Below are 111,491 nucleotides of genomic sequence, written 5' to 3' on the forward strand. Positions count from 1 at the left end.
CATGGAGCTGAGGTCGCCGCCGGTCCAGTTGCGGAGGATCGAGATCACCTCGGCCGACTCCAATGGACGTCCCAGCGACTCGTCCCGGACCAGCCGTCTGGTCACCGAGTCCGCCGGACTCTCGGCGAGGGCGTCGCGGATGATGGCGTCGAATTCCTCCGCGACCGCCGCGGTGCGTTCCAGCTCGCCGGAGCGGGTGGCCTCGTTGTTGGCGATCACCCAGTCGATGAGTCGCTGCTCCATGGACACTGGCCAGCCGAGCCAGGCGAGCATTGACCGCACCGCGTAGGTCGCCCCCAGCTGAGCGACGGCGTCGACCGTCACGGTCTCGTCGGTGACCAGCTCCGTGATGGTGCTGCGGGCCGCCGCAAGAAACTCGTCGGCGTAACCGTCGACGACCTCCAGGGCGAGATAACGGTCCAGGAGACGTCGGAAAGCGGCGTGCTCCTCCCCGTCCAGACCGTTGGGGATCTGCAGGAAACGCGAGACCGCGGAGCTGAAGGCCTCGGCGTCGGTCGCCGCCGCGAGGGCTTCCGCATGCCCCACGATCACCACCTCATCGCCTGCCCCGTGCGCGATCGGGCAGCCGCGGCCGTGGAGCTCATCGCCGTAGGCCCTGGGCTGCCGTTCCGTCGGATCGCTGCTCGGAATGGGTGCGGATGCGGTCACGGTCTCCTCCTGAAGGTCACTGGGTGGTTCTTCCCACTCTAGTGAGCCCGCCTAGTTAGTACGATGATTCCCGTGCATTGACACCGGGGCTGTCCGGGCCGGAAAAGCCCTCACCCACCCCGGGGCTGAACTGGTGCCCGGGGTGGGTGAGGGCTGGATGAGGTGCCTGGACTCGCTCAGACTGACTGGGACCGAGCGTGGCGTCCGCCTGATTTAGCCGAAGCGGCCGGCGATGTAGTCTTCGGTTTCCTTCTGGTCCGGGTTCTCGAAGATCTTCTTGGTCGGGTTGTACTCGACCAGGTGGCCCGGCTTGCCGGTGGCCTCGAGGTTGTAGAAGGCGGTCATGTCCGAGACGCGGGCCGCCTGCTGCATGTTGTGGGTCACGATGACGATCGTGAAGTCCTTCTTCAGCTCGTGGATGAGGTCCTCGATGGCCAGGGTGGAGATCGGGTCCAGTGCGGAACACGGCTCATCCATGAGCAGGACCTCCGGCTCCACGGCGATCGCGCGGGCGATGCACAGACGCTGCTGCTGGCCGCCGGAGAGGCCGCCGCCCGGCTTGTCGAGGCGGTCCTTGACCTCCTCCCACAGGTTGGCGCCGCGCAGGGACTTCTCGGCGACCTCCTTGAGCTTCTTCTTGTTCTTCTCGCCGGAGAGCTTCAGTCCGGCGACGACGTTGTCCTCGATGGACATGGTCGGGAACGGGTTGGCCTTCTGGAAGACCATGCCGACGGTGTTGCGGACGGAGACCGGGTCGATGCCCCGGCCGTAGATGTCCTCGCCGTCGAGACGGATCTCGCCCTCGACGCGGGCGCCCGGGATGACCTCGTGCATGCGGTTGAGGGTGCGCAGGACGGTGGACTTGCCGCAGCCGGACGGGCCGATGAAGGCGGTGACGGCCTGGGCCGGGATGTCGAGGTTGACGTTCTGAACGGCGTGGAAGTCACCGTAGAAGATGTTGACGTCGTTGAGGAGGAGCTTGGTAGCCATTGTCTTTCCTAAAGCGTTCGTGGGGTTTGGCGACGGTTACTTCTTCACCGAGAACTTGTCGGAGATGACTCGCGCGGCAATGTTCAGGATGGCGATGATGAGCACCAGGGTCAGCGCCGCGCCCCAGAGCTTGTCGAGGGTCGGCTCCGTGGTGCCGGACTTGTACATGTCCAGCATCATGAGCGGAAGGGAGGACTGCGGGCCTTCGAAGATGTCCCAGTTGATGGTTCGGGTGGAACCGACCAGGATCAGGACCGGCGCGGACTCACCCATGACGCGGGCGATGGCCAGCATGACGCCGGTGACGATGCCGGACAGTGCGGTCGGCAGCACGATCTTCTGGATCGTCTTCCACTTCGGCACGCCCAGGGCGTAGGAGGCCTCGCGCAGGTCCATCGGCACCACGCGCAGCATCTCCTCGGTGTTGCGCACGACCAGCGGAATCATCAGGAGGATCAGCGACAGGGTCACGGCGAAACCGGAGCGGCCGAAGCCGAAGTTGGTGATCCACAGCGCGTAGACGAACAGCGCGGCCACGATGGACGGGACGCCGGAGAGAATGTCGACCATGAAGGTGGTGATTCGACCGAGGCGGTTGCCGTAGGAGTACTCCACCAGGTAAATCGCGGTGAAGATGCCGATCGGGACCGAGATCAGGGCTGCGACGACGGTCTGCAGCACGGTGCCGATGATGGCGTGGAGGGCGCCGCCGCCCTCCATGAAGGTCGGGGTCCGGCCCTGATCCTCGGTCCACCAGGAGGCGGTGAAGAGAATGCCGATGCCCTGGGAGATGACGGTCCACAGGACCCACACCAGCGGGACCATCGCCAGAAGCATCGTGAACCAGACCAGGCCGGTCATGATGGTGTTGGTGGTCTTGCGCGAGCCGGAGATGTGCGTGAAGACGCTGCCACCCGTGGCGGTCGTGTTAGCGGAAACAGTAGTAGACATTGTTTTTCTCGCCTTCCTTACTTGACCATCGAGCGGGCGATCGTGTTGACCACGAAGGTCAGCAGGAACAGCACCAGGCCGGCGGCGATGTAGGCACCCGCGGAAATCGGGTTGTTGAACTCAGGCGCGGCGTTGGCGATCGCCGTAGCGAAGGTGGTGCCGCCGTCGAGCAGGGACCAACGGAAATTGGTGGCGCCGGAGACGACCATGTACAACGCCATGGTCTCGCCCAGTGCACGACCGAGACCGAGCATGGAGCCGGAGATGTAGCCCGACATGCCGAACGGCAGGACGGTCATCCGGACGACTTCCCAGCGGGTGGCGCCCAAAGCGAGCGCGGCCTCAATCTGGCCCGGGGGCGTCTGGACGAAGACCTCACGGGCGGTGGCGGCGATGACCGGGAGAATCATCACGGCCAGGACGATGCCACCGGTGAAGATGTTGCGTCCGGTCGCGAACGCCGGCGCGCCGTCCCACGCGAAGAGGAACAGCCAGTCACCGAAGACGTCGTGACACCACTGGTAGAAGTTGGACAGTGCCGGGCCCAGCACCTGCCAGCCCCACAGGCCGTAGACGATGGAGGGCACGGCGGCCAGCATGTCCACCAGGAACCCCAGCGGCTTGACTGCCTTCTTCGGCGCGTAGTTGGACAGGAAGATGGCGATGCCGAGCGCGACCGGCATGGCGATGATGAGGGCGACCAGCGAGATGAAGACGGTGGCGCCGAAGATGTTCGGGATGCCGAACTGCATGCCGTCGTCCGGACTGGTGTCCCAGCGCTCGCCGTAGGTGAAGAAGCCCAGGAGGCCGCCGTCGTTTCGGCTCAGCGCGGGAATCGCGTTAAGCAGCAGGTAGAGGCCGATCGCGGCGATCAGGACGGTGATGAGGACGGCCGACGTCGTCGCCAGCAGCTCGAAGATTCGGTCACCGGGACGCTTGACGCCGGAGCTCTTGCTTGCGCGCTCCGCAGGGACGGTGCCGCCCGGCACCGCGCCTTCGGACACGGCACCGAGGGTGGTGGTCGATTTGGCCATCAGTTCGGGCTCATCCGCACGCGATTCGGGATCCCTCGGGTTGTTAGCCATCAGGTTCTAGATCCTTCGTGAGAGTAAAAATGGGGCATACGCAGTGGGTGGCTACCCACGATGGAACCCCCGCCGCTGCTCAGCGGACGGGGGTTCGACATCACCGGCCCGCGATCCCGACAATAAAATGCCTGGTCACGGTCCGACAGCGGGGGGGTGCTTACGCACCCTCACCGATGGCGGCGATGGCGTCTGCCAGACGCTGGCCGTGGGTGGAATCCTTGGCGATCGGGATGAAGCCGATCTCACCGATGGCGTCCTGGTTGTCCAGGGAGACGGTCAGGAAATCCTTGACCAGGTTCTGGGTCTCCTCATCGTAGCCTGCGGAGCAGACGATCTCATAGGTGGTGAGGATGAGCGGGTAAGCGCCCTCCTGGGTCTGCTGGAACAGCGCCTCGGAGTCGACGACCATGTTGTGGCCCTCGGTGGAGAACTCGAGCGCGTCCAGTGCGGAACCGACGGTCTCGTTGTTGAGCTCGGTTGCGCCGGAACCGAAGTCCAGAGCGGCGACGCCCAGGTTGTTCTGGGTGGCGAAACCGGCCTCGACGTAGGTGATGGCGCCCGGGATGTTGGCGACCTGGGTGGCGACGCCGTTGGAGCCGTTGGCGGACTCACCGTTGGCCGGGATCGGGAACTGCTCGCCCTCGGTGTCCCACTGATCCGGGACAGCGGCCTGCAGGAACTTCTGGAAGTTGCCGGAGGTGCCGGACTCGTCGGAACGAGCGATGACGGTGATGTCCTGATCCGGGAGCTCGACGCCCTCGTTGGTGGCGGCGATGGCCGGGTCGTTCCAGTTGGTGATTTCGCCCTTGAAGATGGCGGCGACGGTGGGGATGTCGAGGGCGACGCCCTCCAGGCCCTCCAGGTTGTAGGCGACGGCGACCGGGCCGACGACGAACGGCAGGTGCCAGGCGTCGTTGCCCTCGCAACGCTCCTTGGCCGGCTCAATCTGGTCTTCCGCCAGCGGGGAGTCGGAACCGGCGAAGTCGACCTGACCGGCGATGAAGTTGGTGCGGCCGGAGCCCGAACCGGTCGGGTTGTAGGCCAGGGAAGCACCGTCGACGTTCTCGGCGTAGACCGTGCCGAAGACCTCCATGGCGTTCTGCTGGGAGGAGGCGCCCTCGCCGACGAGCTCGCCGGACTGGCCGGACAGACCCTCGGAGGCGGCCGCGGAGTCGGAGCCGGACTCGGCTGCGGAGGACTCTGCGGAGGTGTCGGCGGAATCGGAGGAGTCGGAGCAGGCGACCAGGGCGACGGAGCCAGCGGCAACGACACCAAGGACAGCGGCGGAACGCTTGAAGTTACGAATCACGGGAATGCCTTTCCTGTGCGGATAAGTTCAGTCAGTTTGAGGAGTCCGAGCAAGCCAGCACCCTTCCCAGGGCGCGGGCCGGTACATCCGGTTCACGTTCGCGAACCTCGGCGACCTTCCGCCAGGCTCCGTACATGCACAACCGTTGTTGCTCACAGGATGACAAGGTAGAGGGTGCACGTTAACCACTTGGGTTCCATCAGGTGAACTGGCGGTTAACAAATCCCCAACTTCACGCCCGACGTGGCCCTATAATATTTTCTTAGTGACGGTAAACACATCAAATGTTGTCACTTCACTCAATTTTTCGAGTTTCTCCGAGCCTTCCCGCCCTTAAAATACCCCCATCAGGGGGCACTTTGAGGAAACTCCCAGAGTTCGCCCACCTGGCTGCTATGTGCGCAGCACCGCCGGTTCCCCGCATGTTTCAGCTGGCGGAGTAAACCACGTGCTCCTCGGCCAGGGTGAACCCGTCCGCCCGGTAGCGCTCCACGGCGGTGGCGTTGTCGTCCTCGACGTAGAGGATGACGCGTCGGGCGCCGCCCTCGCGCAGGTGCCGCAGCCCCATGGACACGGCCGGGCCGCCCAGACCTCGACCCCGGTAGCCGTCGGCGAGCCCGACGACATAGACCTCGGCCGTGGCGCCGTCGTGCCACTTGGTCCAGTGGAAGCCCGCCAGGCCCGGCATCGTGGCCGGAGCGTCCGCGCCCGCCGGCACGTCCCAGAGCAGCCACACGTCCGCGGGGTCGAACCACTCAACGTCCATTCCCCGACGCAGCCGGTCCCTGTCCCAGCCGCCCTGCTCCGGATGCCAGGCGAAGGCCTCGTTGTTGGCGGCCAGCCAGGCATCGAGCACCCGCTCCTCACCCCAGCGTTCGATGGAGTCGCTGAGATTGAGTGCGCTGACCCCCGCCGGCAGGTCCACCCCGGCTGCGGCGTCGAGGCTGTCCCCGGCAATTTCCAGGACGAGCAGCCGGCGAACGACCTGCAGGTTCTCCGCCCCCGCGATGGCCCGCGCGCCGGGCAGGTTACCGTGCGCCCACACCTTGAGCCCGTCCACCCTGTCCGCGAGCGAGCGCAACATCTGGGCGCCGTAACCGAGCCTGCGCTGCTGGGGATGGACCGCCAACTCGACCTCGTCGTCGGCGATGGCGGCCACGGCCACCAGGCGACCGGCGGAGTCCTCCCCGATCAGGTGCTGGTGCCCCAACCGGGCGTCGGCGAGCCCCAGGACGAACTGCTCCGACAGGGCGTCGATGCCGTCTGCCTCGGAGACTGCGTCGAGAAGCTCCCGCACGCCGGGCAGTCGGTCGGAATCGTCGGGGAGTCGGGTCCAGATCAGGGTCAGTGGGTTCATGGCCCCCAGGCTATCCGGTAGAAATAGATGGCGTGAAGACTTCCCGACGCCTCCGCGACCATCCGGCGGTCATCGCCGCTCTCGCCATCGCGGTCGTGCTGGGCCTGCTGTGGCTGGCGGACTCCGCCCTGGCCGCCCGCGCGGAGGCCCGCCTGTCCTCCTCCGCGGAGCGGTCCGCGGGCCTGCAGAGCTCCCCCAAATCCTATATCGGCGGCCTGCCCTTCGCCCAGGTGCTGGTGACCGGGGAGGTCCCTCTGGTCTCGCTGGATGTGCTGGACGTCGACGTGGCCGGTCTCGGCATCGTCAACGCCCGTTCCGAGTTCGCCGAACTGGAGATTCCCGCCGCCCGGGCTTACCGCGGCGAGATCATCGGGGCGCCGGTCAGCGCCGTGACCCGCAGCGTCTCGCTTGACGGCGTCGCGCTGGGGCAGGTGCTCAACATGACCGACCTGGACATCAAGAACCCCTACGACATATCCCCGGGCGGCGGGGTCGCCGCGGAGGCCCAGCTGACGGGCACCCCCGTCGGGTTCGACGAGCCCGTGTCGGTGCTGACGAAACTGCGCCTCGACGCCGGTGAATTCACCATGCGGGTGACCGACGTCCTCAGCGCGCCGGAAGGACGCGAGGAGGAGGCCACTGAGGCGTTCACCCTGACCCGGGACACCACTTCCCTGCCGATCGGCGGCCCGGCCACCGCCGTCTACCTCGCCGGCGGTTCGATCACTTTCGAGCACGCGCGCTACCGGACCGTCATCGCCGAGGAGGACCTCGTGCCGAGCGCGACCGGCAACTCCAGGTTCACCCGCGAGGGCGGGGGCGAGCCGCCTCGCCTGCCGCAGCCGTAGCGCGACGGCGACGACAGTCCGACACCCCTCAGGCGGGGTGGATACGGTGAGGGGGCAGTCACTAGTGTGGAGTCCATGACTGAGCAGAACCCGCAGGACACTCCCGCCGACGCCGCAGCAGCCGCGTCGGGCACACCCAACCCCCCGGCCGCTGGGGAGCAGCACCCGAGCCAGGACCACCAGCGCATCGCTGAGCCGGAGACCCCCGGGCGCACCTCCGGTTCCGACGCCGTGAACCTGGCCGCCGAGCAGTCCGAGTCCACCGCCCCCCGCAACATCCCTGAGCTGGGCCTGGACAAGCTTCCGCTGCACGAAGACACCGCCAACCTCCGCTACGGTCCGAGCCTGCATGACGCGCTCCTCGCCCTGCTCCCCCTGGTCGGCGTCTGGCGGGGCCACGGCCAGGCGGACACCGAGGCGGGCCAGTACTCCTTCGAGCAGCAGATCATCTTCTCCCACGACGGCGGCGAGTACCTGATGTACGAGTCCCGGATCTGGCGCCAGGACGAGGAGGGCAACGTCGTCGGGACCGACCGTCGCGAGACGGGTTTCTGGACCATCACCGCCAAGGACGAGATCACCGCGACCCTGGCCAACTCCGCCGGCGTCATCGAGATCATGTACGGCGAACCGCGTACCGAGCGCGCGTGGCAGTTGGAGTCCGCCTCCACCACAGTGACCGAGAACGGCCCGGAGGCCCACGGGCCGGGCAAGCGCCTCTACGGCCTGCTGCCCAACAACAACCTCGGCTGGGTCGACGAACGTCTCGTCGACGGCGAGCTCAAACCGCACATGTCCGCCGAGCTCAAGCGCATCGCCGGCTAGGGAAGTGCCGGCCGGGGGCCAAGCAACGTCCCCGGTTACTTCTCGAGGGCCCTGTCGAACATCTCCGCCAGCTCGGTGGCGTTCGCCGGGGCCGGCAACTTCTTCCCGTTCAACTGGGCCACGCGCACCGCGCGGCGCACGGAGCTGACCAGCCACACCGACTCCGATCGCTGCAGGTAGTCGACGTTGAAGTCCTTGGCCCGGCAGTTCCACCCGTGTTTCTCCGCCTCCTCGAAGATGGCGAGCTGGCCCGTACCCTGCAACACCCCTCCGACGGGTTTGGGTGTGCGCAGCTTCCCGCCCCGGCGCACGGCGATGATGCTGGCGGTGGCCGCCTCCAGCACCCGGCCCGTGCCCGGATCGGTGAGAATCACGTCATCTGCGTTGTTGGCCCGGGCCCAGCGCAGGGCGGCCATGTTTTCCGCGTAGTCGAGCGTCTTGGCCGCTTCGGTGCGCCACGGGGCGGCGTCCGCGCCGGTGGCCATCGTGTAGCCGCGGGAGGCGGAAAGCACCCGCAGCCCCCTCACCCGGGTGGCCCGGTCCATCACCGTGGCCTCCTGGATGGTCAGCCAGGCCGTCGGGATGCCGGTCTTGGCGCGCCCGCGGGTGTAGGACCAGCCCAGCCGACCGTCGATGCGTTCTCCCCGACAGGCGGCCGTCCAGTCCTCGGCGGCCTGGCGGGAGGCCGCTTTCCACTGCTCGACGTCAGGCGTCGGCAGGTCGAGCTTCTTCGCGGAGCGCACGAACCGCTCGGCGTGGCGCTCCAGGTTGGCCACGTGGCCGTCCGTCACCAGCAGGGTCTCGAAGACGCCGTCACCGCGGGTGATTCCGGAATCGTCGAAGAAGATGTGCGGCAGATTCGGATTCTGCGTGCGCGCCGAGCCGCCGTACGGTTCGAGAATGTAGATGACCGGAGCTGGACTGCCGAAGGGCATGGGAAGTCGCCGTTCCTTATGAGGTGGATTCACGGGTCTTGACGTGGCGGATACCATCGTCCTTGTGACTGACGATACCAATGTAGGCACCCCTGACCGCCCTGATTACACATCTGTGCTGCTCGGCCGCCCCGGCGCCGCCCCGCTGGATCATGACGGCGTCGAGACCGCCGTCGACGCCCGCGGCGTGGCCTGGCATTACGGTGACCCCCTCGGCGAGCAGCGCGCCATCCACGACGGCGGCGTCGTCGTGGACCGCTCCCACCGCACCGTGATCAGGGTGTCCGGCAAGGACGCCGCGCACTTCCTCAACAACCTCCTCAGCCAGAAGCTGGACGACGCCCCCGACGGTTTCGGTGGTTCCGCCCTGGACCTCGACATCCAGGGGCACATCCTGCACCACGCGGACGTCGCCCGCGTCGGCGACGACTTCTACCTGGATTTCCCGGCCGCGCAGACGCCGACCTTCCTCAGGTTCCTCCAGATGATGATCTTCTGGTCGGAGGTGACCATCACGGAGGTCGACTACGGGATCCTCAGTGTTCTGGGCGACGCCCCCATTCCGCCGGGCCTGTCCCCGCTCTTCCTCCGCCCCGTCGCCTGGGCGTCCGCCCCCCGCCGCGACCTCGCCGTGCCGCGCGCCGAGCTGGGGACCGCCGTCGACACGCTTGTCGACGCCGGCTTCCGCCTGGCCGGCCTGATGGCCTTCACCGCCGAACGCGTTCGCGGCCTCGAACCGGAGCTGGGCGCGGATCTGGACGGCAAGTCCATCCCGCACGAGGTCCCCGGCTTCATCGGCCGCGGTGAGCACGTCGGCGCGGTCCACCTGAGCAAGGGCTGCTACCGCGGCCAGGAGACCGTGGCCCGGGTGGAGAACCTCGGCCGCAGCCCTCGCGTGCTCGTGATGCTGCAGCTCGACGGTTCCGCCCCGGCCGCCCCGCTGCCGGGCGACAGGCTGGAGTTCAACGGCCGCGCGGTGGGTCGGCTGGGCACCGTGGTCCACGACTGCGACTACGGGCCGATCGCGCTGGCGCTGGTCAAGCGATCCGCCCTCGACGTCGGAGAGTTGAGCGTCGTCGACGCCGACGGTGGCCGCGCACCGGTCTCCGCGAGCGTCGATCCGGACTCCCTGCCCGCCGACGAGGGTGAGAAGGCGGGTCGGGCGGCGATCGCAAAGCTTCGCGGCCAGCAGGAGTAATCTCCTATAACCCCAGCTAGAGACCCAGTGGGGAATTTTTCCGCGGGAACGGCTATTGTGTTGAACAGGATTGCATACACATAGATAAGTCGATGGGACGTCCGAATTTTCCCTGGACCGTTCCGACAACCTCAAGGGGGTCAGGCCATGGGACGCGGTCGAGCAAAGGCAAAGCAGACCAAGGTTGCACGCCAGCTGAAGTACAACACGCCCGAGATGGATCTGGACAGCCTCCAGCGCGAGCTCGCCGGCAAGCCGCCGGCACGTGACTGGGCGGACGAGGACGACGACGAGTACGTCGACGACCAGTACGCCGATTACGTGGATGAGTATGAGGACTGGGAAGACGGCGGGGGCGGCGACACCGCTCGCCGTTAACCACGTCACCCTTCTGGTTTAAGGAACCCATGGGTCGCTCCAGACTCATGGTTCCGAATCTTCCCGGGTCCTGATGCTGCCGGTGTGACGGCTAACCCCCGCGTAGTTCCTTCGGGGTCGGCCACGGCAATCCCCACCGATCAGCATCCTTGCCCCTTGAGGCAAGAAAACCGGGTGGTGCCGGACAACCTTCAACGAGGTCGTCCGGCACCACCCGGTTTACGCGTTTCCTGCGTCGGATCGTGCCGGCGGCGACTAGCCGCGGTGGGAGGGATGGTCGCCGGTCAGCACGGCACGGGACTCGTCGTCCTCGGTGGCGTTGCGGACGGTGCCCAGCTCCCAGGCGTCGATGTGGCGCGCGGTGAGCATGGCCAGGGCGCGGTCCCGGTCCGCGGCCGCGACGACGGCGACCATGCCGACGCCCATGTTGAAGGTCTTCTCCATCTCGAGGCGGTCGACCTTGCCCAGGGACTGGATCATGCGGAAGATCGGGGCCGGGGTCCAGGTGGCGCGGGACATGTCGGCGACCATGCCCTCCGGCATGATGCGCTCCATGTTGCCGGCCAGGCCGCCGCCGGTGACGTGGCAGAAGGTCCGGACGGTGCACTCGTTGATCAGCGCCAGGCAGTCGAGGGCGTAGATGCGGGTCGGCTCGAGCATCTCCTCGCCGAGGGTGCGGCCGAGCTCCTCGATGTGGCCGTCGAGCGGCAGGCCGGCGCGCTCCAGGAGCACGTGGCGGGCCAGGGAGTAGCCGTTGGAGTGCAGGCCGGAGGAGCCCATGGCGATGATGACGTCGCCCGTGCGCACCTTGTCCGGGCCGAGCAGCTCGTCGGCCTCGACGACGCCGACGGCGGTGGCGGAGACGTCATAGTCGTCCTCACCCATCACGCCCGGGTGCTCGGCGGTCTCGCCGCCCAGCAGGGCGCAGCCGGCCTGCTCGCAGCCGTCGGCGATGCCGGAGACGATGTCGGCGACCTTCTCCGGGACGACCTTGCCGATGGCGATGTAGTCCTGCAGGAAGAGCGGCTCGGCCCCACAGACGACGAGGTCGTCGACGCACATGGCGACCAGGTCGATGCCGATGGTGTCGTGCTTGTCCATCGCCTGAGCGACGGCCAGCTTCGTGCCGACGCCGTCCGAGCCGGCGGCCAGCAGGGGCTCCTTGTACTTGCCCAGGGCGAAGAGGCCGGCGAACCCGCCGATGCCGCCGCGAACCTCCGCGCGGGAGGCGCGCTTGGCGTGGGACTTGATCAGGTCGACGGCACGGTCGCCAGCCTCAATGTCGACTCCGGCAGCCGCGTAGGAGGCGCCGCCCTCGGCGTCGGTGTCTGCTGCGGGGGTGTTGTCAGTCATCTCGATTACTCCTGGGTTGCTGCGGTCGATTCGGCGGGCCCGGCTTCGTTCAGGGCTGCGCTCTGCTTCTGGGACGCGAGGTGGAACTCGGGATGTCCGAGCTGAATCTTACGGACGGCGTCGGCGTTGGGGTTCTTCGCCGGCAGGCCCAGCGGGTAGTGGCCGGAGAAGCACGCGGTGCACAGCTCCCGGTCGGGCTGCTCGGTGGCCTCGACCATCTGCTCGACGGAGACGAATCCGAGGGAGTCGGCGCCGATGGCGGTGCGGATGGACTCCACCATCGCCGCCTCGGAGGAGGTGTCGCCGTGGTTGGCGATCAGCTCGCCCGGGGAGGCGAAGTCGATGCCGTAGAAGCACGGCCACTTCACCGGCGGGGAGGCGATGCGGACGTGCACCTCGGCGGCCCCGGCCTCGCGCAGCATGCGGATCAGCGCGCGCTGGGTGTTGCCGCGGACGATGGAGTCGTCGACGACGATGAGGCGCTTGCCCTCGATGACCTCCTTGAGCGGGTTGAGCTTGAGCCGGATGCCCAGCTGGCGCAGCGTCTGCGAGGGCTGGATGAAGGTGCGGCCGACGTAGGCGTTCTTGACCAGGCCGGTGCCGAAGGGGATGCCGGACTCGCGGGCGTAGCCCACCGCCGACGGGACGCCGGACTCCGGGACCGGGATGACGAGGTCGCCCTCGGCCGGGTACTCGCGGGCCAGGCGCTTGCCCATCTCGATGCGCACGTCATTGACGCTGCGGGCGCGGATGTGGGAGTCCGGACGGGCGAGGTAGACGTACTCGAAGACGCAGCCGGCCCGCTGGATCTCGGCGTAGCGCTCGGTGTAGACGCCGGTCTCGTCGATGGCGACGAGCTCGCCCGGCTCGATCTCCCGGACGAAGGCGGCGCCGACGATGTCGAGGGCGCAGGTCTCGCTGGCGACGACCCAACCGTTGTCGAGTTTGCCCAGGACGAGCGGGCGCACCCCGTGCGGGTCACGGGCGGCGTAGAGGGTCTTGCCGTCGGTGAAGGTCAGGCAGAAGGCGCCCTTGATCTTGGGCAGCAGCTCCTTGGCCGATTCGAAGACGCTGATGTCGTCGCGGCAGCCGTCGGCGAGCAGGGCCGCCATGACGGCGGTGTCGGAGGAGGAGCCCTCCTCCTTCTTCGGGTCGTCGTGGTCCTTCATCAGACCGCGACGGACGGCCTCCTCGTGGAGCTCCGCGTAGTTGACGAGGTTACCGTTGTGGCCGACGACGATGTCGGTGCCGTTCGGGGCGGAGGCGAACATCGGCTGGACGTTCTCCCAGCTCTGCGCGCCGGCGGTGGAGTACCGGGTGTGGCCGATGGCGACCTCGCCCTGCAGCGAGTTCAAGGTCGTCTCATCGAAGACCTGGGACACCAGGCCGGTGTCCTTGAAGACGAGCAGTCGCTCGCTGTCACCCACGGCGATGCCGGCACCCTCCTGCCCACGGTGCTGGAGTGCAAATAGCCCGAAGTAGGCCATCCGGGAAACGTCTTCCCCCGGGGCCCAGACGCCAAAGACGCCACATTCTTCTTGCGGCTTGCGCTCGTCGGCGTCGTCAAGACCCTCGTACTGGTCGAGTGGGGTCTGCGGACGACTGGACATACGATGCGGTGCTACAGTCACGCGCCTTACCTTAGTCCCCGGTGGTCACGTTCAGAAAGTCCAGGACATCCGGGCCCGTCATTTCTTCATCACCGGCAGGTACCCCCGGATTTCCTGCGCCCGCGCCCCGGAGGCGTCGACCCGCCCCTCAGCCACCGCCTCCCCGAAGTCGAGTCTCCCGGTCGCCAGCTCCAGCCAGGTCCGCGGATCGGTCTCCACCACGTTCGGCGGGGTGCCGCGCGTGTGGTCGGGGCCGGCGATGCACTGCACCGCCACAAAGGGCGGAACCCTGACCTCGACGGAGTGGCCCGGCGCGTCCTGGGCCAGAGTGCGCGCGGTGGTGCGCACCGCCCGGGCCAGCTCGGCCCGCGCCGGCGTGGCGACGCCCGGCCCGCCCGCCAGCCACTCCGCGACCGACGCCACGGCGTCCATCATTTCCTCGGGGGGAACTTTTTTCGTGGGTGCCATGGTCCATAAGTCTAGGCCCGCCCCTCCCCCTGTTCGGACTTGGTTTCAGTTCGCCGCGATTGCTTGGGGTTATCCTTAGCCAAATACTTCAGGCGTTGAACAAGGATCCCCACACCCATGACTGAATCCACCCGCTCCCCCAAGGTCACGCTGCGTTTCCTCGCGGCACCGACGGACGTGCTCGTCCACGGCAACCACGGCGTCCACGGCGGTCGCGTGCTGGAGTGGATCGACAAGGCCGCCTACGCGTGCGCGGTGCAGTGGTCGGCGACCTACTGCGTCACAGCCTACGTCGGCCACATTCACTTCACCCGTCCGATCCCCTCCGGTCACCTCGTGGAGGTGCGCTCGCGTATCGCCATGACGGGGCGTTCCTCGATGCACATCGTCAACGAGGTCTACTCCGCGGATCCGAAGGAGGGTGTGTTCACCCGGGCCTGCGACTGCCTGGTCATCTTCGTCGCCAAGGACGCGGAGACCGGCCGCCCCACCACGGTTCCCTCCTATGTCCCGGAGACCGCGGAGGAGCAGCGCGTCGAGAAGGCCGCCGAGTCGCGTATCGCGCTGCGCAAAGCCATCCAGGCCGAGATGGAGAAGCAGACCTACGACGGTCCGTCCGACGCGCCGCGCGTCGTGCACCGTTTCCTGGCCAAGCCGACGGACATCAACTGGGGCGGCAACGTCCACGGCGGCACCGCCATGGAGTGGATCGATGAGGCTGGCATCTCCTGCGCGGTGGAGTGGTCCGGTGAGCACTGCGTCGCGGTCTACGCCGGCGGCATCCGCTTCTACAAGCCGATCCACATCGGCGACCTCATCGAGGTCGACGCCCGGATGATGCGCACCGACGCCCGCTCGATGCAGATGTCCATCCACGTCCGTTCCGGTGACCCGCGCGGCGGCCGCGCCAACCTCACCGAGGCCATCCACGCAACGGTGACCTACATCGGCATCGACGTCGACGGCAACCCGCTGCCGGCCCGCCAGTTCATCCCGGTCACCGAGGAGGACGTTCGCCTCTCCGAGCATGCCCAGGTCCTGCGCGAGCTGCGCGCCGAGTTCACCCCCCTGCCGCTGGTCGCCGGCGCCCGCCCGAACCACGTCGACTAGGTCGACGGAGTGCCCGGCCAGCTGGTCGACCGGAGCGGCCGGTCACGCCCCGGCTAGGGTATGGCCCATGAGCACGACCCGCGTCCTCGCCGTCACGCTGGCGGCCGTCCTCCTCGCGTGGCCCTCGGCCGGCGCGCAGGCGTCGACCAGCGGAGACGGCTCCGCGCTTTCCGGCGAGCCCTCCGCCACCGGCCCGTCCTCGACGGGCCTGAGCTCGGTCGACACCGCGGTGACGGTCTCCTCCGGGTCCTCCCTCTCCTCCAATGTGGCGCTGTCGTCGGTGCCCGCGCTGGTCGGCGCGATCCTCGCCGAGGGCGCGCTCGGCTCCAGCCTCTTCGGTGTGCCGGGGCGGGGACCGAGCAGTTCCGGCCCCCAGGACGTCAGCGCCACCTTCCCGCCGGAGTTGGGGCCGGCGGGCTCAGGCGCGGAACTGCGCAGCGTTGAGCACGTCACCGGCGACCTGCACCGCTTCGAGGTGTACTCGCCGTCGATGGACAGGATCGTCAGAAACGAGATTCTGCTGCCCGGCGGGGCAGCGAACACCGCCGCCCGGCCGACCTTCTACCTGCTGATGGGCGCCGACGGCGCACACAGCGGCTGGACCTGGGCACGGACCACCGACTACGAGTCCTTCTTCGCCGACAGGCAGGTCAACGTGGTCACCCCGATCGGCTCGGTGTCCTCCATGCAGACGAACTGGTACGACGCTGACCCGGTCCTCGGTGACAACCAGTGGGGCACCTACCTGGTCAACGAGCTCCCCGAGATCGTTGACACGCACTTCCACGGTTCGGGGCGCGATGCCGTCGGCGGCGTCTCCATGTCCGGGGGCCCGGCGTTTGACCTGGCCGCGATCGCCCCGGATCGATTCGTCGCGGCGGCGTCCTACTCCGGGTGCCCGGCCACCGAGGGGCTCTTCGGATCCAGCTTCACCCGTGCCGCCGTCACCATGAACGGCGGCACCCCCGACAACATGTGGGGCAGCGCGTTCGACCCCGCATGGGCCGCGCACAACCCCGCGGCGAACCTGGACCGGCTGGCCGGCACGGCGCTGTTCGTCTCCGCCGCCCACGGCATCCCCGGAGAAATTGACAACCAGCCGAGCTCCCGCCCGCTCAACCCCATCGAGACGGCCTCCTACGTGTGTTCGGACTGGTTCGTCGACCACGCCCGCAGCTTCGGTCACGAGGTCGACTGGTATCCCCTGGCCGAGGGGGCGCACTCGTGGGGCCTGTTCGAGCACCAGATGCGCACCTCCTGGCGCACCATCGGTCCCGCCCTGGGCGTCGAGTAGCTCTCAGCCCCCGACGCCGGGGCTGAGGTCAGCCCAGGAAGTGCTCCGCCAGCATGACGGCGGCGACCAGGATCATGGCTCCGCCCGCGACGCCGGTGAGGATCCTGGACGCACGTTCGGAGCCGGCCAGCAGGCGACGCGCCGTGAGGCCGAGGGCGGTGTAGACCGACAGCGCCGACACGATGAAGACCAGTCCGAGGGTGAACATCTGGGCCCACACCGGCAGCGGGGCGGCCGGGCTGACGAACTGCGGCAGGAGCGCCACGAACAGCAGCAGGCCCTTCGGGTTGAGGCCGCTGACCGTCGCCCCCTGCGCGATGATCTGCCCCCGCGTCCGGGTCCGCCTCCCCGTCGTCGCGCGCTCCAGCAGCGCCACCCCGCCCCCTGCCGTCGGGGACGTCTGCCCGGGTTCCTCGGCGGGCGGCGTCAGGCCGCCGTCCGGCCCAGCCACTGCGGAGCGGAGCATGCCGACGCCGATCCACGCCAGCACCAGCGCGCCGAGAATCGTGACGATGGTCAGCACCGCGGGCTGCGAGGCCACGACGGCGCCGAGGCCGGCGGCCACGACCGTCGTCAGGCCCAGGTAGCCGAGGGCGATGCCCGTCAGCGGCGGGACGATGCTGCGCCCGCCCAGGCTGTGCCCGAGCACGAGTGCCCAGTCCGGCCCCGGCGTCGCCGACAGGAGCAGGGCGAGCGCCCAGAAACTCAGAACCACCGATGCCTCCATGCCGGGCCTCCTGGATGTGTGAAGTGGGATGTGTGAGGTGTCTCGGAGATCAGTCTGCCTGGGGGCTCTGGCCGGGAAAAATACCGCCGGAAAATCCCATTTCCAATGACTTCGCCGTGGTTTATGCAAGAATCAGGCACATGGACGACGTTGACCGCAGGATCCTGACGCTGGTGCAGGAAAACGCACGAATTTCAGCTGCGGGCCTGGCCCATCACACCGGGGTCTCCTCCTCGACCTGCCTGCGCCGGCTGCGGGCGCTGGAGGACGAGGGCGTCATCGAGGGGTTCCACGCCCGCGTCGACCCGGCGGCCCTGGGCTTTTCGACGCAGGTCATCGCCTTCATCACGCTGGGCAAGGAGGACCGCGCCACCGTCGAGGCGCTGGAGGAGGGGCTCGCGGCCATCCCCGAGGTGCTCACCGCCGAGCGGCTCTTCGGCGACCCGGACTTTCTCATCCGCCTCGTCGCCCGCGACCTCACCGACTACCAGCGTCTGCGCGACGACCACCTGGCCGCGCTGCCGGGCGTCGAGAAGATCACCTCGACGCTGGTGATGCGCACCGTGGTCGACGACCGTGCCGTGCCGGCCGATCACTTGGACTAGCGGGGCCGGAAACGAGCAGAAGGCACCCACGGGCGAGAATCGATCCTTATCCGCCGACGACGTGATGGCACAGATCCGGCCGGGTCGCGGATCCCGCCTGAGCCGGCTCCCCGACGGCGAGGAGAAGCCTGGCAGCCGGGCGCGACGCCGCTGACGCCGAGGTGCCCCAGCGCCCGGACCACCATCTGGCCCGGCGGGTCCAGGATTTCTTCCCTCGGAAGGACAGTGACAACTCAACGGGCCTGGGGTTTCCGGCCTTCAGATCGACTGGGCCGGGAATGGCGCTCGCGGATCCCACCAGTGCAGCCCCCTGGGTCGACCTGAACATGTTCCTGCTCGGGCACGTAGCGGTCACCCCCGGAGAGTGACCGCTACGCCACCCTCGCGTAACGAAGGGGTGAACTCTTGCCCAATACCCGGTAAAGGCCCTGCGGTGGTGTTATACGCGTCCTGCACAGGCGATCCACAGGGGCTACAACGGATGTCCGAAGATCTTTTCTAATTCCCTGTTTTCCCTAGTTCCGAAGGATTACCCATGAGCGTCCGGTCCCGGCGTCGCGCCACCACCCTCGCCATCACCACCGCCCTCGGCACGGCAGCCTCCCTGTTTGCCGCGCCCGCCGCGCTCGCCACCCCGGCCGGTGACAACGTCGTCATCAACGAGGTCTATGGAGGCGGCGGCAACTCCGGCTCGGTCTACGGCAATGATTTCGTCGAGCTGTACAACCCGACCGACGCCGACATCGACGTCACCGGGTGGGTCATCGACCAGCAGTCCGCGGCCGGCAACACCGGTACCGCCCACACCCTCAACGGCACCGTCCCGGCGAAATCGACCTACCTGGTCCAGGGCAAGGCCGGCACCAACTCCACCGGCGTCCTGCCGACCCCGGATGAGACCGGCTCCTTCAACTTCTCCGGGACCCAGGCGGTGGCCGAGCTACGCGACGGCTCCGGCGCCGTCGTCGACCTGGTCGGCTGGGGCGGCGCGGCGAAGTTCGAGACCGCCCCGGCCGCGGGCACCAGCAACTCCACCTCGGTCGCGCGCGTCGAGACCGGCGTCGACACCGACGACAACTCCGCAGACTTCGCCGTCGGCACCCCCACCCCGGCCGGCACCGCCGGCGGGGACGATGCTCCCGTCACGGAGCCGGACGCACCGGCTGAGAAGCTCACGGTCTCCCAGATCCAGGGTGAGGGCCCGGCCACCCCGTACCTCGGCCGGAAGGTCACCACCGAGGGCGTGGTCACCGCCGTCTACGCCGAGGGCGGCATGAACGGCTACGTCATCCAGGAGCCCGGCACGGGCACGGAGGTCACGGCCGCCTCCCCGGCGATCTTCGTCTACGTCGGCGCCACCGGCGCCTACCCGGCCGTCGGCGACTCCGTCGTCGTCACCGGCACCGCCGAGGAGTACTACGAGGTCACCCAGCTCGGCTCCGCCAGCTTCGCGCCTGCCGACGCCCCCTTCGCCCCGGTCACCGCACTGGAGATCGACACCCTCCCGGCCGGCGACGAGGCCCGCGAGGCCTTCGAGCATGTGCTCGTCCTGCCGGTCGGCGAGCACACCGTCACCAACAACTACGCGCTGAACTCCTACGGTGAGATCGGCCTGGCCCCGGGCTCCGAGCCGCTGCGCACGCCGACCGACGTCGTCCTGCCGGGCGAGGAGGCCATCTCCCTGCAGGCCGAGAACGACGCCGCCCTCATCACCCTGGACGACGGCCGCACCCGCAACTACGGGCGCACCGACCAGGCCACCCCGCTGCCCTACATCGCCGTCGACGGCGGCGTCCACCAGTCCATCCGCACCGGTGACGCCGTCAGCTTCCAGCACCCGGTCATCGTCGACTTCGACCACGACCTCTGGCGCTTCCAGCCGACCCAGCCGATCACCGGCCACAACTCCGCCGCCGACCTGCCGATCACCTGGACCGAGTCCCGGACCGCCGAACTGGGCGCGATGGACACCGTCGCGGGCGAGTACTCCGTGGCCTCCTTCAACGTCCTCAACTACTTCACCTCCCTGGGCCAGGATGAGGACGGCTGCCGCGCCTACACCGACATGTACGGCGCCCCCGTCGGCGCCAACTACTGCACGGTCCGCGGCGCCTTCTCCGAGGAGGCCTTCACCGACCAGCAGGCCAAGATCGTGGCCGCCATCAACGGCCTCGACGTCGACGTCCTCGGCCTGGAGGAAATCGAGAACACCGCGGCCGTCACCGGTGACGTCGAGCGTCGTGACGAGTCCCTGGCAGCGCTCGTCGACGCCCTCAACGCCGCCGCCGGCCACGAGCGCTGGGCCTACGTCGAGTCCCCGGCCGAGGTCGGCATCGACGAGGACGTCATCCGCGTCGGCTTCATCTACGACCCGGCCACCGTCGCCCCAGTCGGCGGGTCCCGCATCTTCAACCACGACGCCTTCACCGGGGACGCGCGCCAGCCGCTGGCCCAGGAGTTCGAGACCGTCGACGGCGCCGGCACCTTCGTCGCCGTGACCAACCACTTCAAGTCCAAGGGTTCGGTCTCCCGCGGCGACGCCGACACCGGCGACGGCCAGGGCAACAACGCCTCCCTGCGCACCGCCCAGTCCCAGGCGCTCATCGACGCCCTCGACGCCCAGACCGACTGGGCCGACGCCCCGGTCTTCATCCTCGGCGACCTCAACGCCTACACCCGCGAGGACGCGGCCCGCGTCCTGGAGGCCAACGGCTACACCAACATCAACCTCTCCCACGCCGGCGGGGAACCGACCTACCAGTTCGACGGCCAGCTCGGCTCCCTCGACCACGCCTTCGGCAATGCCGAGGCGATGGCGCTGGTGGAGGACGCCCGCGTCTGGAACATCAACGCCGACGAGCCGATCGCCTACGAATACTCCCGCCGCAACTACAACACCGTCGACTTCTACGACACCACCCCGTTCCGCTCCTCCGACCACGATCCGATCAAGGTCGGTTTCACCCTGACGGAGACGCCGGCGGAGTCCGAGCCAGGCACCGGTACGGACCCCCGTCCGGGCGCCGACAAGCCGCTGAACCCCAACGCCAATGAGAACGCCGCCCACCGCGGCAACAGCGGCAGCGTGCTCAGCTGGCTCGCCGCCGCCCTCGGCTGGGGTCAGCGACAGTAATATCCCCGCCAGCACACGACGGAGGCCGTCCCACCCGGGTGGGACGGCCTCCGTCGTGTGCTGGCTACCTCTCGAGCAGCTGCCGGCTGAAGGCGCAGTAGTCGCTCGGCACGGCGCCGGCCTCGGTGGCGGCCCGGACGGCCGTGAGGAAATCCTTCACGGTCTTGGCGTCGTTGAGGTTGCGGCCCGAGGCCGACAGGCGCACCAGGTGCCCCTTGGCCGCGCCCCGCTCGGCGGCCTTGACGACGGCGGTGCGCCACCACTTGCTCGCCCCGAAACCCTCGCCGATGGACAGGTTACGGCCCGGGACGGTGGCTCGGTTGCCGATGTCGTGCAGCCCCGTCGAGGAGCAGGCGACGTCAAAGCCGAATTCCGGCAGCACCTCCAGGGTGCCGGGCGAGAGGCGCCAGCGGGGCGGGGCGAAAATCGGGGAGTCGAATCCCATCTTCCGCATCTGCCGCGTCGCGCCCTTGAGCCGCAGGCGCGCCTCGTGGGAGTCAAGCGTGGCGAACTCCGCGCGGCGGCCCTGGACCGCCTGGTCGAAGCCGTTGAGGACGAGGGGGTGGCCCTCATCCCGGCGGGTTTCCAGCCAGGCGCGGGTCTCGTCGTCCTTGGCCAGGTGCCAGTCGCCGATGTGGGGGGCGACGAGCAGGGTGACCGCGACCCCCTGGTCCTCCAGGCGGGAAATCACGTCGGCCACCTGCGGACGCGTCTCCGAGAAGATGGAGGAAATGGAAACAAGCAGGTGCCCGGGCATGGGAGCGATTATCCCACAGGGTCAGGCGTCGCGCGCGTCAACTGCACCGGCGGTGGCCAGCACCCAGGCGTACTCGAAGCCGGTCTGCTTCCACTGCCCGTAGCGGCCGGAGACGCCGCCGTGACCGGCCGCCATCTCCGTCTTGAGCAGGAACTGCCCGCCGGTCGCCGTGGCGCGCAGCTTGGCGATCCACTTCGCCGGCTCGACGTAGAGCACGCGGGTGTCGTTGAGGCTGGTCACGGCCAGGATGTCCGGGTAGTCCTGGGCGGTGACGTTCTCATAAGGCGAGTAGGAGGCCATGTAGTCGTAGACGGCCGGATCGTGGTACGGGTTGCCCCACTCGTCCCACTCGATGACGGTCAGCGGCAGCTCCGGCATGAGCATCGACGTCAGCGAGTCGACGAAGGGGACGACGGCGAGGATGCCGGCGAACTTCTCCGGGGCCATGTTGGCGACCGCGCCCATGAGCATGCCGCCGGCGGACCCGCCCTCGGCGACCAGTGTGGCCGGCTCGGTCAGCCCACGGGCGATGAGGTCGTCGGCGACGTCGATGAAGTCGGTGAAGGTGTTCTTCTTCGCGGTCTCCTTGCCGTCCTCGTACCAGGCGCGGCCCATCTCGCCGCCGCCGCGGACGTGGGCGATGGCGAAGATCATGCCGCGGTCCATCAGCGACAGGCGGGCGATGGAGAAGCCCGGGTCGGTCGAGGACTCGTAGGAGCCGTAGCCGTAGAGCAGGGTGGGATTCGGCTGGTCCAACGGCAGGTCGGAGCGGTGGATCACGGACACCGGGATCCTCGCCCCGTCGCGGGCGGTGGTCCACAGACGGTAGGCGGTGTAGTCCGCCGGGTCGTAACCGCCGCGGACCTCCTGCCTCTTGAGCTCGGTGAACGTGCCGGTAGCGACCTCGTAGTTGGAGACGGTCGAGGGCTGGGTGAAGGAGACCGTCGTCACGCGCACGACCGGCGCGTCCCACTCCGGCTGCGCGCCGACGCCGACGCTGACCAGCTCCTCCTCGAAGCGGAGCTCCTCGAACTGCGTGTAGCCCGAGTCGTTCAGGAGCATGAGGGCGACCTGGCCGATGGCGTCGCGTCGATACGCGGCGACGAGGAAGTCGCGGTAGGTGTCGACGCCGTAGACGCGGACCTTCTCGTCGTGGGCGATGAGCTCGCGCAGCTCGGTGAGGGCGGGCAGCTCGCCGACCACCGCGCACTCGCCGACCAAGAAGTTCGGGCCCAGCGCGTTGTGGGTGATGACCCAGCGGTCCTCACCGGCGATGACGGCGTGGTCGACGAAGTATTCGACGTTGCTCTCGCGCTCCCACAGGAGCCGGAACTCGCCCTCCGGATCGGAGGTCTCCAGCACCCGGGTCTCCGTGGTGATCTTCGAGGCGGACTCGATGAGCAGGTACTTTTCGCTGCGCACGCCGCCGACGGAGACGTTGTAGCGCTCGTCCTCCTCGCGGTAGACGAGCACGTCCTCGTCCGCCGGGGTGCCGATCTTGTGGCGCCAGACGGTGTCCGGGCGCCAGGCGTCGTCGACGCGCTGGTAGAAGATGTAGTCCTCGCCCACCCAGGTGGCGCCGTAGAAGATGCCGGTGAGGTGGTCCTCGAGCAGCTCCCCGGTGGCCAGGTCCTTGACGTGGAGGTCGAAGCGCTCGTCACCGGCGGTGTCGACGGAGTAGGCCAGGTAGCGCCCGGAGGTGGTGACGGTGGAGGCGCCCAGGGAGATGAACTCGTGGCCCTCGGCGAGCTGGTTGAGGTCGAGGATGACCTCCTCCCCCGCCGGCGCGGAGCCGTCCTCCGGCAGCGCGGGCGGGGTCCACGGGTCGGAGCCCTCGGCCACGGGCAGGCGGCAGGAGTAGCCGTAGTCCTTGCCCTCCTCGGTGCGCCCGTAGTACCACCAGTCCCCGGCGCGCACCGGCACGGACATGTCGGTCTCCTTCACACGCGATTTGATCTCCTGGTAGATCGTCTCGGCCAGCGGCTGGATGTCGGCGGTGGCCGCGTCGGTGTAGGCGTTCTCGGCGTTGAGGTAGTCCAGGGTGTCCTGGGATTCCTTGTCCCGCAGCCACTCGTAGTCATCGACGAACTCACGTCCGTGGAAGGTGCGGGTGATGGGCTTGCGTGCTGCGACAGGTGCTGTCAACGGGGCGGGGTCAGTCATGCCTGCCCATGGTAGTGACCCACCCCGACACCGGGATCATCCCGTGCAGCGCGCTCAGCGTCCACGCCGGGTAGGACCGGATTGTCGCCAGCGGCAGGGGCGCGCGCCGCACCGGTTCCTCGAGCAGCATCACGCTTGTCGACGCCAGAACGTCCCCGTCCGACTGCACCAGATCCTCGCCGATGCGCACCAGCAGGGCGGAGTTCGCCCCCTCCAGCGCGTGGGTCCCGTCGTGGAGCAGCGCGTCGTCGGCGCCGTGCTCGACGGCCCGCCCGCGCAGCTGTGCCAGCGCCTCGTGGTCCGGGCCCTTGTGCGTCGGCCGCGTGCGCGGATCCGTCGTGGGCGGGATCCACAGCACGGTCGTCTCCCGGCGCGGCGGGGCCGGGCGGAGCCGCAGGTAGAACTGGTCCCCCCGCAGCTCGATGCGCGGGAACCAGCGCCCCTGCCCGGGCACGAGCTTCGCGACCGAGGCGTAGAGGGCGTCCGGCACGGCACGGCCGTGGAGCCGGCGGCAGGAGTCCGCGAAGCGGGCGGCGTGCAGGTCGAGACCGGCGACTGCGCCCCCGGCGACGAGGAAGGAGTCCATGACCTGGATCCGTGCGTCACCGTCACCGGGCACCATGACGCCGCCCTCGTAGCGCCAGACGTTCATCTACCCCTCCAGGAGGTCGCGTAGGGGGCGGGCCTTGGTCAGGGTCTCCCGGTACTCCTCCTCCGGATCCGACAGGGCCAGGATGGCCCCGCCGACGCCGTAGCTCACGCGCCCGGGTTCGATGACGGCGGTGCGGATGACCATCGCCAGGTCCACGGTCCCGGTGTCGGAGAGGTAGCCGAAAGCTCCGGAGTAGGGCCCGCGGGCCTGCGTCTCCAGGCGGTTGATGATCTCCATCGTGCGGGTCTTCGGCGCCCCCGTCATGGAACCGCCGGGGAAGGCCGCCCGGATGACGTCGACCGGATCGGTGTTCGGTGCGAGCCGGGCGCTGACCGTCGAGACCAGCTGGTGCGCGCCGGGATGGGTCTCCACCTCGAAGAGCGGTCCGGCCTGCACGCTGCCGCGCACGGCGTGCAGAGCGAGGTCATTGCGACACAGGTCGACGATCATGAGGTTCTCGGCGCGGTCCTTGGGGTTGGTCGCCAGATCCCGGCGCAGCGCCTCGTCCTCGGCAGCGTCGGCGCCGCGGGCGCGGGTGCCTTTGATGGGGCGAGTGCTGACGACGCCGGCGGCGTCGATGCGCAGGAAGGTCTCCGGGGTCGCCGAGGCCAGCGCGACGCCGCCGGCGCGCAGGTATCCGCCGAAGCGGCTGGGATGCGCCGCACGCAGACGCAGGTGGGCGGCCAGGGGGTCCACGGAGGAGTCGACGGCGATGGTGGTGGTGAGACAGACCTCGTAGGTCTCCCCCGCCGCGATGAGTTCCTGGGCCCGGGTGATGGCGGCCAGGTAGGGCTCGCGCGGATGCGGGGGCACGGCGACGCCTGGGGCGGCCGGCACCGCCACCGGCTCGAGGTCCTGCAGCGCCGACTCCACGGCGTCGAACCACGGCTCGGCGCCGTCGCCCAGATACAGGAGCACCGTGCGGTCGGTGGCGTGGTCGACGGCGACGGCAGAGTCCAGGCGCGCCCACCAGGCGTCGGGCAGCGGGGACTCGAAGGTGGCCCGGGGATCGCATTCATAGCCGAACCAGCCGACCCACCCGAGTTGGAAGTCCAGGCCCAGGGCCTCATCGTGCGGGCGGTGGCGCAGCTGTGCGCCCACCGCGGAGAAGGCCTCCGCGCCGTCGGCGGTCATCGTCCGGGCGGGGACGCCGAGGTAGGACACGCCGGTGCAGGTGGCGTCGTCGAGCCACACCGCCTCCGGGGCGTCCCCGTAGAGCGTGCGGAAGGCCGCCGCCGTGTCCACCGCGCCGGGCAGGACGCGGGTGTGCAGGACGGGGCGCACCTGCGTCAGAAAATTGGCCAGGATCCCCAGACCGCCCTCGGCGCCGACAGATTCGGGGTGGAACTGCACGCCCCACCACGGCTTCTCGCGGTGGCGCAGGGCCATGACCAGTCCCTCGGCGTTGACCGCCGTGACCTCCAGAGTGGGCGGCAGGTCGACGGCGACCAGGGAGTGGTAGCGCACCACCGGCATCGGCGAGGGATGGGCGTCGAAAAGCCCGGTGCCGGCATGCGTGATCTCGTCGACGCGGCCGTGCACCGGTTCCGGGGCGCGGACGATGCGCGCGCCGGATTCCAGCGCCATGAGCTGATGCCCCAGGCACACGCCGAGGACGGGCAGGCCGCTGTGGAGGGCGTCGACGCTGATGCCGACGTCGGCGGGACGTTCCGGGGTGCCGGGGCCGGGTGAGATGACCACCGCGTCGTAGCGGGTGAAGTCCGGCACGGGGGCGTGGTGGTCGACGACCTCGGGCTCCAGCCCGGTCAACCCCGCGAGGTACTCGACGAGATTCCAGGTGAAGGAGTCCCGGTTGTCGATGACGAGCAGGCGCACGGGCTAGACGCAGTCTCCGACCCAGGTGCAGAACTTCTCGCCGGAGAGACGCTCGTAGGCCTCGATGTAGCGTTCGCGGGTGGCCTCGACGACCGATCCCGGAAGCGCCGGCGGGGTGGCATCCGAGGACTTGTTCCAGCCGGACTTGGCGCTGGTCAGCCAGTTACGGACGTACTGCTTGTCGAAGGAGGGCTGCACCTCGCCGACCTGGTAGGACTCGGCCGGCCAGTAGCGGGAGGAGTCCGGGGTGAGGACCTCGTCGGCCAGCACGAGAGTGCCGTTCTCGTCGACGCCGAACTCGAACTTGGTGTCGGCCAGGATGATGCCCTTGGCCTCGGCGATGGCGGCCGCCTGGGAGTAGATGCTGAGGGTGGCGTCGCGCAGCTCGGTGGCGCGCTCCTCGCCGAGCCTGTCGACGACCACGTCGAAGGAGACGTTCTCGTCGTGGTCGCCCTGCTCGGCCTTGGTGGCCGGGGTGAAGATGGGGGTCTCGAGGCGGGAGGCCTCGCTCAGGCCCGCCGGCAGCGCGATGCCGCAGACCGTGCCGGACTTCTGGTACTCCTCCAGACCGGAGCCGGTGAGGTAGCCGCGGGCGACGCATTCGAAGGGCATCATCTTCAGACGCTTGACCACCATCGCCCGGCCGAGGACCTCGGCCGGGATGCGCTCGTCGTCGGCGGGGCCGGCGAGGTGGTTGGGGAAGTCGATCTGGTCGAAGAAGAAGAAGCTCATCGCCGTCAGCACCCGTCCCTTGTCCGGGATCTCGGGATCCAGGATGTGGTCGTAGGCGGAAATGCGGTCGGTGGCCACCATCAGCAGGGTGTCCTCGTCGATCTCGTAGAGCTCGCGGACCTTGCCGGCGGAGAGGTGGTCGTAGTCAGACAACTCGGGTCGCATGGCTGGCAGTCTAGACCCGGTGCATCGGCTTCGGTAATCGAATGGACGTATCTTGGCGAGCATGGACTTCCACTACTACACGGCCGCCACCCTCAACGGCTTCCTGGCCGACGAGGCCGACTCCCTGCAGTGGCTTTTCGACGTCCCCGGCGCCGCCGAAACCGAGAAGGGCGCCGGGCAGTTCCTGGCGGGGATCTCCACTCTTGTGATGGGCTCGCACACCTACGAATGGCTGCTGCGGGAGATGGACCTGCTGGACAACCCCGGGGCCTGGCCCTATGGCGGGCAGAAGACTTTCGTGTTCTCCTCCCGTGACCTGCCGGTGCCGGAAGGAGTGGACATCGAGGTGGTCAACGGGCCGGTGCAGTCCGTGATCCCGGAGATGACCGGCGAGGTGTGGATCATAGGCGGCGGCGACCTGGCCGGGCAGTTCCTCGACGCCGGGGCGCTGACGACAATCACACTGACGCTGGCCCCGGCGTTCCTCGCCACCGGCAAACCGCTGCTGCCCCGGAACCTGTTCAGCGACCGTCTGGAACTGACCGGCGCCACAAAGAAAGGCCAGTTCGTGGAACTGGCCTTCGATGTGACGGGCTGAGGCTAAAGGATGTCGCCCGGGGTGTAGGCCGCGGCCTCCGGGTGCTCCTCGACCAGGTCGTTGATGCGGGCGATGACGCGGCCGGTCTGGGCCTCGGCGGCGCCGATGAAAGCGTGCTTGTCGGCCAGCGCCTGCTCCAGCTGGGCCTGGTCCAGCGGGAAACGCTCGTCTGCCACGAGGCGCTCGACCAGGTCCTGGCCGCCGCCGTTCTCGCGCATGTTAAGGGCCACGGCGACGGCGTGCTCCTTGATGATCTCGTGGGCCTCCTCGCGGCCCTGGCCGGCGCGGACGGCGGCCATGAGGATGCGGGTGGTGGCCAGGAACGGCAGGTATCGTTCCAGCTCGCGCTCGATCATCGCCGGGAAGGCGCCGAACTCGTCGAGAACGGTCAGGAAGGTCTCGAACATGCCGTCCATGGTGAAGAAGGCGTCCGGCAGGGCCACGCGGCGGACCACGGAGCAGAACACGTCGCCCTCGTTCCACTGCTGGCCGGAGAGGTCGGCGACCATGGTGAGGTAGCCGCGCAGCAGCACCTGCATGCCGCCGACGCGCTCGCAGGAGCGGGCGTTCATCTTGTGCGGCATGGCCGAGGAGCCGACCTGGCCCTCCTTGAAGCCCTCGGTGACGGTCTCGTTGCCGGCCATGAGGCGGATCGTGGTGGCCAGGGAGGAGGGGCCGGCGCCGAGCTGGACCAGGGCGGAGACGGCGTCGAAGTCGAGGGAGCGGGGGTAGATCTGGCCGACGGAGTCGAAGATGTGGCGGAAGCCGAGGAAGTCGGCGATCTCGCGCTCGAGGCTGACCAGCTTGTTGGCGTCGCCGCCGACGAGGTCGAGCATGTCCTGGGAGGTGCCCATCGGGCCCTTGATGCCGCGCAGCGGGTAGCGGTCGATGAGCTCCTGGACGCGTTCGACGGCGACGATCATCTCGTCGCCGGCGGAGGCGAATCGCTTGCCCAGGGTGGTGGCCTGCGCCGCCACGTTATGGGAGCGCCCGGCCATGACCAGGGCCTGGTACTGCGCCGCATGCTTGCCGACGCGCGCCAGCACCGCGACGGCCTTGTCGCGCACCAGGGTCAGCGAGCGGTGGATCTGGAGCTGCTCGACGTTCTCGGTGAGGTCACGGCTGGTCATGCCCTTGTGGATGTGCTCGTGACCGGCCAGGGCATTGAACTCCTCAATGCGGGCCTTCACGTCGTGTCGGGTGACGCGCTCGCGCTCGGCGATGGAGGCGAGGTTGACGTCGGCGATGACCGCTTCATAGGCGGCGATGGCGGCGTCGGGGATGTCGATGCCGAGGGACTTCTGCGCCTTCATGACGGCGATCCAGAGCTGGCGCTCCAGGATGATCTTGGCCTCCGGGGACCAGATCTCCGTCATTTCCGGGGATGCGTATCGGGTTGCGAGGACGTTCATGATGATGTTGTCAGCCACACCACCGATTATGGCATGACCACTAGCGACCCAGGTACTGCCCCAGTCGGCGGACCGCCTCGGCAGCCTCCTCCGCCGGGCCGCACAGGCTCAGGCGGACCCAGGAGTGGCCGTCCACGGGGTCGAAATCGACGCCCGGGGCGAGGGCCACGCCGATGGCGTCGACCAGCTCGCTGGCCCACGCTTCGGAGTCCTCGGTGACCGAGGAGACGTCGACCCAGAGGTAGAGGCCGCCGTCGGGTTCGGCAAAGGTGTCGAGGCCGATGCCCGGCAGGGCGTCGAGCAGCACCCGGCGGGTCTCGCGGTAGCGCTCCAGATGGCCGTCGAGTTCCTCGGTGGCCTCCGGGCTGAAGGCGGCGCGCCCGGCGATCTGGCTGATGGCCGGGGCGCACAGCGAGTGCGAGGCCTGCAGGTTCTCGACGGTCTCGACCAACGCGTCCGGGAGGATGAGCCAGCCGACGCGCCAACCGGTCATGGAGAAGTACTTCGACAGGGTGCCCACGACGATGGCGTTGTCGGAGAACTGCCGCGCCGTGACGGTCGGCTTGCCGAAGCTCAGGCCGTGGTAGTCCTCGTCGGAGATGAGCACCGCGCCGTGGGCGTCGCACCACTGCGCGATCTTCTCGATCTCCCCGGGGTCGATGATCGTGCCGGAGGGGTTGCCCGGGCTGGTGACCAGCACCGCTTTCGGTGGCTCGGGCAGCGCCTCGAGCATCGCCGCGGTCGGCTGGAAATTCGTCTCCGCGCCACAGGGCAGGTCGACGACGCCCACGCCGAGCGACTTGAGGATGTTGCGGTAGGCCGGGTAACCCGGTCGGGCCAGGGCGACGGTGTCGCCGATCTCGAGGGTGGCCAGGAAGGCGGCGACGAAACCGCCGGAGGAGCCGGTGGTGATGACGACGTTGTCGGGGCCGGTCTCCACGCCGTAGGTGCGGGAGTGCCAGTGCGCCACGATCTCGCGCAGCCCCCGGTCACCGACGACCTCGGTGTAGCCGAGCGGGGAATCGCGCAGGGCGGTCTCGGCGGCCGAGAGCACCGCCTCCGGCGCCCCCGTGGAGGGCTGCCCCGCGCAGAGCATGATGGTCTCCTGGCCGGCCGCGCGGCGGCGGTGGACCAGGTCCAGCATCTTCATGACACGGAAGGGCTCCACCACTCCGCGCCCGGCGATCAGCGTGCGGGCATCAGTCTGCTTGGTCATGCCCTCCAGCCTACGGCAGGGCGATGCGCCCCTCGACGGCCGGGAGTGCGATGTCGGTGCGGTAGACCGCGTCGGGGAACGTGATCTTGGCGACCCGTTCGTAGGCGACCGCGCGGGCCTCCTCCAGGGAGGCGCCGACGCCCATCACGTTGAGGACGCGGCCGCCGTCGGACACGTACTCGGTGGTCCCGTCATACAGCGTGCGAGACGCCGTGCCGGCGTGGAGGACCGCGTCGGCGTCGTCAAGCCCCTCGCCTGTGATCGGGGAGCCCTTGGTGGAGGACGCCGGGTAGCCGGCGGAGGCCAGGACGACGGTCAGGGCGTAGCCCTGCGCCCACTCCAGCGGGTGCTCGGCGACGTACTCGGCCAGCGTGCCCGAGGCCACGGCGTCGAGAACCTCGCCCAGCGGGGACCTCAGCAGCGCCAGGACTGCCTGGGTTTCCGGGTCGCCGAACCGGGCGTTGAACTCGATGACGGAGGGGCCCTCGGCGGTCCAGGCCAGGCCCGCGTAGAGCAGTCCGGAGTAGGGGGTGCCGCGGCGCACCATTTCCTTGGCCACCGGCACGCAGACCTCGTCGACGATGCGCTGGACGCCGTCGGCCGGCAGCCACGGCAGGGGGGTGTAGGCGCCCATGCCGCCGGTGTTCGGGCCTTCGTCGCCGTCGAAGACGCGCTTGTGATCCTGGGCCGGCAGCAGCGGGACGACGGTCTCGCCGTCAACCAGGCAGAAGAGGGAGACCTCCGGGCCGTCGAGGAAGGCCTCCAGGAGCACCGGGTTGCCGGAGGCGTGGACGGCCTCGACGTGGGTGCGGGCGGCGAAGCGGTCATCGGTGACCACGACGCCCTTGCCGGCGGCCAGACCGTCGTCCTTGACCACCCACATCGGGCCGAAGGAGTCGAGGGCCTCCTCGATGGTCTCCTCGGTGGCGCCCGGCACCAGCTGGAGGCTGCGTGCGGTCGGGACCTGGGCGGCGTCCATGACCTCCTTGGCGAACTGCTTGGAGCCCTCGATCATCGCGCCCGCCTTGTCCGGGCCGAAGACGCGGAAGCCGGCCTCGCGCAGGGCGTCGCCGACGCCGGCGACGAGCGGGATTTCCGGCCCGATGACGACGAGATCGGCCCCGACCTGCTCGGCCACGGCGACCATGGCGGCCGGATCATCGACGGCGCCCGCCTCCGGGTGGCAGGTGGCGACCTTGGTCATGCCGTCGTTTCCCGGGACGACGTGGAGGTCGGTCACGGACGGGTCCTTGGCCAGGCCGGTGAGAAGGGCGTGTTCGCGGCCGCCCGAGCCGATGACGAGAATGCGCATGCCCCTCAGCCTACCGACCTGCCGGGAGGCCCGAACGGATCAGCCGGAGGCCCGCTGGAAAAGAGCAGGTACTTGGGTACGCTGGGGAACCATGAGTAGCGTCTTCACGAAGATCATCTCCGGTGAGCTGCCGGGTCGTTTCATCTACCGCGATGACACGGTGGTCGCGTTCCTGTCGATCGAACCGGTCGCCTACGGTCACACGCTGATCGTCCCGGTCAAGGAGATCGACAAATGGACCGACATCGACCCGGAGCTGTGGGCCCAGATGAACGAGGTGGCCCAGCAGGTCGGCCGCGCCGTCATCGAGGCCTTCGGCTCCGAGCGCGCCGGCTACCTCCTCGCCGGCTTCGAGGTCCCGCACGCGCACATCCACGTCTTCCCGGCCAACGACATGTCCGGATACAACCTGGCCACCGCGATGCGCCCCGACGAGACCGATCCGGCCGCGATGGACGAGGCCGCCGAGCGGCTGCGGGAACTGCTCGACGTCGACGCGGACGGCCGCCCGAACCCCTGACCCCGGGGGTCAGCCCCGGCGGGAGGCGTCCGCCTCCTCCTGCTCCGGCTCCCCCGTCACGGCGTGGTCGCCCGTTGCCTGGGCCTCGCCGCCGTCCGGCAGGCTGGGGCGCGGGCCCATCTTCTGCGGCAGGCTGATGCGGAAGGTCGTGCCCTCCCCCTCCTTCGAGGCCACCTTGACGGTGCCGTCGTGCATCTCCACGAGGGAGCGGACGATGGCCAGGCCGAGCCCGGAGCCGCCGGTGCCCCGGAAGCGTGAGGAGTCCGCGCGGTAGAAGCGCTCGAAGATGTGTGAGGCGGTCTCCTCGCTCATGCCCCCGCCGTCGTCGATGACGTCGATGAGCTCGCGGCCCGGTTCGGCGGGGTCGCGGTGCAGTCGGATGGTCACGCTCGCCTCCTCGCCGCCGTGCTTGAGACCGTTGTTGATGAGGTTGGTGATCACCTGGTGGAGCCGGTCCGGGTCACCGTTGACGATGGGGATGCCGGAGGTGTCGTTGACGACCTCGATGCCACGCCCCGGCCACGCCGCCCGGCCGGACGCGGCCGCCGACAGGGTCAGCTCCAGCAGGTCGACGCTGGTCTTCTCCAGTCGGGAGCCTTCCGCGCGGGTCAGGGCCAGCAGATCCTCGACCAGCAGCTTCATCCGGCCCGATTCGGCGTCGATGCGGTCCATGACCAGGTCGACGTCTTTGGTGGCGCCGGATCGGTAGAGCTCGACGTAGCCGCGGACGCTGGTCAGCGGGGTGCGCAGCTCGTGGGAGGCGTCGCCGACGAAACGGCGCATCTGGGCCTCCTTGTCGCGGGCGATGTGCGCCGAGTTCTTCGCCGACTCCAGGGACTCCTGCAGCCTCGCCAGCATGATGTTGATGGACATCGACAGCTGGCCGACCTCGGTGTCCGGGGACCAGTAGGGCACCCGTCGGTGGATCTCGCCGGCGGAGATCGCCTGGGCGGTGCGTTCCACCTCGCGCAGCGGCTGCAGCGCGCGGCGGATGAAGCCGGCGCCGATCAGCGCCATCACCACCAGGGCGATCGCGCTGATCGTCAGCTGCACCGCGGACAGGCCGCCGAGCAGCTGGCGCTGGGAGGAGAGGTTCTTGCCGACGATGATGATCACGCCGGACTCGTTGACCGCCCCCATCGCGCGCCACTGGTCGTTGGAGGCGGAACCCGGCAGCGAGCCCACGGTCTGCGGGGGAGCCCCGACCTCGAGTTCGGTGAAGTCGGGGCGGGAACCGTCGTCATAGAGGAAGCTGGCCAGCCCCTCCGGGGTGATGGCGACGACGGAGAACTGCGTCGGCGGGCGCACCACCCCGGACTGGTAGATCTCGGGGTTCTGGGTCCAGCCGACGGCCGAGCTGCGCAGCTCCTCGTCGACCTGCTCCATGAGCACGCCGCGCATCGCGTAATGGACCGCCAGCGAGCTGCCCAGCAAGCCGATCGAGGACACGGCGACGAGCACGATGACCAACCAGACGCGCAGGGGCAGCGCCCGGCTGTGAATCAGCCGGGGGCCGCGGACGGGATGAGGGGTGTTCGGCACCTAGTTCAGTCCCGGGCTACTGGCGCGGGGTGCGCAGGACGTAACCGACGCCGCGGACAGTGTGGATCAGGGGCACGTCGCCGGTGTCGACCTTGCGGCGCAGGTAGGAGATGTAGGACTCGACCACGTTGCCGTCGCCGCCGAAATCGTAGTGCCAGACGTTGTCGAGGATCTTGGCCTTGGACAGCACCACCTCGGCGTTGAGCATGAGGTAGCGCAGGAGGTTGAACTCGGTCGGCGAGAGCTCGATGATCTCGCCGGCCTTGGTGACCTCGTGGGTCTCGTCATTGAGGGTGAGGTCCGCGTAGCGCAGGGTGGCGTCTTCGGTGCCGCTGGAGGCGACGTGGCCGCGGCGCAGGATGACGCGCAGCCTGGTGATGACCTCCTCCAGCGAGAAGGGCTTGGTCACGTAGTCGTCCGCTCCGATGGTCAGTCCGTGGATGCGGTCCTCCACGGCGTCCTTGGCCGTCAGGTACAGGACCGGGCCGTCCATGCCCTCCTCGCGGAGCTTGCCCAGCAGCTCGAAACCGTCCATTCCCGGCATCATCACGTCGAGGATGAAGGCGTCCGGCCGGAACTGGCGGGCGATCTCGAGCGCCTCCTGGCCGGACGTGGCGCTGGCGACCTCAAACTCCTGGAACTTCAGGCTGACGGTCAGCAGCTCGACGATGTTGGGCTCGTCGTCGACGACGAGCACCTTCACCGGGGAATTGGCTGCGCGATCATTCGTGTTGTCCATGTGGTTTCTGAGTCCGTCTTTCCGAAAGGGGTGGCGTTAACCCCTTCCAGTTAACAGGAGTCCTCTCCTTCCCCGCTTACCCTTCCCTGTTAGTTTGCTGTGCGCTCACCAGTTCGCATTCCCCGGATCGATCCCCTCCGCGCGCGCCTGCGCGTCGACGAGCTCCTTGAGATAGGCGCCGTGCCCGCGATAGGCCGCGTCGAAGCGCTCGTCGGCGGCGTACATGCGCGCCAGGATCACCTGCCGGTCCCGGTTCAGTTCGTAGAAGCCCTCGATGGAGGCCAGGTGCTTGTCGACGAGCGCTGCCGCCTCCGCCGTGCCCGGCGCGACCCCGCGCGCCGCGGCGTCGGCCAGCAGTTCCACGAACTCGGCTTGCCGACGCCGGAACGCCTCCCGGTCCCCCGCCGTGAATCCCCGGGCCCGCCGCTGCGACTCGTCCCACTCCGGCGTGCCGCCCCAGCGGGCCTCGGCCTCCTCCGCGTAACCGGGCCAGTCGTCGCCGAAGGCGTCGACGGTGTGTTCGGTGCTCATGTTTTCCTCCAGCAGGATGTCGATGGTGTCGTTCATGCGGCGCAGCCGGGCGATCTTCTCGCTGATCAGCCGCCGCTGGCGTGTGAGGTGTTCGCGGGCGCTGGCTGGCTCGGCAAGCACCCGCGTGATGTCCGCCAGCGCCATTCCGGCGCCGCGGTAGATGAGGATCCGCGCGCCCACCGCCAGGTCCTCGTCGCTGTAGAGGCGGTGGTCGGCAGTGGTGCGCCGGCTCGGGGTCAGCAGCCCGATCGAGTCCCAGTGCCGCAGGGTGCGGGTGGTGACCTTGAGGATGTCGGCGGCCTCGCCGATCGTGTGATCGCTCATGGGCACCATCGTGGCAGTTGCCGCGACGTCAAGCGCAAGCCGTGCCACCGGAATAGGATTTCACCCATGACGACAGCGCGTGCCACCGCCCTGACCGCCGGCGCCGGTCTTGCCCTCATGGCGGTGCTCGCGCCCCTGGCGGTCTTCCTCGCCCTCCCCGCCGGGCACACGACGGCGGCCGGCCTGCTGCTGGCCGTCGTCGTCCTGCTCGACGTCGTGGTGGCGGTCACGCTCTCCGACGTCCTCTCCCCCGGCGGCGGCCCGCTCGCCGTGGCAGCGGCGGGGCTGCGGCTGCTCTATGCGACGGTCTTCACCGTGGCCGTGGGCTTCCTCCTGCGCGGGGAGGTCGACACTTTCGAGCGGATCTGGGAACCCAGCCTCGGCGTCTTCGGGCTGCACCTGCTCGCCGTGGGCGTGCTCGGGTGGCGCACCGTCGTGCCACGCCTCATCGCCGCGCTGGTGTTCCTCGCCGGCGCCGGCTACCTCGTCGATGCGCTGCTCCCGCTGGGCGTGGAGGTCTCCGGCGTCTCCTTCGTCGGGGAGGTGGCGCTGCTGCTGTGGCTGCTCGCCCGGGGCGGGCGCGCCCGCCGCTAGGCGGGCACGCCTCCGTCTCAGGCCTGCGCCGGGACCTCGCGGGTCCAGACACGGTGCGCGGCCAGGAGGTCCTTGACCTCGTCCAGCAGCGCCGGCAGCGTCGCGCCGTCCACCACGCCGTCGGCATCGAGGTCGACGCCGGCGGCCGCCACGGCCGCGCGCGCGTCCTCGCGCAGGGCGATGGCCTTGTGGTGGCGGAAGGCCTCGTCGAGAAGCACCCGCGCCGCGGCCACCGGGGGAACGTCGGCGACGATGAGCGCGTCGAACTCGATGGAGCGGGCGGTGAGGTAGGTGCGGGACACGTCGACCTCGGAGTCGGCGAGCTTGCCGCCACGGGTGGAGATGACCAGCGGCACCATGCCCGCGTCGAAGACGGCGGACACGAGCTCGCCGATCTCCCCGGCCGGCGAGTTCTCGGTGGCGAGGATGCCGACCTGGCGACCGTCGAGGGGCCACGTCCCGCGCAGCTGCGAGAGCGCGGGGCTGGGCTCCACGTCGGCAAGCTCCACCGGCTCGGGCGCGGGCAGCCCGAGGTTGCCCGCGACGGTGGCGGCGAGCGTCTGATCGACGTTGGCGAGGACCGCGACGGTGCGCTCCTTGACGGCCTGCTCGTAGCACTTGCCCAGCTCGAAGCTGATGGCGTCGGCGAGGTGTTCCTGTTCCACCTCGCTCAGGCTCAGCCAGAACATGCGCGGCTGGGAGAAGTGGTCGTCGAAGGACGCCGGCTTCTTGCGGGTGATCTGGCCCTGTCGAATCTCGGCGGGGACGTCGATGAGCGGCGCGTCCTCGGCACCGGCCAGGAACGGGCAGCCCCCGTCGAGGGAATTCGGGTGGTAGGGGGCCACCCCCTTGTGCACCGCGGTCTGGTGGAAGCCGTCGCGGAACATGTCGTTGACGTCCGTGTGCGGGCGGTTGATGGGGATCTGGTTGAAGTTCGGCCCGCCCAGGCGGGTCAGCTGGGTGTCCAGGTAGGAGAAGAGCCGGCCCTGCAGCATCGGATCCTCGGAGACGTCGATGCCGGGCACCAGGTGACCCGGGTGGAAGGCGACCTGCTCGGTCTCCGCGAAGTAGTTGGAGGGGTTGCGGTTGAGGGTCATGGTGCCCACGATGTGCACCGGGGCGATCTCCTCGGGAATCAGCTTGGTGTCGTCGAGCAGGTCGATGCCCTCGAACATCGCCTCCCCGTCGTCGGGGAAGACCTGCAGACCCAGGTCCCACTGGGGGTAGGCGCCGGATTCGATGGCGTCGGCGAGATCGCGGCGGTGGAAGTCCGGGTCGGCGCCGCCGGTGATCTGCGCCTCCTCCCAGACCTGGGAGTGCACGCCCAGCTTCGGCTTCCAGTGGAACTTCACCAGGCTGGACTGCCCCTCGGCGTTGATCATGCGGTAGGTGTTGACGCCGAAGCCCTCCATCATGCGCAGCGACCGGGGGATCCCGCGGTCGGACATGTTCCACAGCGTGTGGTGGACCGCCTCGGTGTGCAGGGAGATGAAGTCCCAGAAGGTGTCGTGCGCGCTCTGGGCCTGCGGGATCTCCCGGTCCGGGTGCGGCTTGGAGGCGTGGATGACGTCCGGGAACTTGATGGCGTCCTGGATGAAGAACACCGGGATGTTGTTGCCCACCAGGTCCCAGACGCCCTCATCGGTGTAGAACTTGGTGGCGAAACCACGGGTGTCACGGGCGGTGTCCATGGAGCCGCGGCTGCCGAGGACCGTCGAGAAGCGGACGAAGACCTCGGTCTCCCGGCCCTTCTCGAACACCCCGGCCTTGGACACGGACGTGGCCGCCCCGTTGGCGACGAAGGTGCCGTGGGCCGCCGCGCCACGGGCATGGACGACGCGCTCGGGAATGCGCTCGTGGTCGAAATGCGTGATCTTCTCGCGCAGGTGGTGATCCTGCAGCAGCACCGGGCCTCGCTCACCGGCACGCAGCGAGTGGTCGGTCTCGGCCAGGCGGGCGCCCTGCGCGGTGGTGAGGAACCTGCCCTGCTGGGCGAGGTCCTCCTGCTCGACGGGGAGCTTCTTCCCGGTCGGCGTGTGCGGGGTCGGCCCGCTCTGGTCCGGCTTCGGCGGGGCAGGGTCGGTCGGGGTGGTCGGTTCCTCGACCTGCGGGGTGATGGAATTGGGCGCGCCCGGAACGACGTGGGCCGCGTCCTGATGCTTCTTGTCGGCGGATGAGGTCATGTCCGACTCCTTCCAGGAATCGATCGCGATGGTCTCGAGCTTTCGGAAGGTGACCCCGGTTACAGTGGGGGCCACTCCCGCCGAGCCTAGATAAAAATCTTTTTATTCGTTGCGCCCCGCCCCGGGAGGGCCCGCCCCACGCCCGAACGCGCAGTTCATCGCCCCGCCGACGGGAAAGAATTCGCCCCGGGCGCCCGCCCGGACCCGGCGAAGGCAGGTAGGGTCGGCGGCCACCCCACCCCCTACGGAGGTTCACATGCTGATCACCGACGTCACCGACGGCGTTCACCTGCTCCAGCACGGCAACGTCAACTGCTGGCTGATCGAGGACCAGGACGGCGACGGGCTCACGCTCGTCGACGCCGGCCTTCCCGGCGCCTGGCGGCACCTGACGGAGGGGGTGCAGTCCCTCGGTCACCGGATGGAGGACATCCGCGCCCTCGTGCTCACCCACGCGCACTTCGACCACGTCGGCATGGCCCGGCGTCTGGTGAGACAGCTCGGCCTGCCGGTCTACGCCCACAGCGCCGACCACGAACTCGCCGCCCACCCGTTCCGGTACGCGCACGAGAACCCCATCGCGCCCTATCCGCTGCGCCACCCGCGGGCGGTCCCGCTGCTGGGCTCCATGCTGGCGGCCGGCATGCCGTTCGTCCGGGGCCTCGACGACGTCCGGCCGCTGCAGGTCGACGCCGAACTCGACGTGCCCGGCCGGCCCAGGGTGATCGCCACGCCCGGGCACACCCACGGCCACGTCGCGCTGCACCTGCCGGAGCGTGACGCCGTGATCACCGGCGACGCCCTGGTGACGCTGGACCCCTACACCGCGCGGCGCGGACCCCGGCTCGTGGCCGGCGCCGCGACGGCCGACGAATCCCGGGCGCTGGCCTCGCTCGACGCGATCGCCGAGACCGACGCCCGGCGGGTCCTGCCCGGCCACGGCATGCCCTGGACCCGGGGCGCGCGCACGGCGGCCGAACTCGCCCGCAAGAACGGCATGGCCTAAGCGGCGGGGACGCCGGGCGTCGGCAAGCGAAATCCCCGGGCCAGTAACGCCTGCCCCGGGGATGGAAGAGCTGGAGACGAGACTCGAACTCGCAACCTACGCATTACAAGTGCGTTGCGCTACCAATTGCGCCACTCCAGCGGAAACGCCGGTCACGGGGACCGGGTTCCAATAATAACGGAGACCGTCACAGGGGCGTGAATTACACGTCCCGGGCGATCAGGTCCGTCAGCGGGGTCGGGCTGATCAGGTAGGGGGCGACCTCGAGGACCGTGAAGGCGCCGGACTGGCCCTGTTCCTTCAGGCGGTGCGCCGCGCGCGCGTAGGCGATCTGGACGGCCGCGGTGAAGTCCGGGTTGCGCTCCAGCTTCAGGACGTACTCGATGGTGTGGTTGAAGCCGCCGGTGTCGCCCGCGGTGATGACGTGGCCACCGTGGGGCATGCCGGTGTGCTCGGCGTCGAAGGTCTCCTCGTCGATGACGTTGATCTCGACGTTCTCGTAGGGGGCGAAGTAGTCCGGCATCTCGCGGATCTCCTTCTTGATGGCCTCGGCGTCGGCGCCCTCCTCCAGGACGATGAAGACCTGGCGGGCATGGGTGTTGTAGCCGGTCAGGTCGGCGGCCTGGCGGTTGCGGGCCTTGTCCAGGGCGGTTTCGTCCGGGAGGGTGTACTGGACGCCCTTCTTGACTCCCTCGACGCGACGGACGGCGTCGGAGTGGCCCTGGGACAGGCCCGGGCCCCAGAAGGTGCGCTGCTCGCCGCCCGGCAGCAGGGCCTGGGCGTAGACGCGGTTGAGGGAGAACATGCCCGGGTCCCAGCCGGTGGAGACGATGGCGACGGTGCCGGCGGCCTTGGCGGCGGCGTCCATGGCCTCGTAGTGGCGCGGGACGTCGTTGTGGTTGTCGTAGGTGTCGACGGTGCTGGCGTGCTTGGCGTATTCCGGGGCCAGGGAGGGCATGTCGGTGGCGGAACCCAGGCACAGCAGCGCCACGTCGAATTCCTTGGCCTCGGCCTTGGCGGCGAAGTCGTCGGTGGACCACACCGGGGCGTCGGTGTCGAGGGAGTCACGGCGCGAGAACACGCCGACCAGCTCCATATCCGGGGCCTGGGCGAGCAGCTTCTCCGCGGACCTGCCCAGGTTGCCGTAGCCGACGATCGCGGCCCTGATCTTTGCCTCTGCCATGATCTTTACCTCCAGGGGGGTTGGTTGTCCGTTGTCGGTTGCCCAGTGTACGCCCGAAACCGGCTCTCACCTATCGGTCGACCAAAATTAAAGCTAGGGAGTAGTGCGCCACCCCAGGATGCGGGTGGGCGGCGCGCTTGCCGACGCGCTATCGTTTCACCAACACACCCGACGGGAGGAGAGCATCGGTGGCCCCATGGACTGACACGCTGCGCTCCCTTCTCGGCGTGTCCGGACGCATCGCGACCATCGACTCCGCCCGCGCCGCCCCGCCGCCGTCGCCGCTGGCCCCGATCGACCTCACCGACGCCAGCCAGGTCGCCGGCGTGATGGAGATCGCCGCCCGAATCGGCGACATCCTGCTCGCCTCCGGCACCGCCAACCGTGACGCCGCGGCGCAGATGCACACCGTGACGACGGCCTACGGCCTGCACTACGTGCACATCGACATCACCAAGAACACCATCACGATGTTCACCACCATCGGCCAAGAGCGCCGCCAGCCGATCACCGTGTTCTGGGTGACCCGCGGCCTGGACACCGACTTCTCCAAACTCACCGAGGTCGACCGCCTCATCCGCTCCATCCGGGCCGGCGCCACCCCGCCCGCCGTGGCCGAGCAGATCCTCAACGAGCTGCGGGCGAAGCCGGCCAACTACGGCATGAAGAAGGCCATCTGGGGCTGGGGGATGCTCGGCGGCGGCGTCGCCTTCATGCTCGGCGGCGGGCTCGTCGCCATCGTCACCGCCTGGCTGCTGAGCATGGTGATCATCGCCGCGAACACGCTGCTGGGGCGCAACGGCCTGCCGGTGTTCTTCCAGCAGATCCTGGGCGGGGTCATCGCCACGGTCCCCGCCGCGGTGACCTACGCCTTCGCCGGCTCCTTCGGCGTCGAGATCTCGCCGAGCCAGATCATCGCCTCCGGCATCATCGTGCTGGTGGCCGGCCTGTCCCTGGTGCAGTCGCTGCAGGACGGCATCATGGGCGCCTCGGTGACCGGCTCGGCCCGCTTCTTCGAGACGATGCTGCTGACCGCGGGCATCGTGGCGGGCGTCGCGCTGGGCATCCAGATCTCCGACGTCGTGGCCATGCCGCTGCCGCCGATGGAGACGCAGGCGCCGGCGAACTTCGCCTCGGCCGTGGTCAAAATCCTCGGCGCAGGGGTCATCTCCGCCGGCTTCGCGATCGCCATGTTCGCCGAACGTTCCGCCGTCGGCATCTCCGGGCTCTCCGCCATCACCGGAATGAGCTTCTACCACCTCCTCTTCCGGCCGATCGGGATGGGCGACGTGGCCTCCGCCGCCTTCACCGCGACCATCATCGGCCTCGCCGGCGGCCTACTGGCCCGCCGCTTCCTCATTCCGCCGGTCGTCATCGCGATCTCCGGCATCACGCCGATGCTGCCCGGACTCATGCTCTACCGCTCGATGTACGCCCTGCTCAACGATCAGATGCTCGTCGGCTTCACCAACCTGTTCATCGCGCTGGCCACGGCCGGCGCGCTGGCCGCCGGCGTGGTCCTCGGCGAGTGGATCGCGCGCAAGCTGCGCCGACCGGCCCGCTTCCACCCCTACGCCGCGTTCCGGGCCAGGCGCCGGCCCACCTTCCGCAAGTCGCCCCGCAGCTACCGCCGGGTGCGTCGGAGCGGCCAGCGGTAGCGTAGACTGGCCTACCTGTAAGTGTGGCCTATCGCCGTGACGCCATGCGTTCACCGCGTCGCCGCCCCCGATCACGCAGGAGGAAAACGTGCCGCCCAAGATCTACGACACTCGCCCGACCCAGGAAGAGATCGAGTCCATCGAGGCCGAGATCGCCCAGAACGCGCGTGCGGTGGTCGCCACCTTCTCCGAGGACTACTTCGACGGCGTGACGCTGATGAGCATGCTCGGCGTCGAGCCGGAGGGCCTGGTCTACAAGTACGTCGCCGAGGAGCTCGGCCCCGCCGAGGAGGAGAAGCCGGCCACGAAGGCCGCCGCGAAGAAGACGACCAAGAAGGCCGCCGCAAAGAAGACCACGAAGAAGACCACCGCCAAGAAGACGACGGCCAAAAAGGCCGCCGCCAAGAAGACCACGAAGAAGACCACCTAGTTCTCCATGAGCGGCGACAACGATTTTGTGGTGGTGGCCAACCGCCTGCCGGTGGATCTGAGCACCGCGGCGGACGGCACCCAGACCTGGTCCCCCTCGCCGGGCGGCCTGGTGGCCGCGCTCTCGCCTGTCCTGGAGAAACATTCCGGCTGCTGGGTTGGCTGGCCGGGGGTGGCCGACGCCGCCCCGGAGCCCTTCCACACCGAGGGCGGGGTGCTCCTGCACCCGGTGCCGCTGACGGCGGCGGACTACGAGGCGTTCTACGAGGGCTTCTCCAACGCGACCCTGTGGCCCCTGTTCCATGACCTCATCGTCACGCCCCACTACGAGCGGGCGTGGTGGGAGGTCTACCGCGACGTCAACGAGCGTTTCGCGGCGGAGGTCGACAAGGTCGCCGCCCCGGGGGCGACGGTGTGGGTCCAGGACTACCAGCTGCTGCTGGTGCCAGGCATCCTGCGGCAGACCCGCCCGGACCTGACCATCGGCTTCTTCCTGCACATCCCCTTCCCCGGCGCGGATCTGTTCCGGCAGCTGCCGTGGCGCGAGGAGATCGTCCGGGGGCTGCTGGGCGCGGACCTGATCGGGTTCCACCTGGAATCCTACGTGGCCAATTTCCTGGAGCTGGTCTCCCAGGTCGCGGGCCCGCTCGGGTCGCGCATCGGCCAGCCCGACACCCTCATCGTCGAGGGCACGCCGGCCACCCGCCGCGTCGGGGCGCGCATCACCGCCTCGGACGGGCGCAGCGTCGGCGTCGGCGCCTTCCCGATCTCGATCGACCCGGCGACGCTGGGCGCCGCCGACGACGCGGCCGTCGAGAAGCTCCGCGCGGAGCTGGGCCATCCCGCCACGGTGCTGCTCGGCGTCGACCGCCTCGACTACACCAAGGGCATCCTCCAGCGACTGCTGGCCTTCGAGGAGCTGCTGGCGTCCGGCTCGCTCGCCCCCGAGGACGCGGTGCTGGTGCAGATCGCGACGCCCTCCCGGGAGCGGCTCGAGCATTATCGACGCACGCGCTCCGCCGTCGAGGAGGCCGTCGGCCGCATCAACGGCACCTTCGGCACGATCAGCCGCCCGGTGGTGCACTATTTCCACCGCTCCCTGCCGAAGCAGCAGCTGCAGCACTACTACCGCCTCGCCGACGTCATGGTGGTCACCCCCTTCAAGGACGGCATGAACCTGGTGGCCAAGGAGTACGTGGCCTGCCACGGCGACGGCTCCGGCGCGCTGGTGCTCTCCGAGTTCGCGGGCGCCGGCGTCGAGCTGCACCAGGCCCACCTGTGCAACCCCTTCGACATCGACTCGATCAAGCGCGCGCTGCTGGGCGCGGTGCGCGGTTTCCAGTGGGAGCCGGAGGCGATGGCCGAGCGCATGACCGCCATGTACGAGCAGGTCACCGCCCATGACGTCGATCTGTGGGCGGGCAGCTTCCTGGACTGCATGCGCGAGGCCGGCCGATGAGGCGCCCGCTCGTCCTGCTCGCCGCGGCCATCGTGCTCAGCGCCTGCGCCCCGGACCCCGCCCCGGTGGAGGGCTCGCTGATCGGCCAGACCTGGCAGGTCACCGACATCTACACGACGCCCGAGGCGCCGTCGACGGTCTCGGGTTCCGCCGCCGGCGCCGTCCAGCTCGTCTTCGGCGAGTCCAGCGCGACCGGTTCAACCGGTTGCGCACCCATCCAGGCCGAGGCGACCTTCCTGGCCGGCCGGGACCCCGACTCCGCCCCCGTGCCCGCCGACGAGGCCGAGGCCGTCGTCTTCAGCGACGTGGGCATCCCCGATCCGGGCGAGGCGGGCGTGGCCTGCGAGGGAACCCGCGCCTGGGCCCACGAACACATGACGGGCCTGCTCACCGAGGGCGCGACCTTCGACATCGAGGCCGTCTCCCCCGCCGAAATGGTGCTGACCCTGCGCGGGGACGTCGTGGACCGCCCCGCGCTGCGCCTGGCCACCCGCTAGCTAGAGTGGAGCGCATGCAGCTCGCGAGAACCGACCGCCTCCTGATCGTCGCCGACTTCGACGGCACCCTGGCCGGCATCGTGCCCGACCCGTCGAAGGTGCCGGTCAACCTCGCCGCCTGCGAGGTGCTGGACCGGCTGGCGCAGCTTCCGGACACCACCGTCGCGGTGCTCTCCGGCCGCGGCCTCGAGGATCTGAAGAGCGTCTGCCCGCTGCGCGCCCCGGTCACCCTCGCCGGCTCCCACGGGGCCGAGGGCGAGCACGGCGTCGAGCTCACCGGGGACATGCGCGCCCGCCTCGACCTCGTCGGCGCGCGCCTGGGCGCCCTCGGCATCGAGGGCGCCTACGTCGAGGAGAAGCCCTTCCAGCGGGTCTTCCACGTCGCCCCGCTTGCCGACGCCGACCCCGCCGCCGCCGAGGCCGCCCTGGCGGCCGCCCGCGCGGTCGATCCGGCGGGCACCACCGTGGCCGGCGGCAAGAACATCGTGGAATTCTCGGCCGCGCGGGTCACCAAGGGCGACTGGATCGCCGCCAAGCGCGCGCAGGTCGGGGCCACGGCGACGGTCTTCATCGGCGACGACGTCACCGACGAGAACGGCTTCGCCGCGCTGGGCCCCGGCGATCTCGGCGTCAAGGTCGGCCCCGGCGAGACCCTGGCCACCCGGCGCGTCGAGTTCGGGGCCGGCGTCACCGACTTCCTGCAGGAGCTGTTCACCGCCCGCGCGGCGCGCTGACCGTCGTGCCCGGGTGGAACGTGGTCGGCAGCAGCGTGCGCTGCGGCGGCCGCGGGGCCGGCTGGTCGGCCACGCGGGCGTCGACAAGCGTGCCCAGCAGCGCCCCGGCCTCCGCCCCCTTGGCCTTGTTCGGCTGAACGACGGTGGTCAGACCGCGGGTGAGCGCCAGGTCGACGCCGTCGAAGCCGGTGACCGAGAGATCCCCGGGCACCGACCAGCCGCGCGAACGCGCGTAGTCGAGGACCCCGAAAGCCATGGAGTCCGTCGTGCACAGCACCGCGGTCAGATCCGGGTTCGACTCCAGCAATTCGCGGGCCCCGTCGACGGCGGTGGCGTGGTCGTTGTGGTGGCGCACGACGACCGGGACCGCGGCGGGGTCGAGGCCGCCCGCGGCGAGCTCGGCCAGTGCCCCGCGGATGCGGCCGCGCTGCACGTGCAGCGTCGCCCCGTCCAGGTCACGCACCGGGCCGTCGTGGCGGACGCGGGTCAGGCGCTTGCCGAGGACGCCGATGCGGCGGTGCCCGGCGTCGAGGAGCGCGCGGGCGGCGGGGCGGATGGCCGCCTCGTCGTCGATGCCCACGTAGGGCAGATCCGCGACATCGTAGGGCTGGTCGCAGATGACCGTCGGCAGTCCGGAACTGCGCACGGCGGTGAGGTTGGGCTCGTCGGCGGCAACGGAGTAGACGATGAACCCGTCGACCACCGCCCGCGAGATCAGCGGGCTCGCCCGACCCGGCCCCTCCGGGCCGACCGGGACGAGCGTGAGCATGTTGTCCGTGCCGTAGGAGGACTCCGCCAGGCCGGCGAGAAAATCCACCGAGGCCAGGTCCTCGAAGGCGTAGGCCAGATGCTCGGTCATCAGCACCCCGATCGCGCCGACCCGCCGGGTGCGCAGGGAACGCGCGGTCGGATCCGGCCCCGGGTAACCCCGGGCGGCCGCGGCGGCGAGGATCCTCTCCCGCAGCGCGTCCGAGAGCTGATCGGGCCGGTTGTACGCGTTGGAGACCGTCGTGCGGGACACGCCCAGTTCAGCGGCCAACGACGCCAGTGTTCCGCGGCGGGGCGCTCGGGGTGGTGTCATGCGGGTCAATCTACCGGAGGCCCCGTTTTCAACACATTTTCAAGTTGACAACTGTTTTCAATAGGGGTTGATTAGGATCATGACTCCGACGCCCCGCACCGCCACCCTCGCCGCCGTGACCGCCGCCGCGCTCCTGCTCGCCAGCTGCTCCCCCGCCACCGGGGCCGCCGGGGACGCCGAAGGCACGGCCGGCGCCGCCACCATCGTCGCCTCCACCGCCATCTGGGCGGACGTCGCCCAGGCCGTCGCCCCGGACGCGGACGTCAGCGCCATCGTCGGCGACGCCAACGTCGACCCGCACAGCTTCGAACCCTCCGCCGCCGACCTGGCCCGCGCCGCCTCCGCGGACGTCGTCGTCGCCAACGGCGGCGGCTACGACTCCTGGCTCTACCAGGTCGTCGACCAGGACAAGATCGTCCACGCCCTCCCGCTCGTCGACGGCCACGGCCACGACGCCGAGGACGAGCACGCGGACGAGCCCCCCGCCGAGGACGAGCACGCCGACCACGGCCACAGCGTCGAGGGCGGCCTCGACACCGTCGACGGCAACGAACACATCTGGTACGACACCGACGCCGTCACCCTCGTCGCCGAGGACATCGCCGGCACCGTGGGCGGCGACGCCTCCGCGGTCGTCGCCGACATGGCCGAACTCAAGACCAGGATCGAGGCCCTGCCGCCCCTGCGCGTCGCACAGACCGAGACCATCGCCGACTACATCATCGACGATTCCCCGATGACCGACGTCACCCCGGCCGGCTACCGCCAGACCCAGCTCAACGAGGGCGAGCCGACCGCCGCCGACCTGGCCGCGTTCCTCGACCTCGTCGAGGCCGGCGAGGTCGACCTGCTGATCTACAACCCGCAGACCACCACCGACCTCACCGGCCGGATCCGCACCGCCGCCGAGGACGCCGGCGTCACCGTCATCGAGCTCGGCGAGACCCCGCCCGCCGGCACCGACTTCCTCACCTACTTCCGGCAGGTGGTCGAGGAAATTTCGGCCGCCGCGCAGTAAAATAATCCCATCTGCACCGGCCACACCTGCCCAGGGTGGCCGGCACAGCCATTTCCTCCTTCCCCGAAAGCACCCATGCACCTGCGTTTCCACGACGCCGCCATCGACCCCCTATGGTCCGGCCTCAACCTGGAGGTCGGCCCCGGCGAATTCATCGCCGTCCTCGGCCCCAACGGCGCCGGCAAGTCCACGCTGCTCAACGTCATCCTCGGCCAGCGCCAGCTGACGCATGGCTCGATGGACCTCGACGCCCGGGTCGGGTTCATCCCCCAGCAGCGCATGTTTCCGCGCAACCTGCCGATGCGCACCCGCGACCTGGTCAGCCTGTCCCTGGGCCACGGCGTGCTCAGACGGCGCCGCCCGGCGCGCGCCGAGGTCGACGCGCTGCTGGCCGCCGTCGGCGCGACCGGCATCGCCGACCAGGCCGTCGGCACGCTCTCCGGCGGCCAGCAGCAGCTCATCCGCCAGGCGCAGGCGCTGGCCAACGACCCGCAGCTTCTGCTCGCCGACGAACCCCTCCTGTCGCTGGACGTCGCCCGCCAGCAGGACGCCGTCGAAAAGCTCGACGCGCGCCGACGCGAGCACGGCACGTCCGTCCTCTTCGTCACGCATTCCGTCAACCCGATCATGGACGTCGTCGACAAGGTCCTCTACCTGGCGCCGAACGGGCACATGCTCGGCACCGTCGACGAGGTCATGACCTCGGAGGTCCTGTCCAGGCTCTACGGAACCGACGTCGAGGTCGCCCGCGTCGCCGGCCGACTGGTGGTGATCTAGATGCCGCAGCTGCTCACCGACACCGTCGCCCTGCTCGGCGTCGACTTCGTCCAGAACGCGATCGTCGCCTCCGCGCTCCTGGGCCTGCTCTCAGGCGTGATGACCAGCCTCATCGTGCTGCGGCAGATGTCCTTCAGCGTCCACGCCACCAGCGAACTGGCCCTGATGGGCGCGGCCGCCGCACTGCTCTTCGGCCTCAACGTCGGCTTCGGCGCGGTGGTGGGCGCCATCGTCGCCGCCGTGGTCCTGGCGGTGCTGGGCATGAAGGGGCAGCAGGATTCCGCGATCGGCGTGGTGATGAGCTTCGGCATGGGGCTGTCGGTGCTGTTCCTGCACCTCTACCCCGGCAATTCCTCGACCGCGATGAGCCTGCTGACCGGCCAGATCGTCGGCATCTCGATCGGTTCGACCTGGCAGATGGCGATCGTCACCCTCATCGTCGTCGCCACCGTCGTCATCTTCTGGCGCCCCATGCTCTTCGCCTCCGCCGACCCGGCCATGGCCAGGGCCGTGGGCGTGCCCGTCGGGGCGATCTCGATCCTCTTCGCGGTACTCGTCGGCCTCGCCAGCGCGCAGTCCGTCCAGATCGTCGGTGCGCTGCTGGTGATGGCGCTGCTGATCACCCCGGGCGCGGCGGCGGCGGAGATCACCTCCTCCCCGGTGCGCGCGGTGTTCTGGTCGATCCTCTTCGCCGAGCTGGCGGCGGTCGGCGGCTTCCTCCTCTCGCTGGCGCCGGGCCTGCCGGTCAGCGTGCTGGTGACCTCGATCTCCTTCGCCATCTACCTCCTCGCCCGCGTCATCGGCGGGGCCCGGCGCCGCCGCACCAGCCGCGACGAGGTCCGCGCCGGCGAGCGCATGGCGCAGGAGCACCACCACTGACGGCGGCCGCGCCCAGGACCAGCAACGCCCCGATGCCCTGCAGCCCGGGCGAGTCGTCCCAGCCGCCGTAGAGCACGGCGGCGACGCCGAGCAGTATCACGGATACCGCCAGCAGCCGCTTCACGGCGCGTCGTCCTCGGGAACCCACTCCAGCAGGTCACCGGGCTGACACTCGAGGACCCGGCACATCGCTTCCAGGGTGGCGAAGCGGATTGCCTTGGCACGGCCGTTCTTCAGCACCGAAACGTTGGCCGGCGTGATGCCGACCCGCTCGGCGAACTCCGTGACGCTGAGTTTGCGCTTGGCCAGTTCCACGTCGAGTCGGACGATGATCGCCATCAGATCACCCCCGCGAGGTCGGTGCGCAGCTCCGCCGCCCGGCGCAGCAGTTCGCGCATGACGACGATGAGCAGCACGAGCACCGCGCCAATCAGGGTGATGCCGATGAGCATCATCGGCATGCCCGGATCACGCAGCTCGGGGGTGCGGTAGATGTGGACGATCAACGCCGCGTTCACGGACGCGAGCAGCGACCACCCGCCCAGGAAGGTCCAGACGATCACGTCCACCCACCGGAGGGATTCCGCCGTGAAGATCCGGTCCTGCTGAATCAGGGTGAGCAGCCGCCAGATGCAGATGATGACGATCTGCAGGCACAGCGCCGCCGCCTCCCAGAAGACCAGCTGGGGCCAGCGCCAGGGATCTGACGGGGGCGAGGAGCGGAATTCGCCGGGAAAGGACAGGAACTGAGCCACGAGGAGGCCGAGAAAGACCACGGCGAGGAGAATGCGAAGCGGAAGGACCAATCGAGTTACGGTTGCCATCCATCGATCATCGACCGGATCATATCGAAAGTCAATCGGTAAGATGATCCGCATCGCCCCGAGCCGCGCGGTCGGGTGCATGTTCAGCCGTGGCCTTCCGCCACCCGGCGGGCACCAGTGGATCTGCCCGCCGATGCGGGCCAGTCGGCCGCGTCTCGGTGGGGCGTTGGGGTCGTCGTCGTTGACGCCGTTGTGGTACCGGCACGCCATCGACATGTCCCGGACGTTAGTTTCGGCGCCGTTGACCCACCCGTCGAGGTGGTGGCCCTGGCATTTGTCGGCGGGTTTGCCGCAGCCCTCCCACGGGCAGACGGGGTTCTCGGCGGCGAGCATGAGGCGCTGCTTCTCGTTGGCGAAACGCTCGAGGCGATAGGCGTCGACGGGGCCCTCCAGCGGGTGGACGAGGACGGCGAAGTCGTGTTCGGCGAACTTCGCCTGCACGTAGTCGCGGCCGGTCATGCGCGAGCCGTCGGTGCGCCCGATGAGGGTGTCGCCGGCGCCGTCGTTGGCGCGGAGGATCTCGTCGAGGTCGTCGAGCGCGATGATCGCGGTGGTGCTCAGCTGCGGGGTGTTCGCGCCGCCGCCCAGGACAAGGTCGTGGAAGGCCCGGGCCGGGTCGTCGGCGTCGCGCAGCTGGGCGCGGATCCCGGCGATGACGTGCTCGGCGTCGGTGTAGTGCAACGTCGACTGGCGTCGCGCGGGCCGGTGGCTGACGCTCAGCGAGCGGCGCGCCGCCGGCTCGTGCGCGGCGTTGAGCTCGGCGACCCGGGCCCGGCCCTGCTTGTCGACGTCCTCGTAGGTACCGGACAGGGCGCACAGCTGGCGGCGCAGGGCCCAGGCGCCCGAGGCGTCGACAAGCGAGCGGGCGTGCCTGTCGATCATGCGCAGGGTGTCGAGGGAGTGGCCGTTGCGGCAGGCGAGGCGGACGGCGTCGGCCTGTTTGCGGGGCGAGCGGGTGGGGCCGAACCAGGTGTCGGCGGCGCGCCGCCAGGACGCAGCCACGGAGCGGGGCAGTCCGCGGCGCATGAGGTCGGGGGTCGACAGCCCGACGACCTCCTGCAGCAGGTCCATGCCGTGCCGCTGGAGGTGCCGGATGCTGTCGAGAAGCGCCATGGCCCGCACGCTAGCCGAACCCGGCATTAGACTCGGGCACATCCGCCCGCCCCTGTGGACAACCCGGGTTATCCACAGTTTCAAAGGAGATCCGTGGCCACCAAGAACATTGACCCCCAATATCAGCTACTGATCCGCTTCATGTACCTGTCGGTGGCCGCGGCGCTGGTCACGATGGCGCTCAAGGCCGGCGCGGCCTGGGTGACCGGCTCCGTCGGCTTCCTCTCCGACGCGCTGGAGTCGGGCGTGAACCTGGTCGCGGCGGTCGTGGCGATCATCGCGCTGAGCATCGCCGGCCGGCCGGCCGACGAGAACCACCACTTCGGGCACGGCAAGGCGGAGTACTTCTCCGCGCTGGTCGAGGGCGCGATGATCCTCGTCGCCGCCGTCTCCATCATCTGGTCGTCGGTCAACCGCCTGCTGAACCCGCAGCCGCTGGAGTCGGTCGGCGTCGGTCTGCTGCTGTCGGTGCTGGCGGGACTGGTCAACCTCGCCGTCGGCGTGTTCCTCATCCGGCAGGGCCGCGCGCACCGCTCCATCACGCTGGAGGCCGACGGCAGACACCTCATGACCGACGTGTGGACCACCGCCGGCGTGCTCGTCGGCATCGTGCTGGTGTGGCTGACCGGGTGGAGCTGGCTCGACGCGGCCATCGCGCTGTCCGTCGGCGTCAACATCCTGTTCACCGGCTGGCATCTGCTGCGCGACTCGTCGACGGGCCTGCTCTCTCAGGCGATGCCACCGGAGGACATCGACCGCCTCGAGGCCATCACCGGTGAACTCACCGCCGAGATCAGCGCGCGCGTCACCGACACCCGCACCGTCGCCTCGGGCCGCCACCGCCACATCTTCCTCACCGTGGAGGCGCCGGCGGACATCTCACTGCTGCAGGCGCACAACCTCACCGACGCGCTCGAGATGGCGGTCGAGGCCGAGTTCACCGACGCCGACGTATTCATCCACGTGGAGCCGCAGGATTAGGGGCGCCGGCGGGAGCGACTACTTGGCGACGCGGCGCTGACGCGCGAACTCGCTGAGGACCACGCCCGCGGCGACCGAGGCGTTGAGCGACTCGACCCAGTCGGTGGTCGGGATCGACATGATGACGTCGCAGGTCTCGCGCACCAGGCGGGAGATGCCCTTGCCCTCGGAGCCGACGACGATGACGACCGGGTCGGTGCCGCCGTCGTAGGTGTCGAGCGTGTGCTCGCCGCCCGCGTCCAGGCCGACGACCTGGTAGCCGTTCTGCTGGAACTCCTTGAGCGTGCGGGTCAGGTTCGTCGCCTTGGCCACCGGCAGGCGCGCCGCGGTGCCCGCGGAGGTGCGCCAGGCCACCGCCGTCACCGAGGCGGAGCGGCGCTCCGGGATGATGACGCCGTTGCCGCCGAAGGCCGCGACGGAGCGGATGACCGCGCCGAGGTTGCGCGGGTCGGTGATGTTGTCGAGGACGACGAACATGCCCGGGGTGGCCTGGTCGGCGGCGTTCTCGATGAGCTCGCGGACCTCGGCGTACTTGTACGGCGGGATCTCCAGGCCGATGCCCTGGTGCAGGGTGTTGCCGACCAGGTTGTCGAGCTCGATGCGCGGGACCTCGCGGATGGCGATGCCGCGGGAGTTGGCGATGGCGACGGCCTCGGAGAGACGGTCGTCGTTGCCGGTGCCGTGGGCGACGACGAGCGCGTTGGCCGGGACCTTGGCGTGGAGGCACTCGATGACCGGGTTGCGGCCGACGACCAGCTCGGTGGTGGTGTCACGGGTGTGGCGGCCCGAGTCGCGGCGCTGGCGCTCGACCTTGCGCTTGTGGGCCGCGTGGTAGACGCGGTCCTCGGCCTTCGGGGTCGCGCCCTTGCCCTTGAGGCCGCGGCGGCGCTGGCCGCCGGAGCCCTTGATCATGCCCTTCTTGTCGGTCTTACGGGCGTTGGGGTTTCCGGTTCCTGCCATGTGGGTGCTTCTTCCTTACTTGAGCGACCACTGCGGGCCGTCGGGGGTGTCGGTGACGTCGATGCCGGCCTCGGCGAGGCGGTCGCGAACGGCGTCGGCGGTGGCCCAGTCCTTGTCGGCCCGGGCGTTGGTGCGGCGGTTCAGTTCCGCCTGGATGAGTACGTCGAGTGCGTGGGTGGTGGCTTCGTCGTCGCCGTCGGCGGCGCCGGCCCACTGGTCGGAGAAGGGGTCGATGCCCAGCACGCCGGTCATGGCGCGCACGGCCTCGGCGATCTGGGCGACCTTCGCCGTGTCCCTGGCCGCCAGCGCCGAGTTTCCGGCGCGGACGGCGTTGTGGATCTCAGCGAGGGCGCGCGGGACGGCGATGTCGTCGTCCATGGCGGCCTCGAACTCCGCGGTCCACATGCCGGCGGGCACCTCGCCGACGAGGTCGGCGGCCCGGTTGAGGAAGTCCTCGATCCGGCGGTAGCCGGCCGCGGCCTCCTCCAGTGCGGGCAGCGAGTACTCCAGCACACTGCGATAATGCGCCGACCCGAGATAATACCGCAGTTCCACCGGACGAACGACTTTCAGCAGCTCCGGGACGGAGAGGACGTTGCCCAGGGACTTGGACATCTTCTCGCCGGCCATGGTCACCCAGTGGTTGTGCATCCAGTAGTTGGCGAACCCGTCGCCGGCCGCGTGGGCCTGGGCGATCTCGTTCTCGTGGTGCGGGAACTGCAGGTCCAGGCCGCCGCCGTGGATGTCGAAGGAGCCGCCGAGGTACCAGGTCGCCATGGCGGAGCACTCGAGGTGCCAGCCGGGGCGGCCCTCGCCCCAGGGGGTCGGCCAGGTCGGCTCGCCCGGCTTGGCGGCCTTCCACAGGGCGAAGTCCTGGGGGCTTCTCTTACCGCGGGAATCCGCAGGATTCTCGCCCTGCTCCATCTCCTCGACCCGGTTGCCGGAGAGCGAGCCGTAGTCGGAGCCCTCCGCCTGCGCCCAGGCCGTGACGTCGAAGTAGACCGAGCCCCCGGACTCGTAGGCGAAGCCGGCGTCCATGATGCGCTGGATGTAGGTGACCATCTGCGTCATGTGGCCGGTCGCGCGCGGCTCCGTCGACGGCGGCAGGACGCCGAGCATGTCGTAGGCCTTCGTGAACTCCCGCTCGTAGGTGGCCACCCACTCCCACCAGGGCCGGTCGTTGGCGGCGGCCTTGGTCAGGATCTTGTCGTCGATGTCGGTGACGTTGCGGACGAACGCGACGTCATAGCCGGTGGCGAGCAGCCAGCGACGCAGGATGTCGAAGGCCACGCCGGAACGCAGGTGGCCGATGTGCGGCTGGGCCTGCGGGGTGGCACCACACAGGTAGATCGAGGCATGCCCTTCACGGAGAGGGACGAAGTCACGGGTCGACCGGGTCGCGGTGTCATAGATTCGTAGGCTCACGCGCCCAAGTCTACCCAGACGGCCCGCCGCGTTTCCGACGGCCGGGTGCGCCGCACGCAGTGCTCGGCACCCGTGATGACCTCGGCGCGCAGGCCCCCGGCCCGGACGGCCTCCGCGCCGCGGGCGCCGAGGATGCACGTCATCCCGGTGCCGGTGAGCACGTGCGCGTCCACCCCGGAGGCCACGAGCTTGTCGACGCTGGCCGCCACCCCGCGCCCCGCCGAGACAATCCCGGTTTCCACGAACTCGCGCTGCACCTGCGTCCGGCCGGCGGCCCAGGCGGCGGTCTCCACGAAGGACCAGCCCTGGGCCAGCTGGCGGGCCAGGGCGGCGGGCAGGTCGGCGAGGTCCTCGTCGATGGAGCGGGCCCGCGCCCGGCCGATGCGCGCGGTCTGCGCCGGCGGCCGGTCCACCCAGGCCGGGTCCTCGAGGATGAGCCGGGAGACCAGCTCGGGACGGGCGATCGCGGCCTCGGTGGCCACGGCGCCGCCCATGGAGTGGCCCCACACCACGGGACGGTCGAGGCCCTCGAGGACCGTGATGAGGTCATCCCGCAACTGCGCGAAGGGGTTGCCCGCCAGCCCGGAACGGGTGAAGCGCGGGGAATGCCCGTGGCCGCGCTGGTCGACGGCGATTACGTGGTGGGTGGCAGACAGGGCGTCGACAAGCTCGGCGAAGCCGGCCGCGCAGTCGCCGACGCCGTGCACCAGCAGAATCTGCGGGGCGCGCGGGTCGCCGGCGGTGATTCGCGCGAGCATCTAGTCCTCGATCGGGCGCATGTCCGGGCCCATCCAGGACGGGCGCAGCTCCTCGCGGTGACGGTAGTACTCGCGCTCGCGGAGCATGGAGGCGGCGGACTCGTCGACGATGACGGTGGCCTTGTCGGCCAGCTGGAGCATGGAGGCCGGAATCGAGGTGGTGATCGGGCCTTCGACCAGGGAATGCACGGCGTAGGCCTTGTTCTCGCCGGTGGCCAGCAGCACGAGGTGGTCGGCGTCGAGGATGGTGCCCAGGCCCTGGGTGATGGCGTGGGTGGGGACGTCCTCGACGTCGTCCTGGAAGAAGCGGGCGTTGTCGCGGATGGTCTGCGGGTGCAGCGTCTCGACGCGGGTACGGCCGCGCAGCGGGGAACCCGGCTCGTTGAAGCCGATGTGGCCGTTGGAGCCGATGCCCAGGATCTGGACGTCGATGCCGCCGGCGGCCTTGATGGCGGCGTCGTAGCGCTCGGCGGCCTTCCATGGCCGGGGGTCCATGCCGTCCGGGGAGTTCACGGCGTCGTCGGCGATGTCGATGTGCGCGGTGAAGTTGTCGCGGATGAAACGGTAGTAGGACTCCTGGTGCTCGCGTGGCAGGCCGATGTACTCGTCCAGGCAGAACGCCGTCAGTCCCGCGAAGCTCAGCCCCTCCTCGCGGTGGCGGCGGATGAGCTCGCGGTACGTGGCCACCGGGGTGGAGCCGGTGGCCAGTCCCAGCACGCAGGAACGGTCGGGGTTCTGGTTCGTCTTGCGGACGTAGGCGGCGACGATGTCGGCGGCGGCGTCGGCCACCTCGGCAGGGGTGTCACGGATGAGGATTTCCATGCGCCCCAGCTTAAACCCCGGGCCTACGCCTGATACACAAGCGCCGTGGCCACGGCGGCGCGCCCCTCACCCGAACCGGTGAAGCCCATGTGGTCGGTGGTGGTCGCGGACAGGCTCACCGGGGCGCCGAGGACGGCGCTGAGGTGGGCCTCCGCCTCGGCGCGGCGGGGGCCGAACTTCGGGGTCTGGCCCACGAGCTGGGCGGCGGCGTTGCCGATGGTGAAGCCGTGGGCGTCGAGGTGCTCCCGCACCTCGCGCAGCAGGCGCTCCCCGGCGACCCCGTCGTACTCCGGCCGGCCGACGCCGACGAAGGAGCCCAGGTCACCGAGGTTGGCCGCGGAGAGGAGGGCGTCGACGAGCGCGTGGGCGACGACGTCGCCGTCGGAGTGCCCCTCGCAGCCGTCGACCCCCTCCCACAGCAGGCCGGCGAGCCAGCAGGGTTTGCCCGCCTCGATCTGGTGGGCGTCGAAGGCGATTCCGGTGCGTGGGATGATCATGTGGAAGGGACCTCGAATACTGTCGGTTCGGCTTCGTCGACGATCGTGCGCGCCAGCGTCATGTCGATCGGGGTGGTGACCTTGAAGGCCATCGGATCGCCCTGCACGCAGGTGACGGACGCGCCGAACCACTCCATCAGGGAGGCGTCGTCGGTGGCCACGAACCCCGGATCCGCGGCGGCGAAGTAGGCCTCGTTGGCCGCGCGCAGACCGGCCAGGTCGAAGCCCTGCGGGGTCTGCACCGCCCGGAGGCTGGCCCGCTCGGGCGTGTCGACGACGGCGTCCCCGTCGACGCGTTTGATGGTGTCGGCGACGGGCACCACCGGGATGACGGCGGGCGCGCCGGCCAGGACGGCCCGGGCGACACGCGCTATCAGTCCGGGCGGGGTCAGCGCGCGGGCGGAGTCGTGGATGAGGACGACGGCGTCCTCGTCAGTGATGGACCGCAGACCGGCCCACACGGAATCGGCGCGTTCTCCCCCGCCGTGCACGAGCCGGACGGGGATTTCGGCGTCGAGAAGCCCCCGCTTCCCGAGCAGCTCCCGGGCGTAACCGTCCATGTCCGGGCTGACCAGCACGATGACCTCGTCGACCACCGCGGAATTGATCATCGCGGTGACGGAACGCTCCACCAGGCTGCGCCCCCGCAGGGTGACGAAGGCCTTCGGGATCTGCCCGCCGAGACGGGTGCCCTTGCCGGCGGCCGCGACGAGCCCGATCACGCGCCTGGACATTTAATCCTCGTCGTCGAAGCTCAGGTCGTCCAGGTCGACGTCGTCGAGGTCCTCGCCGTCCCTGGCGACGCCGCCCTTCTCCGGGTCGGCGGCGTGACGGGCGATCATCTCGGCCATGTCCTTCTCGAACTGCTCGGCCTTCTTCTCGTCCACCGGCTGCGCCAGCGCCAGCTCACCGACGAGGATGTGGCGGGCCTTGCCCAGCATGCGCTTCTCGCCGGCGGACAGGCCCTTGGCCTCCTCACGACGCCACAGGTCGCGCACGACCTCGGCGACCTTGTTGATGTCGCCCGAGGCCAGCCGCTCCTGGTTGGCCTTGTAACGCCGCGACCAGTTGCCGGCCTCCTCGACGTCGACCTCACGCAGCACCGAGAAGACCTTGTTCAGGCCGTCCTCGCCGACGACGTCACGCACACCGACGTGGTCGGCGTTCTTCGTGGCGACCCGGACAGTCAGATCAGACTGGAGAATACGCAGGACGAGAAACTCGATTTCCTCCCCGTTGATCTCCCGGTACTCCTTACCGGTGATCTTCGCGGCACCGTGGTGCGGGTAGACCACGATTTCGTCGACCTTGTATTCCATTCCCACTCCTTCAGCCCGCCACAACGTGGGCAGGCGAGCTCCGGTTGACCTTGCATGCGTCCGCACAACCCGACGTCCGCCCCCGACCGGTTCACGACCGGCAGCCTCCGGCCAGGGGTGACGGCATCGGACAGACAATTAGGTGTGCCATTCTACCATGGCACCCACCAGCGCATTCCGGCGACCGGCCGGGGCCGGTGCCCCAACCGAAGGTTTGACCCCTCCACCCCCCGCAAAACTGTGAGCCTTTCGGGGAAATCGCGCCGTACGTCCAGATGTAACTAAGGTGAGTCCGGATACCCTATGACTTTCGTTAGTTCTGGAGGACAACCCGTGAAGTCCCTGACGTCGGCCGCTCGCCGCGGTGGCATCATCACCGTCGCCGCTGTTTCCACCCTGGCCCTGACCGCGTGCTCCGCAGGTCAGATCACCCAGACCTCGTCGAAGGTGGTTGCCGTCGACGGTGCCACCGCCCACAGCGAGAACGACGAAGTCTCCGTCCTGGATGTCACCGTCCTGCTCAACGACCAGACCGGCGACGCCGCCCTGAAGTTCACCGCCACCAACCAGGACCCCTCCCTGGCCGAGCACACCCTCGAATCGGTCTCCGTGGACGGCCAGAATGTCCAGATCAGCGCCGGGCCGATCGCCCACAACTGCACGCTCGTCGCCGACTCCCAGGAGAACATCGACGCCATGCCGGATCCGGAGGGCACCTCCTCCTGCACCCAGCAGATCGCCACCCCGATCGAGAACCAGGACTTCGCCTACGGCGGCCAGGTCCCGGTCGAGTTCGTCTTCGACACCGGTGCCCTTCAGGTCCAGGCCCCCGTCTCCGCCCAGCACGTGCCGTCCGGCCAGGTCGAGCGCGACTACGGCCAGGGCACCGAGGAAGAGCAGCACTAACCTCCTCCCCGACACCACCCGGTCCCGCACCGGGTGGTGTCGTGTTTTCCGGGGTGCCCGGCTTCGGGTGCCGGCGTGGTGGGGCCCGGTTTCGCGGCGCCGGGCCGCACTCTGACCGCCCCGGATTCCCGGGCGAAACCGCTGCTGAGGGCCGTGTCGGGGTGGTGGCCTAGAGTAATGCCCCATGGCGAAGAAGCAGCGAAGCATCCACACCTGTTCGGAGTGCGGTTACGCCTCCCCGAAGTGGCTGGGCAGGTGCCCGGACTGCGGTTCCTGGGGCACCCTGCAGGAGTCCGCCGCGCCCACGGCCGCCCGCGGCGGCAGCGCGGCCACCGCGGCGCTGACGGGTGCGGTGCCCAGGGGCCTGACCCCGACCGCCCCGGCGCAGCCGATCACGAAGATCGACGCCTCGACGGCCACGTCGGTTCCCTCGGGCATCCGCGAGCTGGACCGGGTGCTGGGCCGGGGCGTGGTCCCGGGCTCGGTGGTGCTGATGGCGGGCGAGCCGGGCGTGGGCAAGTCCACGCTGCTGCTGGAGGTCGCCTCCAAGTGGGCGGCGCAGGAGCGCACCGCCCTCTACGTCACCGCCGAAGAGTCCGCCGGGCAGGTCCGCGCCCGCGCCGAACGCACCGGTGCGCTGCATGACACCCTCTACCTGGCGGCGGAATCGAACCTCGACGTCATCTTCGGCCATGTCGAGCAGCTCAAGCCCTCGCTGATCATCATCGACTCGGTGCAGACGATGCACGCGGCGGGCGTGGAGGGCGTGGCCGGCGGCGTCGCCCAGTCCCGCGCCGTCACCGCGGCGCTGACCACGCTGGCCAAGACGACGGGCATCCCCATCCTGCTGGTCGGCCACGTCACCAAGGACGGCAACGTCGCCGGTCCGCGCGTGCTGGAGCACCTGGTGGACGTCGTCCTCAACTTCGAGGGGGACCGCCAGACGAGCCTGCGCATGCTGCGCGGCATCAAGAACCGCTTCGGCGCCACCGATGAGGTGGGCTGTTTCGAGCAGACAGCGGAGGGCATCCGGGAGGTGCCGGATCCGTCCGGGCTCTTCCTCTCCCACCGGGGCCGGACCCCGGACGGCTCGGCGGTGACGGTGGCCATGGACGGGGTGCGCCCGCTGCTGGCGGAGGTCCAGGCGCTGACGGTGGATCCGGTGGCGAAGAATCCGCGCCGGGTGGTCACCGGCCTGGACGTCAACCGCGTGCCGATGGTGCTGGCGGTGCTGCAGGCCCGGGCCGGGCAGCGCACCAATGACAAGGACGCCTACCTGGCCACGGTCGGCGGCATGAAGATTCAGGAGACGGCGACGGACCTGGCGGTGGCGCTGGCCACGTGGTCTTCGCTGCACGAGCGCCCGTTGCCGCCGAAGACCGTCGTCATCGGCGAGGTCGGTCTGGCCGGTGAGCTGAGGCGGGTCCCCAACCTGACCCGTCGCCTCAGCGAGGCCGCCCGGTTGGGCTACGAGCACGCCGTCGTCCCGGCCGGGGAGAAACTGTCGGTCGAGGGCATGCGGGTGTCGCAGTGCGCCACGCTGGCGGAGGCGATCACCGCGGTGGACGGGCGCCGTTCCTAGGCCGGGAAAAGGATGTCGCCGGCCTCCCCCGAGTGAGGCCGGCGACGGCGCCTGCGGACACAGGCGGCCTAGAAGTAGGAGATGACCTGGCCGATCAGGGCGTCGACGGCCGGAATCGGGTTGAGGATGCCGGTGAGGCGGCCGAAGGTGTAGGCGCCGAGGGAGCTCAGGCCGGTGGAGACGGAGGACAGGGCGAGAGAAATCAGGGTGGAACTCATGGGGTGCTCCTTGGATTGAGTGAGGTGGTTGCGCGGGATGGGTTACCGCCCTCTCAGGCTAGGAAAGGTCCGCAGCCTTCGCCCAGCAAACACACATGTTGACCACCTGGCCATGCGTTCGGATACCCCCGCCGGTCACAACCGCCCCGCGAGTAGCATTGCTTAACTATGAAGGAACCCGAGCCCCCCGCCTCCTGCCCGACCCTCGAGGAGACGCTGCAGCAGCTCGCTCCGGGCACCCCGCTGCGTGACGCGCTCGAGCGCATCCAGCGCGGCCGCACCGGTGCGCTGATCGTCATCGGGGACGGTCCGGAGGTCACTCAGCTGACCGACGGCGGCATCGAGTTCGACGTGGCCTTCGCCCCCACCCTGCTGCGGGAGCTGTCCAAGATGGACGGCGCGGTCGTGCTCTCCGACGACGCGACCCGGATCCGCCGGGCGAACGTCCAGATGATGCCCTCCCCCGTCTACCCGACCTCCGAGTCCGGCACCCGCCACCGCTCCGCCGAGCGCACCGCGCTGCAGACCGGGCGCCCGGTGATCGCGGTGAGCCAGTCGATGAACATCATCACCCTCTACGTGGACGGCCGGCGCCACGTGCTCGAGGAGCCGACGACGATCATGACCCGCGCCAACCAGGCCATCAGCATCATGGAGCGCTACCGCACCCGCCTGGACGCGGCGAACCAGCGCCTCTTCGCCTCGGAGGTGGGCAACTACGCCACGGTCAACGCGGTGGTCTCGGTGCTGCGCCGGGAGTTCCTGCTCAAGCGGGTCGGCCTGGATCTGGACCGGGACGTGCTCGGCCTGGGCACCGACGGCCGGCAAATCTCCCTGCAGCTCAACGAATTGCGCGGCGACAACGACCGCGAGATCGAGATGCTGCTGCGCGACTATGTCGTGGCCGACGGGGTCCCCGACGATGAGAAGATCCGGCAGGTCCTGGCCACCCTCGACGAGCTCTCCGACGAGGACCTCCTCAGCTCCAGCGTGGTCGCCCGCCAGCTGGGCCTGCCCGCCACGGAGGAGGCGCTGACCCAGTGGATCCTGCCCCGCGGTTACCGGGCGCTCTCGCGGATCCCGCGTGTCCAGATGTTTCTCATGGACAAGATCGTCGGCCATTTCGGTGACGTGCAGACCCTGCTCAGGGCCTCGGAGGAGGACATCGCGAACGTCGAGAACGTCGGCGCGCTGTGGGCACGGCACGTCAGCGAGGGGCTGGAGCGCGTGCGCCGATAAGCGGGCTCAGGCCAGGTTGAAGGTGTGCGCCGGCGAGGGGTTGTCGCCCACGACGGCGTGCAGGAAGTAGCTGCCGCTCGGCACGGCCGGCCGGGAGTTGCACTGGCCCGGCGCGGAGACGCGGCGGGACCAGACGGCCTCGAAGTAGCGCTCGGAGCCGGACTCGAAGGTCTGCTCGCCGGACTCGACCGGCTCGAAGCAGTCGGTGTCGGACCAGATGCGCTCATTGGTGGCCAGGTCGTAGACCTCGAAGCGCAGGGACGCCTCGTCCAGGTCGATCTCGCAGTCGGCGGCGGTGGGGTTGGCGACAGTCATGTAGAAGGTCGGCTGCGCCTCGGCGGGGTAGGTCGCCTGGTCGCTGGAGGCGGTGATGAGGAGGTCGCTGAGCTCGCAGGAGGTGCGGCTCCGGTCGACCGCGGTGGAGGGCTTCGCCGCTTCCGACTCCGGGGCGTCCGGGTAGGGCGACTCCTCCTCCTCGTTGGCCGGGGCCTTCTTCTCCGTCTCCTCCGGTGTGGCGGAGGTGGAGGCGGGAGTGGCGGAGGAGGTGGTCTCCTCCGGGGTGGAGGTCTCCGGGGCGGCGATCGAGGTCGTCTGCTCGGCCGCCACGGTGCCGGCGCCGGGGTCCTGCTGCGCGGTCTCCCCGTCGCCGCCGATGGCGGTCAGCAGCCAGATCAGCAGCCCGACGACGAGCACGATGACGACCACCGCGGCCGCACGGCGGCGCTGGTAGTACTTCTCCGGGAGTCGGTTCGGGCTGCGCTTGGTCACGCATCCAAGTCTAGGGCGAACCCGCGGTCCGGATCTGCAAGGTGGCTTGGGCGTGTCCTCTTCAAAGCAGCTCGGGACCGACGTCGATGCCGTGGCCGGCGACGGCCTCGACCAGGCCGTCCTCGAGGAGGTAGCGGGCGGCGACGACGCCGACCTCGCCGCTGGTGACCTTGGAACGCAGTCTCGGCATCCGCTGCATCAGTTGACTGGCGACCTCGGCGGCGTGGCGGCGCTCGAACTCGAAGACCTCCTTCTTGCCCTCCGCCCGCGCCATGAGGATGGAGGGGGAGACGCGCTCGACGAGGACGCGGCGGTGGTCGTCGGGGATGCTGCCGGCCTCGAGGGCGTTGACGCTGGCGGCGACGGCGCCGCAGGACTCGTGGCTGAGGACGATGACCAGCGGCACCTCGAGGGCGTTGACCGCGAACGAGATCGAGCCCATGACGGACTCGCCGAGGATCGGGCCGGCGGTGCGGACGACGAAGACGTCACCGAGGCCGGCGTCGAAGATCAGCTCGACGGGCACCCGGGAGTCGGAGCAGGCGATGATGACGGCGCTGGGGTTCTGGCCGCCGGTGAGCTGGGAGCGTCGGGCCTCGTCGAGGTGCGGGTGGCTCGAGGTGCCGCTGGCGAATCGGCGGTTGCCGGCGATGAGCTGGTCCCACGCTTGTTGGGGGGTGAGGGTGCTGGGGTTCTCGGTTTCCATGGGGATTATTCAATCATGGCTTTGATTGCCGGCGCGATAGACTATGCCGTTTATGAGCACCCTTGACACCGACCCCCTGCTCCCCTGGTTCCGGGAAAGCGCCCGTGACCTGCCGTGGCGGGAGCCCGGCACCAGCGCGTGGGGGATCCTGCTCAGTGAGGTGATGAGCCACCAGACGCCGGTCGCCCGTGTGGCCCCGATCTGGCTGGAGTGGATGCAGCGGTGGCCGACCCCGGCGGATTTCGCCGCCGCCGGCCGTGACGAGGTGCTGCGCGCCTGGGGCAAGCTGGGGTATCCGCGCCGGGCGCTGCGGCTGCACGAGTGCGCCGGGGTGATCGTCGAGAAGCATGGCGGTCGGGTCCCCGCCGAGGTTGAGGAACTGCTGGCGCTGCCGGGCATCGGCGACTACACCGCCCGCGCGGTCGCCTGCTTCCACTTCGGCCGGAACGTTCCGGTGGTCGATACCAACGTCCGCCGCGTCTACGAGCGGGCGGTGGAGGGCAATTTCCTGCAGCCGCCGGCGTCGAAAAGCGAGCTGGCGAAGGTCGCGGCGGTGCTGCCCGAGGACGGCACCGGCCCCACCGTCTCCGCGGCGCTGATGGAGCTGGGCGCGCTGGTGTGTGTGGCCCGTGCCCCGCGTTGCGGGCAGTGCCCGCTTGTCGACGCCTGCGCCTGGCAGCGCGCCGGCCGACCCGAGCCCGCGGCCGCCGAGCTGGCGAAGGCGAAGTCACGGGTGCAGAAATTCGCCGGCACCGACCGTCAGGTGCGGGGGCTGATCATGGACGTGCTGCGCGGTGCGGAGGCCCCGGTGGCGAAATCGGCCATCGACGTGGTCTGGCCGGATGAGGCGCAGCGCTCCCGCGCGCTGTTCTCCCTGCTGGCGGACGGGCTGGCGGAGCAGGACGAGGCCGGCTACTTCCACCTGCCGCGGTAGTTGAGCCCGCCCGGCAGCTTCACCCACACCCCGCCGCGGGAGTTGATCGTCAACGGCCCGACCTTCGTCGAGGCCGAGGCGCCGGACCTGGAGAAGTTCAGCCAGCTGTTCTTGCCGATCTTCTTGCGCTCACGGAAATAGATGCCCATCGTCGATTCTCCTTGCTCGGCCGGATTGCTGTGATTCCAGTCTATCGGGCTGCCCGCACGCCTAGAGTGGCTGACATGTCGCCCCGGAGGTTACGCCCGCCGCTTGCCGCCCTGCTGCTCCTCGCCGTCATGCCCGCCACGGCCGGGGCCCAGGACATTCTGGCCGAGCCGGCCGAGCCCGGCGCCGTGTACGCCCCCGCTGAGCCCGCGACGCTGGTCGAGGGGGCGCGCTGGGCCGCGGCCGCCCCCACCGCCCCGCTCTTCTACGACGCGGCCGATTCCTTCTACCTGCCGCCCGCGGAACTGCCGGACGGTCCCGGCCAGCTCATCCGCACCCAGCCCGCCCCGCACCTGCTCAACCTCGCGGGTCCGGACTTCCCCGGCCACGCCTACAAGATCCTCTACACCTCCACCACGATACACGGCACCCCGGTGGCGGCCTCCGGCTTCGTCATCGAACCCGCCCGCCGGTGGACCGGGACCGGCCCGACGCCCACCCTCGTCTTCGCCCCGGGCACCCGGGGCGCCGGCGACGCCTGCGCCCCCTCCCGGGGCCCCTGGCTGACCGGGCTCCCCTCCCCAGTCACCGAGCGGGCGAACCCCAACTACGAGCTCGCCTACTACTACGCGGCCGCGCTCTACGGGATGCGGGTGGTGGTCACCGACTACATCGGGCTGGGCACGCCGGGGGTCCACACCTACGTCAACAGCGTCGAGCAGGCCCATGCGGTGCTCGACGCGGCCCGCGCGGTCGCCCCGGCGGGCGAGCCCGTCGGCTTCTCCGGCTACTCCCAGGGCGGCGGGGCCGCGGCGGCCGCGGCGGAACTGGCCGCCGGCTACGCCCCCGAGCTCGACGTCAAGGGCACCTACGCCGGCGCCGCCCCCGCCGACCTCGGCGCGGTGATGGAGGCCATCGACGGCTCCGCCCTGACCGGGGTGCTGGGCTACGCCATCGCCGGTTTCGCCGCCCGCGATACCGCCGCGGCCGCCGAGGTCGACACGATCCTCACCCCGGCGGGCCAGGAGTTCGTGCGCGCAAACGTCACCGCCTGCGTCCAGGACAGCCGGCGCGCCTGGGGAGGGCAGGACACCCGCCCGCTGACCACGACCGGACAGCGACTGTCCGAGGCCATCGCCTCCCTGCCCGCCGTGCGCCGCCTCCTCGCCGAGCAGAAGCTGGGCCGCCGCCCGCCGAGCGCTCCGATACTGCTCACCAGCGTGGAACACGACGAGATCGTCCCCGCCGGGCAGGTGCGCCAGCTGGGCCGGGACTACTGCGCCACGGGCGCGCCGGTCTTCTACCGGAGCAGCGACACCCCGCCGCTGTCCACCAGCCGCCACGCCTACGGGCTGCTCGCCGACCAGCCCGGGGCCCTGAACTACCTGATGGACCGCTTCAACGGCGTCCCCGCGCCGGTCAACTGCGGGACGTTCTAGGACGCGGCCGGTCCGGAGGTGCCGGATCGTGCCCGGCCCGGAGCGGGCGCCGCCAGTCGGCTAGCGCGATTCCGCCGCCGCCGGGTCGCCGGCGGCCGCCAGGTTCTCCTCGCGGGAACGCAGGTAGTTGGCGATGGCCAGCCGGTTGACCGCCGAGCGGCTGACGACGCCCACCAGGCGGTCGCCGTTGGCGCCGTCGGTGACCGGCACCTTCTTGATGTTCTTGTCCGACAGGGCCACCACCGCGTCGGTGATCGACGCGTCCGCGTCAATGGTCAGCACCTCGCGGGTGGCCAGGGCCATGACGTTGAGCTCCCCCAGATCCGACATGGCCTGGCCCAGGTCATCGTCGGCGCCGACGGCGAAAGAATAGATCGAGGCGGAGGAGGGGTGCGTCGCCGCCAGATAGCGCATCACGTCGCCGTCGGAGAGGAAGCCGGCGAGTGAACCGTCGGGGTGGAGGATCGGCGCGCCGGAGATGCCTCGCTTAGCGAAGGTCTGCAGTGCAGAGAGCACGGTCTGCCCCGACCGCAGGGCGTAGACGTCGGTCTTCATGATCGACTGGACGCTGTACTCCGGGTGGCCGAGGGCCTCGGAGGGGGCCTGCGTGCGGGTGCGGTAGGCGACGACCGCGAGAATGACGCCGATGATCGAGGTGGCCACGACCAACAGGACGGCGGCGCGGAAACCGGCCAGCAGCGAATCGAACTCGCCGGCGCCCGCCCCCAGGGACGCGGCGCTGACGGCGCCGTAGAACCCGGCGGCCAGTGCCGTGCCGACGCAGCCCGCAATCTGGAAACCGGCGGAAATGACGGTGACGCCGTGCGGGCTGGTCTCGCGGTCCAGGCTGGACAGCGCGAAGGTCTGGGACGGGCCGATGACGAACGAGGTCGCCAGCACGGCCGGGATGTAGAGCACCGCGAACAGCCAGATCAGGTCGGTGCCGGCGACCCAGCCGACCAGCGTGACGAAGACGGCCATGACCAGGTAGCCCAGCGGAATGGACCAGCGGCCGCCGTGGCGGTCGAAGAGCTGCCCGGCGATCGGGCCCATGACGACGGTCAGCAGAATGCCCGGCGCCAGCGCCAGCGACGCACCCATCGGCGCCATGTCGTGGCCGCCCTGGAGGAACAGCGGGATGGTGACGTTCATCGCGAAGACGAAGACCAGGCCGAGCATGGTCATCAGCGCGCCCAGGACGAAGGAGCGGTTCTGGAAGGGGCGCAGGTCAAGCAGCGGGTTGTCGATGCGGCGCTGCCGGATGACGAACAGCCACAGCGCGGCAAGACCGACGAGGATGGCGGCCACCGCCCAGAGCAGCGAACCGCTGAAGGCGGTGGAGACGCCGTAGAGGACGCCGACCAGGCCGGCCGCGACCAGGATGAAGGACAGGGCGTCGATGCTCGGGCGGCCGAGTTCCGCGACGTTGCGCAGCACGACGGCGGCCGCGACCAGCACGAGCAGGCAGAGCAGGCCGAACACCCACATCAGCACCGACCAGTGCGCGAAGGAGAGCAGCACGCCGGAGAGCACGATGGCCAGCGACGGGCCGAGCGTGGTCATGGCGGCCATGATGCCCATGTTCAGGCCCAGCTTCTCGCGGGGCGAGACGGCCAGGGTGACGTTCATGCCGATCGGCGTGAGCAGGCCGGTGCCGACGGCCTGCAGCAGACGGCCGATCAGCAGGACCGTGAAGTTCGGGGCCAGGGCGCCGACCACGGAGCCCAACACCATGACGGCCAGGACCGCGACCATCAGCGGCCGGGTGGAGAAGCGGTGGTAGAGGACGTTGGCGACCGGGACGAACACGGCCGCCACCAGCAGGTAGGCGGTGGTGAGCCACTGGACGGTGTTCACGTCGACGCCGAAGTCCGCCATGATGGGGGTGAAGGCGACGTTGAGGAATGTTTCGTTGAAGGTGGCGAGAAACGCTGCCGCGGCTGCGACAGCGATCATCCCGCCGACGCGTCCCTGGGGACGCTCGGGTGCGTGGGAGGTCATCGGTCTTTCTTCTGATACGACGGAGGTCCGACTGCTCTTTCGTGCCGTATCGGAGAAATGACCTCCACGTGTCGTGTCAACGAGAGCCGGTGGCCGGTGGGCCGGATATGGACCGTAGCAGATCGACATTCCGCCCGCTATTCATGCCGCCGGCGGCGCAGCGCTGCGCGCCCCGCAGAAATCAGAACGACATCGCCCGGTGGCGGGCCGTCGCCGGCTCCTCCCCCAGCGGCACCGTGAGCTCGACGTAGCCGGGCTCGTCGACGCGCCACGGCGCCCCCGGGTAGAACATCACCGGATCATCGTTGCGCAGGACCCGTTTGTGGACGTGCCCGAAGGCCCACGCCCGGTAACCGAGGGCCGTCAGCCGGGCGGGCTGGGCGGGCAGGGAGACCGAGGTGTCCGCGAACCCGTCCAGGCTGGTGTGCAGGAGCCCCACCGTCGGCCGGACGGGCGCCGGGAACTGATCGACGATCTCGCGCCCGTCCCGGTCCTGGGCGACACTGGCGCCGACGACGTCCAGCTCCCCCAGCGGGAACACCGCCGGGGTGTCCGGGGCGACCCACAGGCCCGGAATCTCCGGGACCCGGGCGCTCATTCCGGCGGCCAGGTCATGGTTTCCCCACACCAGCGCGACCGGGAGTCGGCCGGCGGCGGCGGTGAGCAGGTCGATTCCCGCCCGCAGGTTCTGGTCGCGCTCCTGCCCGGCGCGCCGGTCGAAGAGGTCACCGGTGATGAGCAGGGCCCGGCAGCCGGTCTCGACGGCGGCGGCGACGACCCGGCCCACCCACGCGGTGACCTCGTCGCGGTGGCAACGCTCCCGGGGCCTGCCGAGGTGGGTGTCGCCGATTACCGCCAGTCGTACCGAGTTGTTCATCCCGGTCAGTCTAGCGGCCGGAAACACGCCGACTCCCCCGGGCGTGGCCCGGGGGAGTCGGTCGGACTCAGAAACTAGTTCTGCGGCTGGGAGGCGCCGCCGGCAGCGGGCCCCTCACCCTCGTCGCCGGCCGGGGACTCCGGCAGGACGTCCGGGGTGACGGTGACGGACTCCGTGTCGGGGGCCTCGACGTCGCGGACGGACTCGACGGCCTCCGGGGAGATCTCCGAGAAGGCGCCCTCCGGCAGCGGCTTCGGACGCGGGGTGAAGGTGAACTTGGCCTTGTCCGTGTCCTTGGCCTCGCCGTCCCAGCCCTCGACGTCGACGGTGACGATCTCACCGGCGCCGAGCTCGCCGTAGAGGATCTTCTCCGACATGACGTCCTCGATCTCGCGCTGGATGGTGCGACGCAGCGGGCGGGCGCCCAGGACCGGGTCGAAGCCGCGCTTGGCCAGCAGGTTCTTGGCGTTCTCGGTGAGCTCGATGCCCATGTCCTGATCCGCCAGCGCCTTGGCGACGCGGCCGACCAGCAGGTCGACCATCTCGACGATCTGCTCCTGGGTGAGCTGGTGGAAGACCACGATCTCGTCGATGCGGTTGAGGAACTCCGGCCGGAAGTGCTTCTTCAGCTCGTCGTTGACCTTGTTCTTCATCCGCTCGTACTGCGCGTCGGAATCGGTCGCGTTCGAACCGGAGAAGCCCAGGCCGACCGCCTTGGAGATGTCCTGGGTGCCGAGGTTGGAGGTGAAGATCAGGACCGTGTTCTTGAAGTCTACGACCTTGCCCTGGCCGTCGGTGAGGCGGCCCTCCTCGAGCACCTGGAGCAGGGTGTTGTAGATCTCCTTGTGGGCCTTCTCGATCTCGTCGAAGAGCACCACGGAGAAGGGCTTGCGGCGGACCTTCTCGGTCAGCTGGCCGCCCTCCTCGTAGCCGACGTATCCCGGAGGGGCGCCGAAGAGACGCGAGGCGGTGAAGCGGTCGTGGAACTCGCCCATGTCGATCGAGATCAGCGAGTCCTCGTCGCCGAAGAGGAACTCGGCGAGCGCCTTGGACAGCTCCGTCTTACCGACGCCGGAGGGGCCGGCGAAGATGAAGGAACCGGAGGGACGCTTCGGGTCCTTCAGGCCGGCGCGGGTACGGCGGATGGCGCGGGAGACCGCCTTGACGGCCTCGTCCTGGCCGATGATGCGCTTGTGCAGCTCATCCTCCATGTGGAGCAGGCGGGAGGACTCGTTCTCGGTCAGCTTGAAGACCGGGATGCCGGTCCAGTTGGCCAGCACCTCCGCGATCTTCTCCTCGTCGACCTCGGCGATGTCCTCGAGTTCACCGTTGCGCCACTGCTTCTCCTTCTCGGCGCGCTCCTCGCCCAGCTGGCGCTCCTTGTCGCGCAGGCCGGCGGCCTTCTCGAAGTCCTGCTGGTCGATCGCGGCCTCCTTCTCGCGGCGGACGTCGGCGATACGCTCGTCGACCTCGCGGACGGAGTCCGGGGCGGTCATCCGCTTGATGCGCATGCGGGCGCCGGCCTCATCGAGCAGGTCGACGGCCTTGTCCGGCAGGAAGCGGTCGTTGATGTAGCGATCCGAGAGGTTCGCCGCGGCGGCGAGCGCACCGTCGGTGTAGGAGACGCGGTGGTGCGCCTCGTAGCGGTCGCGCAGGCCCTTGAGGATGGTGATGGTGTCCTCGACGGAGGGCTCGTCGACCTGGACCGGCTGGAAGCGGCGCTCCAGGGCGGCGTCCTTCTCGATGTGCTTGCGGTACTCGTCGAGCGTGGTGGCGCCGATGGTCTGCAGCTCACCGCGGGCCAGCTTGGGCTTGAGCAGCGAGGCGGCGTCGATCGCGCCCTCGGCGGCGCCGGCGCCGACGAGGTTGTGAATCTCGTCGATAAAGAGGATGATGTCGCCGCGCTGGTTGATCTCCTTGAGCACCTTCTTCAGGCGCTCCTCGAAGTCACCGCGGTAGCGGGAACCGGCGACCAGGGAACCCAGGTCCAGCGAGTAGAGCTGCTTGTCCTTGAGGGTTTCCGGGACGTTGCCGTTGACGATGTCCAGGGCCAGGCCCTCGACGACGGCGGTCTTGCCGACGCCCGGCTCACCGATGAGGACCGGGTTGTTCTTGGTGCGGCGCGAGAGCACCTGCATGATGCGCTCGATCTCCTTGCCGCGGCCGACGACCGGATCCAGCTTGCCGTCCTTGGCCGCCTGGGTCAGGTTGCGGCCGAACTGGTCCAGGACCAGCGAGTTGGAACGCTCGCCCTGGTTGCCGCCGCCGCCCGGGCCACGACCGGCGGCGCCGGCGCCGGCACCGGCGCCCGCCCCGAGGGCCGGGCCGCCCTGGGCGCCGGGCTGGCCACCCTCCGGGCTCTGGCCCTGGCCTCCCTCGTAACCGGAGAGCAGCTGGATAACCTGCTGGCGCACGCGCGGCAGGTCAGCGCCGAGCTTGGTCAGCACCTGGGCTGCGACGCCCTCGCCCTCACGGATGAGGCCGAGCAGCAGGAACTCGGTGCCGATGTACTTGTGGCCCATCTGCAGCCCCTCGCGCAGCGAGAGCTCCAGGACCTTCTTGGCGCGCGGGGTAAACGGGATGTGGCCCGTGTGCGGCTGGGTGCCGTGGCCGATGATCTCCTCGACCTCACGGCGCACGTCCTCGAGGTTGATCCCCATGGATTCGAGGGCCTTGGCCGCGACACCCTCGCCCTCGTGGATCAGGCCGAGCAGGATGTGCTCAGTCCCGATGTAGTTGTGGTTGAGCATGCGCGCTTCCTCCTGTGCGAGGACGATGACGCGGCGCGCCCGGTCGGTGAACCGTTCGAACATGTGGGACCCCCTACGGCCGTTGCTAATTTTCGTTACTGCCCACCTTAACGTCAGCGGGGGCGTTTCCATTCGACTTTGTGTTCGCCACTTTCCCGTTTTCCACGGTTTATGCAGGTCAAGACCATGTACGCCGGTAGCGAACAGGGGAAATGGCGCCGGCCCCCGCTTGTCGACGCCCGCCGCAGGAAACGGGACAGGCCCCACCCGGTGAGGGGTGGGGCCTGTCGGCTGTTCAAGTCACCGGCCTCCGGGGAGGCGGTGTGCTGAGAATCCGGTGTTAGCCGGAGTGCTCAACCTAGAACGGCAGGGTGATGTTCAGAGCCGGGAGTGCCAGGCCGATGGCGGCGAGGATGGCGGCGATGACGGCGACGATGCCGAAGACGCCGGCGTTGTCACCGGAGGACAGCTCAGCGTCGACGGAGGAAGCGGAGGAGTCGTTGCCAGACGGAGCCGGTGCCGGGGTCTCCTTGCCGTCCTCGATGGCGGCGAGCAGGGCCAGCAGGACGTCGATCTGACGCTGTGCGGCGTCAGCGGCGGCCTGGTCGGCGGCGGCCTGGTTGGCTGCGGCCTGCTCGACGAGCTCAGCCTTGACCAGATCAGTGACGTCGATGACGGAGACGGAGGCACCAGCGGCGACAGCAGCGACGGCGGTCTCAACAGCGCCAGCGACGGTGATCAGGGCACCCTCGTACTCCTCGGAGTTAAGGTCCCACTCACCGGTCAGCAGCGGGTTCTCGGCGGCAGCGAGGTAGTTCTGGAAGCCGGTCAGGTAGGTGTCCAGACCCTGCAGGGTGTTGCGCTGGGAGACGGCCTCGGTGAACTCGGCCTGACGAACCAGAACGTTGACGTCGAGGGCCGCTTCGCGGGTGGCCTCGAAGGCGGGGACAGTGGCGGTGACGGCGGCCTCAGCGGCAACGAACTCGTTCAGGATGCCCTGGAAGAAGGCCTGGCGGGCCTCGTGTGCCGCCTTCTCCTCCAGGTTAACCTCGCCGGCCGGCCCAGTGTACACGTCGGCGTAATCGGTGGTTGCCAGGTCCTGGATGGTCTCCAGCGCGGCGTCGGTGTACACGCCGTTCTCCTGCCCGGTGAGGTTCCGGAAGGCCACCAGCGCATCATCGTAGGTGGCGTTCTCGCCGATCTGGCGGCCCGGGAGCTCGAGGGTCACGTCCGGGTACAGGGCTGCGACAACCTCGGAGAGGGTCTGACCGGTGAAGGTGTTGCCGTCCAGGGTGTAGGTGCGGTCGGCCTCGTAGAGCACGTCCTCGAGCTCGATGACGGCGTCACGGTAGGCGGCGCGAGCGGCGGTGTAGGCCTCAACCTTGCCCTCCGCGTCAGCGACGGCGGCCTCTGCAGCAGCGACGTTGGTGCGGGCGTTCTCGAGGGACGCGCGGACCTCAGCCTGAAGGGCGACGACGTCGGCGGCCTCGACCTCAAGGTCACCGGAGAAGACGTCATCGCGGTTGGTGACGACGTCGCCGTAGGTGCCGGAGGCGGCGATGGCGGCGATCTCGTCCTGGACCTGCTCGTTGGAAGCCTCGAGGTTGGCCTCGACGGTGGCCTCGGTCTGGACGGTCTGCGCGAATGCCGGGGTGGCGACGACGGTGCCGGAGATGCCGGTGGCCAGAGCAGCGATGCCGGCGATAGCGGCGGTGCGGATGCGATTCTTGAACATGCGAATGTTCTCCTCAGAGAATTGAGAGTGAAGATTAAGGATGTGCACTAGAGGCGCGTATGCCCCTGCTAGTTAGCAACAAACGGTGACGCAGACGCGAACTTCGCGCCCACTTCTCGTGTTTGGCGCTGTTGGTCTAGCAGCCTGTCGCTGCGTCCGATGCTAAACCAACTCTGAAGGTAGTGCCAGTTGGTTTCCAGAAAGCGTTCCGTTCGCTGCCAGGCTGTCCGTTTCCGTACTGAACGCTGAAAGCGGCCCCATCCAGCGCTTTCTGTGCGGAAAATTTCTCGAAACGAGATGGGAAAGTCACCGAAACTGCCCCCATCGAGGGGTGATCCCACTCTCGACCGGCGGCGACCTACACTACCCGCGGACGGAAAAAGCGCAGTTCAGGCATGAATTTAACTCGCGAAACAGCGTGACAAGCTCCCCAAAATCGGCTAAGGGCAAGATCTGGACGACGCGACCGCCGGGACGGAGATTTCCGGAGCGATCGACAGAAGGAGCTGACCGAATTCGCAATTTTGGACGGACAAATACCCGCCTCGCGCACGAGACTATCGGTCGCTGTGAGTTAACTGTACACCCGATTCTGTGGGTCGGCTGATTTCGGGGGTGGCCCCCTTTTGGTAATACTTGATCTTTGGTCTACCCGGGATCCCCGCCCGCCTATACCTGACTGATCACATATAAGGGCGGGCAGCCAACCTGTGGCGCACCTTAACGCCGGGTGCCCGCCCCGCCGTCGAACTCGATGACCTCGTCGCACACGTGGCGCATCAGGTCCCGGTCATGGGAGACGACGAGCATGCCGAGGTCGCGCTCCCGTACCGCTGCCACCAGCTTGGCCCAGATGTCGGCCTGCAACAGGCCGTCCATCATCGTGGTGATCTCGTCGGCCACCAGGTAGCGGGTCCGCGGGTCCAGGGCCCGGGCGATGCTGATGCGCTGCAGCTGCCCGCCGGAGACCTCGAGCGCCCGGCGCGTGAGCCACTCCGGCCGGATGCCGAGCTGCTCGAGGGTGTCGGGGTCGATGTTCTCCACCACCCGGGACAGGCGCCACCGGGGGTCGACGGCGCGTTCCGGGTGCTGCTGGATCAGCTGCGCGGGGTGGAAGGCCCCGCGGACCACCGGGGCGCCGTCGACGAGCACCCGCCCCTCGGAGGGCGTCAGGTACCCGGTGAGCAGGCGGGCCAGGGTGGACTTGCCGGTGCCGCTGTAACCGTGCACACCCAGGATCCGGCCCTCGGTGAGGGTGATCGAGTAGTCGCGGATCAGCGGGGTTCTCCCGTAGCTGAAGGAGAGGTTCTCCCCGGTCAGGCTCATGACAGCGCCTCCCAGAAGTCGTGGGCCGGTTGGGCGCGCCACAGTCGGTGCGCGTAGCCGCTGAGCTCGTCGACGCCCGCCGCCACCGTGTCGATCGTCCCGCCGCGCATGACGGCGATGCGGTCCGCGACGGAGGCCGCGGTGAGCATGTCGTGGGTGATGAAGAGGATGGACGCCCCCTCGGCGCGCACCTGGCGGAAGTGGTCCGTCACCTCGGCGACGGCCTCCGGGTGCAGGCCCGGGGTGGGTTCGTCGGCGATGAGCAGTTCCATGTCGTCGCTGACCGAGGCCGCCAGACTCACCCGGCGCAGCATGCCGCCGGAGAGCTCATGTGGGAAGCGCATGGCGATCCCGGGGCCGAGTCCGAAGCGGGCCAGCTGCGCGACCGGGTCGGTGCCGGAGAGCGCGATGAAGTCGCCGATCTTCATGGTCGGGTCGATGTGGCCGGTGCCCTGGGGGACGTAGCGGACCCGGCCCTTGCGGTCGGCGTCGACAAGCTCGCGGCCGTGGAAGCGCACCTCCCCGGAGACGTGCGCGTTGGGCGGCAGCAAACCGAGGATGACGTCGGCGAGCAGGGACTTGCCGGCGCCGGACTCGCCGACGACGGCGAGGATCTCGCCGGCGGCCATCTCCATCGACACGTTGTCGAGCTGGACGACGTGGCGGCGGCGCAGCAGGCCGACGTACTGGTGGAAAGCCACCGAGACGTCGGCGACGGTCAGGAGCGGGTCGGTGATCATTGGTGCCTCGTAACGGGGGCGAGCAGGCTGCGGAGCAGGTCACCGCAGGCGTCGAGCACGGTGGCCAGGGTGACCAGCACGGCGATCGGGCCGAGCACCGCCCACCACTGGCCGTTGGCGAGGTAGCGCATGCCCTCGGCGAGGATGATGCCCAGCGAGGGGGTCGTCGGTTCGACGCCGAAGCCGAGGAAGGTCAGGGTGGACTCGTGGAGGATGGCGTGCGGGAACATGATCGCCAGGCCGACGATGATGTGCGGGGTCAGCGCTGGCAGGAGGTGGTGGCGGACGACCCAGGCACTGCCGTGGCCCTGGGCCCGTGACATAGCGACGAAGGGCTCCTCCTTGAGCTTGAGGATCTCGGCGCGCAGCAGCCTGGTCAGCGGGGGCCAGAGGGTCAGGCCGACGGCCAGGACGACGCCGCGCGCTCCCCCGCCGACGGCGAAGGCGATGAGGATGGCGAGCACGATCTGGGGAAGGCCGATGGTGGCGTCGACAAGCCAGGAGACGAAGCGGTCGAGCCACCGTGGCCCGGCGGTGGCGAGCACGGCGAGAAGGACGGAGACAGCGGTGGACACCAGCGCGGTGAGCGCGCCGATCCGGAGGCTCAGCCACATGCCCTTCATCGTGCGCGCGGCCAGGTCGCGCCCGACCCAGTCGGTGCCGAGGGGGAACCGCCAGCTCGGCGGGAGGTTGCGCTGGCCGCCGGTGGGCTGGATGGCGGACTGCGGGTAGAGGCTGGCGGCGAGGGCGATCCCGAAGATCAGCAGGAGTGCGACACTGAGCAGGACCAGCAGACGTACCCGGTTGTTGCCCGGGTGGACGATCCGGCCCAGCCGTCCGAGGCGCTGCCAGCGCCGACCCAGGGCCCGGCCCCAGCGGCCGGTGTGCAGGACGTTGGCGCGGAGGAACTCAGGCATCGACGCTCCTTCTCACCCGCGGGTCGACGAGGATGGCGATGACGTCGGCGATGAGGTTGCCCACGAAGACGAGCACCGCGGACAGGGTGACCGCGCCGAGCAGCAGCGGGACGTCCGAGGCGATCGCCGCCTTGGTGATCAGCGCGCCGAGCCCGTGGTAGGAGAAGACGACCTCGGCCAGGGCGGAGCCGCCGAAGAGCATCGACAGCGAGGTGAACTGCAGCATCACCGCCGGCAGCAGGGTGTTGCGCAGACCGTGGTGGCGCACGATCCCCCAGGTGCCCAGGCCGCGGGCACGGGCGAAGCGGGCCATGTCGGACTCCATGACCTGGCTGACCGACTGGCGGGTGTGCAGGGTGACGTTGGCGATGGCGACGATGGCCACGGTGATCGCCGGCAGGACGGCGTGGCGCAGCCGGTCGAGGAGCGTGACGTCCGACGAGACCACGCCCAGCGGCTGCGAGAGCCCCAGCGGGACCCAGCCCAGCTGCACCGCGAAGACGAGCATGAGGACCAGGCCGACGACGTAGGTCGGCGTGGAGGTGAGCACGTAGCAGGCGGCGACGATGACGCGGTCCAGCAGCGTGCCCCGGGTCGCCCCGGCGAGGACGCCGAGCAGGTAGCCGAGCACCCCGGAGAGGACCCAGGCGATCGACATCAGCAGCAGGGAGTTGGCGATGGCGTGGCCGATGATGCCGGCGACCTCGGCGCGGTAGAGGTTGCTGACGCCGAAGTCGCCGGTGAGCATCCCGCCGAGCCAGCTGAGGTAGCGCTCGTACCAGGGCCGGTCCAGGCCCCACAGCGCGGTGATGCGCTCGACCTGGTCGGCGCTGACGCCGCGCTGCATGGACGCGACGTACTGCGCGACCGGGTCCAGGGGGGAGGCCTCGACCAGGACGAAGGCGAGGAAAGTGACGCTGATCAGCAGGAAGAGCATCCTGGCCAGCGTCCACGACAGCCGGGTCAACGCCATTGCGTCACATTCTGGAAGATCTGCATGCCGTGCCCGTGGCCGTGGGTGATCTGCTCGCCGATGTCGACGCGGTCGTTGATGAAGTAGAGGTGGTCGCGGCGCAGGATCCACAGCATGGACACGTCACCGGTCTCGGGATGGGAGGAGGCGCCGGCGACCTGGGCGGCCTGCCAGTGCGGGATGGACTCGCCCAGGGTGTCGGCGAGGCGGGCCCGGCGCAGGTGCCCGTCGACCTCCGGGTCGGAATAGTTGGGCATGTTGTTGTAGCTCACGCCGATGGACTCGGAGGAGTAGGTGTCCCACAGCTCCTTCGGGCTCAGCGAGCCCAGCGCGAAGACGACGGCCTTGGACTTGCCCTCGGCGTAGATGTCGTCCCAGGTCGCCCCCTCCGGTTCGAAGCGGATGCCGAGCTCGGCGGCCTGCGCTGCGAAGGACTCGGCCAGGTCCGCGCGCGCCGGGTCGCCGGTGGTGTACATCAGGCCGACGACGGCCTCGACGCCGTCCTTGTCGACGGTGCCGTCGCCGTTGGTGTCACTCCACCCGGCGTCGGCGAGCAGCCTCCTCGCGCCCTCGGGGTCGGCGTCGGCGAAGCGGACGTCCTCCGTGCCCCACGGCAGCGTGTCGGCGACGGAGTAGGCCGGCTCGCCGTAGCCGGCGACGACGATGTCGTTGAGTTCCCGCCGGTCGACGCCGAGCGAGAGCGCCGTGCGCACGGCGGGGTCGGAGGTGACGTCGTTGCCGCCCGACCCCTCGATACCCATGGTCTCGGCCGTGCCGCCGGCCGGCTCGGTGGGCAGGGTGATGGCCATGGTCTCGACGGACTCGAGCTGCTCGAGGGTCATCCCCTCGAACTGGCGGTCGGCGTTGGTGTAGGAGACTTTCGCGACGTCGATGGTGCCGGCCTGGGCCGCGCTGAGGGCGGCCTCCTCGTCGGCCAGGTAGAAGGTGAGCTTGCGGTAGGCCAGCTCCTCCGGGTAGTACGGGTTGGCCTCCATGATCAGCTGCTCGCCGTCCTGGTACTCGACGACCCGGTAGGGGCCGGAGGCGATCGGGTTCTGCGAGTAGCCCTCGCCGTAGGCGTGCTCGGGCAGGATGGCGATGGTCGCCGCCTGCGGGCCGAAGAGGGAGTCCGGCTGGACCAGCTCGATCTCGACGGTGTGCTCGTCGACGGCGCGGACCTCGGCGACGTTGCCGAGGTCGAACTGGGTGCCGTCCTCCTTGAGCAGGTCGTAGGTGAACACGACGTCGGCGGCGGTGACCGGCTCACCGTCGGAGAACTTGAAGTCCTCGCGCAGGTGGAAGGTCCAGACGACGCCCTCGTGGGAGAAGTCCTTCGCCAGGTCGCCGACCAGTTCCATCTCGCCGGACTCGGCGTTGCGGTGCCACTGCACCAGGGAGGAGTGCAGCACCTTGTGCTCCTGGTGGTTGCCCCAGCCGCGCAGCGGGTCGAACTCCCCCTCCCCGACGTCGCCGACGGCGAGCACCAGCTCGTCCTCGGCGCGGGTCTGCGCGGTGGGGGCGGCGGTGGTCGAGCCCGGGCCGGAGCAGGCCGCCAGGGTGAGGGCGGCGACGGTCACCAGACCGGCGAGGGCGGTTGAGCGTCGGGACATGGAGTTCCTCCGGGCGTCGATTTCAAACATTCAATTGGTTATTTGAGCATATGGTATGGGAATACCTAAAGCATCGCAACCCTCCGGCCACGAAAAACAGGGTCCGACGGCGACCTGCCCGCCCCGCTGCCGGAGGAACCGGAAGCCGGGCGGGCAGTCGTGCCGCGCGGGGTCGCGTCAGTACTGACGGAGGGTGATGTCGCGCTGTCCGCGGAGCTGGCCGCGGACCTCCCCCGCGACGTCGAGGATGAGCTGCAGCAGCTCCTCGGTGCGGTTGCCCAGGGCACGCAGGACGAAGCCGGGGCGCTCGGTGGCGGTCACCGAGGCGATCATCGACTCGTCCGCCGCGACGTGCTCGTCGATCTTGGCACGCACGTCACGGATGAGATCCTCCGTGACGCCCGGGTCGAAGCAGATGGCCGTCGCCACATGGGTGCGGCCACCCATGTAGAACTCCTTCTCCTGACCGAACTCGCTGGCGAGCGGCTGGAGCTTGATGTTGTCGACCAGCGCGAGCTCGCCGCCAACGTTGACCACGTTGCGCAGGTGCGCCTGCTTGTACAGGAAGTGCCCGCCGTCCGGGGACCAGCCCGGGGTGACGATGTCCGAGAAGAACAGCGAACCGTTCGGATGGACGTTGGCGGTGAGATGCTGGCGGAAGTCCGCGTCGCGGTAGAGAATCAGCTGATCCGGGACGTACTCCAGGACCGCGCCCTCGGCGACGTTGAACTCCACGTTCTGCACCACATAATCGTCCGGGGTGCGGTAGACCTTGGCCGCCGACTGGTCGGTCAGCAGCGCGGAGGCCCCCTCGGCGACGTCGACCTTGATGCGGTAGGCGTCGCCGCCGACGTAGCCGCCACCCGGGTTGACGATGATGTAGTACACCTGACCGGAGTCATCGAGGTAGTGCGGGCGGATGATCTTCAGCGCGCGGGAGTGGTACTGCGAGGTCGCGATGGACTTGCCGCCGCTGACCTCGATGCCGAGCTCCAGGACGCCCATCTCCTCGCGCGGAGGATCGTGGTGGAAGACGCCCGACGGTAGATCCCAACCCATTAGTTGGCCAGATCCAGCATGAGGACGTCGTGACGGATCCAGTCGATCACCTTGTCCAGGCCTTCATCGGTCTTGAGGTTGGTCAGCACGAACGGCTTCTCACCACGGAAGACCTTGGAGTCGTCCTCCATGACCTTCAGGTCGGCGCCGACGTGCGGGGCCAGGTCGGTCTTGTTGATGATGAACAGGTCGGACTTGATCATGCCCTGGCCCGCCTTGCGCGGGATCTTCTCGCCCTGGGCGACGTCAATGATGTAGATGGAGAAGTCGACCAGCTCCGGGGAGAAGGTGGCGGAGAGGTTGTCGCCGCCGGACTCGACGAAGACGAGCTCCAGGTCCGGGTGGCGCTCCAGCAGTTCCTCGTAGGCCGCGTCATTCATGGAGGTGTCCTCACGAATCGCGGTGTGCGGGCAGCCGCCGGTCTCGACGCCGATGATGCGGTCCTCCGGCAGGAGGCCCTCGCGGGCGAGGATCTTGGCGTCCTCGGTGGTGTAGATGTCGTTGGTGATCGCGGCCATGGAGATCTCGCCGTCGAGCGCGCGGGTGATGCGCTCGATCAGGGCAGTCTTGCCGGAGCCCACCGGGCCGCCGACGCCAATCTTGATTGCACCCATTGTGTCAATCCTTTCGTGTGACTTCTGTATTGATCGTCCCAATTTTAGGACATGAACATGCGGGAATGAAGGGCCTCATGGGCCATCTGGGCCACTTCGAGGCGCGGCGCCGCGACGCCGAAATCGCTCGTCCGGTGGCGCATCGTCATCTCGATGGCCTGCTCGATCGCCTCATAGGCGCCGACCAGCACGCGCTGGCCCGCGTCCTGGCCCAGCGGGATGGCGCGGATGGCGTTCTGGGTCATCGAGTTGGCCATCTGCATGAGGTACGCGGCGACCGCGTCCTCGGCCTCGACGCCGTGGGCGCCGAGCACCAGGCCCGCGGCGATGCCCGGGTTGCCCTTGAGCTCGCGGGAATTGATCGCGGCCACGTACTCGGTGACCAGGTGGTCCTCCGGCGCGACGATGGCGGCGACCCGCGACCAGCGCTTGCCCATCGAGTTCATGGAGGTGCGGACCTCCTTGGGCGTCTGGCACGCGTGGGCCAGCTGATCCAGCTCGACCAGGAGCTGGCGCCTCGCGGCGTCGTCAAGCTCGCTGCGCTGCAGCTCGACGGCGAACTTCACGGCCAGCGCCTCGTTGTAGCTGGCCTGGCGCAGGTAGCCGTGCAGCCACCGGCCGTAGCCCTCGGCGTCGGTGATGTCCTCGGCCAGGACGTAGGTCTCGAGGCCAGCGGAATGGGCGAAACCACCGGTCGGCAGAGCGGAGTCGGTCAGGTGCCAGATGACCAGCTCTGCGCGGCGATTAGTGAGAGTGTTCAGCATGGCGGAAAGCCTCCGGCATCACGTGCTCACCGCGGGAGAACTCCACGTTGAGGTGCTCTAGGGTGTGCTCGACGGTGTGGTCGTAGCGCACGACCATGACTTCCTTGCCAAACTCACTGTCGGCGCCGAAGAACTGCGCCTGCAGGTGACGGTTGCCCAGGGTGTGGGCCACGGCCAGCGCCTCGCGGATGGAGGCCGGCGCGATCACCAGGACGTCGGAGGCGGCCATGCGGGCGACGACGGCGTTGTCGCCCTCGCGCTGCAGGATGTCCCCGTCATAGAGCTCACGGAAGTCGTTGGAGAAACGCAGGGCGACCTCGTCGCCGCCCTCGGTGGTCACTCGCTGGACCCGCTTGAGACGGCTCTCATTGTCGAACACGGCGTAGTCGATGTTCAGCCCGTCGCGCTCGGCCTCGGTGAGATCGGCGAGGTTACCGGAGATCTCGGTGATAATCATGGGATTCTTTCTTCCAGATTGTGTAGAAAGCAGGTCAGTGGACAACAAAGGCGGGGCCGGTGTGAACCGCCCCGCCAGTGTCGACATCGGCCGGCGACGCTCCAGGCAGAGCGCGCCGCGTCGATTAACCCCTGAGACTAGTACGGAACTAGAACAGGAAGTAACGCTGCGCCATCGGCAGCTCGGTCGCCGGCTCGGAGGTGATTTCCTCGCCGTCAACGCTCAGCACGTAGGTCTCCGGATCGACCTTGATCTCCGGGGTGGCGTTGTTGAGCTTCAGGTCGGCCTTGCTGATGGAACGCATGTTCTTCGCCTCGACGAAGGTGCGCTCCACGCCCAGCTCCTCCTCGATGCCGGCCTCGATGGCGGCGGTCGGCAGGAAGGTGACGGAGGTGCGGCCGGCGGCGGCGCCTCGGGCACCGAAGGAGTAACGCATGGTGCGCGGCTGCGGGGTCGGGATGGAGGCGTTGGAGTCGCCCATGATGGAACGGACGATGTAGCCCGACTTCAGGACGATGCTCGGCTTGACGCCGAAGTACGCCGGCTCCCAGATGACCAGGTCAGCCAGCTTGCCCTCCTCCACGGAACCGACGGTGTCGGCGACGCCGGAGGCGATGGCGGGGTTGATCGTGTACTTCGCGATGTAGCGCTTGATGCGCTCATTGTCGGCGTTGGCGTCGTCGCCCTCCAGAGCACCGAACTGCTCCTTCATGCGGTGCGCGACCTGCCAGGTGCGCAGCACGACCTCACCGACACGGCCCATGGCCTGGGAGTCGGAGGAGGTGATGGACAGGATGCCGCGGTCGTGCAGGACGTCCTCGGCGGCGATGGTCTCCTTGCGGATACGGGAATCCGCGAAAGCCACGTCCTCCGGAAGATCCGGGTTCAGGTGGTGGCAGACCATGATCATGTCCAGGTGCTCGTCCATGGTGTTGACCGTGTACGGCAGGGTCGGGTTGGTCGACGCCGGCAGAACGTTCGGCAGACCGGCGACCTTCAGGATGTCCGGGGCGTGGCCGCCGCCGGCGCCCTCGGTGTGGAAGGTGTGGATGACACGGTCGCCGATGGCCGCGATGGTGTTCTCGGCCATGCCGCCCTCGTTGAGGGTGTCGGTGTGGATGGCGACCTGGATGTCCATCTCATCGGCGACGGTCAGGGCCGTGTCGATGGAGTTGGCGGTGGCGCCCCAGTCCTCGTGGATCTTCAGGCCGATGGCGCCGGCCCGGATCTGCTCGCGCAGCTTCTCCGGGTCGGAGGCGTGGCCCTTGCCCAGGAAGCCGACGTTGACGTTGAAGTCACGCGTCGCGCGGATCATGTGCTTGATGTTGGCCGGGCCGGCGGTGACGGTGGTGGCGTTGGTGGAGTCCACCGGGCCGGTGCCGCCGCCGATGAGGGTGGTGGTGCCGTTGTCGAGGGCGGCCTCGACCTGCTCCGGGGAGATGTAGTGGATGTGGGTGTCCACGGCGCCGGCGGTGACGATCTTGCCCTCGCCGCCGATGACCTCGGTGTTCACGCCGACGATGATGTCGATGTCATCCTGGATGTCCGGGTTGCCGGCGTTGCCGATCTTAAAGATCTTGCCGTCCTTGACGGCGATGTCGGCGGTGTAGATGCCGGTGTAGTCGATGACGGTGCCGTTGGTGATGACCAGGTCCGGGGTCTCATCGGTGGAGGTGCGGGAGTTCTGGCCCATACCGTCACGGATGACCTTGCCGCCGCCGAAGGAAACCTCTTCGCCGTACTTGGTGTAATCCTTCTCGACCCGGGCGATCAGCTCGGTGTCAGCCAGACGGATGCGGTCGCCGGTGGTGGGGCCGTGCAGCTCAGCGTACTGGCGGCGCTCCATTTCAAAAGACATTGTCTAAGTTCTCCTCTTAGCTCGCTACTTCTCGTTTATTCAGTGCGTTGGTTGAGTCGTATCCCCTGCAGGAAACGGTGTGCGGTCGGCCCTGGTGAGCAGGAACCGCGTACCCGCCTAGGCCAGGGAACCGTTGACCTTGCTGTTGAAGCCGAAGACCTCACGGGTGCCACCGAAGTCAACGAGGTTGACGGTGCGGGAGTCGCCCGGCTCGAGACGGACGGCGGTGCCGGCCGGAATGTCCAGACGCTTGCCCTTGGCCGCCTCACGGTCGAACTCGAGCTCGCTGTTGGCCTCATAGAAGTGGAAGTGGGAACCGACCTGGACCGGACGGTCACCCTTGTTGGTCACCTCGATGGTGACGGCCTCGCGGCCCTCGTTGAGGACGATCGGGCCCTCTTCCGCGACGAAGATTTCACCAGGAATCATGTCAAACTCTCCTTTTTGCGACAGTTGCGAGTCGGTGCTTAGCGGACCGGGTTGTGGACGGTGACGAGCTTGGTGCCGTCGCGGAAGGTGACCTCGACCTGAACGTCGGAGATCATTTCCGGCACACCCTCCATGACGTCATCACGGGTGAGGATGCTGACGCCCTCGCTCATGAGCTCGGCGACGGTCTTGCCGTCGCGGGCGCCTTCCATCAGCTCTGCGGTGATGTAGGCGACGGCCTCCGGGTGGTTGAGCTTGACGCCACGCTCCTTGCGACGACGGGCCACGTCTGCGGCCACGACGATCATGAGCTTCTCTTGTTCACGCTGCGTGAGGTGCATGAGTTCTCCTTGAAATGCTTGTTAGAGGTGAGGGGCAGGGATGAATCTTGCGACCCATCCTGCCGAAACTTGAACCGTTTTGCAGAAAGCCGGCGATCAACGGCGGGTGCCTGCCAATCGTCGGCTTTTCAATTAGGTGCGGGTGCTGGTCTTTCCGGGCGGCGGGCCGCCGGGAAGCGTCTTAGACGCTCACTTCTTCCTTGACCTTGACCGTGTCGGCGGCCTTCTTCTTGAAGACTGCGTCGAACAGGCCGTTCTGGAAGGCCACACAACCGAGGATGATGAGGATGCCCAGCCACTGCAGGATGGACGGAACCTCACCGAACAGCGGCCATGCCACGACGACGGAGGTCACCGGGGACAGCAGCAGGATGCCCGCACCCAGGACCGGCTCCAGCCAGACGGAACCGATCTGGACCAGGGTCCAGGCGGCGGCCTGACCGATGACGATCAGCACGATGAGGTTGAACCAGTTGTTGCCGTTGATCGGGTCACCCATCTGGACGGCGTCGAAGATTCCGACGTCCTCCGGCATGTCCGGCAGAACCATCTGACCGGTCTCCGGGTCCTTGGTCAGGACGCCGGTGGTGACGGCGAAGCCGTTGCCGAAGATCATGGCGATGATCGGGGCGACAGCCTGAGCGACCATGGTCCACATCATCGGCTGGACGTAGAGGTCGCTGCGCGGTGCGGTGGTGGAGGCCTTACGGGAGAAGTACAGGTAGAAGGAGTAGCAGATACCGGAGGTCAGGCCGAAGACGGTGCCCAGGACGGAGGTCTTGATGCCGGAGATCTGGTCCGGACCAGGCATGGCCTCGGTGGACTCGAAGACGCCACCGGTCAGCAGCACGCCGACGATCATCAGCGGCAGAATCACGATGAAGGACTTAGGCAGCTTGTACTTGTCGAAGATCGTGGAAAGGATCGGGACGATGACGACCTGCAGGTTCAGCAGAATCGCGGCGACGCCGGAGCCGATCAGGAAGATGGAGAAGTTCCAGGCGGTGAAGTCGATGCCCAGGAAGATGCCGGCGATGACGGAGTAGATGATGCCCTGCTTGGGCAGGCTCATCTTCTTCTTCATCTCGTGGATGGCCAGCGGAAGAAGAATGAGGGCGCCGAGGGCGACGCGGAGGAACGCCTGGGTGGCCGGGTCCATGTTGGACGCCTTAACCCACAGCGGAGTGCCAGACAGGAACAGGGTGCCGATCAGAAGGATGATGACGGCCTTGGAGTGGCCGATCTGCTTAATCGGGTTCTTTTGGAGGGAGGGGTGCACGACGGTGCTTCCCGGTGCCGATTGATTGGTCATATCAGGGACGCTACCAGGCATTTCCCCTAGATCCATCCCATTGACCAAACCTTGATTTACAGAACGCTTATACTATTTTCCCTTGATGGCCCTTTGGTCGCCATATAATCGCACCTTATATTTTTCAAGGTTCTTTTCCCACCCCAATTCGGGGGTGTCACGACCAGCGGGAAGGGGCCCACCCACGGCGATCTCCGGGCCGTCGGATTTTAATTCCCCGCCAAAGACAGACGTTTTCGAAGGTCCAATTCAGACAACAAGCAGAAATGTGCCAGAATCAGCACATTTAAGGCCCCTATTAGCGACAATTCAGCCTTGTCAATAGTTCTAACGTAGAATTTGCTGTCAAAGTTCCCGTCGTGTCTCCCTCATCGCGATTTGCAGGTCCCTTATCGCGACGTACCGGCGCGCCAGCACCGGCCAGTGCCCTACACTCTGAAACCCATGAGGACACTCAAAGTCTGGCAACTGGCCGCCCTGGTCATCTTCGGCATTCTCTTCGTCATGTTTCTGACCACCGCGATCCTCGGAGACGACTGGATCCTGTGGCTGTACCCCGTCGCGGCGCTGGTCGGCGTCGCCATCACCCTGTGGGACGGGCCGGGCCGCAAGGAGCGCAAGCAGCTCGAGGCCACCGAGCGGGCCCAGGCGGACGCCGAGGAAATGGAGCGCGCCAAGCGACTCGCCCGCAGGGAGCGCAAGCGCCGTGAGAAGGACAACGGCAAGGACGGGAACGACAAGTAGCCGGACCAGACCCCTCCCCCCTCCCCGCGGAGGAGGGCGATCCCGCGCTCAGGTGCGGGGATCGCCGGCGGGGCCGGGCGGTGGACTGTCAGTCCACCGCCCGGCCCCACTGCGCGCCGCCCTGACGCGGCCACGCGTCAGTTGTGCTGCTCCGGCTTGACGATCGGGAACAGCACGGTCTCCCGGATGCCGAGGCCGGTGAGGGCCATGAGCAGCCGGTCCACGCCCATGCCGCACCCGGAGGTCGGCGGCATGCCCTGTTCCATGGCGGTGAGGAAGTCCTCGTCCAGCACCATGGCCTCGTCGTCGCCGCCGGCGGCCAGGCGCGCCTGATCGGCGAAGCGCTCCCGCTGGATGACCGGGTCAACCAGCTCGGAGTAGCCGGTGGCCAGCTCGAAGCCGCGGACGTAGAGGTCCCACTTCTCCGTGACGCCCTCCTTCTCCCGGTGGTCACGGGTCAGCGGGGAAGTCTCGACCGGGAAATCCTTGACGAAGATCGGCCCGTGGAGCTGGTCCTCGCACAGCAGCTCCCAGATCTCCTCAACCAGCTTGCCATGGCCCCAGCCGCCCTTGGCCGGGACGTCGAGGCCGATGGCCCCGGCGATCTCCTTGAGCTCCTCGACCGTGGAGTGGATCGTGACCTCCGGCTGGCCCGGGAACTTGCGCTGGAGCGCCTCATTGAGGGAGGGGTACATCTCGATGACCGGCCATTCGCCGCCGAGGTCGTACTCGGTGCCGTCGGCGAGGGTGACCGTCGTGGACCCGAAGACGTCCTGCGCCACGTACTGGACCAGCTCGCGCATCAGGCGGGCGCCGTCCTCGTAGGTGCCCCACGCCTGGTAGGTCTCGAGCATGGCGAACTCCGGCGAGTGGGTCGAGTCGACGCCCTCGTTGCGGAAGTTGCGGTTGACCTCGAAGACCCGCTCGATGCCGCCGACGACGGCGCGCTTGAGGAAGAGCTCCGGAGCGATGCGCAGGTACAGGTCGATGTCCAGCGCGTTGGAATGCGTGACGAACGGCCGAGCCGCGGCGCCGCCGTGCAGGGTCTGGAGCATCGGGGTCTCGATCTCGACGAAGTCCTCGCCCTCGAGGAAGTTGCGCAGCGAACGCATGACCTTGATGCGGGTCATGGCGTTCCGGCGGGCCTCCTCGCGCATGATGAGGTCGGTGTAGCGGTGGCGGACGCGCTGGTCCTCGCTCATGTCCGCGAAAGCGACCGGCAGCGGGCGCAGAGCCTTGGCCGCCATGTGCCAGGAGGTGGCCTGGACGGAGAGTTCGCCGCGCCGGGACGCGATGACGCGGCCGCGGACGGAGACGATGTCACCCAGATCGGTGTCTGACTTCCATTTCGCCAGGGCCTCCTCGCCGACCTCCGCCAGCGAGAGCATGGCCTGCAGCTGCGTGCCGTTGCCCTCCTGGAGGGTGGCGAAGCACAGCTTGCCGGTGTTGCGCTGGAACATGATGCGACCGGCGACGGCGACCTCGTCCTGGGTCTCCTCCCCGGCGCGCAGGTACACGACGCCCTGCTCGGCGCCGGGCTCCTCGTCCTCGGCGAGGACAACATACTTGGCGCGCAGATCAGTCAGGCTGATGGTGCGATCGACGAGGACGGGGTACGGCGCGGTGCCCTCGTCGAGAAGCTTGGTGCGTTTGTCACGGCGCACCCGCTCCTGCTCGGAGACGTCGTGCTTCTGCTCGGTAATTTTCTGCTCGCTCACGGCTCCCTAGGTTAGCCCATGGAGCTGCCCCACCGGGAAGTCGCTTGCCGACGCCACGCCCACCCCGCCCCTGGAAGACCCTGGAAGACTGGTGGGCATGGACACCACCACCGTCGACGCCCTCCTCACCCTCCTCGCCGGACTGCTCCTGGCGGTCGGCGTCGCGGGCACGATCTTCCCCATCCTGCCCGGCTCGGTACTGACCATTGTCACGCTGCTGAGCTGGGCGTGGCTGCTGGGCTCCACCGCCTCCTGGACCGCCGGACTGGCCGGGGTCGCCTTCGCGCTGATCGGGATGAGCGCCTCCCTCGTTCTCACGGGCCGGAAGATGAGGAAGGAGCGTATCCCCAACGGACCGGTCCTGATCGGCGTGCTCTTCGGCGTGGTGGGCATGTTCCTCATCCCGGTGGTCGGCCTCTTCGTGGGCTTCGCCCTCGGCCTGCTGGTGGCCGAGCTCGTACGCCGCCGGGATCTCCCCGCCGCCGCCCGGGCGTCCTGGGAGGCCCTGAAATCGATGGGCGCGGGCATGGCGCTGGAGTTCCTCTTCGCCTCGCTGGCCGCCACCGCGTTCGTCCTCGGAGCCTTCGCGCACTTCGCGTGAGCGGGACGCCGTCGCGGACGCGGGCGCCGAGCCGGGCCCACCGGGAAAACACCGGCGCCGCCCCAGCGGCGCAGGGCCGAGCCGGGGCGGCGTGGGCCGGGCCTAGTTGACCAGCCAGTCGTTCGGGTTGAACAGCTCGTAGTGGACGTCGGCCGGGGCCTTCTCCGCCGGCAGGGCGGCCAGGTCGGCGCGCAGCGCCTGGAGGAAGGCGTTGCCGCCGCAGAGGTAGACGTCGGCTCCCGCGACATCGTACTCGCTGACGTCGATGAGCGCGCCCTCCTTCCGGAAGTGGGCCTTGGCGGTCACGCCGCCGAGCTCCCTGACCAGGGCCTTGGCGTCGACCTGCTGGGCCCAGGTCTCCTCGGACTCGTCGGCGTGGAGGTAGGTGACCTTGCGCTCGGCGCCGGTGCGGACCATGTAGGCGAGCATGCCGACCATCGGGGTGGAGCCGATTCCGGAGGAGATCAGCACGACCGGGCTCTCTCCGTCCCGCAGGACCAGGTCGCCGGCGGCGAGGGTGGCCTGGATGGTGTCGCCGACGTTGACGTTCTCGCGCAGGTGGGTGGAGACCTCGCCGTCATTCTGGACGGCGATGCGGTAGCGCCCGGCCGCGCCCTTGATGATGGAGTACTGGCGCAGCTGGCGGGCGCCGTCGGCAAGCCTGACGCCGACGGAGGTGTACTGGCCCGGCAGGGGCTTCGTCAGGTCGCCCTCGAGGGTGTAGGTGGTCACACCACCGGGAAGCTCCTGCTTGTCGACGACCGTCACGTCGCGGAAGACGTCGCCCGGCTCGACCCCGTCGGAGGCGTAGAGGATTTCCTCGTGCTTGATCAGGACGTCAGCCATCAGCCAGTAGACGGCGCTCCAGGCCTCGGCGACCTCCTCGGTGACGGCGTCGCCGAGGACCTCGGCGATCGCGGCCATGAGGTTCTCGTAGACGATCTTGTACTGGTCGGCGGTGATGCCGAGGGAGACGTGCTTGTGTGCGATGCGGTCGAGCATCATGACCGGGTCCGGCGCGTTCGGGTCCACCAGCTGGGTGGCGAAGGTAGCGACGGAGGCGGCCAGGGCCTTCTGCTGCGCCCCCTGCTTCTGGTTGCCGCGGTTGAAGGTGTCACGCAGGAGTTCCGGGTGGGCGCCGAACATCTTGCCGTAGAAGGTCTTGGCGATGGTCTCGATGTTCTCGCCCACGGCGGGCAGCGTCGCCTCGACGATCGCGGCGTGCTCGTCGCTGAGGTGCTGGGCCTTCGGGTTCGGCTTGCTGTCAACGTACATGCTGATGTTCTCCTGGTGGTCGGTGAATCCTGCTGTGGGTGGGGAGGGGGCTCCGATTCGGCCATCCGGAGCTGCCCGCGTCCCGCTATCCGGGTGAGTGACGGTCACCCCCAAGCGGAATTGACCCGACTATAACGGTTCTAATTCCACCCGCCTACGCCCCGGCCGACGCCGCCCGGAGCCCGCAGTCCGGAGAAAATCGCGCGTGAATTTTCAAGTTCCGTGAACCCCCTGGCAGCCGACCCGCATTTGTCACCGGACAACCCGTAGAAAATACGCCCTATAAATAGCCCCGAATTGGGGTAGTTAGATTATCGGCATGAAATTGTGACGCAAATCGATGACCTGTGATTAATTGGCCAAAACCTATAGCGAAACCTGTACGGTCCCTGGAGTTCACCGCCCATTCACTCCCTTTCCTCCATTTAGTCACCTATTGGGCCTACTTTTTGTCGCTGTCTCGTCTAAACCTCAAAGCTAGGGAGCTCATTGTGGCGCTTAAGGGCCTCAACCTCTTCACCAACAACTTCCAGACGTCCCGTTCGGCACTGACCTGCACCTACAAGTGCGGCAACGCCTGCTTCAACGAGTGCGGCAACCAGACCGACAACGTCTACTTCGGCGACCTCATGTCCCGCCGCAACGCCCTCAAGGCCGGCAGCCTCGCCGTCGTCTCCGTCGGTGGCGCCGCCGCCCTCACCGCCGTCTCCGCCCCGGCAGCCGCCGCCCAGACCTCCTCCCGCGGCCTGCAGTCCTCCAACGGCAACTCCTCCTCGTCCTTCGGCACCGGCAACAGCGACGTCAAGTTCGCGTCCCTCCCCGGCATGCAGTTCGAGTCCGTCGCCCCGAACTCCGAGGACGCCGTCGTCATCCCGGCCGGCTACGCCCAGTCCGTCCTGATCGCCTGGGGCGACCCGGTCATCGAGGGCGCCCCGGCCTTCGACCCCAACAACCAGACCGCCGAGGCCGCCGCCCAGCAGTTCGGCTTCAACAACGACTTCGCCGGCCTCTTCGAGCACCCGACCGACTCCAACCGGATGGTCTACGTCTGCTCCCACGAGTACACCACCGAGCCGCACATGTTCCCGGACTGGAACGAGGAGTCCCCGTCCGAGGAGCACGTCAACATCGGCATCGCCAACCACGGCCAGTCCATCCTCGAGGTGGAGAAGGTTCCGGGCTCCGGTGAGCTCAAGCGCGCCTTCGGTCCGCTCAACCGCCGCATCACCGGCGAAACGCCGCACACCTTCACCGGCCCGGCCGCTGGCACCGACCTGCTCAAGACCTCCGAGGACCCGGCCGGCATGTCCGTGCGCGGCACCCTCAACAACTGCGCCGGCGGCGCCACCCCGTGGGGCACTTACCTCTCCGGCGAGGAAAACTACAACCAGTACTTCACCGGCGGCGGCGCCCTGACCGGCCGCAACCTCGAGTACGGCCAGCGTCTCGGAGTCAAGCAGCAGGGCCAGTCCGAACGCGGCTGGGAGCTGCACCACGATCGCTTCGACCTGGCCAAGGAGCCGAACGAGTTCAACCGCTTCGGCTACATCGTCGAGATCGACCCCTTCGATCCGGACTCCACCCCGATCAAGCACACCGCGCTGGGCCGCTTCAAGCACGAGGCCGGCACCGTCCACATCGCCGAGGACGGCACCGTGGTGATCTACTCCGGCGATGACGAGCGCTTCGAGTACATCTACAAGTTCGTCTCCTCCCGCAAGATGATCGAGGGCGACAAGGCCCACAACATGGGCATCCTCGCCGAGGGCACCCTCTACGTCGCCTCCCTGGACGGCAACTCGCCGGAATCCGAGATCGACGGCTCCGCGACCCTGCCGACCGACGGCGCCTTCGACGGCACCGGCGCCTGGCACAAGCTTCTCACCGCCAACGCCGACGGCACCGCCGTCTCCCACGTCGAGGGCTTCACCGCCGCCGAGGTCGCGGTCTACACCCGTCTGGCCGCCGACCAGGTCGGCGCCACCAAGATGGACCGCCCGGAGGACTTCGAGACCAACCCGGTCACCGGCCTGACCTACCTGGCCCTGACCAACAACAAGTACCGTGGCGTCCAGTCGGAGAGCACCCGCTGGAACTGGGAGGACACCACCGAGTACGCACCGGTCGAGGCCAACAAGAACGGCCTGGTCCTGGAGATGGACGACGACCACGCCGGCGAGTCCTTCACCTGGAACCTCCTGCTGGTCTGCGGCGACCCGGAGGAGGCCTACACCTACTTCGGCGGCTTCGACAAGTCCAAGGTCTCCCCGATCTCCTGCCCGGACAACCTGGCTTTCGACCGCCACGGCAACCTGTGGATCTCCACCGACGGCAACGCCCTCGGCTCCAACGACGGCCTCTACGCCGTCGGCCTGGAGGGCGAGCACCGCGGCGAGCTCAAGTGCTTCCTCACCGTCCCGAAGTACGCCGAGACCTGCGGCCCGATCGTTCAGGACGAGCGCGTCCTGGTCAACGTCCAGCACCCGGGCGAGGGCGGCGACGCCACCTTCGCCAACCCCACCTCCCACTGGCCGGACGGCGGCTCCTCCGTCCCGCGCCCGGCCGTCTCCGTGGTCTGGAAGACCCAAGGCGGCAAGATGATCGGCATCGATCGCTAAGCTGCGCACACAGGTGAAGGGCCACCCGGGAGCAATCCCCCCGGGCGGCCCTTCACCTGTTTCCCGTACGGGACGGCGGACAAATACGTGGACCTGGGCTGGTCCGACGCCGTGACCGGCCGGCAGGCGACCAGGCGAATCTGCGAGCCCCTATCCCCCGTCCGTCTCCAGGTTCTTGAATCCGATGCCGATCGGCAGTCCGACGTTGTCGGTCAGGCGCACGCCACCGACGGTGGCGGCGACGAAGAGACGCGCGTCGCCCTGCTCGGGCGCCGGGCCCAGGTTGATGCCGCGCAGCTCCAGGTACTCCGGCTCAATTCCGGCGGCGTCGAGAACGCCCCGGGCGGTTTCCAGGACCTTCTCCTCGCCGAACTCCGCGGCGTGGGCGCCGGCCACGAGGGCGGCCGACAGGGCCAGGGCCGCGTCGTGGGCGTCCTGCGCCACGTCCACGTTGCGCAGGCTGAGCGCCAGACCGTCGGCCATGCGCACGGTCGGCACGCCGCGGACGTCGACGGGCAGGTGCAGGTCGGTCACCGCGTGGCGGAGGTTGACCAGCATCTCGTAGTCCTTCTCCCCGACGATGACCCAGGTGGGCTGGACTACGTTGATCATCGCGAGCTGCCCGGTCAGCACGTAGCTCACGCGGTCGGGATCCTCGAGTTCCGCGCGCCGCGGGATGACGCGGGTGCGCTCCCCCTTCGGCCAGATGTGCTCGGGGCGGTAGCTCCACACGGCGTCGACGCCCTCCGCGGCGAACTCCTCCGGCACCTGCGAACCCGCCCACGCGACGATGACGGTGGCCCCCAGCAGGGAGCGGGCCGCGCGGATCAGCGCGATGTGGCCGGCGTGCAGGCCGGTGCCCAGCGGCACCAGCGCCACGGGGCGGCTGGTCTTCTTCATTGCGCGACCGAACTGGGCGATCGCCTCCGTGGTGTCGTAGACGGTTGCTTGTCCTGGTTCGAATGGCATCGTGTGTTACTCCTGTTGAATGGCCCAGAGCTCGACGTCGTCGGCGCGGGTGAGTTCGGCGGTGCGGCGCACCAGCTCCCGGTAGGTGCGCGCCACCCCGGGATCGTCGATCGCCGCGTGCTGGGCGGCGATGCCGCCCGGGCCGTCGACGTCGGCGAGCCTGGCTGGCGTGGACTGCTCCTCGACGAGGTCCTCCGCGTAATCCAGGTTACCGAGCGCCTCCAGGTAGAGGTTCCTCGCGTCCCGGCGGATGTGCTCGAGGAAACCGGCGTAGGTGCGGGCGGCCGCGAGGCGGGCGCGCTGAGTCTCGGTGACGGCGACCGCGTTGCCGCCGAATTCCCCCACCAGCAGGCCCACGATCGTCTCCCCCAGCTCGTCGGCGGCGGCGGTGGCCCACACCCGCTCCCCGAGCTGGTGCGCGGCGATGACAACGGCGCCGGTGGTCTCCAGGGGGTCCATCACCTGGATGCCGTGGCCCAGGCTGGTGTGCAGGTAGATCTGGCCGCGCCGGGCGCGGGCCGCGAGCATCTCGACGAGATCCGGCAGGCAGTTCTCCCCCACGGCGAGAACCACCAGTTCGTGGTCGGCGGCGCTCTCGACGTCCGCCACGCCATCGAGGACCGTCACGTGGTGGCCGACGGCCTGGAGCTGCTGGACGATGACGTCGCTGCCGGAGGCGTCGACAAGCACCGCCGCCCGGAGACGGGGTGCCTGCATCAGCTGCCCTTCTTTGCGCGGGCGAGCAGCTCGGCGACGGAGACTCCGCCGACGTGCTCGTCACGGCGTCGGCGGCCGCGCCCGGAGTCCTCCTCATCGACCTCGGGGGCCGTGGGCGTGACCGGCTCCGGAGACTCCGATTTCCCGGTCTCAGGCTGTGCCGGGGCCGTGGGTTGCTCCGCCTGGGCCTCCTCGCGCTTCTTCTGGTTGATGATCTCCGTCAGCGGGTTCGGGACGTCCCGGCTCGGGACGGAACCGATCCGCCCGGAGACCGCGGCGGCGGAGGGGACGCCGCTGTAGTCGGCGGACACCGTCGGGGTCGGGCGGTCGGCCTCGAGATCCTCCTCCGGTTCCGGAACCACGATCGGCACCTCCGCCGCCGGGCGCGTGGCCTTCATGGTCTGGGCCTCCAGCTCCATGATGCGGCGGGCCTCGGCGCGCAGGGCGGCGGGCTCGAACTCGAAGGCCCGGCCGCTCAGCTCCTCGAGCTGGGCGCGGACCACCGCGATCTCCTTGCGGATGTCCTCCAGGATCTGCGGATCGATCTCCGGGGCCTTCGCTTGGGCCTCGGCCTTCTCCTGGATGGACGCGATCTCCGCGCGCAGCGCCTCTTCCCGGTGCGCCATCTCCTGCTCGGCGGCGCGGGCCTGGTTACGGTAGCGGCCGCCGAGGAAAACGCCGATCACCGCCGCCCAGAGAGCGGCCAGCAGCGCCAGCTTGAGCGCGGCCGCGCTGTCGGTCAGGAGCATGATGACGCTCGCGATCAATGCGAGCGCGACCAGCGCGATGAGCCCAATCTGGCCCCAGTCGGTGTCATGTTCCTTCGCCTGGTTCCGGTCTGTCATGGAGTCCACCTTATCCTGCGGGCTCGCCGTCCGTGGGCGGCGGTGTTTCGCAATGTCGTTCCAGGTACAGGGCGGCCACCACCAGTGCGACCGCGCCGGCCAGGGAGGTCAGTACGCCGGGCAGGTCGTCCGCGGCGGCGTCGAGCCGGCCGGCGCTGGGCACGACGTAGGTCGCCAGGCCCAGGTACAGGCCACCGATGATCGAGCCGGTCCACGCCGAGGCCTTGGCCGTGGCCGCGAAGAGCGCGACGGTCATCGGATCCAGCTGGCTGCGGTCGAGGCCGATCCGGTGCTCCTCCTCCAGCGAACCCTTCACCCGCTGCGCGGCGAGCACGTTGACCACCACCAGAAGCCAGAGGGTGACTGACACAGCCCACGGGATGGACACGAAGGATCCGTAGAACCTCCAGGTCAGAATGGCCATGCCCGCGGCGATGGCGAGGGCCAGGGCGATCAGGTGCTTCGGCGAGGTCCGGCTCACGGGCTCCCCCTTTCCGGTGGCGTGCGGTCGTCAGGACTGATCAGGGCTGATCAGTGACGGTCAGAGATTGTCGAAGCCCATCACGGGCGTGATGGCGGCGATTTCCGCCTCCCCCAGCCTAGTGAGCAGCTCCGCGACCGGCGTGCCGTCGAGTTCGGCGGCGGGATCCGCGTCCAGCCACGGGACGAGCACGAAGCCCCGGTGGTGCGCGTGGGGGTGCGGCAGGGTCAGGACGGGGTCGTCGCTGGTCAGACCGTCGATCTGCACGACGTCGACGTCGAGGGTGCGCGGACCCCAGCGGCGCACCCGGACCCGCTCGGCGGCGTCCTCGAGCGCCTGGCCCCGGCGCAGGAGCTCGAGCGGGGTGGCGTTGACCTCGACGATGAGCACGGCGTTGAGGAACTCGTCCTGGTCGGTCACGCCCCACGGCGGGGTCGAGTAGACCTGGGAGGCCGCCACCAGTTCGTCGCGGAAGTCGTCATAGACGGTCCTGAGCAGGCGGCGGCGGTCGTCCATGTTGGAGCCGATCGACAGGACGGCGCGCACTAGAGGTTCCTCGTGTGCTTGCGGTTGCGCCGCGCGACGACGGCGACGTCGTCGAAGGGCAACGGAATCGGCGCGTGCGGCTTGTGGATCGTCACCTCGATGGCGTGCAACTGATCGTAGGTCTCCAGCGCCAGGTCGGCGATCTCGCTGGCGACGGTCTCGATGAGGTCCCGGGGCGGGCCGGTGACCACGTCATGGGCCAGCTCCGCCAGCTCGGCGTAGTTGACGGTCTTGGTCAGGTCGTCGTCGCGGGCGGCCTCGTGGACGTCCAGCCAGCAGGTCAGGTCGACGGTGAAGGTCTGGCCGTTCTTCTTCTCCTCGGGCAGGACGCCGTGGTAGCCGTAGCACACCAGCCCCCTCAGTTCGATGCGGTCAGCCACGGTGCTCCCCCTTCGTCCGCCAGGCGGCGGCCACGTCGACGGCGTCGCGCGAGGTCGGCACGTCGTGGACGCGCACGCCCCAGGCACCCAGATGCGCGCTGATGGCGGTGACGGCGGCGGTGGCCGCGTCGGCGTCGACGGGAGTGAGCCCCTCGATGCCCCGATCGGCGCGGATGTGGGTGAGGAAGCGCTTGCGGGAGGCTCCCACCAGCAGCGGGAAGGGCAGCGCGATGAACTCCTCGAGCGCGTTGAGCAGCGCCCAGTTGTCCTCGCGGGACTTGGCGAAGCCCAGGCCGGGATCGAGCACGATGTTGTCCTCGGCGACGCCGGCCGCCACGGCCTTGTCGACGAGCTCGCGCAGGACCTGGTGGACGTCGGCGACGATGTCGCCGCCGTGGTCGGCGCGGCCGGAAGCCTCCGCGAACTCGCCGCCGGCGACGGTGCGCCAGTGCATGAGGCAGACCGGCAGCCCGGTCTCGGCCATGACCCGGAACATGTCCGGATCGGCCAGGCCGCCGGACACGTCGTTGATCATGGCCACCCCGGCCTCGGCCGCGGCGGCGGCGGTGGTGGCGCGCATGGTGTCCACCGAGGTGGGGATGCCGGCGTCGGCGAGCGCCCGGATGACCGGGGTGACGCGCGCGGCCTCGAGCCCGGCGTCGACGCGAGTGGCGCCGGGTCGGGTCGACTCGCCGCCGACGTCGATCATGTCGGCGCCCTGCGCCACCAGTTCGTGGGCGTGGGCGAGGGCCCTGTCCTCGTCGAGCCAGCGGCCGCCGTCGGAGAAGGAGTCCTCGGTGACGTTGACGATGCCCATGACCAGCGTGCGGCCCGGGACGGTGAGATCAGCGACCTTCACAGCTACCCCCTCAGCAGGCTGAGCAGCTCGGCGCGGGAGGCCTGGGAGCTCTTGAAGCCGCCCCGGACCGCGGAGGTCGTCGTCGTGGCGCCCGGCTTGCGGATGCCGCGCATCGCCATGCACAGGTGCTCGCACTCCAGGACCACCATGACGGACTGCGCGTCGAGCTTGTCGACGAGCGCGTCGGCGATCTGCGAGGTCAGGCGCTCCTGCACCTGCGGGCGCTTGGCGTAGAGATCCGCCAGGCGGGCCAGCTTGGACAGGCCGGTGACCTTGCCCGCCTTGTTCGGGATGTAGCCGATGTGGGCGGTGCCGAAGAAGGGCACCAGGTGGTGCTCGCAGGTGGAGTAGATCGGGATGTCCCGGACCAGGACCAGTTCCTGGTGATCCTCGCTGAAGGTCTTGCTCAGGACCTCGGTGGGGTCGGTGTGCAGGCCGGCGAAGATCTCGGCGTAGGCGCGGGCCACGCGGGCCGGGGTCTCCTTGAGCCCCTCGCGGTCCGGGTCCTCACCGACGGCGATGAGAAGTTCACGCACGGCGGCCTCGGCCCGCTCCTGGTCGAAGGTGGCGGCGGTCGCCACGTCGGTGTCGCTAACGGTCATGGGGGTTGTCCTTCGTGGTCGGGTCGGCTTCCGGCTTCTCGTCGATCAGGCGCGGGAACTCGGTGGTGGCGTCGTCGCTCGGCCGCTCGTGCTCGGGCAGACGGAAGCCGATGAGTTCCTGCTCCCGCTCACCAGTCTCCCCGACGTCGGCCGGCTCCACCGGCGGGGCGTAGTTCTTCATGCCCGGGTGCTCGCCGGCGCCCTGCCCGCTCGGGGTGGAACCGCCGGAGGCCGCCGGGTCATAGGGGTTCTTCGGCACGGTCGGGCCGGGGCCCCCGGACCCGGACGAACCCGGGACGAACCAGTCCTTCGGCGGCTGCGGCCCGCCGTAGTTCGGCGGTCGCCAGCCCTGTCCCTCGGCGGAGTCCTGGTTCTTCCAGGATTCGCCCCAGCTGCCCGATCCGGCCTGCTCGACCTGCCTGGTCTTCTCCTCGTCGCGCTTGGCCTGGCGCTCGGCACGGGTCTTGCGGGAGGCTTCCAGCAGGGAGAAGCGCTTGGGCGGTTCCTCGCCGCGCTCGCGGGCGATCTCCACCGGCGTCTTGACCGGCTCGTAGCCGAGCTGGCGGGGGAAGCGTACGTCGGTCATGTCCAGACCGATGTCGTCGACCGGGGCCGGGTCGAGGCCCTCGAAGATCACCTCGAGGTCCGGGCGGCGCAGCGTCTCCTTCTCCAGGAGCTTCTCCGCCAGGGTGTCGAGGTACTGGCGGTTGTCGCGCAGGATGCGGTAGGCGTGCTGGTGGGCGACGTCGATGATGTGGTGGACCTGGTCGTCGATCTTGCCGGCGACGCGGTCGGAGTAGTCAAGGGTTCCGCCTCCGCCCATGCGGGAGAAGGGGTCGCCCTGCTCATCGCCGAACTTCACCGTGCCCAGCTCGGGGCTCATGCCGTATTCGGTGACCATGGCGCGGGCGATCTTCGTCGCCTGCTCGATGTCGGCGGAGGCGCCGGTGGTCGGGACGCCGAAGACCAGTTCCTCGGCGGCGCGGCCGCCCATGGCGAAGACGAGCCGGGCGTAGAGCTCGTTGAGGTTGTACATGCCCTTGTCGTCCTCGGCGGCGGTCATGGCGTGGCCGCCGGTGCGGCCGCGCGCCAGGATGGTGACCTTGTACACGCGATCGATGTCCTCGAGGGCCCACGCGGACAGGGTGTGGCCGCCCTCGTGGTAGGCGGTGATCTTCTTTTCCTCCTCGGAGATGACCGTCGAGGAGCGGCGCGGGCCGCCGATGACCCGGTCGGTGGCCTCCTCCAGGGCGTCGGCGGTGATGACGTTGCCGCCGATGCGGGCGGTCAGCAGGGCGGCCTCGTTGAGGACGTTGGCCAGGTCGGCGCCGGACATGCCGGCGGTGCGCTTGGCCAGGGACCGCAGGTTGGCGTCCGGGGCCAGCGGCTTGCCCTCGGCGTGGACGGCGAGGATCTTCTCGCGGCCCGCCAGGTCCGGGTTGCCCAGCGGGATCTGGCGGTCGAAGCGGCCCGGGCGCAGCAGCGCCGGGTCCAGGATGTCCGGGCGGTTGGTGGCGGCCATGATGATGACCCCCTCGCGGTCGCCGAAGCCGTCCATCTCGACCAGCAGCTGGTTCAGGGTCTGCTCACGTTCGTCGTGCCCGCCGCCGGTGCCGGAGCCGCGCTGACGGCCCACGGCGTCGATCTCGTCGATGAAGATGATGCACGGCGAGTTCTCCTTGGCCTGCTTGAACAGGTCGCGGACACGGGAGGCGCCGACGCCGACGAACATCTCGACGAAGTCGGAGCCGGAGATGGAGTAGAAGGGCACCCCGGCCTCACCGGCGACGGCGCGGGCGATGAGCGTCTTGCCGGTGCCGGGCGGGCCGTAGAGCAGGACGCCGCGCGGGATCTTCGCGCCGAGCTCCTCGTAGGGGCTCGGGTCCGTGAGGAAGTCGACGACCTCCTGCAGCTCGTCGACGGCATCGTCCGCTCCCGCGACGTCGGCGAAGGTGTTGGTCGGCATGTCCTTGGTCAGTTCCTTGGCCTTGTTGCCGCCGAAACCGAACATGCCGCCGGACTGCATCCGGGTCATGAAGAAGAAGAGCAGGCCGAAGAGAATCAGCATCGGCAGCAGGAACGTCAGCATCCCCATCAGGACGGAGTCCTGGGTGACGTTGGTGGTGTAGTCGTCCGCGCCGGATCCGGCGACCGCGTCGAAGACCTGCGGGGTGGCGCGGGCCGGGTACTGCGCCATGACCTGCTCGACGCCCTCGCGCTCGTCCACCGTGATCGGCTCGCGCAGCACCAGGCGCACCCGCTGCTCGCGGTCGTCGATCTGGGCTTCGGCGACGTTGCCGTCGCTCAGCTGCTCCATGGCGACCGAGGTGTCGACGCGCAGGAAGCTGCGGGTCTCGTCCGTCAGCGCGCTGAAGACGAAGAGCAGCACGAGGATGGCGGCCGTGCCGAGACCGATCTGAAGGATTCTCTTGTTCTTCATGGATGCAGCCGTCATCACGGGTGGGACCCGACGACGCCAAGCCCTTTCCTGTTCGAGGGTGCGGACATCGGGCCCGACGCCGCCAGTCTCCTGAGGGTGGACTGCGGCCGGGCCCCTACGTTCTACCTACAACGCACGCGACGTGGAAGTTGTTCCCCGCCCACCCGCCGGAGGTAGGTGTCGGGGGTCAGTCTATCGACCTAGTTGTCGCTGTAGACACGCGGGTGAAGCGTGCCCACGAACGGCAGGTCGCGGTAGCGCTCGGCGTAGTCGAGGCCGTAGCCGATGGCGAACTCGTTGGGGATGTCGAAGCCGACGTCCATGATGTCGACCTTCGCGGTCTGCACCTCCGGCTTGCGCAGCAGGGTGATGACGTTGAGGGAGCGCGGGCCGCGGCCCTTGAGGTTCTTCATCAGCCAGGACAGGGTCAGGCCGGAGTCGATGATGTCCTCGACGATGAGCACGTCGCGGCCCTGGATGTCGCGGTCCAGGTCCATGAGGATGCGCACGACGCCGGAGGAGGAGGTCGCGTTGCCGTAGGAGCTGACGGCCATGAACTCCAGCTCGGAGGGGATGCTCAGTTGGCGGGCGAAATCGGTGAGGAAGAAGACGGCGCCCTTGAGCACGCAGACGAGGATCAGCTCATTCTCCGGCTCGGTGTTGCCCTTGTACTTCTCGCTGACCATGTCCGCCAGCTCCGTGATGCGGGTCTGCAGCTGCTCCTCGGTGATCAGGACGGCCTCCACGTCATCGCCGTAACGATTGGCGGGTACGTCGAAATCCTTGATGTCGTGCATGAGCTCTCCTCGTATGGGCCCTAAGTTTCAGGAATGAGTGCCAGTTTGCCACCAACCCGGTGCACAGCCAACCGCCGCCCGTCCCGCTGCCCCACCGCGACGCCGCCCTGCCCGCGCCAGTCCGTGCACAGCTTGTCGACGCCCGCCAGCACCGCCCTGTTGACCGCCAGCCCCTGCCCCGTCAGCCACGCCACGATGCGCCGCCGCCGCAGCGGCTCGGCCTGCGCGGCGAGTTCGGCGCAGTCCTCCGTCGGCTCCCCGGCCAGGGCGGTGAGGTAGCCGTCGTCGGCGGCGATGCGCTCGGCGGCCAGGGCCAGCGCCTCCACCGGATCAGCCCCGGTGATCTCCGCCAGCAGCGGCAGGACCCGGGTGCGCACGGCGACGCGTCGAAAAGCGGGGTCCTCGTTGTGGGGGTCGGACCAGGGCTGAAGGCCGAGCTCCTCGCAGGCGCCCACGGTGTCGGCCCGCCTGACCCTGAGGAAGGGGCGCAGCAGCCCGGGGCGGTCGCTCATCCCGGTGGGCAGCCCGCGCAGCGCCCCGAGCAGCAGGGTCTCCGCCTGGTCGTCCCTGGTGTGGGCGACGACGACCGGGCGCGCGGCCGCGGCACGGAACAGGGCCTCGTAGCGCACCCGGCGGGCCTCGGCCTCGGTGCCGTCGCCCCCGGCGGGCACGTCCACGACCGCCACTTCGGCGGGCAACCCCATCGCGCGCACCTGATCGGCGGCGCGGGCGGCGACCCGGTCAGAGCCCTCCTGCAGGCGGTGGTCGACGATGAGGGCCCGGGCGTCGACGCCCTCGATCGCGCAGGCCGCCGCCAGCGCCAGCGAGTCCGGGCCGCCGGAGACGCCGATCACGCACGCCGGCAGACCGCGCACCGCCTGGCGGCAGGCGAGCAGGTGGGGGCTGACGCGCGGGTAGTCAAGCATCGGGTAGTCAGGCATCAGTCCATCAGGCATTGCGCAGCACGGAGGCGAATTCGTCCAGGGCCCGGCGCGTGGCCAGGGTGTCGGCTCCCCCGTTGGACAACAGGGCGAAGGTGTAGACGTGGCCCGATTCTCCGGTGACGGTGCCGACCAGGGCGTTGACCCCGGTCAGCGTGCCGGTCTTGGCCCGCACCCAGCCACGCCCGTCGAGCCCGTCGTAGCGGCTCTCCAGCGTGCCGACGCCCGACGCGACCGGCAGGGCGCCCAGCAGGGGGCGCAGCTGCGGCTCGGTGGCGGCACGCAGCACGATCTCGTCGAGCAGCGCCGGCGGAATCAGGTTGAGGGTGGACATGCCGGAGTTGTCGGCCAGGGTGACGCCGCTGACGTCGAAGCCGGCCTCGCTGAGCGTGTCCAGCGTCGCCTGCGCCGCCCCCGGGAACGAGGCCTCCGCGCCCCGGGCCGTGGCGACCTCGCGGGCGATGGCCTCGGCCATGACGTTGTCGGACCACTTGACCATCTCCTCCGCCCGCGCTGACAGCGGCGGGGACTCGACGGCGGCGAGCACCTTCGCGCCGGCGGGCGCGGGCCCTTCACCGACGGTGGCGGCCCCCAGCCGGTCGGCGAGCGCGCGGGCGACGTCGAGGGCCGGGGTGTGGCTGCGGGGCAGGTCACCCTCGTCGCCGCCGAGGCGGGCCGCGTTGATCATCGCCGGCTGCATCGGCGCGATGTAGCCGCCGTCGACGTTGTCGGCCTCCACGCCCTCGGCCAGCGCCGGCCCGGACCAGGCGGAGGTGTCGACGATGACCTGGTCGACCCCCTCCCCCAGCTCGGCCGCCAGCTCATCGAGGGCGCTGTCGTCGAGCCACACGTCGCCGGCCGCGCGGATGACCACGCTGCCCGGGTAGGGCCCCGCCACCACCTCCGTGGCGATGGTCCGGCCCGGGTCGAGCGTGAGGACCGCCGCCGCCGCGGTGAGGATCTTCGTCGAGGACGCCGGGGTCAGCGGCACGTCCGCGTTCGACTCCCAGACGGTCTGACCGGTGGTCGCGTCGGTGACGCGGCCGTGCAGGGTCGCCATCGCCGGGTTCTCCGCGGCCGCCTGCAGCGCGGCTGCGGTGGCGGCGGCATCGACCTCGACCAGGTTGGCGGGGTCGTCGGCGGGCAGCACCAGCTGCTGCGGCTCCTGCAGCTGGTAGGCGGGCGCGTGCCGCAGGCCGGAGTAGCGCTCGTGGACTTCCACGCCGAGCACCGCCGTGCCCGCCACCGTGGCTCCCAGCAGGACCACGGCGATTCCGGAGACAATGTTCTTTGTACTCATCCAGTTCAGACTACCGGGCGGGCCACGGGCTACGATGGGGGGCGTTATTGCCTCATCACATAAGGAGACGTACGTCCACCATGGCGCTTGAAGTCACCGTCGAAGTCCAGAAGGGCTCCCGCAACAAGTACGAGTTCGACCACGAGTCCGGCAAGATCAAGCTGGATCGCTACCTCTTCACCCCGATGGGCTACCCGGCCGACTACGGCTTCATCGAGGACACCCTGGGTGAGGACGGCGATCCGATGGACGCCCTGGTCATCCTCCCGGAGTCCGTCTTCCCGGGCACCATCGTCGAGACCCGCATCGTCGGCGTCTTCAAGATGACCGACGAGGCCGGCGGCGACGACAAGCTGATCACCGTGCTCGACGATCCGCGCTACGCCCACATCAAGGAGCTCGAGGACGTCTCCGAGTTCCTGCGCGACGAGATCGAGCACTTCTTCGTCCACTACAAGGACCTGGAGAAGGGCAAGGAGGTCTCCGGCACCGGCTGGGGCTCCCGCGAGGAGGCCGAGAAGATCTTCGCCGACTCCGTCGAGCGCTTCCAGAAGTAGAGCCTGCTTCCCGACGCCGGTCCCGCACAGCTGTGCGGGACCGGCGCTTCGTGTTTCCCGGACCGGCGTCCGGGGGCGTCCTCCGTTCGTTCCCGTTTGTTCCGATGAGGACGGGCACGCTCGGGGCGAGGCCTTTCGAGACAGGCGCGGCGGGGATCTGCCACACTGGTGCCCATGCAGAACATCACCACGAAGCAGATGCAGGACATCCTGGCCGCCAACCCCGACGCGCAGTTCATTGACGTCCGTGAACCCGAGGAGTACGCCGAGGTCCACGCCCTGGGCACGAAGAACGTCCCGATGAGCCAGTTCGCCGACCGTCTCCACGAGATCGACACCGCCGAGGACCTCTACGTCATCTGCCGTTCCGGCGGCCGCTCCGAGCGGGTCTGCCAGTACCTGGAGCAGGCGCAGGGCGCGGAATCCGAGCACGTGTTCAATGTGCTGGGCGGCACGATTGATTGGGTTGAGCAGGATCTTCCCCGCAAATAAATTAGTTGGCCAAATCCCATGATTTGAACCGCTAACGGTCGGAGCCGTACCATCACTGGCTATGCCATCGACTCCGATCCCCAACACGATTCCGACTGCCCTCCTGGAGTCCCCGTCGTTCCAGCTTGAACGCCTCCGTCGTCGCACCCGCGACGAGGTCGAGGCCGCGCTGGCGACCCGGAACACCACCCAGCGCGAGTACTGGGTCCTGACCTGCCTCGCCGACGCCGACGCCGCCTCCCAGTCCGCCCTCTCCGAGGCGCTGGCCATCGACGCCTCCGACATGGTCCGGCTCATCGACGTGCTGGAGAAGAACGGCTGGGTCAAGCGCGAGCGCGATCCCCGCGACCGTCGCCGCCAGATCGTCGCCGCCACCAAGAAGGGCACCAAGGCCCAGTCCGAGCTGGCCCAGCTCATCCACGAGGCGGAGGAGCGCGCGCTCGACGTCTCCACCAACAAGCAGCTCAAGCACCTGCGTAAGCTGGCCAGCACGATCCTCGCCGCTGAAGAAGTCGGCGAGGACGGCACGGACGCGGAGGCCGCTCACTAAATGGCACTGGACCCCCTGTATACGAACTACTTGCGAGGACCCGAAGCAACGGTGCCTCGCACTCTTTATGACGTCCTGGCGACCACCGCCGCCACCTACCCGGAGGCCGCCGCCATCGACGACGGCGAGGACGTCCTCACCTACGCCGAACTCATGGACGCGGTCCACGGCTGGGCCGAGGAGCTGCACGCCAACGGCCTGCGCCGCGGCGACCGGGTCGGCATCCGCATGACCTCGGGCCACCAGGAGCTCTACGTCGCGATCCTGGCGGTCATCGCCGCCGGCGCCGCCTACGTGCCGGTCGACGCCGACGACCCGGACGAGCGTGCGGAGCTGGTCTTCTCCGAGGCCGGGATCAACGGCGTCTTCACCGACGACGGTTTCCGCATGCTCACCCACCGGGAGGACGACGGTCAGCGCGTCGTCGAGCGCCCGCGCCTGGACGATGACGCCTGGATCATCTTCACCTCCGGTTCCACCGGCAAGCCCAAGGGTGTGGCGGTGTCCAACCGTTCGGCGGCCGCGTTCGTCGACGCCGAAGCGCAGCTCTTCCTCGTCGACTCCCCCGGCGGCCCCCTCGGCCCGGAGGATCGCGTCCTGGCCGGCCTGTCCGTCGCCTTCGACGCCTCCTGTGAGGAAATGTGGCTGGCCTGGGGCCACGGCGCCTGCCTGGTGCCGGCCCCACGCTCCCTGGTGCGCTCCGGAATGGACCTGGGCCCGTGGCTCATCCGCCGCGACATCACCGTCGTCTCCACCGTCCCGACCCTGGCCGGGCTGTGGCCGGCCGAGGCCCTGGACCACGTCCGTCTCCTCATCGTCGGCGGCGAGGCCTGCTCTCAGGAGCTGGTCGAACGCCTGGCGACCGAGGACCGCGAAATGTGGAACACCTACGGCCCGACCGAGGCGACCGTCGTCGCCTCCGCCCAGCAGCTCCACCCGGGCCAGCCCGTCGGCATCGGCACCGCGCTGGCCGGCTGGGATCTCGTCGTCGTCGACGAGCACAACCGCCCCGTCGCCGAGGGCGAGGTCGGTGAGCTGGTCATCGGCGGGGTCGGCCTGGCGCGCTACCTCGACCCGGAGAAGGACGCGGAGAAGTACGCGCCCATGGAATCCCTGGGCTGGGAGCGCGCCTACCGATCCGGCGACCACGTCCGTCTCGAGCGCGACGCCCTCTACTTCATCGGCCGCGTCGACGACCAGGTCAAGATCGGCGGCCGGCGCATCGAGCTCGGCGAGGTCGAGGCCAATGTCGCCGCCCTCGACAACGTCTACAACTCGGCCGTGGCGGTGCAGCAGACCGGCGCGGGTGAGAAGGTGCTGGTCGGCTACGTCTCCCTCGACGACGTCGGCCTCGGCTTTGACCAGCTCGCCGCCCATGAGCGGCTGGCGGAGACCATGCCCGCCGCCCTGGTTCCCCGAATCCACGTGATGGAGGAGCTGCCGATCCGCACCTCCGGCAAGGTCGACAAGAAGGCCCTGCCGTGGCCGCTGCCGGACACCGGCGTCGGCGCCGGACTCACCCCGACCGAGCACTGGCTCGCCGAGCTGTGGGTCGACGCCCTGGGCACCTCCGTGGAGTCCGCGGACGACGACTTCTTCTCCCTGGGCGGCTCCTCCCTGGCCGCGGCCACCCTGGTCGGCCAGATCCGCGACCGCGTGCCGACGATGGCGGTCCGCGACCTCTACGACCACCCTCGCCTGGGTTCCCTGGCCGAGCGCGTCGCGGAGATCGCCGCCGAGTCCGGTGTGGACCTGGCCACCAGTGAGCCGATCCCGGAGCGCGACGTGCGCCCGGTCGGCGCCGGCACCCGTCTCGCCCAGTTCTTCTTCCAGATCCTGGCGATGACGCTGCAGGGCTCCCACTTCGTGGCCTGGGCGCTGCTGATCTCCAACGTGGCCAAGGTCGCGGGAATCGACGGGGCGGTCCACACTCCGTGGTGGATCGTCCTGGCCATGCTCCTCGCCTTCGCCACCCCGGTCGGCCGTATCCCGATCGGCGCTCTCGGCGCCCGCCTGCTCACCGCCGGCGTCACGCCCGGCGAGTACGCCCGCGGCGGCTGGACGCACCTGCGCATCTGGGCGGCCGAACGCTGGGCCGACGCCTCCGGATCGCGCTCCATCGGCGGCTCCACCTGGGTCAACAACTATGCGCGCCTGCTGGGAGTGGGCGTCGGCAAGGGCGTCGACCTGCACACCCTGCCTCCGGTGACCGGTCTGCTGACCATCGGCGACCATGCCGCCATCGAGCCGGAGGTCGACCTCAGCGGCTACTGGCTGGACGGCGACGTCCTGCGGGTGGGCACGATCGTCATCGGTGAGGAGGCCCGCATCGGCGCGCGCTCGACGCTGATGCCGGGTTCCGTCATCGGCCAGGACGCCCACGTCGAGGCGGGGTCGACGGTCACCGGCGACAAGCCGGTGAAGAAGGGCGCGCGTTGGGCCGGCTCCCCCGCCGCCAAGGTCGGCCGGTCCAAGCATCGCTTCCCGGACGCGCACCCGCCGCGTCGCCCGCTGTGGGTCGGCGTGTACGGCCTGACCTCGGTCGGCCTGGCGGTGCAGCCGCTGGTGGCCATCGCGCTCGGCGTGCTCACCGTCGTCGGCCTGCTCCAGGCCACCGAGGGTCACCCGGCCGTGGGCGCCATCCTCTTCGCCCCGCTCGGCGGCCTCGTCGCCTTCGCGTTCTTCATGGTCGCGACCTGGCTCGGCGTCCGGCTGCTCTCCATCGGCCTGAAGCCGGGCGTGTTCCCGGTGCGCTCCGCGCAGGGCTGGCGCCTGTGGACCACCGGCCGTCTCATGGACGACGCCCGCACCTACCTCTTCCCGCTCTACGCCGGCCAGCTGACCCCGCTGTGGTTCCGCTCGCTGGGCGCGACGATCGGCAAGGACGTGGAGATCTCCACCGCAGTGGGCATCCCCGCGCTCACCGAGATCAAGGACGGCGCATTCCTGGCCGACGACACGCTCGTCGGCGGCTACGAGCTCGGCGGCGGCTGGATGCTCACGGGCGAGACGAAGATCGGCAAGCGGTCCTTCGTCGGCAACTCCGGCATCACCTCTCCGGGCCGCAAACTGGCGAAGAATTCACTGGTCGCGGTGCAGTCCTCCACCCCGAAGAAGGCCAAGGCCGGCGCCAACTGGTGGGGCTCCCCGCCGGAACGAATGCGCCGCGTGGAGGTCACCGCCGACGGCGGCGAGGCCCTGACCTACGCGCCGGGCACCCGCGTGAAGATCGCCCGCGCCTTCATCGAGACGATGCGCCTGCTGGCCCCGATGACCTCCGCGATGATCCTCGCCGGCGTCGTCGTCACGCTGCTGTGGCTGCTCACCGACTTCGGCCTGGCCGTCATGTGGCTGGCCTCGGGCGTGACGCTCATGGCCGCCGGCCTCATCGCCGTGGCGGTCACGGTGGTGGCGAAGTGGGTGTGCGTCGGCAAGCACAGGCCGGGGGATCATCCGCTGTACTCCTGGTTCGTCTGGCTCAACGAGCTGCAGGACGCCTTCGTCGAATCCGTCGCCGCACCGTGGTTCTTCAACAACGCCTTCGGCACGGGCGAGCTCAACGTCTCGCTGCGCGCGCTCGGCGCGACAATCGGCCACGGCGCGTGGATCGAGTCCTACTGGTTCCCGGAGACCGACCTGTGCGTCATCGGCCGCGGCGCGAGCATCGGCCCGGGCACCGTCGTCCAGACCCACCTGTTCCAGGACCGCGTCATGAGCCTGGACTACGTCACCGTCTCCGACGGCGGCACCCTCGGCGCCCACTCCGTGGCGCTGCCGGCGGCCGTGCTCGGCGCCGGCGCCACCGTGGGCCCGGGCTCACTGGTCATGCGTGGCGACCAGGTCCCGGCCAACACCCGGTGGCAGGGCAACCCGATCGAGCCCGTACTCGGTTAAGGACGGCAGACCACGCTCTGTCTCCGGACCCCGACTCCAGGGTAGGGTGACCAGTTCCACCGTCGCCTGCCCCGGAGTGCCCATGTCCACCCAGACCCTGATTCTCATCGCCGTCGCCGGTTTTGCCGCGCAGCTCGTTGACGGCGGCCTGGGGATGGGCTTCGGCGCCACCTCCATGACCATCCTCACGACAGTGGCCGCCATGGCCCCGGCGACGGCCTCGGCGGTGGTCAACACGGCCCAGCTGGGCACGACGGTGGTCTCCGGGTTCGCGCACTGGCGTTTCGGCAACGTCAACTGGAAGGTCGTCGTCCTCCTCGGCGTCCCCGGCGCGATCGGGTCCTTCGCCGGGGCGACGCTGCTGTCGAATATCTCGCTGGACGCCGCCCGTCCCCTGACCGCGGCGATTCTCGCCGGCATCGGCATCTTCCTGCTGCTGCGGTTTTCGCGGGGCAGGGTCCAGCGCTCGCAGGCCGAGCGCCCTCTGAACAAGCCGGTCCTCAGCGGTCTGGGCCTCGTCGGCGGCTTCATCTCCGCCTCGGGCGGCGCGGGCTGGGGTCCGGTGACGACCTCGGCGCTGCTGGCCAGCGAGCGCCTCGAACCGCGTCGCGTCGTCGGCACCGTCAACACCGCCGAGTTCCTCGTCACCGTCGCCGCGGTCATCGGCTTCGTCTTCGGCCTGTGGGAGGAGCTGACCGCCAACCTCGCTGCCGCGGTGGCGCTGCTCATCGGCGGTGTCCTCGGGGCGCCGATCGCCGCGTGGGCGGTCAGTCGCCTGAATTCTTCGCTGCTGGGCGGCGCCGTGGGCACGCTGCTGGTGCTGCTCAACCTTCCCAAGCTTCTCGACGCCCTCGGAGTCGGCGAACCCTGGACCACGGCGATCAACGCCGTGGTGCTCGTCGCCGGCGTCCTCGCCGCCGGCGTGGGCACCTACCGGGCCCGCCGCAACCGGGCGGCGCTGGCGGCCGACGCTAAGCCTGCCCCCGGCGTCGAGAAGGCCCCCGCCTAGCCCAGGTACAGCCGGGCGTGCCCGTCGACGCCCTCCGGCAGCTCCCCCGAACCGCTGAGACCGAGCCCGTCCTCCCAGAAGAAGTTCATCCGGTAGCGCTCGGTCACCCCCTGGGCGCTCGCCCCACCCGCGTGGCCGTAAAGCACCCGGACCGAGGAATCGCCGGTCCTGCCGACCTCTTCGACCGTCCTCATCTCGAAGGGCGCGGGAACCGTGATCATGTCGCCATGATGGAAGAAGACGACCGCCTGGGCGAGGGACGCCCCGATGCCGTTGCCGCCGGCGGCATCCCCGTTGGATCCCTCCAGGACCACGTAGCTCAGCGTCCGGCAGGCGTCGTAACCGTCCTCCTTCAGCTGAAAGTGGAAGTAGGAATCCTCCCGCGGCGTCACCTCCCAGTTGTGCGCGCCAAGCTCGCCGAGCTGCACCGCGCCCCGATCGAGGATCGGTGCGAAATCGCTGTCCCCGACCCCCTTGCTCGCGCACCCCGGCCGGGGCTGCTGAGGCTGCGGAGGCTGCGCCACGGTCGTCGTGGTCACCACCGCCGCATCCATCTCCCCCGGCGGGGCGGGCGGGCCACCACTTCCGCACGCGGCCGTCAGGGCAGCTGAGGCCAGGGCAACGGAGACCAGCGCGCTTCGCATCTTCTCCTCCTCGGGAGGGGTGGGCCTACGATCCTACGCCCGGAGAAAAACCCTGGGAAGCCCCCACGAACACGCACACGTGTGCCTGTTTTCCTCAGCGACCGTGGAAATGGGGAGGCCGCTTCTCGACGCGCGCCAGCCCCACCTCCCGGAAATCCTCGGAGTTCCAGGCGGCGGCGCGGGCGTCGGCACGCTCGGTGGCGCTGAAGCTTCCGGCGAACTCCATCTTGAGCTGGGCCACCGTCAGGGGCGCCTTCCGCGCCGCCTGCCGGGCGAGGTCAAGTGCGGCGCCGGCGTCGCCCGGGAACATGGCGAAGCCCGAGTCGAGCGCGGCCTCGGCGTCCAGCTCCGTGCCCAGCAGCAGCATGGCCCGGGCACGGGAACCGCCGACCAGGCTGTTCAGGGCGGTGACGGTGTCCTCGTCGACGCCGATGGCCATGTCCGTCACCGGGATGCGGAAACTGGCGTCGGGACCGACGACGCGGACGTCGCAGGCCATCGCGAGCATCGCGCCGGCACCGATCGCGGGCCCGTCGACGGCGGCGATCACGACCGTGGGGTGCCGACGGATCGCAGTCATGAGATGCTCGAGCGCCGGGTAGAGCTCACCGGCGAAATCCTTCTCCGCCAGGTCCGCACCGGCGCTGAAGACGCTGCCGGCGGCGGTGAGGACGACCGCGCGGGCGCCGCTGTCGAGGCAATCGCGCAGCGCTTCCTCGACGGCCCGGCACAGTTCCACGCTCAGGGCGTTGCGCTTGGCGTCGCGGTTGAGGGTGAGCAGGCTGACCCGGCCCTCATCGAGGCGGCGGCTGAGGACGAGCTGTTCCTCGGTCACGGTGGACCTAATCGCCGATCTGGTCGCGGCCGCGCTGGACGATCAGCGGATCCGGCCGGCCGACGACGTCGTGGTCCTTGTTGGTGTACTCGAACTTGCTGAGCACGTAACGCATGGCGTTGATGCGGGCGCGCTTCTTGTCGTTCGAGCGGATGGTCACCCACGGGGACTCGTCGGTGTCCGTGTACCGGAACTGTTCCTCCTTGGCCCGGGTGTAGTCCTCCCACTTGTCCAGGGAAGCCAGGTCCATCGGCGAGAGCTTCCACTGACGCACCGGATCCACCTGCCGGATGGCGAAGCGCGTGCGCTGCTCCTTCTGGCTCACCGAGAACCAGAACTTGGTCAGCGAGATACCGGAACCGAGAATCATGTTCTCCAGCATCGGCACCTCCCGGAGGAACTCGGCGTGCTGGGACTCCGTACAGAAGCCC

The 111,491-nt window shown here is 69.2% G+C and carries 105 protein-coding genes, 1 tRNA gene and 2 pseudogenes (2 of these 108 running past the window's edge); 34 read left to right on the forward strand and 74 right to left on the reverse strand.

Annotated elements, in window-relative coordinates; genetic code table 11:
• From CGUA_RS11235 to mshD, 6 genes are all read right to left on the reverse strand, one after another.
• Nucleotides 1-669: the 5' portion of a cytochrome P450 gene (locus CGUA_RS11235; RefSeq protein WP_290195691.1), read on the reverse strand. Its footprint begins 483 nt before the window's first position; the window shows 669 of its 1,152 coding nt (coding positions 1-669); its start codon is at nt 667-669; the stop codon falls past the left edge of the window.
• A 213-nt stretch (nt 670-882) separates the two neighbouring features.
• On the reverse strand, nt 883-1,659 hold the full coding sequence (gene pstB, locus CGUA_RS11240; RefSeq protein WP_290195693.1) for a phosphate ABC transporter ATP-binding protein PstB: 777 nt from the start codon (nt 1,657-1,659) through the stop codon (nt 883-885).
• A gap of 36 nt (nt 1,660-1,695) precedes the next feature.
• Nucleotides 1,696-2,610 carry a phosphate ABC transporter permease PstA gene (pstA, locus tag CGUA_RS11245; RefSeq protein WP_290195695.1) on the reverse strand — a complete coding sequence of 305 codons (915 nt, stop codon included), beginning with the start codon at nt 2,608-2,610 and terminating at the stop codon, nt 1,696-1,698.
• 17 nt (nt 2,611-2,627) lie between these two features.
• Entirely contained in the window at nt 2,628-3,695 is a 1,068-nt protein-coding gene (pstC, locus tag CGUA_RS11250) for a phosphate ABC transporter permease subunit PstC (RefSeq protein WP_290195697.1), read from the reverse strand.
• A 160-nt stretch (nt 3,696-3,855) separates the two neighbouring features.
• Entirely contained in the window at nt 3,856-5,007 is a 1,152-nt protein-coding gene (pstS, locus tag CGUA_RS11255) for a phosphate ABC transporter substrate-binding protein PstS (RefSeq protein WP_290195699.1), read from the reverse strand.
• 427 nt (nt 5,008-5,434) lie between these two features.
• Nucleotides 5,435-6,355, reverse strand: a complete 921-nt coding sequence (gene mshD, locus CGUA_RS11260) for a mycothiol synthase (RefSeq protein WP_374725076.1) — start codon at nt 6,353-6,355, stop codon at nt 5,435-5,437.
• Nucleotides 6,356-6,396: 41 nt separating this feature from the next.
• On the opposite strand from mshD, the gene CGUA_RS11265 reads away from it, so the two are divergent.
• Nucleotides 6,397-7,212: an LmeA family phospholipid-binding protein gene (locus CGUA_RS11265; RefSeq protein WP_290195703.1), complete on the forward strand. Its 816-nt coding sequence runs from the start codon at nt 6,397-6,399 to the stop codon at nt 7,210-7,212.
• Between the two features lie 75 nt (nt 7,213-7,287).
• Nucleotides 7,288-8,037, forward strand: a complete 750-nt coding sequence (locus CGUA_RS11270; protein ID WP_290195705.1) for a heme-binding beta-barrel domain-containing protein — start codon at nt 7,288-7,290, stop codon at nt 8,035-8,037.
• A gap of 35 nt (nt 8,038-8,072) precedes the next feature.
• On the opposite strand, the gene CGUA_RS11275 is transcribed toward CGUA_RS11270, so the two are convergent.
• Nucleotides 8,073-8,972, reverse strand: a complete 900-nt coding sequence (locus tag CGUA_RS11275; RefSeq protein WP_290195707.1) for an aminodeoxychorismate lyase — start codon at nt 8,970-8,972, stop codon at nt 8,073-8,075.
• Nucleotides 8,973-9,036: 64 nt separating this feature from the next.
• Here CGUA_RS11275 and ygfZ point away from each other — a divergent pair, with 64 nt between their 5' ends.
• Both ygfZ and CGUA_RS11285 read left to right on the forward strand, forming a co-directional pair.
• Nucleotides 9,037-10,170 (forward strand): CAF17-like 4Fe-4S cluster assembly/insertion protein YgfZ, encoded by a 1,134-nt coding sequence (gene ygfZ, locus CGUA_RS11280; RefSeq protein WP_290195710.1) that lies wholly within the window; start codon nt 9,037-9,039, stop codon nt 10,168-10,170.
• Nucleotides 10,171-10,317: 147 nt separating this feature from the next.
• Nucleotides 10,318-10,548 (forward strand): DUF3073 domain-containing protein, encoded by a 231-nt coding sequence (locus CGUA_RS11285; RefSeq protein ID WP_290195712.1) that lies wholly within the window; start codon nt 10,318-10,320, stop codon nt 10,546-10,548.
• Between the two features lie 255 nt (nt 10,549-10,803).
• Here CGUA_RS11285 and purM read toward each other — a convergent pair whose 3' ends face one another.
• From purM to CGUA_RS11300, 3 genes are all read right to left on the reverse strand, one after another.
• Nucleotides 10,804-11,901, reverse strand: a complete 1,098-nt coding sequence (purM, locus tag CGUA_RS11290; protein ID WP_290195713.1) for a phosphoribosylformylglycinamidine cyclo-ligase — start codon at nt 11,899-11,901, stop codon at nt 10,804-10,806.
• A 5-nt stretch (nt 11,902-11,906) separates the two neighbouring features.
• Nucleotides 11,907-13,511 (reverse strand): amidophosphoribosyltransferase, encoded by a 1,605-nt coding sequence (gene purF / locus CGUA_RS11295; RefSeq protein ID WP_290195715.1) that lies wholly within the window; start codon nt 13,509-13,511, stop codon nt 11,907-11,909.
• A gap of 78 nt (nt 13,512-13,589) precedes the next feature.
• Entirely contained in the window at nt 13,590-13,979 is a 390-nt protein-coding gene (locus tag CGUA_RS11300; protein ID WP_290195718.1) for a sterol carrier family protein, read from the reverse strand.
• Nucleotides 13,980-14,096: 117 nt separating this feature from the next.
• On the opposite strand from CGUA_RS11300, the gene CGUA_RS11305 reads away from it, so the two are divergent.
• Nucleotides 14,097-15,089: an acyl-CoA thioesterase gene (locus CGUA_RS11305; RefSeq protein WP_290195720.1), complete on the forward strand. Its 993-nt coding sequence runs from the start codon at nt 14,097-14,099 to the stop codon at nt 15,087-15,089.
• A gap of 67 nt (nt 15,090-15,156) precedes the next feature.
• Nucleotides 15,157-16,383 carry an alpha/beta hydrolase gene (locus CGUA_RS11310; protein WP_290195722.1) on the forward strand — a complete coding sequence of 409 codons (1,227 nt, stop codon included), beginning with the start codon at nt 15,157-15,159 and terminating at the stop codon, nt 16,381-16,383.
• Nucleotides 16,384-16,411: 28 nt separating this feature from the next.
• On the opposite strand, the gene CGUA_RS11315 is transcribed toward CGUA_RS11310, so the two are convergent.
• The gene (locus CGUA_RS11315; RefSeq protein ID WP_290195724.1) at nt 16,412-17,110 is read right to left on the reverse strand and encodes a LysE family translocator; all 699 of its coding nucleotides are present in this window, start codon (nt 17,108-17,110) and stop codon (nt 16,412-16,414) included.
• Nucleotides 17,111-17,250: 140 nt separating this feature from the next.
• Between CGUA_RS11315 and CGUA_RS11320 the strand changes: the two genes are divergently transcribed.
• On the forward strand, nt 17,251-17,715 hold the full coding sequence (locus tag CGUA_RS11320) for an Lrp/AsnC family transcriptional regulator (protein WP_290195726.1): 465 nt from the start codon (nt 17,251-17,253) through the stop codon (nt 17,713-17,715).
• A gap of 140 nt (nt 17,716-17,855) precedes the next feature.
• On the opposite strand, the pseudogene CGUA_RS13230 reads toward CGUA_RS11320, so the two are convergent.
• Nucleotides 17,856-17,921 (reverse strand): annotated as a pseudogene (locus CGUA_RS13230) (phosphoribosylformylglycinamidine synthase subunit PurS); the annotation flags it as partial.
• A 329-nt stretch (nt 17,922-18,250) separates the two neighbouring features.
• On the opposite strand from CGUA_RS13230, the gene CGUA_RS11330 reads away from it, so the two are divergent.
• Nucleotides 18,251-20,848 carry an ExeM/NucH family extracellular endonuclease gene (locus CGUA_RS11330; protein WP_290195728.1) on the forward strand — a complete coding sequence of 866 codons (2,598 nt, stop codon included), beginning with the start codon at nt 18,251-18,253 and terminating at the stop codon, nt 20,846-20,848.
• A 64-nt stretch (nt 20,849-20,912) separates the two neighbouring features.
• On the opposite strand, the gene CGUA_RS11335 is transcribed toward CGUA_RS11330, so the two are convergent.
• The 5 genes from CGUA_RS11335 to CGUA_RS11355 are packed head-to-tail and all read right to left on the reverse strand — an operon-like array spanning nt 20,913 to nt 27,153.
• A complete protein-coding gene (locus tag CGUA_RS11335) occupies nt 20,913-21,605 on the reverse strand; it encodes a DUF2334 domain-containing protein (RefSeq protein ID WP_290195730.1) in 693 nt (230 codons plus the stop codon).
• Nucleotides 21,606-21,626: 21 nt separating this feature from the next.
• A complete protein-coding gene (locus CGUA_RS11340; protein ID WP_290195732.1) occupies nt 21,627-23,768 on the reverse strand; it encodes a S9 family peptidase in 2,142 nt (713 codons plus the stop codon).
• Nucleotides 23,761-24,420, reverse strand: a complete 660-nt coding sequence (locus CGUA_RS11345; RefSeq protein ID WP_290195734.1) for an aminotransferase class IV — start codon at nt 24,418-24,420, stop codon at nt 23,761-23,763. Before CGUA_RS11345 ends, CGUA_RS11340 begins: the two co-directional genes overlap by 8 nt.
• Nucleotides 24,421-26,256, reverse strand: coding sequence for an aminodeoxychorismate synthase component I (pabB, locus tag CGUA_RS11350; protein WP_290195736.1), 1,836 nt, complete (start codon nt 26,254-26,256; stop codon nt 24,421-24,423).
• 3 nt (nt 26,257-26,259) lie between these two features.
• Nucleotides 26,260-27,153 (reverse strand): phosphoribosylaminoimidazolesuccinocarboxamide synthase, encoded by an 894-nt coding sequence (locus tag CGUA_RS11355; protein WP_290195738.1) that lies wholly within the window; start codon nt 27,151-27,153, stop codon nt 26,260-26,262.
• Between the two features lie 61 nt (nt 27,154-27,214).
• Here CGUA_RS11355 and CGUA_RS11360 point away from each other — a divergent pair, with 61 nt between their 5' ends.
• On the forward strand, nt 27,215-27,751 hold the full coding sequence (locus CGUA_RS11360) for a dihydrofolate reductase family protein (protein WP_290195740.1): 537 nt from the start codon (nt 27,215-27,217) through the stop codon (nt 27,749-27,751).
• 2 nt (nt 27,752-27,753) lie between these two features.
• Here the strand turns inward: CGUA_RS11360 and purB are convergent, their stop codons facing one another.
• The 3 genes from purB to purD form a co-directional block, all read right to left on the reverse strand.
• On the reverse strand, nt 27,754-29,190 hold the full coding sequence (gene purB / locus CGUA_RS11365) for an adenylosuccinate lyase (RefSeq protein ID WP_374725077.1): 1,437 nt from the start codon (nt 29,188-29,190) through the stop codon (nt 27,754-27,756).
• A gap of 13 nt (nt 29,191-29,203) precedes the next feature.
• Nucleotides 29,204-30,313 carry a pyridoxal phosphate-dependent aminotransferase gene (locus CGUA_RS11370; RefSeq protein ID WP_290198384.1) on the reverse strand — a complete coding sequence of 370 codons (1,110 nt, stop codon included), beginning with the start codon at nt 30,311-30,313 and terminating at the stop codon, nt 29,204-29,206.
• Between the two features lie 76 nt (nt 30,314-30,389).
• Nucleotides 30,390-31,691: a phosphoribosylamine--glycine ligase gene (gene purD, locus CGUA_RS11375; RefSeq protein ID WP_290195742.1), complete on the reverse strand. Its 1,302-nt coding sequence runs from the start codon at nt 31,689-31,691 to the stop codon at nt 30,390-30,392.
• A 91-nt stretch (nt 31,692-31,782) separates the two neighbouring features.
• On the opposite strand from purD, the gene CGUA_RS11380 reads away from it, so the two are divergent.
• Nucleotides 31,783-32,211 carry an HIT family protein gene (locus CGUA_RS11380; protein ID WP_290195745.1) on the forward strand — a complete coding sequence of 143 codons (429 nt, stop codon included), beginning with the start codon at nt 31,783-31,785 and terminating at the stop codon, nt 32,209-32,211.
• Between the two features lie 9 nt (nt 32,212-32,220).
• Here CGUA_RS11380 and CGUA_RS11385 read toward each other — a convergent pair whose 3' ends face one another.
• From CGUA_RS11385 to CGUA_RS11395, 3 genes are all read right to left on the reverse strand, one after another.
• Complete coding sequence (locus CGUA_RS11385; RefSeq protein ID WP_290195747.1) at nt 32,221-33,753, reverse strand: sensor histidine kinase; 1,533 nt, start codon at nt 33,751-33,753, stop codon at nt 32,221-32,223.
• Nucleotides 33,754-33,769: 16 nt separating this feature from the next.
• Nucleotides 33,770-34,492 (reverse strand): response regulator transcription factor, encoded by a 723-nt coding sequence (locus tag CGUA_RS11390; RefSeq protein WP_290195749.1) that lies wholly within the window; start codon nt 34,490-34,492, stop codon nt 33,770-33,772.
• Nucleotides 34,493-34,597: 105 nt separating this feature from the next.
• Nucleotides 34,598-35,347, reverse strand: a complete 750-nt coding sequence (locus CGUA_RS11395; RefSeq protein ID WP_290195751.1) for a MerR family transcriptional regulator — start codon at nt 35,345-35,347, stop codon at nt 34,598-34,600.
• A 66-nt stretch (nt 35,348-35,413) separates the two neighbouring features.
• Here CGUA_RS11395 and CGUA_RS11400 point away from each other — a divergent pair, with 66 nt between their 5' ends.
• On the forward strand, nt 35,414-35,941 hold the full coding sequence (locus CGUA_RS11400; protein WP_290195753.1) for a DUF4386 family protein: 528 nt from the start codon (nt 35,414-35,416) through the stop codon (nt 35,939-35,941).
• A 17-nt stretch (nt 35,942-35,958) separates the two neighbouring features.
• Here the strand turns inward: CGUA_RS11400 and CGUA_RS11405 are convergent, their stop codons facing one another.
• Nucleotides 35,959-38,124 carry a catalase gene (locus tag CGUA_RS11405; protein ID WP_290198385.1) on the reverse strand — a complete coding sequence of 722 codons (2,166 nt, stop codon included), beginning with the start codon at nt 38,122-38,124 and terminating at the stop codon, nt 35,959-35,961.
• Between the two features lie 256 nt (nt 38,125-38,380).
• Between CGUA_RS11405 and CGUA_RS11410 the strand changes: the two genes are divergently transcribed.
• The gene (locus tag CGUA_RS11410; protein WP_290195756.1) at nt 38,381-39,130 is read left to right on the forward strand and encodes an MBL fold metallo-hydrolase; all 750 of its coding nucleotides are present in this window, start codon (nt 38,381-38,383) and stop codon (nt 39,128-39,130) included.
• 68 nt (nt 39,131-39,198) lie between these two features.
• Here CGUA_RS11410 and CGUA_RS11415 read toward each other — a convergent pair.
• Both CGUA_RS11415 and CGUA_RS11420 read right to left on the reverse strand, forming a co-directional pair.
• Nucleotides 39,199-39,271, reverse strand: a tRNA-Thr gene (locus CGUA_RS11415).
• 61 nt (nt 39,272-39,332) lie between these two features.
• The gene (locus CGUA_RS11420) at nt 39,333-40,313 is read right to left on the reverse strand and encodes a diaminopimelate dehydrogenase (protein ID WP_290195758.1); all 981 of its coding nucleotides are present in this window, start codon (nt 40,311-40,313) and stop codon (nt 39,333-39,335) included.
• A gap of 188 nt (nt 40,314-40,501) precedes the next feature.
• Here CGUA_RS11420 and thrE point away from each other — a divergent pair, with 188 nt between their 5' ends.
• The 5 genes from thrE (at nt 40,502) to otsB (ending at nt 45,090) form a co-directional block, all read left to right on the forward strand.
• Entirely contained in the window at nt 40,502-41,971 is a 1,470-nt protein-coding gene (thrE, locus tag CGUA_RS11425; RefSeq protein ID WP_290195760.1) for a threonine/serine exporter ThrE, read from the forward strand.
• A gap of 88 nt (nt 41,972-42,059) precedes the next feature.
• Nucleotides 42,060-42,401 carry a hypothetical protein gene (locus CGUA_RS11430; RefSeq protein ID WP_290195762.1) on the forward strand — a complete coding sequence of 114 codons (342 nt, stop codon included), beginning with the start codon at nt 42,060-42,062 and terminating at the stop codon, nt 42,399-42,401.
• 6 nt (nt 42,402-42,407) lie between these two features.
• Entirely contained in the window at nt 42,408-43,859 is a 1,452-nt protein-coding gene (locus tag CGUA_RS11435; protein ID WP_290195764.1) for an alpha,alpha-trehalose-phosphate synthase (UDP-forming), read from the forward strand.
• A complete protein-coding gene (locus tag CGUA_RS11440; RefSeq protein WP_290195766.1) occupies nt 43,856-44,356 on the forward strand; it encodes a hypothetical protein in 501 nt (166 codons plus the stop codon). Before CGUA_RS11435 ends, CGUA_RS11440 begins: the two co-directional genes overlap by 4 nt.
• 14 nt (nt 44,357-44,370) lie before the next feature.
• Nucleotides 44,371-45,090 carry a trehalose-phosphatase gene (gene otsB, locus CGUA_RS11445; RefSeq protein WP_290195768.1) on the forward strand — a complete coding sequence of 240 codons (720 nt, stop codon included), beginning with the start codon at nt 44,371-44,373 and terminating at the stop codon, nt 45,088-45,090.
• On the opposite strand, the gene CGUA_RS11450 is transcribed toward otsB, so the two are convergent.
• Nucleotides 45,068-46,171, reverse strand: a complete 1,104-nt coding sequence (locus CGUA_RS11450; RefSeq protein ID WP_290195770.1) for a LacI family DNA-binding transcriptional regulator — start codon at nt 46,169-46,171, stop codon at nt 45,068-45,070. The genes otsB and CGUA_RS11450 overlap by 23 nt on opposite strands.
• 79 nt (nt 46,172-46,250) lie before the next feature.
• On the opposite strand from CGUA_RS11450, the gene CGUA_RS11455 reads away from it, so the two are divergent.
• The 3 genes from CGUA_RS11455 (at nt 46,251) to CGUA_RS11465 (ending at nt 48,845) form a co-directional block, all read left to right on the forward strand.
• Nucleotides 46,251-47,189 carry a metal ABC transporter solute-binding protein, Zn/Mn family gene (locus CGUA_RS11455; protein WP_290195773.1) on the forward strand — a complete coding sequence of 313 codons (939 nt, stop codon included), beginning with the start codon at nt 46,251-46,253 and terminating at the stop codon, nt 47,187-47,189.
• Between the two features lie 75 nt (nt 47,190-47,264).
• Nucleotides 47,265-47,966: a metal ABC transporter ATP-binding protein gene (locus CGUA_RS11460; protein ID WP_290195774.1), complete on the forward strand. Its 702-nt coding sequence runs from the start codon at nt 47,265-47,267 to the stop codon at nt 47,964-47,966.
• Nucleotides 47,967-48,845, forward strand: a complete 879-nt coding sequence (locus CGUA_RS11465) for a metal ABC transporter permease (RefSeq protein ID WP_290195776.1) — start codon at nt 47,967-47,969, stop codon at nt 48,843-48,845.
• Nucleotides 48,846-48,965: 120 nt separating this feature from the next.
• On the opposite strand, the pseudogene CGUA_RS11470 reads toward CGUA_RS11465, so the two are convergent.
• Both CGUA_RS11470 and CGUA_RS13215 read right to left on the reverse strand, forming a co-directional pair.
• A pseudogene (locus CGUA_RS11470) lies at nt 48,966-49,205 on the reverse strand (helix-turn-helix domain-containing protein); the annotation flags it as partial.
• Complete coding sequence (locus CGUA_RS13215; protein WP_310169333.1) at nt 49,184-50,824, reverse strand: DUF2975 domain-containing protein; 1,641 nt, start codon at nt 50,822-50,824, stop codon at nt 49,184-49,186. The pseudogene CGUA_RS11470 and the gene CGUA_RS13215, both read right to left, overlap by 22 nt.
• Before the next feature lie 99 nt (nt 50,825-50,923).
• Here CGUA_RS13215 and CGUA_RS11480 point away from each other — a divergent pair, with 99 nt between their 5' ends.
• Nucleotides 50,924-51,763, forward strand: coding sequence for a cation diffusion facilitator family transporter (locus CGUA_RS11480; protein WP_290198387.1), 840 nt, complete (start codon nt 50,924-50,926; stop codon nt 51,761-51,763).
• Between the two features lie 18 nt (nt 51,764-51,781).
• On the opposite strand, the gene rlmB is transcribed toward CGUA_RS11480, so the two are convergent.
• The 7 genes from rlmB to CGUA_RS11515 are packed head-to-tail and all read right to left on the reverse strand — an operon-like array spanning nt 51,782 to nt 57,544.
• Nucleotides 51,782-52,723 (reverse strand): 23S rRNA (guanosine(2251)-2'-O)-methyltransferase RlmB, encoded by a 942-nt coding sequence (gene rlmB, locus CGUA_RS11485; protein WP_290195778.1) that lies wholly within the window; start codon nt 52,721-52,723, stop codon nt 51,782-51,784.
• 15 nt (nt 52,724-52,738) lie between these two features.
• Nucleotides 52,739-54,148 (reverse strand): cysteine--tRNA ligase, encoded by a 1,410-nt coding sequence (gene cysS, locus CGUA_RS11490; RefSeq protein ID WP_290195780.1) that lies wholly within the window; start codon nt 54,146-54,148, stop codon nt 52,739-52,741.
• The gene (locus tag CGUA_RS11495; RefSeq protein WP_290195781.1) at nt 54,145-54,906 is read right to left on the reverse strand and encodes an alpha/beta fold hydrolase; all 762 of its coding nucleotides are present in this window, start codon (nt 54,904-54,906) and stop codon (nt 54,145-54,147) included. Before CGUA_RS11495 ends, cysS begins: the two co-directional genes overlap by 4 nt.
• Nucleotides 54,907-55,728, reverse strand: coding sequence for a glucosamine-6-phosphate deaminase (gene nagB / locus CGUA_RS11500; RefSeq protein WP_290195782.1), 822 nt, complete (start codon nt 55,726-55,728; stop codon nt 54,907-54,909).
• A 23-nt stretch (nt 55,729-55,751) separates the two neighbouring features.
• The gene (ispF, locus tag CGUA_RS11505) at nt 55,752-56,225 is read right to left on the reverse strand and encodes a 2-C-methyl-D-erythritol 2,4-cyclodiphosphate synthase (protein ID WP_290195783.1); all 474 of its coding nucleotides are present in this window, start codon (nt 56,223-56,225) and stop codon (nt 55,752-55,754) included.
• On the reverse strand, nt 56,222-56,959 hold the full coding sequence (ispD, locus tag CGUA_RS11510; RefSeq protein WP_290195784.1) for a 2-C-methyl-D-erythritol 4-phosphate cytidylyltransferase: 738 nt from the start codon (nt 56,957-56,959) through the stop codon (nt 56,222-56,224). The genes ispF and ispD overlap by 4 nt, the downstream gene beginning before the upstream one ends.
• Entirely contained in the window at nt 56,960-57,544 is a 585-nt protein-coding gene (locus CGUA_RS11515) for a CarD family transcriptional regulator (protein ID WP_290195785.1), read from the reverse strand. It lies immediately after the preceding gene.
• 303 nt (nt 57,545-57,847) lie between these two features.
• On the opposite strand from CGUA_RS11515, the gene CGUA_RS11520 reads away from it, so the two are divergent.
• Both CGUA_RS11520 and radA read left to right on the forward strand, forming a co-directional pair.
• Nucleotides 57,848-58,450 (forward strand): hypothetical protein, encoded by a 603-nt coding sequence (locus CGUA_RS11520; protein WP_290195786.1) that lies wholly within the window; start codon nt 57,848-57,850, stop codon nt 58,448-58,450.
• A gap of 184 nt (nt 58,451-58,634) precedes the next feature.
• Complete coding sequence (radA, locus tag CGUA_RS11525) at nt 58,635-60,032, forward strand: DNA repair protein RadA (RefSeq protein WP_290195787.1); 1,398 nt, start codon at nt 58,635-58,637, stop codon at nt 60,030-60,032.
• 68 nt (nt 60,033-60,100) lie between these two features.
• Here radA and CGUA_RS11530 read toward each other — a convergent pair whose 3' ends face one another.
• Nucleotides 60,101-60,250 carry a hypothetical protein gene (locus CGUA_RS11530; RefSeq protein ID WP_290195789.1) on the reverse strand — a complete coding sequence of 50 codons (150 nt, stop codon included), beginning with the start codon at nt 60,248-60,250 and terminating at the stop codon, nt 60,101-60,103.
• Nucleotides 60,251-60,418: 168 nt separating this feature from the next.
• Between CGUA_RS11530 and disA the strand changes: the two genes are divergently transcribed.
• On the forward strand, nt 60,419-61,489 hold the full coding sequence (gene disA, locus CGUA_RS11535; RefSeq protein WP_290195791.1) for a DNA integrity scanning diadenylate cyclase DisA: 1,071 nt from the start codon (nt 60,419-60,421) through the stop codon (nt 61,487-61,489).
• A gap of 6 nt (nt 61,490-61,495) precedes the next feature.
• Here the strand turns inward: disA and CGUA_RS11540 are convergent, their stop codons facing one another.
• Together CGUA_RS11540 and CGUA_RS11545 are read right to left on the reverse strand one after the other, a co-directional pair.
• Complete coding sequence (locus tag CGUA_RS11540) at nt 61,496-62,257, reverse strand: hypothetical protein (protein WP_290195792.1); 762 nt, start codon at nt 62,255-62,257, stop codon at nt 61,496-61,498.
• A 61-nt stretch (nt 62,258-62,318) separates the two neighbouring features.
• Nucleotides 62,319-62,963, reverse strand: coding sequence for a carbonic anhydrase (locus tag CGUA_RS11545; protein WP_290195795.1), 645 nt, complete (start codon nt 62,961-62,963; stop codon nt 62,319-62,321).
• Between the two features lie 52 nt (nt 62,964-63,015).
• Here CGUA_RS11545 and CGUA_RS11550 point away from each other — a divergent pair, with 52 nt between their 5' ends.
• Entirely contained in the window at nt 63,016-63,897 is an 882-nt protein-coding gene (locus CGUA_RS11550) for an HhH-GPD family protein (protein ID WP_290195797.1), read from the forward strand.
• On the opposite strand, the gene CGUA_RS11555 is transcribed toward CGUA_RS11550, so the two are convergent.
• Entirely contained in the window at nt 63,876-64,046 is a 171-nt protein-coding gene (locus tag CGUA_RS11555; RefSeq protein ID WP_290195800.1) for a DUF4236 domain-containing protein, read from the reverse strand. The genes CGUA_RS11550 and CGUA_RS11555 overlap by 22 nt on opposite strands.
• A 75-nt stretch (nt 64,047-64,121) precedes the next feature.
• Here CGUA_RS11555 and CGUA_RS11560 point away from each other — a divergent pair, with 75 nt between their 5' ends.
• The gene (locus CGUA_RS11560) at nt 64,122-65,483 is read left to right on the forward strand and encodes a lipase family protein (RefSeq protein ID WP_290195802.1); all 1,362 of its coding nucleotides are present in this window, start codon (nt 64,122-64,124) and stop codon (nt 65,481-65,483) included.
• A 60-nt stretch (nt 65,484-65,543) separates the two neighbouring features.
• Here CGUA_RS11560 and CGUA_RS11565 read toward each other — a convergent pair whose 3' ends face one another.
• The 17 genes from CGUA_RS11565 to CGUA_RS11645 all read right to left on the reverse strand — a co-directional run bounded on the left by CGUA_RS11565 (nt 65,544) and on the right by CGUA_RS11645 (nt 85,246).
• Nucleotides 65,544-67,484 carry an MFS transporter gene (locus CGUA_RS11565; protein WP_290195804.1) on the reverse strand — a complete coding sequence of 647 codons (1,941 nt, stop codon included), beginning with the start codon at nt 67,482-67,484 and terminating at the stop codon, nt 65,544-65,546.
• Between the two features lie 181 nt (nt 67,485-67,665).
• Nucleotides 67,666-68,361: a metallophosphoesterase family protein gene (locus CGUA_RS11570; RefSeq protein WP_290195807.1), complete on the reverse strand. Its 696-nt coding sequence runs from the start codon at nt 68,359-68,361 to the stop codon at nt 67,666-67,668.
• Nucleotides 68,362-68,435: 74 nt separating this feature from the next.
• On the reverse strand, nt 68,436-71,174 hold the full coding sequence (locus CGUA_RS11575) for an ATP-dependent Clp protease ATP-binding subunit (RefSeq protein WP_290195809.1): 2,739 nt from the start codon (nt 71,172-71,174) through the stop codon (nt 68,436-68,438).
• A gap of 295 nt (nt 71,175-71,469) precedes the next feature.
• Nucleotides 71,470-72,846, reverse strand: coding sequence for a hypothetical protein (locus CGUA_RS11580; protein ID WP_290195811.1), 1,377 nt, complete (start codon nt 72,844-72,846; stop codon nt 71,470-71,472).
• Nucleotides 72,847-73,566: 720 nt separating this feature from the next.
• The gene (locus CGUA_RS11585; RefSeq protein WP_290195813.1) at nt 73,567-74,172 is read right to left on the reverse strand and encodes an ABC transporter ATP-binding protein; all 606 of its coding nucleotides are present in this window, start codon (nt 74,170-74,172) and stop codon (nt 73,567-73,569) included.
• Complete coding sequence (locus CGUA_RS11590) at nt 74,169-74,912, reverse strand: ATP-binding cassette domain-containing protein (protein WP_290195815.1); 744 nt, start codon at nt 74,910-74,912, stop codon at nt 74,169-74,171. The genes CGUA_RS11585 and CGUA_RS11590 overlap by 4 nt, the downstream gene beginning before the upstream one ends.
• Nucleotides 74,909-75,829 (reverse strand): ABC transporter permease, encoded by a 921-nt coding sequence (locus CGUA_RS11595; RefSeq protein WP_290195816.1) that lies wholly within the window; start codon nt 75,827-75,829, stop codon nt 74,909-74,911. The genes CGUA_RS11590 and CGUA_RS11595 overlap by 4 nt, the downstream gene beginning before the upstream one ends.
• Nucleotides 75,822-76,802, reverse strand: a complete 981-nt coding sequence (locus tag CGUA_RS11600) for an ABC transporter permease (RefSeq protein ID WP_290195819.1) — start codon at nt 76,800-76,802, stop codon at nt 75,822-75,824. Before CGUA_RS11600 ends, CGUA_RS11595 begins: the two co-directional genes overlap by 8 nt.
• Nucleotides 76,793-78,412: an ABC transporter substrate-binding protein gene (locus CGUA_RS11605; protein WP_290195821.1), complete on the reverse strand. Its 1,620-nt coding sequence runs from the start codon at nt 78,410-78,412 to the stop codon at nt 76,793-76,795. Before CGUA_RS11605 ends, CGUA_RS11600 begins: the two co-directional genes overlap by 10 nt.
• A 177-nt stretch (nt 78,413-78,589) precedes the next feature.
• Complete coding sequence (locus CGUA_RS11610) at nt 78,590-79,417, reverse strand: urease accessory protein UreD (RefSeq protein WP_290198388.1); 828 nt, start codon at nt 79,415-79,417, stop codon at nt 78,590-78,592.
• A gap of 53 nt (nt 79,418-79,470) precedes the next feature.
• Complete coding sequence (gene ureG, locus CGUA_RS11615; RefSeq protein WP_290195824.1) at nt 79,471-80,085, reverse strand: urease accessory protein UreG; 615 nt, start codon at nt 80,083-80,085, stop codon at nt 79,471-79,473.
• A 44-nt stretch (nt 80,086-80,129) separates the two neighbouring features.
• Nucleotides 80,130-80,849, reverse strand: coding sequence for an urease accessory protein UreF (locus CGUA_RS11620; protein WP_290195826.1), 720 nt, complete (start codon nt 80,847-80,849; stop codon nt 80,130-80,132).
• Nucleotides 80,830-81,306, reverse strand: a complete 477-nt coding sequence (locus CGUA_RS11625; protein ID WP_290195829.1) for an urease accessory protein UreE — start codon at nt 81,304-81,306, stop codon at nt 80,830-80,832. The genes CGUA_RS11620 and CGUA_RS11625 overlap by 20 nt, the downstream gene beginning before the upstream one ends.
• Before the next feature lie 148 nt (nt 81,307-81,454).
• Complete coding sequence (gene ureC, locus CGUA_RS11630; protein WP_290195831.1) at nt 81,455-83,164, reverse strand: urease subunit alpha; 1,710 nt, start codon at nt 83,162-83,164, stop codon at nt 81,455-81,457.
• Between the two features lie 117 nt (nt 83,165-83,281).
• Nucleotides 83,282-83,593, reverse strand: a complete 312-nt coding sequence (locus CGUA_RS11635) for an urease subunit beta (protein WP_290195833.1) — start codon at nt 83,591-83,593, stop codon at nt 83,282-83,284.
• A 38-nt stretch (nt 83,594-83,631) separates the two neighbouring features.
• Nucleotides 83,632-83,934, reverse strand: a complete 303-nt coding sequence (locus tag CGUA_RS11640; protein WP_290195835.1) for an urease subunit gamma — start codon at nt 83,932-83,934, stop codon at nt 83,632-83,634.
• A gap of 181 nt (nt 83,935-84,115) precedes the next feature.
• Complete coding sequence (locus tag CGUA_RS11645; protein ID WP_290195837.1) at nt 84,116-85,246, reverse strand: DMT family transporter; 1,131 nt, start codon at nt 85,244-85,246, stop codon at nt 84,116-84,118.
• A 444-nt stretch (nt 85,247-85,690) separates the two neighbouring features.
• Between CGUA_RS11645 and CGUA_RS11650 the strand changes: the two genes are divergently transcribed.
• On the forward strand, nt 85,691-85,990 hold the full coding sequence (locus CGUA_RS11650; protein WP_290195840.1) for a hypothetical protein: 300 nt from the start codon (nt 85,691-85,693) through the stop codon (nt 85,988-85,990).
• Between the two features lie 137 nt (nt 85,991-86,127).
• Here the strand turns inward: CGUA_RS11650 and lysS are convergent, their stop codons facing one another.
• On the reverse strand, nt 86,128-87,693 hold the full coding sequence (gene lysS / locus CGUA_RS11655; RefSeq protein WP_290198389.1) for a lysine--tRNA ligase: 1,566 nt from the start codon (nt 87,691-87,693) through the stop codon (nt 86,128-86,130).
• Between the two features lie 112 nt (nt 87,694-87,805).
• Between lysS and CGUA_RS11660 the strand changes: the two genes are divergently transcribed.
• Entirely contained in the window at nt 87,806-88,309 is a 504-nt protein-coding gene (locus CGUA_RS11660) for a DUF456 domain-containing protein (RefSeq protein WP_290195843.1), read from the forward strand.
• 102 nt (nt 88,310-88,411) lie between these two features.
• On the opposite strand, the gene CGUA_RS11665 is transcribed toward CGUA_RS11660, so the two are convergent.
• Nucleotides 88,412-89,584, reverse strand: coding sequence for a globin domain-containing protein (locus CGUA_RS11665; RefSeq protein WP_290195845.1), 1,173 nt, complete (start codon nt 89,582-89,584; stop codon nt 88,412-88,414).
• 491 nt (nt 89,585-90,075) lie between these two features.
• Here CGUA_RS11665 and CGUA_RS11670 point away from each other — a divergent pair, with 491 nt between their 5' ends.
• Entirely contained in the window at nt 90,076-92,202 is a 2,127-nt protein-coding gene (locus CGUA_RS11670) for a PhoX family protein (RefSeq protein ID WP_290195847.1), read from the forward strand.
• Between the two features lie 150 nt (nt 92,203-92,352).
• On the opposite strand, the gene CGUA_RS11675 is transcribed toward CGUA_RS11670, so the two are convergent.
• The 12 genes from CGUA_RS11675 to dacB all read right to left on the reverse strand — a co-directional run bounded on the left by CGUA_RS11675 (nt 92,353) and on the right by dacB (nt 103,079).
• The gene (locus CGUA_RS11675) at nt 92,353-93,171 is read right to left on the reverse strand and encodes a pantoate--beta-alanine ligase (RefSeq protein WP_290195849.1); all 819 of its coding nucleotides are present in this window, start codon (nt 93,169-93,171) and stop codon (nt 92,353-92,355) included.
• Between the two features lie 6 nt (nt 93,172-93,177).
• Nucleotides 93,178-93,888: a 6PGD fold domain-containing protein gene (locus CGUA_RS11680; protein WP_290195851.1), complete on the reverse strand. Its 711-nt coding sequence runs from the start codon at nt 93,886-93,888 to the stop codon at nt 93,178-93,180.
• Entirely contained in the window at nt 93,888-94,733 is an 846-nt protein-coding gene (locus CGUA_RS11685) for a DUF6779 domain-containing protein (RefSeq protein WP_290195853.1), read from the reverse strand. The genes CGUA_RS11680 and CGUA_RS11685 overlap by 1 nt, the downstream gene beginning before the upstream one ends.
• 10 nt (nt 94,734-94,743) lie before the next feature.
• The gene (locus CGUA_RS11690) at nt 94,744-95,214 is read right to left on the reverse strand and encodes a DUF3180 domain-containing protein (RefSeq protein WP_290195855.1); all 471 of its coding nucleotides are present in this window, start codon (nt 95,212-95,214) and stop codon (nt 94,744-94,746) included.
• A 60-nt stretch (nt 95,215-95,274) separates the two neighbouring features.
• A complete protein-coding gene (folK, locus tag CGUA_RS11695) occupies nt 95,275-95,760 on the reverse strand; it encodes a 2-amino-4-hydroxy-6-hydroxymethyldihydropteridine diphosphokinase (RefSeq protein ID WP_290195857.1) in 486 nt (161 codons plus the stop codon).
• Nucleotides 95,760-96,140, reverse strand: a complete 381-nt coding sequence (gene folB, locus CGUA_RS11700; RefSeq protein ID WP_290195859.1) for a dihydroneopterin aldolase — start codon at nt 96,138-96,140, stop codon at nt 95,760-95,762. Before folB ends, folK begins: the two co-directional genes overlap by 1 nt.
• Nucleotides 96,133-96,957, reverse strand: a complete 825-nt coding sequence (gene folP, locus CGUA_RS11705) for a dihydropteroate synthase (RefSeq protein ID WP_445343889.1) — start codon at nt 96,955-96,957, stop codon at nt 96,133-96,135. Before folP ends, folB begins: the two co-directional genes overlap by 8 nt.
• A 44-nt stretch (nt 96,958-97,001) precedes the next feature.
• Nucleotides 97,002-97,601, reverse strand: coding sequence for a GTP cyclohydrolase I FolE (gene folE / locus CGUA_RS11710; RefSeq protein ID WP_290195863.1), 600 nt, complete (start codon nt 97,599-97,601; stop codon nt 97,002-97,004).
• Nucleotides 97,591-100,041 carry an ATP-dependent zinc metalloprotease FtsH gene (gene ftsH, locus CGUA_RS11715; protein ID WP_290195865.1) on the reverse strand — a complete coding sequence of 817 codons (2,451 nt, stop codon included), beginning with the start codon at nt 100,039-100,041 and terminating at the stop codon, nt 97,591-97,593. Before ftsH ends, folE begins: the two co-directional genes overlap by 11 nt.
• 200 nt (nt 100,042-100,241) lie before the next feature.
• Nucleotides 100,242-100,838 carry a hypoxanthine phosphoribosyltransferase gene (hpt, locus tag CGUA_RS11720; protein WP_290195867.1) on the reverse strand — a complete coding sequence of 199 codons (597 nt, stop codon included), beginning with the start codon at nt 100,836-100,838 and terminating at the stop codon, nt 100,242-100,244.
• A 20-nt stretch (nt 100,839-100,858) separates the two neighbouring features.
• On the reverse strand, nt 100,859-101,779 hold the full coding sequence (gene tilS / locus CGUA_RS11725; RefSeq protein ID WP_290195869.1) for a tRNA lysidine(34) synthetase TilS: 921 nt from the start codon (nt 101,777-101,779) through the stop codon (nt 100,859-100,861).
• Nucleotides 101,780-101,786: 7 nt separating this feature from the next.
• On the reverse strand, nt 101,787-103,079 hold the full coding sequence (dacB, locus tag CGUA_RS11730) for a D-alanyl-D-alanine carboxypeptidase/D-alanyl-D-alanine endopeptidase (RefSeq protein WP_290195872.1): 1,293 nt from the start codon (nt 103,077-103,079) through the stop codon (nt 101,787-101,789).
• Nucleotides 103,080-103,159: 80 nt separating this feature from the next.
• Between dacB and CGUA_RS11735 the strand changes: the two genes are divergently transcribed.
• From CGUA_RS11735 to CGUA_RS11755, 5 genes are all read left to right on the forward strand, one after another.
• Nucleotides 103,160-103,636, forward strand: coding sequence for an inorganic diphosphatase (locus CGUA_RS11735; RefSeq protein ID WP_290195875.1), 477 nt, complete (start codon nt 103,160-103,162; stop codon nt 103,634-103,636).
• A gap of 174 nt (nt 103,637-103,810) precedes the next feature.
• On the forward strand, nt 103,811-104,128 hold the full coding sequence (locus CGUA_RS11740) for a rhodanese-like domain-containing protein (protein ID WP_290195876.1): 318 nt from the start codon (nt 103,811-103,813) through the stop codon (nt 104,126-104,128).
• Nucleotides 104,129-104,189: 61 nt separating this feature from the next.
• Nucleotides 104,190-104,678 carry a MarR family winged helix-turn-helix transcriptional regulator gene (locus CGUA_RS11745; RefSeq protein WP_290195878.1) on the forward strand — a complete coding sequence of 163 codons (489 nt, stop codon included), beginning with the start codon at nt 104,190-104,192 and terminating at the stop codon, nt 104,676-104,678.
• Nucleotides 104,679-108,572: a Pls/PosA family non-ribosomal peptide synthetase gene (locus CGUA_RS11750; RefSeq protein ID WP_290195880.1), complete on the forward strand. Its 3,894-nt coding sequence runs from the start codon at nt 104,679-104,681 to the stop codon at nt 108,570-108,572.
• A gap of 82 nt (nt 108,573-108,654) precedes the next feature.
• Nucleotides 108,655-109,581 (forward strand): sulfite exporter TauE/SafE family protein, encoded by a 927-nt coding sequence (locus CGUA_RS11755; RefSeq protein ID WP_290195882.1) that lies wholly within the window; start codon nt 108,655-108,657, stop codon nt 109,579-109,581.
• On the opposite strand, the gene CGUA_RS11760 is transcribed toward CGUA_RS11755, so the two are convergent.
• From CGUA_RS11760 to ppk2, 3 genes are all read right to left on the reverse strand, one after another.
• Entirely contained in the window at nt 109,578-110,225 is a 648-nt protein-coding gene (locus tag CGUA_RS11760) for an LppP/LprE family lipoprotein (protein ID WP_290195884.1), read from the reverse strand. The genes CGUA_RS11755 and CGUA_RS11760 overlap by 4 nt on opposite strands.
• 94 nt (nt 110,226-110,319) lie before the next feature.
• Nucleotides 110,320-111,060, reverse strand: coding sequence for an enoyl-CoA hydratase-related protein (locus CGUA_RS11765; RefSeq protein WP_290195886.1), 741 nt, complete (start codon nt 111,058-111,060; stop codon nt 110,320-110,322).
• 7 nt (nt 111,061-111,067) lie between these two features.
• Nucleotides 111,068-111,491: the end of a polyphosphate kinase 2 gene (ppk2, locus tag CGUA_RS11770; protein ID WP_290195888.1), read on the reverse strand. It continues 476 nt past the right edge of the window; 424 of the gene's 900 nt are visible here — the last part of the coding sequence; its start codon lies beyond the right edge, outside the window; it ends in the stop codon at nt 111,068-111,070.

Origin of the sequence: Corynebacterium guangdongense, assembly GCF_030408915.1 — a bacterium.
GTDB classification, from domain to species: domain Bacteria; phylum Actinomycetota; class Actinomycetes; order Mycobacteriales; family Mycobacteriaceae; genus Corynebacterium; species Corynebacterium guangdongense.

Bases quoted from the DNA above. Each gene is read 5' to 3' on its own strand.
- CGUA_RS11355 (WP_290195738.1), bottom strand. From the start codon at position 27,153: ATGCGACCCGAGTTGTCTGACTACGACCACCTCTCCGCCGGCAAGGTC.
- CGUA_RS11570 (WP_290195807.1), bottom strand. From the start codon at position 68,361: ATGAACAACTCGGTACGACTGGCGGTAATCGGCGACACCCACCTCGGC.
- CGUA_RS11610 (WP_290198388.1), bottom strand. From the start codon at position 79,417: ATGGGCGTCCTGGAGCTCGGCATCGAGGTCAGCGGCGGCAAGTCCATC.
- CGUA_RS11465 (WP_290195776.1), top strand. From the start codon at position 47,967: ATGCCGCAGCTGCTCACCGACACCGTCGCCCTGCTCGGCGTCGACTTC.
- CGUA_RS11590 (WP_290195815.1), bottom strand. From the start codon at position 74,912: ATGATCACCGACCCGCTCCTGACCGTCGCCGACGTCTCGGTGGCTTTC.
- ureC (WP_290195831.1), bottom strand. From the start codon at position 83,164: ATGTCTTTTGAAATGGAGCGCCGCCAGTACGCTGAGCTGCACGGCCCC.
- CGUA_RS11270 (WP_290195705.1), top strand. From the start codon at position 7,288: ATGACTGAGCAGAACCCGCAGGACACTCCCGCCGACGCCGCAGCAGCC.
- CGUA_RS11650 (WP_290195840.1), top strand. From the start codon at position 85,691: ATGAGGACACTCAAAGTCTGGCAACTGGCCGCCCTGGTCATCTTCGGC.
- folP (WP_445343889.1), bottom strand. From the start codon at position 96,957: ATGGGCATCGTCAACGTCACCGAGGACTCCTTCTCCGACGGCGGCCGC.
- CGUA_RS11455 (WP_290195773.1), top strand. From the start codon at position 46,251: ATGACTCCGACGCCCCGCACCGCCACCCTCGCCGCCGTGACCGCCGCC.
- CGUA_RS11760 (WP_290195884.1), bottom strand. From the start codon at position 110,225: ATGCGAAGCGCGCTGGTCTCCGTTGCCCTGGCCTCAGCTGCCCTGACG.
- rlmB (WP_290195778.1), bottom strand. From the start codon at position 52,723: ATGGCAGGAACCGGAAACCCCAACGCCCGTAAGACCGACAAGAAGGGC.
- CGUA_RS11520 (WP_290195786.1), top strand. From the start codon at position 57,848: ATGACTTTCGTTAGTTCTGGAGGACAACCCGTGAAGTCCCTGACGTCG.
- CGUA_RS11405 (WP_290198385.1), bottom strand. From the start codon at position 38,124: ATGACCTCATCCGCCGACAAGAAGCATCAGGACGCGGCCCACGTCGTT.
- CGUA_RS11285 (WP_290195712.1), top strand. From the start codon at position 10,318: ATGGGACGCGGTCGAGCAAAGGCAAAGCAGACCAAGGTTGCACGCCAG.
- CGUA_RS13215 (WP_310169333.1), bottom strand. From the start codon at position 50,824: ATGTGCCCGAGTCTAATGCCGGGTTCGGCTAGCGTGCGGGCCATGGCG.
- disA (WP_290195791.1), top strand. From the start codon at position 60,419: ATGAAGGAACCCGAGCCCCCCGCCTCCTGCCCGACCCTCGAGGAGACG.
- CGUA_RS11680 (WP_290195851.1), bottom strand. From the start codon at position 93,888: ATGCAGGCACCCCGTCTCCGGGCGGCGGTGCTTGTCGACGCCTCCGGC.
- CGUA_RS11395 (WP_290195751.1), bottom strand. From the start codon at position 35,347: ATGAGCGATCACACGATCGGCGAGGCCGCCGACATCCTCAAGGTCACC.
- ftsH (WP_290195865.1), bottom strand. From the start codon at position 100,041: ATGAAGAACAAGAGAATCCTTCAGATCGGTCTCGGCACGGCCGCCATC.
- folE (WP_290195863.1), bottom strand. From the start codon at position 97,601: ATGACCGTTAGCGACACCGACGTGGCGACCGCCGCCACCTTCGACCAG.
- CGUA_RS11480 (WP_290198387.1), top strand. From the start codon at position 50,924: ATGTACCTGTCGGTGGCCGCGGCGCTGGTCACGATGGCGCTCAAGGCC.
- purD (WP_290195742.1), bottom strand. From the start codon at position 31,691: ATGCGCATTCTCGTCATCGGCTCGGGCGGCCGCGAACACGCCCTTCTC.
- CGUA_RS11555 (WP_290195800.1), bottom strand. From the start codon at position 64,046: ATGGGCATCTATTTCCGTGAGCGCAAGAAGATCGGCAAGAACAGCTGG.
- nagB (WP_290195782.1), bottom strand. From the start codon at position 55,728: ATGGAAATCCTCATCCGTGACACCCCTGCCGAGGTGGCCGACGCCGCC.
- pstA (WP_290195695.1), bottom strand. From the start codon at position 2,610: ATGTCTACTACTGTTTCCGCTAACACGACCGCCACGGGTGGCAGCGTC.
- CGUA_RS11565 (WP_290195804.1), bottom strand. From the start codon at position 67,484: ATGACCTCCCACGCACCCGAGCGTCCCCAGGGACGCGTCGGCGGGATG.
- CGUA_RS11305 (WP_290195720.1), top strand. From the start codon at position 14,097: ATGACTGAATCCACCCGCTCCCCCAAGGTCACGCTGCGTTTCCTCGCG.
- pstB (WP_290195693.1), bottom strand. From the start codon at position 1,659: ATGGCTACCAAGCTCCTCCTCAACGACGTCAACATCTTCTACGGTGAC.
- CGUA_RS11370 (WP_290198384.1), bottom strand. From the start codon at position 30,313: ATGAAGATGCTGGACCTGGTCCACCGCCGCCGCGCGGCCGGCCAGGAG.
- CGUA_RS11665 (WP_290195845.1), bottom strand. From the start codon at position 89,584: ATGTACGTTGACAGCAAGCCGAACCCGAAGGCCCAGCACCTCAGCGAC.
- CGUA_RS11685 (WP_290195853.1), bottom strand. From the start codon at position 94,733: ATGACAGACCGGAACCAGGCGAAGGAACATGACACCGACTGGGGCCAG.
- CGUA_RS11560 (WP_290195802.1), top strand. From the start codon at position 64,122: ATGTCGCCCCGGAGGTTACGCCCGCCGCTTGCCGCCCTGCTGCTCCTC.
- CGUA_RS11745 (WP_290195878.1), top strand. From the start codon at position 104,190: ATGCCATCGACTCCGATCCCCAACACGATTCCGACTGCCCTCCTGGAG.
- CGUA_RS11410 (WP_290195756.1), top strand. From the start codon at position 38,381: ATGCTGATCACCGACGTCACCGACGGCGTTCACCTGCTCCAGCACGGC.
- radA (WP_290195787.1), top strand. From the start codon at position 58,635: ATGGCGAAGAAGCAGCGAAGCATCCACACCTGTTCGGAGTGCGGTTAC.
- CGUA_RS11575 (WP_290195809.1), bottom strand. From the start codon at position 71,174: ATGTTCGAACGGTTCACCGACCGGGCGCGCCGCGTCATCGTCCTCGCA.
- ureG (WP_290195824.1), bottom strand. From the start codon at position 80,085: ATGGGTGCAATCAAGATTGGCGTCGGCGGCCCGGTGGGCTCCGGCAAG.
- CGUA_RS11755 (WP_290195882.1), top strand. From the start codon at position 108,655: ATGTCCACCCAGACCCTGATTCTCATCGCCGTCGCCGGTTTTGCCGCG.
- CGUA_RS11400 (WP_290195753.1), top strand. From the start codon at position 35,414: ATGACGACAGCGCGTGCCACCGCCCTGACCGCCGGCGCCGGTCTTGCC.
- CGUA_RS11530 (WP_290195789.1), bottom strand. From the start codon at position 60,250: ATGAGTTCCACCCTGATTTCTCTCGCCCTGTCCTCCGTCTCCACCGGC.
- CGUA_RS11420 (WP_290195758.1), bottom strand. From the start codon at position 40,313: ATGGCAGAGGCAAAGATCAGGGCCGCGATCGTCGGCTACGGCAACCTG.
- CGUA_RS11315 (WP_290195724.1), bottom strand. From the start codon at position 17,110: ATGGAGGCATCGGTGGTTCTGAGTTTCTGGGCGCTCGCCCTGCTCCTG.
- CGUA_RS11620 (WP_290195826.1), bottom strand. From the start codon at position 80,849: ATGCTGAACACTCTCACTAATCGCCGCGCAGAGCTGGTCATCTGGCAC.
- CGUA_RS11595 (WP_290195816.1), bottom strand. From the start codon at position 75,829: ATGCCTGAGTTCCTCCGCGCCAACGTCCTGCACACCGGCCGCTGGGGC.
- CGUA_RS11310 (WP_290195722.1), top strand. From the start codon at position 15,157: ATGAGCACGACCCGCGTCCTCGCCGTCACGCTGGCGGCCGTCCTCCTC.
- otsB (WP_290195768.1), top strand. From the start codon at position 44,371: ATGCAGCTCGCGAGAACCGACCGCCTCCTGATCGTCGCCGACTTCGAC.
- CGUA_RS11585 (WP_290195813.1), bottom strand. From the start codon at position 74,172: ATGAGCCTGACCGGGGAGAACCTCTCCTTCAGCTACGGGAGAACCCCG.
- CGUA_RS11545 (WP_290195795.1), bottom strand. From the start codon at position 62,963: ATGGAAACCGAGAACCCCAGCACCCTCACCCCCCAACAAGCGTGGGAC.
- dacB (WP_290195872.1), bottom strand. From the start codon at position 103,079: ATGAGTACAAAGAACATTGTCTCCGGAATCGCCGTGGTCCTGCTGGGA.
- CGUA_RS11750 (WP_290195880.1), top strand. From the start codon at position 104,679: ATGGCACTGGACCCCCTGTATACGAACTACTTGCGAGGACCCGAAGCA.
- ispF (WP_290195783.1), bottom strand. From the start codon at position 56,225: ATGATCATCCCACGCACCGGAATCGCCTTCGACGCCCACCAGATCGAG.
- purM (WP_290195713.1), bottom strand. From the start codon at position 11,901: ATGACTGACAACACCCCCGCAGCAGACACCGACGCCGAGGGCGGCGCC.
- CGUA_RS11645 (WP_290195837.1), bottom strand. From the start codon at position 85,246: ATGACCAATCAATCGGCACCGGGAAGCACCGTCGTGCACCCCTCCCTC.
- CGUA_RS11345 (WP_290195734.1), bottom strand. From the start codon at position 24,420: ATGAACGTCTGGCGCTACGAGGGCGGCGTCATGGTGCCCGGTGACGGT.
- CGUA_RS11660 (WP_290195843.1), top strand. From the start codon at position 87,806: ATGGACACCACCACCGTCGACGCCCTCCTCACCCTCCTCGCCGGACTG.
- CGUA_RS11600 (WP_290195819.1), bottom strand. From the start codon at position 76,802: ATGGCGTTGACCCGGCTGTCGTGGACGCTGGCCAGGATGCTCTTCCTG.
- CGUA_RS11330 (WP_290195728.1), top strand. From the start codon at position 18,251: ATGAGCGTCCGGTCCCGGCGTCGCGCCACCACCCTCGCCATCACCACC.
- CGUA_RS11735 (WP_290195875.1), top strand. From the start codon at position 103,160: ATGGCGCTTGAAGTCACCGTCGAAGTCCAGAAGGGCTCCCGCAACAAG.
- CGUA_RS11550 (WP_290195797.1), top strand. From the start codon at position 63,016: ATGAGCACCCTTGACACCGACCCCCTGCTCCCCTGGTTCCGGGAAAGC.
- CGUA_RS11340 (WP_290195732.1), bottom strand. From the start codon at position 23,768: ATGACTGACCCCGCCCCGTTGACAGCACCTGTCGCAGCACGCAAGCCC.
- CGUA_RS11625 (WP_290195829.1), bottom strand. From the start codon at position 81,306: ATGATTATCACCGAGATCTCCGGTAACCTCGCCGATCTCACCGAGGCC.
- CGUA_RS11450 (WP_290195770.1), bottom strand. From the start codon at position 46,171: ATGACACCACCCCGAGCGCCCCGCCGCGGAACACTGGCGTCGTTGGCC.
- CGUA_RS11380 (WP_290195745.1), top strand. From the start codon at position 31,783: ATGAGTAGCGTCTTCACGAAGATCATCTCCGGTGAGCTGCCGGGTCGT.
- purF (WP_290195715.1), bottom strand. From the start codon at position 13,511: ATGTCCAGTCGTCCGCAGACCCCACTCGACCAGTACGAGGGTCTTGAC.
- ispD (WP_290195784.1), bottom strand. From the start codon at position 56,959: ATGTCCAGGCGCGTGATCGGGCTCGTCGCGGCCGCCGGCAAGGGCACC.
- CGUA_RS11605 (WP_290195821.1), bottom strand. From the start codon at position 78,412: ATGTCCCGACGCTCAACCGCCCTCGCCGGTCTGGTGACCGTCGCCGCC.
- CGUA_RS11675 (WP_290195849.1), bottom strand. From the start codon at position 93,171: ATGCCATTCGAACCAGGACAAGCAACCGTCTACGACACCACGGAGGCG.
- CGUA_RS11740 (WP_290195876.1), top strand. From the start codon at position 103,811: ATGCAGAACATCACCACGAAGCAGATGCAGGACATCCTGGCCGCCAAC.
- CGUA_RS11580 (WP_290195811.1), bottom strand. From the start codon at position 72,846: ATGTTCAAGAATCGCATCCGCACCGCCGCTATCGCCGGCATCGCTGCT.
- CGUA_RS11515 (WP_290195785.1), bottom strand. From the start codon at position 57,544: ATGGAATACAAGGTCGACGAAATCGTGGTCTACCCGCACCACGGTGCC.
- CGUA_RS11390 (WP_290195749.1), bottom strand. From the start codon at position 34,492: ATGGACAACACGAATGATCGCGCAGCCAATTCCCCGGTGAAGGTGCTC.
- CGUA_RS11635 (WP_290195833.1), bottom strand. From the start codon at position 83,593: ATGATTCCTGGTGAAATCTTCGTCGCGGAAGAGGGCCCGATCGTCCTC.
- CGUA_RS11495 (WP_290195781.1), bottom strand. From the start codon at position 54,906: ATGCTCGCGCGAATCACCGCCGGCGACCCGCGCGCCCCGCAGATTCTG.
- CGUA_RS11640 (WP_290195835.1), bottom strand. From the start codon at position 83,934: ATGCACCTCACGCAGCGTGAACAAGAGAAGCTCATGATCGTCGTGGCC.
- CGUA_RS11440 (WP_290195766.1), top strand. From the start codon at position 43,856: ATGAGGCGCCCGCTCGTCCTGCTCGCCGCGGCCATCGTGCTCAGCGCC.
- CGUA_RS11335 (WP_290195730.1), bottom strand. From the start codon at position 21,605: ATGCCCGGGCACCTGCTTGTTTCCATTTCCTCCATCTTCTCGGAGACG.
- CGUA_RS11300 (WP_290195718.1), bottom strand. From the start codon at position 13,979: ATGGCACCCACGAAAAAAGTTCCCCCCGAGGAAATGATGGACGCCGTG.
- tilS (WP_290195869.1), bottom strand. From the start codon at position 101,779: ATGCCTGACTACCCGATGCTTGACTACCCGCGCGTCAGCCCCCACCTG.
- CGUA_RS11360 (WP_290195740.1), top strand. From the start codon at position 27,215: ATGGACTTCCACTACTACACGGCCGCCACCCTCAACGGCTTCCTGGCC.
- hpt (WP_290195867.1), bottom strand. From the start codon at position 100,838: ATGCACGACATCAAGGATTTCGACGTACCCGCCAATCGTTACGGCGAT.
- CGUA_RS11320 (WP_290195726.1), top strand. From the start codon at position 17,251: ATGGACGACGTTGACCGCAGGATCCTGACGCTGGTGCAGGAAAACGCA.
- CGUA_RS11435 (WP_290195764.1), top strand. From the start codon at position 42,408: ATGAGCGGCGACAACGATTTTGTGGTGGTGGCCAACCGCCTGCCGGTG.
- CGUA_RS11460 (WP_290195774.1), top strand. From the start codon at position 47,265: ATGCACCTGCGTTTCCACGACGCCGCCATCGACCCCCTATGGTCCGGC.
- pstC (WP_290195697.1), bottom strand. From the start codon at position 3,695: ATGGCTAACAACCCGAGGGATCCCGAATCGCGTGCGGATGAGCCCGAA.
- CGUA_RS11275 (WP_290195707.1), bottom strand. From the start codon at position 8,972: ATGCCCTTCGGCAGTCCAGCTCCGGTCATCTACATTCTCGAACCGTAC.